Below are 113,077 nucleotides of genomic sequence, written 5' to 3'. Positions count from 1 at the left end.
CGAGACGCGGCTACGCGATCGAGGTCGAGGAGTTCGTGCTCGGACGGGCCTCGACCGCAGCGCCGATCCTCGACCGCAGCGGGAAGATCGTCGCGGCCGTCTCCATCTCCGGGCCGCTCACGGCGATCGATCTCGAGGCGCGCGGCGCGGAGCTGGGCCGCACGGTCGTCGAGACCGCCGACCGCATCAGCTCGGGCCTCGGCTATCAGGGCCCGGCCTGAGCCTTGCGGTCCGACCGGCGGCGCCCCGCGCGTGCGATGAAGAACAGGATCGTGCCGACGACGATGTAGCCGGCGGTGCCGAGCCACACCGGCCCGGTCTGCTGCGTGAGCAGCACGATGCTGGCGATGATCGCGAGCACGGGCACGACCCGCGGCACCGAGAAGTGCTTGTGCTCGACTTTGTCCTTCTTCAGCACCAGGACGCTGACGTTCGCCGACAAGAAGACGAGCAGAAGCAGCAGCACCGTCGTCTCCGCGAGTGTTCCGATGTCACCGAGCACCGTGAGGAGCATCGTGGCGCCCGCGACGACGAGGATCGAGACCCACGGCGTGCGACGCTTCGACAGCACGCGGCCGAAGGCGTGGGGCAGGAGCCCCGATTCGGCGAGACCGTAACCCACGCGGCTGGCCATCACCATGAACAGCAGGGCCCCGTTGGCGATGGCCACGAGGGCGATGAGGCTGAACAGCCACGGCGGGATCGCGAAGCCGCTCGCGGTCACGACGTCCAGCAGCGGCCCGGTCGACTCGGCGAGCTCGGCAGGGGGCACGACGATGACGGCCCCGATCGCGATGAGCAGGTAGACGACCGCCGCGGTGATGATGGCGCCGAAGAGCGCCCGGGGGTATGACTTCGACGGGTTCTTCACCTCTTCGGCCATGTTGGCCGCCGCCTCGAAGCCGAGGAACGAGAAGAAGGCGACGATGGATGCCGCGAACGCCCCCTGCAGCGGGGCCACGTCCGGGGCGAACTCGAAGATCCGTGCCGGCTCGCCGCCGCCGCCCGCGAAGACCATCGCCGCGACGAAGATGACGATGACGAGGCCCGACACCTCGATGATCGACGCCACGAAGTTCGTCGCGAGCGACTCACGCACACCGCGGAGATTGATGAGGGTGAGGACGGCGATGAAGGCGATCGCGACGGGGATCGGCGGGATGTCGAACAGGGCGGCGAAGTAATCGCCGGCGAACGCGTTGGCGAGCGCGGCGGCCGTCGTGATGCCCGACGCCATCATGAGGAAGCCGACGAGGAACGACAGGAACGGGATGCCGAACGCCTTGTCGACGTAACGAGCCGCCCCGCCCGCGTGCGGGTACTTCGTGATCAGCTCCGCATACGTTCCCGCCGTGAGCAGAGCGACGACGAGCGCGATCAGCAGCGGCAGCCAGATCACACCGCCGACATCGGTCGCCATGGTCCCGACGAGGGTGTAGATGCCGGCGCCGAGGGTGTCGCCGACGATGAACGCGAACAGGAGGGGGGTCCCGATGGCCCGTTTCAGCCCGGGGCGATCGTCAGCGATCGGCGCACTGGTGTCGTTGGTCATCGCATCACTTCAGCGGCTCGCCCCGGATCCGAACAACCCCTGGCGTCGGCGCGCGATCTGTGGTTGTGCCCCTGACACGCGCGTGCCACCGACGAAGGCAGGATGTGAACATGCCCGACGCTCCCGCTCGCCTGTTCCTCCGCGGTGCCGCAGATCTCGCTCGCGGGTTCGGCTTCTGGTCGCGCCGCCCCGGGGTCATGGCGCTCGGCCTCATCCCCGCCGCGATCGTCGGCCTCGTCCTCCTCGGCGGACTCATCGCGCTCGGCGCGTTCCTGCCGGGGATCGTCGACTCCCTCACCCCGTTCGCCGACGCCTGGCCGGGGCTGTGGGCCACGCTCGTGAGGATCGCCGCAGGCACAGCGCTCCTGGGCGGCGCGATCGTGCTCGTCGCGGTATCGTTCACGGCGCTGACCCTCATGGTGGGCGAGCCGTTCTACGACCGCATCTGGCGGGCCGCGGAGGCCGACCTCGGCGGGCCGGTACCCGACAGCGAGAGCGGGTTCTGGCGCTCGGTCGGCGATGCGATCGGGCTCATCGCCCGCGGTCTGCTCGCGGCCGCCATCGCGGCGCTCGTCGGCCTGATCCCCGTCGTCGGCGGCGTACTGGGGTCGGTCACGGCGGTGTCGCTCACCGGCTGGCTTCTCGCGGATGAGCTGACCTCGCGCGCCCTGTCGGCCCGCGGCATCCGAGCCGCCGACCGTCGGCGGCTGCGTCGAGTACACCGCGCCCGGTTCCTGGGCTTCGGCATCGCCACGCAGCTGTGCTTTCTTGTTCCGCTCGGGGCCGTCGTCGCGATGCCGGCTGCCGTCGCCGGCTCGACCCGGCTGGCGCGGACCGTGCTGGACGCGCACGACTGAGGCCCCGCGCCCGGCGTCAGTCGTGCCGGACCGAATCGGGCTCCTCGTCGCGGATACGCTCGTTCTCGATCTGGAACGTCGAGTGCAGCACCGATACCTCGAAATGCTCCGCGACGCACGAGCGCACCTCTTGCAGCACCTCGGCCGCATGGCCGTCGGTGAAGCACCGGTCCTCGACGACGACGTGCGCCGTGATGGTCGGAAGCCCCGACGCGACCGTGGAGGCATGCAGATCATGCACGTCGGTCACGTGGTCCAGGCGCAGGATGTGTGCACGGACGTCGTCGAGGTCGAGCCCCTGCGGCGTGAACTCCATCAGCACCGACGCCGTCTCGCGCATGAGCTTGACCGCGCGGGGCACGATGAGGGCGGCGATGAACAGGCCGGCGACGGCATCCGCCTGGGCGAAGCCGGTCGTCGCGATGACGATCGCCGCGACGATGACCCCGACGGACCCGAGGGCGTCGTTGAGCACCTCGAGGAAGGCCGCGCGCATGTTGAAGTTCGCGCCACGGCTCGACGAGAGCACCGCGATCGCGACGATGTTGGCCACGAGCCCGACCACGCCGAAGACGAGAAGCTCGAGCGCGGGAACCTCCGGCGGCTCGAACAGGCGACGGATGCCTTCGATCGCGGCGTACACGCCCACGACGAGCAGCAGCGCTGCCTGGGCGAAGGCGGCGATCACCTCGATGCGGCGGAAGCCCCAGGTCCGGCGGGCGTTGGCCGGTCGCATCATGAGGTTCGCGGCCACGAGCGCGACGAGCAGGCCCGAGGCATCGGTGAGGGCATGGGCGGTGTCGGTGAGCAGGGCGAGGCTGCCTGTGACGATCGACCCCACTGCCTGGGTCACGACGATCGCCGCCGTGATCCCGAAGGCGATCCAGAGCTTCATCCGGAAGTCGGCGGGCTGTCCCGCCTGGGCCGCGTCCACGGGGCCGTGGTCGTGTCCGGCGCCCATCAGCTGGCCTCGGCCTCGGGGGCGACGGAGCGGGGCCGCCGGAGGTGCCCGCACAGCGTCGCGCTCGTCCCCGTCGCGCCCAGCAACGCCTCCGCCGCGTTGATGAGTCGCGCGGTCGCCTCGGGCTCGGCCAGGGCGTACCAGGACGATCGCCCGTCGGGCCGCACCGAGACGAGCCCGCACTCGAGCAGGAAGGCGACGTGCTTGCTCACGGTCGACTGTGCGAGCCCCACGTGCTCGACGAGATCGCGCACCCGGTGCTCGCCGTACGACAGATGCTGCAGCACGGCGAGCCGGGTCGGGTCGGCGAGCGCCTGGAAGAGGTGTGCGTAGACCTCGGTCGCGCGCGCGTCGAGCTCGACGGGGACACGACCCTCGAGAGCTTCATTCATCGCCATAAAGCGATGATATCGCGCAACTCCGATCTGGGATAGGCGATGTCAGGCGTGCACCTGATCGGCTCCGCCCGGCGCGAGCCAGACGGTCGCCTCGCCGGGGAGCCACCCGTCGACGAGGGGCTGCGTCGCGAGCGCTATCTCCCCCGCCGGCACCGGGTACGGCTCCGCGCCGAATGTCGTCACGACCTGCCATCCGTTGGGTCGCTCGACGTGCAGCACGTCGGGACGGCCCGTCTCGATCCACGTCAGCTCCTCCCCTGTTTGGAGGAGGGATCGCAGCCGTAGTGCCTTCCGGTACAGATTGAGCGTCGACGAGGGTGCGCCGTCGAGAGCCGCGACGGCATGCTCGGCGAACCAGGCGGGCTGCGGCAGGTGAGAACCGCCGTCGCCGAACCCGAACGACGGGTCGGTCGTCGTCCAGGGCAACGGCACACGGCATCCGTCGCGTCCGATCTCGGCACCCTCGGTGCGGAAGAAGGTCGGGTCCTGACGATCGGATGCCGAAATGTCAGCGACCTCGTGCAGTCCGAGCTCTTCGCCCTGGTAGATGTAAGTCGACCCCGGCAGGCCGAGGATGAACATCGTCGCGGCCGTGGCTCGGCGCAGCCCGCGCTCACGGTCGAGGCCCGCCTCGTCGCCGCCGTCGATGAGCCACTGCCCGCCATGCCGCGAGGGCATGCTCGTCTCCGCGGTCGGCGTCTTCAGCCCGTACCTTGTGGCGTGCCGGACGACGTCGTGGTTCGACAGCACCCACGTGCTCGACGATCCCGATTGACGGGCGAGAGCGAGATTGTCCGTGATGATCCGGCGGAAGGCCGCCGCGTCGAAGTCGGCTTCGAGCAGATCGAAGTTGAATGCCTGGCCGAGGCTCTCCGGGCGCGCGTACAGGTGGATGCGCGCCGGGTCGACCCACGCTTCCGCGACCGCGGTGCGGGGCGGGTCGTACGAGTCGAAGACGGCGCGCCACTCGGCGTACACCTCGTGGACGTCATCCCGGTCGATCAGCGGGTGGTTGCCGTCGCGCGGGATGAGGTCGAGCTCAGCACGCGAGGGAAGCGGTTCGGTGAGGTCTTTCGTGAGCATGTGCGCCACGTCGATGCGGAACCCGTCGACGCCGCGGTCGGACCAGAATCGCAGCGTTTGGACGAAGTCGGCCCGCACCTCGGGGTGGTCCCAGTTCAGATCGGGCTGCTCGCGGGCGAAGTTGTGGAGGTACCACTGCCCGTCCGAGACGCGTTCCCAGGCCGATCCGCCGAACACCGACAGCCAGTCGGTCGGCGGCTCGGCACCTTCCGGGCCCGTGCCCTCTCGGAAGATGTAGCGCTCACGCGCGGCGGATCCCCGGCCTGCAGCGAGCGCTTCCTGGAACCAGACGTGCTGGTCCGAGGTGTGGTTCGGCACGATGTCCACGACGACACGGATGCCGCGCTCGTGCAGCGCCGCGAGCATCGCGTCGAAGTCCTCGAGCGTTCCGAGCCTCGGATCCACGTTGCGATAGTCCGCGACGTCGTAGCCACCGTCGGCGAGCTCGGAGGGGTAGAACGGGCTGAGCCAGACGGCATCCACCCCGAGCTCCGCCAGGTAGTCGACGCGCGCCGTGATGCCGGGGAGGTCGCCCAACCCGTCGCCGTTGGCGTCGGAGAAGCTCCGGGGATAGATCTGATAGACCACCCCCTGCCGCCACCACGGGGCGGACTCATCACCGAGGACGGTGTCGGCGTCGGGGCCGGCGGCGAGGTCTAGCGAGGTTGTCACGGAGATGTGTCCTTTCATGGGGTTCGCGTGGTCAGCCCTTGACCGCACCCTGGGTGACGCCCTCCATCACCCAGCGCTGCGTGAACAGGTACGCCAGGATCGCGGGCGCCATCGCCATGAGGTACGAGGCGAAGGAGACGTTGTAGTTGTTGCTGAATTGGGTCTGGAACAGGTTCTGCCGCACCGGCAGGGTCTGCATGGCGGGGTCCGAGATGATCAGCGACGGCAGCATGAAGTCGTTCCAGGCGTAGAGGAAGGCGAAGATGCCGACCGTCGCGCTCATGGGCGCGAGCAGCGGGAAGATCAGCTTCCAGAAGGTCTGCCACGTCGACGCGCCGTCGATGCGCGCGCTCTCCTCGAGCTCGATGGGGATCGAGCGCAGGAACGCGGTGAACAGCAGCACGCTGAAGCTGAGCTGGAACATCGTCGCCAGCAGCACCACGCCGACCGGGTTGTCGAGGCCGAGACGACCGGTCAGCTGGATCTGCGGCAGAGCCACCACCGGGAACGGGATGAACATCGCCGCCAGCAGGTAGAAGAACGAGTAGCGGAACAGTCGGCGATCCCAGTTCCGGACGATCGCGTACGACGCGAAAGCGGCGAGGATGATGGTCGCAACGACCGTGCCGGCGGTGACGAAGAACGAGATCGCGGCCCCGACCGGGAATCTGGTCAGGTTCCACGCCTGCACGAATCCGTCGATGCTGAAGGGCGCCGGCAACGAGAACGCGTTGCCGTCGACCGCCTGACCGGTCGTCTTGAACGCCATCGAGACGGTGACATACAGCGGCAGCAGCACCGTGACGGCGCAGAGGATCAGGATGACGGTCGTGGACCAGCTGATGCGCTCGCCCTTCCCGGTGCGGGCCACGCGGGACGGACGGGCGCGACGGCGGGCGCCGACGGTGACGGCATCCGCCTGCTCGAACGCGAGCGCGGGCTGAGAAGTGGACATCAGAACGAGTTCCTTCCACGCGTGAGCGAGAGCTGGAGCAGCGAGATGAGCACGGCGACGACGAAGAAGATGGTCGCGTTGGCCATCTGATAGGCGTAGTCACCGCCGTTGAAGCCCGCGATGATCGTCATCGCGACGCTGCGGGTCGCGGTGCCCGGTCCCCCGTTGGTCAGGCCGACGATGATGTCGTAGGCGTTGAGGAAGCCCTTGAACCCGAGGATGACGTTGATGACGACGTATCCCGCGACGAGCGGCACCGTGATGCGCAGCAGCTGCTGCGTCTTCGACGCGCCATCGAGATCTGCCGCCTCGTAGACGTCACCCGGAACCGACAGCAGCCCGGCGATGTAGATGAGGAGCGTGCCGGGGATCGCCTGCCAGGCCGTCACGATGACGATCGCCACCCACGCGAGGTCGGGGTTCGCCAGGAGGCTCGTCTCGAGCCAGGGAAGCCCGAGCGATGTGCCCGCGGCGGGCAGCGAGTTCGAGAACAGGAAGTTGAAGACGTAGGCGATGATGATGCCCGAGATCACCATCGGGATGACGAAAATCGTGCGCAGGCCCGTCTTGAATCGGATGCGCGCGGTCAGGCCGACAGCGAGCAGGAACGCGATGACGTTCACGACGATGACCGTCGCGATCGCGAAGCCCGCGGTGAACAGGTAGCTCTGCAGGATCGCCGGGTCGCTGAAGAGCGCGATGTAGTTCGTCAGGCCGACGAAGCGCCACTCCCCGATCCCGATCGAGTCGGTGAGGCTGAAGAAGATGCCGATGAGGCCGGGCACCGTGATCGCGAGCGTGAACAGCACCAGGCTGGGCAGCAGGAACACGTAGTAGATCGGCTCGACCCGGCGGTGGCTCCGGCGGGCGCGCCGGTCACCGCCGGTGAGGATCGTCGTCGTGGAACTCGTCGTCGCGGTCATCGCGCGCTCTCCGCCTCGTTCGTCAGCGCGGGCTGGCGGAAGGCCAGTCGCGCCCAGTCGGTGTCCATCGTGCGGAGGACGGATGCCGGGCTGTCGCCGAAGACCATCGCCTGCGCATACCCGAAGACGGGGATGGTCTTCGGCACCAGCACCGAGGGACCCTGGTAGACGCGCCCGGCGTCGTAGAACTCCTCCATCCCCGCGATGCGCGGATCGTCGGGCGGTGCGGCATCCGTCGTCGGGCTGAAGCCGAGCTGCGAGGCGTTGTAGGCCTCGATGATCTCGGGGCGGAAGAGATATTCGAGGAAGTCACGGGCGGCGTCCTGATGACGCGACCCCTCGGGGATCATCGCCGCGAGGTCCATGTTCACCCGCACTGCGCGGTCGGCCGGGTCGTCGGTCATCGGCAGCGGGAAGGTACCGAGATCGAGGTCGGGGGCGGTCTTCGCGATCTCGCTGAAGGCCCACGGTCCCTGCAGGTACATCGCCGCCTCGCCCTGGGCGAAGGCCAGGTTGCCGTCGCCGTAGCCGCGGCTCGCGGCGTCGCGGTTGACGTAGGCACCGGTCAGCTGCAGCATCCGTTCTGCGGGCTCGGCGAAGTCCTTCTCGAACGACGTGGAGGACTCGGGACCGACATCCGCGCCCTCCGTCGCGAGCCGGTCGAAGAAGTCGAGGACGTCGACCGAGCCGCCCACGGCGTAGTCGTACCAGCCCTGACCGATGGTCCAGTCGTCCTTGAAGGTCGCGTAGAACGGGGTGACCCCCGCCGCCTGCAGCGCGTCGCACACCGCAATGAGCTCGCTCCACGTCGTCGGGACCTCTAGGCCGAGTTCGTCGAAGATCGCGGTGTTGTAGATGACCGACGACGCCATGACCGAGTAGGGCAGGGCGCTCGTGCGTCCGGGGCACGTGCCGTACTGGTCCATGAGCGGCTGCAAGTCTTCGCGGGTGCTCGCGGCGGCGTCGGTGCCGGCGAGATCCGTCAGCGCGCATCGCTGAACGAATCGGGCAACCTCGTAGTTGTAGTTGGCCAGCATGATGTCGGGAGGATTGCCCCGGACGAAGCTGGCGGAGACGACATCCACTCCCGAGGTGTCCATCTCGACGCGGACGCGGTCTTGCGAGGCGTTGTACTGCGAGACCACGTCCTGCATGAACGACAGCGCCTCACGCTTGCTGAAGGTGAAGCGGATCGTCTCCCGCCCGTCCGCTGAGCACCCCACGAGCAGCGTCGCGGCGAGCGCGGCCACCGCCGCCGACGCGACGATGCGCCTCGACCGTCTCGCCCTGTTCCACACCGGCTCCGTCACCTGTTTCCTCCGATCGCCTCATTGCGGCTCGAATCGTCGCCGAGTAAATTTACTCGCCAAATCAATTACTGAACGGCAGTATGGCAGGGCCGGATCAGAAAGGTCAACACGCATGTCGACGACGACGATGACGACGGTGGCCGCGCGCCCCGCGAGCCACGACGCGGTCCTCGCCTTCGCCTGGACCTCGGCGGAGTTCACCGCGACCGACGTCATCGCCGCGACCGGGCTGACCCGCTCGACGACGATCGACGCACTCGAGGCCCTCGACGAGCTCGGGCTGCTGCGAGAGCTCCCCAACGCACGCCTCGCGGGCGACTACCGCAAGGGACGCCCCGCCCGCCGGTTCGCGCTCCGCGACGATGCTGCCGTGCTGGTCGGCGTGGATGCCGGGCATGTGCACCTCACCGCGACCGTGACAGACCTCCGCTCGCGCAGCCTCGCCACGCAGCGCGCGACTCTCGCGCTCGACGGCGACGATGCCGCAACCCGCGCCCGGCGGATCATCGCCGTCATCGACGCGGCACTCGACGCCGCCGGGCGAACGCGTGGCGATGTGCTCGCCGTGTGCGTCGGCGTGCCGGCACCCGTCGATGGCGAAGGACACTCGCCTGAGCACCCCCGCGGGTTCTGGGCGCGCATGAACCCGGGGCTCGTCGACGAACTGTCGTGGGCGCCGATCGTGCGAGTCGACAACGACGCCTCGCTCGCCGCCGTCGCCGAGGGCTCCGTCGGCGCCGCGGCCGAGTGCCGCGACTTCATCGCCCTGCTCGCGGGGACGCGCCTCGGGGCGGGTGTCGTCGTCGACGGCAACCTGCTGCGGGGACGACACGGCGGGGTGGGCGAGATGGTCGCCTTCGACCACGTCGAGGGGGTCGGGAACGCGGAGGGGCTCGGAACTCGCGCCGTTCATTGGGCGAGGGAAGCCGCCGCGGGCGGCGAGCTCTCGCCCGAGAGCCCGCTCTCGGCCCTCGCATCCGCCGATCTTGATGCCCGCGCCGTGCTCGAGCTCGCCGCGCGCGGCGACGCCGACGCCCTTCGCATCGCCGAACGCGTCGGAATGACGCTCGCCCGCATCGTGAGCGTGCTCGGGAGCATGTTCGACCCCCAGCGCGTCGTCGTCTCGGGTGGCATCTCCGCGGGCGTCGAAGAAGTCGTCGCCGCCGCGCGCCGGTTCCTCCCGACCGACCTCGACCTGCCGGCGCCAGAGCTCGTGGCATCCGATCTCGGCGCCGACGTCGTCGTGGTCGGCGCCGTAGCCGGAGCAGCAGAAGCCGCCCGAGCCTCGGCACTGGACGTGTGGGCGGCGCGCGCGAGCGCGAGCGCCTGACCTCGCGCGGGCGCCGGCGTCAGCGGGCGCGACGGATGCGGATCGGTCCCTTCGCCGTCGATGGGTCCACCACGATGCCGCGCTGCGTGATCTCGACCTCGCCGTCGGCGACGAGCCGCCGCGCGGCGCGACGCGCAGGCTCCATCAGGTCGCGCCACTCCTCGCCGCCGACGGCGCGCGCGGCCTCGGACGGACAGATCGTCGCGTCCGCCGAGCGGGCGCTCAGCAGCTCCAGGATCTTCTCGCTCAGCTGCGCGTCGACGGGACGGATGCCGCGACGGCGGCAGGCATCCGAGCAGTAGCGGACCTCGTCCCAGTTCTTTGCCCACTTCGCACGCCACTGCATCTCGCGCCCGCACGACGCACACGTCTTCGGCGGCGGGGTCGCGGCGGCGGCAGCTCGGGGCATGCGTCCAGTCTGCGCGCGTTCCGGGCGTGGACGCGCGCTGTTGGCAGACGCCGGGTGCGCCCGGGCCCGCCTCTCCGGCTTAGCCTGGCGGGATGTCGTTGTCGCCGAAGGTGTACGTGATCCACGAGAACCCCGAGTGGTGGGCGCCCTTCGCGGCCGCGTTCGCCGCCGCGGACGTCCCCGCCGAGCAGTGGCTGCTCACCGACGGCTCGATCGACCTGTCGGCCGAGCCGCCGCAGGGGGTCTTCTGGTCGCGGCTGTCGGCATCGGCGCACACCCGCGATCACGCGCAGTCGAAGGAGTACGGCCGCGCAGTGCTGCGCTGGCTCGAGTCGTGGGGCCGCCCCGTGGTCGGCGGCAGCCACGTCCTCGAGTTCGAGGTCAGCAAGGTCGCCCAGCACGCCGCCCTGCGGTCGAGCGGCATCGACGTCCCGCGCACCGTCGCCGTCTTCGGCACCGGTGACCTGAAGGAGCGCGCACGCGAGTTCCCGGTGCCGTTCATCAGCAAGCACAACCAGGGCGGCAAGGGTCTCGGCGTCCGCCGCTGGGACTCCCACGACGAGTTCGACGCCTGGGTCGACGGCCCCGAGTTCGAGGCATCCCCCGACGGCATCACGCTCATCCAGGAGTTCCTGTTCGCCCGTGAGCCGTTCGTCACCCGCGCCGAATACGTCGGCGGCGAGTTCGTCTACGCCGTGCGCGTTGACACGAGCGCGGGCAGCTTCGAGCTCTGCCCCGCCGATGCGTGCGTCGTCGACCCCGCCGCGGGCACGGACGCCGCCCCGGCCTATCCGCCCTTCGCGCTGCGCGGCGAGATCACCGCCGACCACCCGCTGGTCGCGCAGCACCGCGACTTCCTCCGCGCCGTCGACATCCGCATCGCCGGGATCGAGTTCGTCGAGACGATCGACGGGCGACTCGTCACCTACGACCTCAACACGAACACGAACTACAACCCCGACGTCGAGGCCTCGGCTCACGCATCCGGGCCGGGCGAGATCGCCCGGTACCTCGGCGGACTGCTCGGCGAAGCACGCAACTAGCGCAGGCCCGCCTCACGCACAACCGATAGGCCGCACCCGAGGCCCTTCCTACGCTGACACCGTGCTCCGAAACCTCGTGATCGTCCTGGGCGACCAGCTCGACCCCGACGCGAGCGCCTTCGACGACTTCGACCCCGCGCAGGATGCCGTCTGGATGGCGGAGGTCGCCGAGGAGTCCACGCATGTCTGGAGCTCGAAGCCCCGCACCGCGGTGTTCCTCGCGGCGATGCGCCACTTCGCCGCCGACCAGCACGACGCCGGGCACACGGTGCACTACGCCCGACTCGACGACCGGGGCAACAGAGGGACGTTCGCCGATCAGCTCGCCGCCGACCTGACGAAACTGAAGCCCGAGACGCTCGTGGTGACCGAGCCCGGCGAGTGGCGCGTGCGCGAGGCGCTGAAGCAGACGGCGGGAGCCGCCGGCATCCCTCTCGACATCCGCATCGACCGGCACTTCTTCTCGACCATCGCCGAGTTCGCCGAACACGCCGAAGGCCGGGCGACCCTTCGAATGGAGTACTTCTACCGCGAGATGCGAAAGCGGCACGGCATCCTGATGACCAACCGCGGGCAACCCGTCGGCGGGCAGTGGAACTACGACGCCGACAACCGCAGAGCGTTCCCGAAGCAGGGCCCCGGGCGACGTTTCCGCCCGACGAGATCACGCGCGAGGTGATCTCACTGGTCGAGAGAGAATTCGGCGAGCACCCCGGCTCGCTCGACACGTTCGCGTGGCCGGTCACTCGCGCGCAGGCGCTCGAAGCGCTCGACCTTTTCATCGACGAGCGGCTGCCGGGCTTCGGCGACGCTCAGGACGCGATGTGGCCGGGCGAACCCTGGCTGTGGCACGCGCACCTGTCGTCGTCGATGAACCTGAAGCTGCTGCATCCACGCGAGGTCGTCGCAGCCGCCGAGGCGGCGTACCGGCGGCAGCACGCGCCGCTGCCTGCGGTCGAGGGGTTCATCCGGCAGATCCTCGGCTGGCGCGAGTACGTGCGCGGGATCTACTGGACGCAGATGCCCGGCTACATCCAGCGGAACGCTTTCGAGGCGTTCGAGCCGCTACCCGACTGGTACTGGACCGGCGACACCCCGATGGCGTGCCTGAAGGATGCCATCGGCACGACGCTCGAGAACGGGTACGCCCACCACATCCAGCGCCTCATGGTCACCGGGCTCTACGCGATGCTGCTCGGCGTCGACCCGCGCGAAGTGCACGCCTGGTACCTCGCGGTCTACGTCGATGCGGTCGAGTGGGCCGAGCTCCCGAACACGCTCGGCATGAGCCAGTACGCCGACGGCGGGCTCATGGGCAGCAAGCCGTACGCAGCGACCGGCAAGTACATCGATCGCATGAGCCCCTACTGCAAGACCTGCCCGTTCGACCCCGCGAAGCGGATCGGCGAGGATGCCTGCCCCTTCACCACTCTCTACTGGGACTACCTCATCCGCCACGAGGAGCCGCTCGCCGAGAACCACCGCATGGCGCTGCAGGTGAAGAACCTGGCGCGCCTCGACGACGACGAGATCACCGCGATCCGCGACCGAGCTGACGCCATCCGGCGGGGCGACGTGGCGGCGTCTCGATAGTCTGCGCGGATGAGCAGCATCGACCGCCCGCCACTGTCCGGCGCCGCCTGGGTTCTCGTCGGGGCCGGGGGCGCGGTCGTGGGTCTGCTGCCCTGGCTGATCACCGGCGCGCGGCTGCCGCTGCAGAATCTCGCCGCAGACCAGACCGACCTGACGACGCCGTTCTCGCTGCTGCCGTTCAGCCAGTACTACCTCACGACGATCGTCTCGCTGCTCGTCGTCGGCGGCGCCGTCGCCGGCCTCGCAGCGCGCATCCTGCGCCACCGCCGCTCCCGCCGAGCGACAGGCTGGCTCACGCTCGGGGTGGCCGTGATCCAGGTCATCGCGATCGCGCAGTCGTCGGTCGTGACGGTGTCGATGCTCGAGGATTCGAGCCGCCGCGTCGTGTACGCGGCGGCCGTGATCGCCGTCATGGTCGTCTCGCTCCTGATGAGCGTGCTCGTGCTGCTTCTCACCGCGCGTGCCCCGGTCCCCGGCGCTGCGATCGCTCTGTCGCTCGCGGCGCTCACCGTTCCCGGATGGATCGGGCTCCCGCTGCAGAGCTATCTGTCGCTCGCGAACGACCCGGTCACCTCAGCTGTCCTGCTGCTGCTCCGGTGGCTGCCGGCCGTTCTCGTCGGCGCCGTGATCGCGTGGTGCGGGTTCCGCACGGCCGGGCGCGTCGCGGCCGTCGTCGTGAGCCTGGCCGCGCTGTGGATCGGACCGGCCTTCTTCACCGCCGTCTCGTCCGCCGCGGGCACGCGCGTGCTGGCGCCCTACCCCGCCGAGATGGCCGACTACGGCATCGGAGTCTTCGCCATGGCGCTGACCGCTGTCGAGCTCGTCGTGCCGCCGCTCATCGTGGCGGCGTGCATCGGTGCTGTCGGCGCACTGGTTCTGACCGCTCTTCGTCGCCGACCCCGCAGCGAGAGCAGCGGCGCCGTGGCCGATCATCGCTGAGGTACCGTGAGGCGTGAGCATCCGCGTGAACGACGATACGAAGCGCCTCGACCGGACGAATCTCGGATGACGCCGATCGCGCGCCTCGTCCACATCTCGCGGCCCGTCCTGTGGATCAACACGATCGGCACCGGCGCGCTCGGCATGTGGCTGACCGGCCAGCTGATCGACCTCGCCGCCATCCCCCTCCTGATCTGGCTCACACTGCCGTTCAACCTGCTGATCTACGGCGTGAACGACATCTTCGACCAGGACACCGACGCGCTGAACCCGCGAAAGGGCTCGATCGAGGGCGCGCGTATCGATCCGCGCGAGGTGAAGCTCATCGCGTGGGCGGTGGCGATCACCAACATCCCGTTCCTCGTCTACTTCGTCATCGCGCTGCCGGTAGCCGCCGTCGGGCTGATCCTGCTGTACGCGGGTGTCTTCGTCTTCTACTCCGCCCCGCCGTTGCGATTCAAGGCGCGACCCTTCCTCGACTCGCTGAGCAACGCCGCCTACGGCCTGCCGTTGCTGATCCTGCCGGTCGCCCTCGAGGCACCGCCGGTCTGGCCGGCCGTCGTGGGGCTGCTCGCCTGGAGCGTCGCGAAGCACGCCTACGACGCCGTGCAAGACATCGAGGAAGACCGTGAGGCGGGCATCACCACCACCGCTGTCCTGCTCGGTCCGCGCGGCACGGCCCTGTGGAGTGGCGCGTGGTGGCTGGTCTCGACGGTGCTGTTCGCGCTCGTCAGCCTGCCCGTCGCCCTGGTCAACCTCGCTCTCGCGGGAACACTCGTCGTGTGGATGCTGGTGCGTCCGACGCCTGCCACCGGCCGCACGCTGTATCCCCTGTCCATCGCGTTCCCGTACATCGCGGGATCGGTCGCCAGCGGGCTGCTGCTCGCCGCCATCTTCCTCGGGATCTATCCATGAGTCGTATCGTCGTCGTCGGCGCAGGCCTCGGCGGGCTCGCGGCATCCGCCCTTCTCGCCCACGCCGGCCATCGGGTGACCCTGCTCGAAGCGGCCGAGACGGTCGGCGGCAAGAGTCGGCGCATCGAGCTCGACGGCGAGCGCATCGACACCGGTCCGTCGCTCGTGACCTTCCCCTCCGTCTGGGACGAGTTGCTGCGCCGTCTGGACGCAGGATCGCGAACGGGCGCGGATGTCGCGGGCCTCGACCTCGTCCGTCTCGATGAGGTCGGCCGCTACTACTACCGCGGCGAAGAGGTCTCGCTGCCCGTGCCGGAGGGGCATCCCTGGCACCCCGCGTGGAAGCGGTTCAGCGACGAGCATGCGCCCCTCGCGGGCGACGTGGCCGCGCTGCTCGTCGCCGACCCGCTCGATCGCTCGTCGCTGCCTGCACTGCGGCGGCTGCTCGCCGTGTACGGCCGGCGCCTCAGCACCCGCGCCTACCTCGACAGCCTCACCTGGATGCCCGAGGGGCTGCGCGAGATCATCGCGATCCACACCCTCAACGCCGGCGTCTCTCCCGACCGCACTCCCGCGCTGTACGCGAGCATGCCCGCCGTCATGGCCGCCGATGGGGTGTGGGTGCCGCGCGGCGGCGTGTTCGAGATCGTCATCGCGTTGCAGCGACTGGCGGATGCCGCGGGCGTCGAGATCCGCACCAGTGAGCGCGTCACGCGCATCGAGCGCGGGCGGGTCACGACCGAGCGCGGCGTGCACGAGGCGGATGTCGTCGTGAGCGGTCTCGACGCCTCGCGGCTCGACGTGCTGCTCGGCCGTCGTCGGCTCGCTCCCGGTTCACCGTCGCTGTCGTGCTCGGCCGTCGCGATCTACGGCGTGCTCGAGAAGCCTCTGCCCGAGCGGATCGCCGCGCACAGCGTCATCCTCCCAACGAAGCCCGATGCCCTGCACCGCAGTCTCGCGGCGGGCGACGAGCCCGCCGACACGATGGCATTCGTCAACCATTACCGCGCCGGCGAGATCTACCCGAACGACCGCAGCACGCTCGCCGTCCTGCTGACGAGCCCCGCCGACGGACAGGGCTACTCGCTCGATCACCCGTTCGTGACGCGGGAGATCGAACGCATCTCACGCGTCATGGGCCTCGACGAGCCGCTCACCGACGGGATGACCGAGACGACCGTCCTCGACCCGCGTTACTTCGGCACATTCGGCGAACCGCACGGCGCCCTCTACGGAGCGTCGCGACCGCTGTGGATGAGCGGTCCGCTGCATCAGCCCGCGCAGCACGACCTCCGCGCGCCCTGGCTGTGGCGCGTCGGCGCGTCGGTGCATCCGGGCGGCGGGATCCCCGCCGTTCTCGGCGGCGCGATGATCGTCGCCTCGAAGCTGCTGAAGCGGCATCCGGCCTGAGCAGGCGAACGCACCCGTTGCGTCAGGATGGGGTCGTGCGTATCGCGGCAAGCATCGTCCTCACCCTGGCTGCGACCGCGGTGGGCCTTTCGGGACTTCTCATGCTCGGCCTGGCGGGCCTCTACTGGGAAGGCGGCTTCGTCCTTCGAGAGTTCTCTGACTCCGACGATCTCGAACGAACGGTTGGCGTCGCGATGGGGATTGCAGGCCTCGCGGGGTGGGCCGGCCTGTCGGTTACTGCCGCACTCGTGGGCCTTCGCAGTCGACGTCAATCTCGCGCACGGTCCGTGGCCGTATGGACGACCCTCGCATTCGGCACTGCCGTCCTGGTGGGGGCGATGATCGTCGTCGTCACGTCGAACAACCCGTGACTCACTGGCTCGTCGACGTCGCCGTCGGCGCGCGTGTCTGGCTCAGTCCGCGGCGCTCGTACCGCTGCGCTTCTCGCCGCGATGCTCGACTGCACTGATCAGGAACGGGATGGCGACGGCGGCCGAGGTGATGAGCAGCCCTCCGGTGAACACGAGGCCGGGTAACTCGGCGACGTTGAAGGCGGCACCCATCAGGTAGATGCCCCCGAGGAACAGAACCAGGAACAGCACGATCACGCTGACGTCCTCCTTCTCGTGGAGATCATGAGCCTACTAAAGATATGCCCACGAATCATCTTGGCGATGTCTTCTCCTGCTCGCCACGACCCCGCGCCCAGCGCGCCACGAAGAACAGCACGATGCCGCCGGCGATGAGGATGGCGCCGAAGATCCACACCCGCAGCGTCTGCTGGCTGAGCAGCAGCAGGCACGACGCGATGCCCAACACGGGAACGAACGTCCATACGCGGAAGTGATCATGCTCGACGCGGTCACGGCGCAGAACGAGCACGGAGATGTTCGCGCTCAGGAAGACGAAGAGCAGCAGCAGGACGACCGTCTCGGCCAACAGCGCGAGGTCGCCGACGAGCGTCAGCAGCATCGCGACGAGCGTCGTGGCGAGGATCGCCACCCATGGCGTCTGCCTCCCGGGCAGCACCCGCGACAGAACGCGCGGCAGCAGCCCCTGCTCGGCCATCCCATACGTGAGACGGCTCGCCATGATCATCGTGAGCAATGCGCCGTTGGCGACCGCGATAAGGGCGATGAGGCTGAACAGCCACGACGGGACGGCGACGCCGCTCGCCTCGACGACGGCGAGGAGGGGACCGCTCGAACTCGACAGCTCTTCGGGCGGCAACGCGATGCTGCTCGCGAGACCGACCAGCACGTAGACGAGCCCCGCCGCGCCGAGGGCCGCGAACAGCGCGCGGGGGTACATTCTCGACGGTTCCTTGACCTCCTCGATCATGTTCGCCGACGTCTCGAAGCCCACGAAGGAGTAGTACGCGATGATCGCTCCGGCGAGGACCGCCGTCGCGACTCCGGTGCCATCGGGCACCTGGGTCACGCGCGAGACGTCCCCGCCGCCCCCGGCGAGGAGGACACCGACCACGACGACGACGATCACCAGCCCCGACACCTCGATGGCCGTCATGACGAAGTTCGCGCCCATCGACTCCCGGATGCCGCGGGCATTGAGCGCCGCGAGCACGGCGAGGAACACGATGGCGACCGGCACCACGGGAACCTCGACGAACGTCTGCAGATACTGACCGGCGAAGGCGATCGACAGCCCCGCCGCGCTCACGACGCCCGCGGCCAGCATGCAGAAGCCGACGAGGAACGACACGAGCTTGTTCTTGAACGCCCGCTCGGCGAAGACGGCGGCGCCGCCGGCGCGCGGGTACTTCGTCACCAGCTCGGCGTACGACCCGGCCGTGAGCAGCGCGAGCACGAGGGCTGCGAGCAGCGGTGCCCACAGCATCCCGCCGACGCGCTCCGACAGCACCCCCATGAGCGCGTACACACCCGCCCCCAGAACGTCACCGAGGATGAAGGCGAACAGCAGCGGTCCGCCGATTCCCCGCCGAAGGCGGGTGGGCGCGGGGATGTCGGTCTTGCTCATTCCGCGAACGCTAGGTCGCGGCACCGCGAAACCCGTAGCGGCTTGACAAGCGTCTGCGATCCGGCGGCGCGAGCGGAATACTCGGGGCGTGACGAACGAGCATCACGCCCCCGATCGTGTCAGCGACGAGGCGATCGCCGACCTGCGCGAACGCCCGAGCCGTCGGCGGCTGCAGCGGCCCCTCATCTTCCGATGAGGGGGAAGCGGGTCTCGGATCGGCGGTAGACGCGCACGGCGCCGTCCACGGAGTGGGGCCGGAAGAGTCCGACGAAGCGGTAGCCGCTGCGCCCGGTGACGGGGTCTTTGACCTTGAGGAAGGTGATCCGCGGATGATCCGCCGCAGCGCGGCCGGCTTTCGCCCTCTCCGCGTCACTTCGCCGGTCATGCTCCCGCAACTCCTGTCCGTCGGGAGAGATGGTGTTGCCCCATGCGGCTCGGGCTCCGGAAACACGCACCTCTGAGGGGCACCACAGCTTGACATCGGACAGATCGTTCGACGACCGCCGCGTCGCCGCGAGCGATCGCGGAGTGAAGTAGCCGCGGGTGCGGGTGAGGCCGGAAGAGTAGCCGGCGCCGAGCAGAACGTTGCAGATCTCGCCGATGGTCGAGAACACCACGGCATCCTCCACCGCGAACTCCGTGCGCTCGCGGTAGAAGAGCTCCGGCTCATCGCGGGCGTCCAGCTCGTTCCAGCTCACGAAGCCGCTTCGCGAGCGCGCCTCTCGCGAAGCGGCTTCGATCTCTGCCACCTGCGCGTCGATGGCCTTCTCGAACGCCTCGAGGCTGAGCGTGTGGGCGGGTGCGGATACGGCCGGACCCTTTCCGGCCGCCTTCGGCGCCTCCGGAACCGGAACGCGGAGAATTCGGCAGCCGGCGTCGGCGGAGATGGCCGTGATGGTGGCGAAGACATCGGGGTCTTCCACAGGATCCAACGTCGCACGCACGCTGCTCTCGCGCAGGGTGTCGTCCGCCTTCTGACGGAGATGATGCAGCTCATCGCATTCCACGGCGATGTTGAGTTGGGGAAAGAAGAGGTCGAGGTAGAAGAGCCCTCCGTCGCTCGCGCGGACCGTCTGCTGCGACACCGGCTTGATGTGCGCGCGGGTCTCGGCCGAGAGCCGGTTCCACACGGCGCCGAGCACGTAGTTCTCGTAGTCTTTGCGCTTGGTGCGCGACAACGTCCGCGCGAGATACAGCAGACGATCGGTCATGGTCGAGAGCGTATCGGCGTCGCGGGCACCGCTCAGCGGTAGCGCCGCGGCACGGTCCAGGGTCGTCCGAACTCGGCGTTGTACGACTCCGGCTCGAACGGGCTGTCGCCGCCGGCCGGGAAGCTCGTGAGTTCGCCGAACACGACGCGACCGGCGACGTCGTACAGATCGACGCGCACGAAGTCCGTGCCCTCGCCGAGGCGCTCGGCGATGTCGATCATCTCGTCGAGATGCGCGGGTCGCGAGCGCTCGGGATCAGCCCAGGGCGGGCCGCCGCTCATCGGGATGCGGGTCCAATCGGGTCGGAAGAAGTCCTGCGTGCGCGCGCCGAAGCGTCCGCCGTCGACCTGGATGAAGTGGCATCGTCCGTGGAAGACGAAGAGCTTGTAGTCGTCCGGGACGCCGCCATCGCCACCGACCAAGAACTCTTCGACGATGACGCGGCGCGGCACCTGCCCGTAGACCCACTCGCGGTTCGGCCCCTGGCCGTAGAGCTTCTCGAGCCAGCCCGCGGCGATCGCAGCGATCTCGTGCGGGTTCGCCTGTTCCGGCCGCACGTGCCGGTAGACCCACCCCCAGCGCGCCTCGGGGAGGCGGGCGTCGGCCGGCGCGGTCGGCGAGACGACGAGTGCGGCACCGCTGCCGTGCGTCGGCTTCACGACGTACGACTCGGGCCAATCGAGGTTCAGCAGTCGCTGCGGGTCGTCGACGATCGCGTACACCCGGGGCAGGTACTGCTCGCCGACGAGCGAAGCGACATGATCACGGACGGCAGCCTTGTCGGCGAAAGTGACGATGAGGCTACGGCGGTCGCGCAGCATCTTGTAGCGCACCTTCTCGCGGAACGTCGTCGGGTTGCGGGTGCGCCACAGGCGCAGCATCCGTACCAGCCGACTGCGCTCGCGCCAGCGGACGTGAGGCGTTCGGACGGTCACGACTCGTCGAGGTCGTCTTCCTCGTGACCGAGCGATTTCGCCTCGAGGAACGAACAGAGCTCGGCTGCGACAGTGAACTCGGCGGCCAGCGCGTGCATCTGGAAGCTGCTCAGGATCGTGAAGTCGGGTTGCGGCTCGATGGTGATCCGCCAGCGCGCGTCACCGATCTCGATGGGTTCCATGAACACCGACACGGACGAGTTCGCGAGCGGCACGACGACGAGCCCGGTATCGGATCCCTCGGAACCGTCCTGAACGAGGACACGGATCAGTTCACCGGCTCCGCGCTGATCGTGGAACTCGTCGAGCCAACGCTCGAGCGTCTCTTTACTGCGGAACGGCATCAGACTCCCAACGGGCCGCGGCGGGATGCGCGCGATTCCGCGCATTGGACTATAACGGTCGTCGGCTGACCGTTCAGTCCATCCCGACCGCCATGTCCGTGAAGCGCGAGAAGTGGCCCTGGAACGCCACAGTCACCGTGTCGGTCGGACCGTTACGGTGCTTCGCGACGATCAGGTCGGCCTCACCGGCGCGAGGGCTGTCCTTCTCGTACGCGGCTTCACGGTGCAGCAGGATGACGATGTCGGCGTCCTGCTCGATCGAGCCCGACTCACGCAGGTCGCTGATCGCGGGTTTCTTATCGGCACGCTGCTCGGCACCACGGTTCAGCTGCGACAGTGCGATGACGGGAACCTGCAGCTCCTTCGCGAGCAGCTTCAGCGCGCGCGAGAACTCCGAGACCTCCTGCTGACGCGACTCGACGCGCTTACCGCTCGTCATCAGCTGCAGATAGTCGATCACGACCATCTTGAGCCCCACGCGCTGCTTGAGCCGGCGGCACTTCGCCCGGATCTCGACGAGCGTCATGTTGGGGCTGTCGTCGATGTAGAGGGGGGCATCGTTGATGCGGCCGCGGGTGGCAGCGACCGTGGTCCAGTCGCGCGAGTCGAGCGTTCCCTTACGCATCGACTGCAGCGGCACGGCACCCTCGGCGCTCATGAGGCGCATCGCGATCTCACTGCGACCCATCTCGAGCGAGAAGAAGATCGTCGGCGAGTTGTTCTTGATCGCCGCCGCACGGGCGAAGTCGAGCGCGAGCGTCGACTTACCCATGGCGGGTCGTGCCGCCACGACGATCATCTGACCGGGATGCAGGCCGTTGGTCAGCTGGTCGAGACCCGAGAAGCCGGTCGGGATGCCGGTCATCTGACCGTCACGGCCACGCGCGGCCTCGATGTCGTCGATGGCCGCGGTGACGGCCACTTCGAGCGGGACGTAGTCTTCGGCCTTCTCGGCACCGGTCACCGAGTAGATCTCGGCCTGCGCATTGTTGACGAGGTCGACCGCGTCGCCCTGACCGTTGTAGCCCATCTGGACGATGCGAGTTCCAGCCTCGACGAGGCGGCGCAGCAGCGCGCGCTCGTTGACGATCGTCGCGTAGTAGCCGGCGTTCGCCGCGGTGGGAACGATCGAGGTGAGGGTGTGGAGGTAGTCGGCGCCGCCGGCCCGCTGCAGTTCGCCGTTCTTGATGAGCTCGTCGGTGACGGCGACGACGTCGGTCGGCTCGCCGTGGGAGTACAGCGAGAGCAGCGCCTCGTAGATGAGCTCGTGCTTCGGCACGTAGAAGTCGGTGCCTCGCAGGGTCTCGATGACGTCGGCGACGGCATCCTTCGACAGCAGCATGCCGCCGAGCGTGCTCTGCTCGGCGAGCATGTCGTGCGGCGGAGTGCGATCGGGTTCGCGCCGTCCGCCGAGCCTGTCGTCAGAGATGTCCGCGATCGACATCCGCACCCCCGCATCCTGGCCTGTGACCGAGCCGGAGTACACGGTATGGAGGGCGTCCGACACCCGCAAACCGGCCTGTGGATAACTCTGTGGAGAGAATGCGGGAAACGCCGCGACGGTTGTGCAGAAGTCCTGTGGAAAACGCCCGGGGATACGTGGAAACTTCGCAATTAATAGCCTCGTGATCGGGGTTTTTAGTTTCCCCAGCCTGTGGATGGCGATCGTAGTTGAAGTCTCACTTGAAGGTTGTTCATCTGGGGACTCACTTGTGTAAAACGACCGCCTTGTCAAGTCGGCCCGAGCGCTCCGGCGAGTCCGCCTCAGCGAAAGCTCATGATGAACTCAGGGGAAACCTAGACACGACGGATCGACAGGAGTATGTTTCTACGCCAAGCAGTACCCGAAGGCACGGGTTGTCCCGTGCCAACGATGACGACGCTCTCGGGGGAGGTGATCGCTCGTCATGGAACAGCACCGCCGCGCTCCGCGCTGGGTGCCGATTCTCGGCACCGGCCTCGGCCTCGCCTTCGCTTGGACGGCGCTCTCTCTCGCGTTCGCGCCCACGACCTACGCCGCCGATGACGAGAGCAGCCCACTCCAGGGCATCGTCTCAGCCGTCACCGATCCCGTCGATCGGGCGGTGGACGACATCGTCGCGCCCGTGCTCGACACGGTCGTCCAGCCCGTCGCGCGCGTCGCGGAACCCGTCGTGCAGGCCGTCACACCCGTCGTCTCGTCGGCGCCGCCCGTCGTCGCCCCGGTCGTCGAACCCGTCGTTCGCGATGTGGTCGAGCCCGTCGTGCAGAACGTCGTCGCCCCGGCAGTTCAACCGGTCGCCGACGTCATCGAGCCGGTCGCGAGCACGGTCGCCCCCGTCGTGGAGAAGGTGTCGGATGTCGCTGCGCCCGTCACCGAGGCGGTCGCGCCCGCCGTGGCTCCCGTGGTCGCCTCGCTGTCGCCGCTGACCGAGACCGTCGGCGCCCCACTGGCTCCTGTGCTCGGCATGGTCGAAGGTGCTCTGGCGCCCGTCACGTCGGCACTCACTCCCGTGACCGACGCCCTGATGCCGGTCACCGACGCACTGTCGCCCGCCATCATCCCGATCACGGATGCCGTCCTGCCCGGCGGTCACCAGCCGATGATTCCGCTGATTCCCGGCAACGACCTCGAGCCCGGAGTCGCGACCGGTTCGCCCATGAACGCGGTCGCCACGGCTGCGGACGGCATCCTCGAGGCTGCGGCGACGCCGACCTCAGGGGGCGATCGGTCGGGCATTCTCGCGACGCTCGTGGCGTCGGCGCACGCGCTCGCGCCCGCATCCGAGGCCGTCGGGGCCGCCATTGGCGCCGCGACGTCCGTCGGCGAGCAGGTACTCGCGCTCGACATCCCGATGTCCGGCGGACTTCCCGTCAACGTTCCCGGCTCGGCTTCCGCCGGCGCGGCGGGTGCCGCAGGCGGTGTCACCGCAGCCCTCTTCGCGTTCGGAGCGACGGCCGTTCTGCTGCCCCGCCTTCGCGGACGCCTCACGGACTCGACGGGCCCGATCTCGCCCGTCTACCCCACTGACGTCTCTCCTGACTGACGAGCGGTCGGCCGCATCAACGCGGCACGACCCCCGGCGCTTCGCGCCATTCATTCGTCAGTCTCAAGGAGAGAACAATCATGAACACCATCGTCTCGCGTGCCGTCTGGGGCACGCTCCTCGCCGGGGGGATCACGATCCTCGGCGCATCGGTCGCCCACGCGGCCGACACCTCGGGAGAGGACGGGCTGCTCTCGGGCACCCAGGGCCTCATCTCCGTCGACGTGCCGATCACGGTCAGCGGCACCTCCCTCGCCGTCCTCGGTGACGCTGACAGCTCGGCCTCGGGGGCGAGCGCACCGCAGTCGGCACCGGCCCCCAGCGGCTCGACGAGCGGCGCGGATGGCGTCGGCTCGGGGTCGCAGGCGCTCATCAGCGTCTCGGTGCCGGTGACGGTCGAGGGCACCTCTGTCTCCGTCATCGGCGACAGCACGTCATCGGCGGACAGCGGCAGCGGGTCGACCGAACCGGCTCCCGCACCCGCGCAGCCCGCCCCGGCACCGACTGCCGAAACGGACGGGGCGGACGGCGTCGCGTCCGGCACCCAGGTCGTCGCCCCGGTGAACGCGCCGATCGACCTCAGCGGCACCGCCGTCTCGGTCATCGGCGACGCCACCACCGACACCACCACCAGCGGCACGACCGGCGGCAACGGCGGCACCACGCCCGAGGCGACCACCAACGGCACCGACGGGATCCTCGGCGGCACCCAGGTACTCGCCCCCATCACCGCACCGATCGACCTCAGCGGCACCGCCGTCTCGGTCATCGGCGATGCCACCACCGACACCACCACCGGTGGTGCGACCGGCGGCAACGGCGGCACCACGGGCACCACGCCCGAGGCAACCACCAACGGCACCGACGGGATCCTCGGCGGCACCCAGGTACTCGCTCCCATCACCGCTCCGATCGACCTCAGCGGCACCGCCGTCTCCGTCATCGGCGACGCCACCACCGACACCACCACCAGTGGCGCGACCGGCGGCACCACGGGCACCACGCCCGCGGCGACCACCGACGGCACCGACGGGATCCTCGGCGGCACCCAGGTACTCGCCCCCATCACCGCACCGATCGACCTGACCGGCACCGCCGTCTCCGTCATCGGCGACGCCACCACCGACACCACCACCAGCGGCAACGGCGGTGCGGGTTCCACGCCGGGCGCATCGACCAGCGGCTCGGACGGCATCCTCGGCGGCACCCAGCTGGTGCTTCCGATCACGGCGCCGATCTCACTGACCGGAACCGCGATCTCGGTGATCGGCGACTCGACGACCGAGGTCGTCACCCCGGCCGGCCCGGGCACCGACCCCGGAACTGACCCGGGAACGGACCCCGGCACCGACCCGGGCACCGTCCCCGGCACCGACCCGGGCACCGTCCCCGGCACCGACCCGGGCACCGTCCCCGGCACCGACCCGGGCACGACGCCCGGCACGGATGGCACCGACGGAACCCCGGCGGTCTCGACGACGTCGAGCATGAACGGCACCACCGTGGTCGGCACGTCGGCCTCGGCGGCGTCGGCTCGGCCGCTGGCGCTCGCCAAGACCGGTGGTGAGACCCCGGTGGCACTCGGCCTCGGCGCCCTGGCGCTCACGCTGATGGGGCTCGTCCTCGTCGCGCTACGCCGTCGCTCCACCGTCTGACACACCGCCAGTTCGGACACAGCGGATGCCGCGGGCCCACAGCCTGCGGCATCCGCTCCGGCCTGCCCTCGGGCGGATGCCGCGCTCACGGCGCCGCGCCGCGATGCAAGGGATCGTCACCGACACGCGGGGCCACGGCATCCCTCACCGGGGTGTCGGACCAGAACCATTGCATCCGCGCGCGCCGGGTCGTCCGGGCCGTTCGGGTCGTCCGGCTCCCGGTGGTGCAGCGGGCCGGGATGCAACGGATCGACACCGACACCCCGGCTCACGCCATCCGTTGGCGGGGTGTCGCGTCTGAAACCTTGCACCCGCGCACGCGCGGCGACACCCACCCGGAAACGACGGATGCCGCGAACCCGAAGGTCCGCGGCATCCGTACGGGTGCGCCAGGTATTACTTGGCGGCGACCACCTGCAGGGTGATCACAGCGGTGAGGTCGTCACGCAGGCGAATGGTCGCCTCGTGCTCGCCCACGGCCTTGATCGGCGAGGTGATGTGGATCTTGCGCTTGTCGAGGTCGCCCAGACCAGCAGCCTTGACGGCGTCTGCCACGTCGGCGGGCTTGACCGCACCGAACAGACGGCCTTCAGCGCCGGCCTTGACCGCCAGCTTGACCTTGTTCGACTCGAGGTTGTTCTTGAGGGCCACGGCCTCTTCGTGGTCGTGGATCGCGCGGGCTTCGCGGGCGGCGCGGATGGACGCCACCTGCTTCTCGCCACCGCGGGTCCAGGCCACGGCGTAGCCCTGGGGGACGAGGTAGTTACGGGCGTACCCGTTCTTGACCTCGATGACGTCACCGGCGCTTCCGAGCCCGGCGACCTCGTTCGTGAGAATCAGCTTTGCCATGTCGGTGCTCCTTACCGGCCAGCGCCGGCGTAAGGCAGGAGCGCCATTTCGCGCGCGTTCTTGATCGCCTTGGCGATCAGACGCTGCTCCTGCACCGAGACACCGGTGATACGACGGGCGCGGATCTTCCCACGCTCCGAGATGAACTTGCGGAGCGTCGAAACGTCCTTGTAGTCGATGACGCCGACGCGGATCGCCTTCGCGGGGGCCGCGTTCTTCGCGCCCTTCCGCGGCTTGCGGCGGTCGCCGGTTGCCTTTCCAGCCATTGTTTTTCCTTACGAGAGTGATGATCGGATGCCGCTGCACGCAGCATCCGGAATCCGATTCAGAACGGGGTGTCGTCGCCGTAGGAGGCGCCGCTGGTACCCGGTGCGCTCCACGCGTCGGGAGCCGAAGAACCCGGGGTCGCCCACGGCTCCTCCTGCACCTGCTGCTGCGGGCGCGACTGCTGACCGCCGCCGAAGCTTCCGCCGCCGCCACCACCGGAGCCGGATGCCGCGCGCGTGACCTGTGCGGTCGCGTAGCGCAGCGAGGGGCCGATCTCGTCGACCTCCAGCTCGATCGCGGTGCGGTTCTGGCCCTCACGGTCCTGGTAGGAGCGCTGACGCAGGCGGCCGGTCGCGACGACCCGCATGCCCTTGGTCAGCGAACCCGCCACGTGCTCGGCGAAGTCGCGCCACACGGACGCGCGGAGGAACAGCGCTTCGCCGTCCTTCCACTCGTTCGCCTGACGGTCGAAGGTGCGAGGAGTCGAGGCGATCGTGAAGTTCGCCACCGGCAGGCCGTTCTGCGTGTAACGCAGCTCGGGGTCTGCCGTGAGGTTGCCCACGACGGTGATGACGGTCTCGCCGGCCATGAGCCTTAAGCCTTCGCAGCCTTAGCGGGGGCGGCAGCCTTGCGAGCAGCCTTCGCCTCGGAGCGCGCCTTCTCGGCGGCGACCTGTGCGATGGCCTCCTCGGCGCGCAGGACCTTGGTGCGCATGATCGACTCGCTCAGCTTCAGCTGGCGGTCGAGCTCCTGCGTGGTCTCGCTCGTCGCGGTGAAGTTGACGACGGCGTAGATGCCCTCGTTCTTCTTCTGGATCTCGTACGCCAGGCGGCGACGGCCCCAGATGTCGATGTTCTCGATGGTTCCGCCGTCATTCGTGATGACCTTGAGGAACTTGTCAAGGTTGGGAGCAACCTGACGCTCATCGATCTCGGGCTGGAGAATCACCATGAGCTCGTACTGGTACGTGTGCGTCACTGACCCACCTCCTTCGGACTAGAACGGCTCCCGGGCGTTTCCCGGAAGCAGGAGGGTGTGTAGCACGTGCCCGACCGAAGTCGGACAACCACAACAGCCTACCTGATCGCGCGTGATCCCGCGGACCGGTGCCCGATAGCGTGGGTGCATGGAATGGACCGCGGACGTCTCGACCGGCGAGTGGCTGCGCGAACGCATCGACGATCCGTGGCGGGGGACGTTCCACGACGTCGTGCCCCGGGGCTTCGAGGCGTACGCGCGCGTCCTGCATCCGCCATCCGTTCAGTGCCGCACGAACGGCGACCCGCTTCCCCCGTTCGACGAGTGGGTCGAGATGCCGTGGCAGGAGTCGCAGCGGGTCACCGCAGACCTCGTCACCGGTCCCACCACGTGGGCCGAGACCGCCGCCGCGTTCGAGACGACGCTGCATCCGCTGGCGCAGTGGGATTCGATCGTGTGCTCGCCCGAGTTCGGCTCGAACCAGCGCAGCGCGCCGGACGGCCGCTGGTTCGCAGCACCCGGGATGGGTGATCTCGACCCGCACCACCTGGCGGTTCTCGCCCGCGAGCTGATCAGGCACACGTCGACACCGGATGACGTGGCCGCAGGCCTCTGGGAGGGCCGCGGCGGCCTGCTCGGCCACCTGGGCCGGCATCCCTCGCGCGCGTTCTTCCAGATGGGCGACCCGGACGATGCCACCCTGGCCCGCCACAACCGCATGCTCGGCTCGTCGTTCTCGGACCGCTTCAACAACGTCTTCCGCAAGCCCACCTGGCAAGAGGGCATCCTGTCGCGGGAGATTTCCGAGGGGCCGCGGCTGAGGCTGACGGAGCGCTCGTTCGTCCTGTTCCGCGGCGCTGTCGGGGAGTTCGCCGACGACGACTGGGAGCTGCGGATGCCCTGGCGGGACGCCGCCGCCGAGGCGGCGGGTGCAGCACCGATGGCGCAGAGCCCGAGTCTGCTCTGGCCCGCGGACCGCTCCTGGGCGATGGTCTCGGAAGTCGACTTCGATTCGACGATCGTCGGCGGCTCGCGGGAGCTCGTGAACGCGATCTGCCGCTCACCCCAGCTCGAAGCCCTGCCCCTTCCGGCCGACGCATCCCTGTACTGGGGCGCAGACGAGGTGAATCGATGACCGTGCCGTTCGACCCGCGGCCCCTGCTCGAGCCGGTCTCCCCGGCTACCGCGCGCGCCTTTCGCAAGCACCTGGCCGGCAGCGGCCGGCTTCCCGGCGGTTCGGGCACCGCCGGCGTGATCATCGCGGTCGTCGTCATCGCCTTCGTCGTGCTCGTGTTCGGCGGTGTCCTCTCCGCCATCATCGGCGGTCTGGTGTTCGCGATCGGGACGCAGTCGGGCTCGGGTGCGGTGTTGTCGTTGACGAGCGTCATCCCCCTCGTCATCCTCATCGCGCTCGCGGCGCTCATCCCGTTCTTCATCCGTCGGCAGCGCGCTGCGCAAGCCGCGGTCTGGTACCGACTCGACCGCTTCGCGCGCGCCAACGGCATGAGCTTCGAGCCCCAGCGACCCCAGCCCCCGCTGCCGGGCATGATCTTCTCGCAGGGGTCGGGGCGGATGGCATCCAACCTCGTCCGCGGCGACCAGCCGCGTTTCGTCGAGTTCGCGAACTACCGCTACACGACCGGCTCGGGCAAGAACCAGCAGACGCACACCTGGGGATACGTCGCCGTGCACCTGTCGACTCCCCTACCCCACATCGTGCTCGACGCGCTCGGCAACAACGGACTGTTCGGCTCGAACCTGCCCGTCACGTTCGACCGCGATCAGCACCTGAGCCTCGAGGGCGACTTCGACCGCTACTTCCGTCTCTACTGCCCGCGCGGCTACGAGCGCGACGCGCTGTACCTCTTCACGCCCGACATCATGGCGCGGTTCGTCGACAACGCCGCCGCGCTGGATGTCGAGATCGTCGATGACTGGCTCTTCTTCTACGGCAAGCGCGACTTCTCGACCCTCGACCCGGCGACGTGGTCGTGGCTGTTCGGTGCCGTCGCGGCGATGATCGACAAGTTCGCACAGTGGGAGCGCTGGCGCGACGACCGGCTCGGGACGGCGGCGTCCGGCGCGGGCGTACCCGCGGTACCCGGCTCCCCCGGCCCGGTGACGCCCGGTCCAGCGGAGCCGGGCACGGGCCAGGCGGTCGGAACCGTACCCGCGCTGCCGGTCACCCCGCCGCCGGGACTGCTGCGCCCGCCGCCCGGTGTCGCCGCACCGGGCCAGCGCCTGAAGAAGAGCGTTCCGTGGATGGCGGTGGTCGTCGTGCTGGTGATCGTCACAGTCGGAGCGATCGGACCCGTCATCGCGTTCATCGGCGGACTCTTCGCCGCCATGCGCTGACCTGCCGGCGCCGGTCGGGCCTGCGCGGCTGTCACGACGCTCGGGCGGGCTGATCCCGGTGCGGGGGTTCGCGATTGCCCGTGCCGCCAACAGGCTGAACGGCCCTATCCGCCGTCCGATCGCCTCGCGACTCTCATCCAGCCTGCGTACGGCACGCACGAGGGCCGCCACAGGGCCGCGAGGCGCGCGGCGGTGGCCGTTCCGTTCATGACGAGGCGGACGGGCCCGCCCTACGGTGAGGCCATGACACTCACACTCGGATTCATCGGCATCGTCACGAGCGACATGGCGGCGTCACTCGCCTTCTACCGAGCCCTGGGCGTGCCTATCGATGCGGGCCAGGACGATCGGCCCCACGTCGACGCCACGCTCGACGACGGAACGTCCCTGGCATGGGACACCATCGACACCATCCGCTCGTTCGATACGGCCTACACTCCCGCGTCGGGCGGTCACCGCATCGCGCTCGCCTTCGACAAGGGCACGCCGGCCGAGGTCGACGCGGCGTTCGCGGCGATGGTCGCGTCCGGGTTCACCGGGCACGTGGCGCCGTGGGATGCCGTCTGGGGCCAGCGCTACGCGACGCTGCTCGATCCCGACGGCAACTCGGTCGACCTCTACGCCTCACTCGACGCGAGCTGACGGGCCTCACTCGACGCGAACTGCGACCTGCGACGCGAACTGCGCGGGGCTTCGGCCGACCAAGCGCTGGAACTCGCGGGAGAGGTGCGGCTGGTCGGCGAATCCGGCCGCGGCGGCAGCATCCGCGATCGATGAGCCGGACCGCAGCACCCGTTGTGCGCGGCGAGCCCGCTCCAGACGCACCAGGGCGGCGTAGCCGTAGCCGAACGTCGTCAGCATCCGCCGGCGGAACGTGCGTTCCGATATCTGGAGCGACGCGGCAGCATCCCGGGCCGAGACGGCGTCGTACGCCGAGCGGCGAGCGCCGTGGATCCAGCGTGGGCTCTCGTCGCCGAGCGCAGCGATCCGCGACACGGCATCCTTTCGCCCCGACCGATCCGCCGCTCGCAGCATCGTCTCCCGCAGACGGCGCGCGTGACCGGCCGCGGCGAGGTCGTCGAGCGGAACGAGCTGATCGGCGATCGTGGCGAGGTCGATCCGCAGCACGTGGGCGGCGTGACCGGGCGCGAGCCGGACACCGGTCGACCCGTCCGTGCCGTCGGGCGCGGTCTCGAGCCAGCGTGTCGACGGGCCGGCGACGTCGACCCGCCCGTCACGGAGGATGAGGTCGACGCATCCGTCCGCGGGGATGACGGCACGCCCGGCGCTGTGGGCCGAGCGCCAGAGAGTCGCCGCGCCCGACAACCGCACCTCGGAGTACATGGGCCCAGTCTCGCGCCTCGAGCCGGTCGATGTCCCACTTGAGCCGGGAATCCGCCCTGGATACCCGGCCGAACGGGGACCTCGGCTCAGCCGCGCGCCCTCGCGCCCTCAGACCGGACTGATCACCAGTTCGTCGATGCGCACGTGCGGGGGCGCATCGACGACGAAGCGCACCGTTCGGCCGATGTCCTCGGGAGTCAGCATCCGCCGGCGCGCTTCGGCATCGGGTACCTCGGGCCGCAGGCTCAGGAAATCCGTGTCGACGTCGCCCGGGCACAGGTGGCACACCCGGATGCCGGCGGCGGCTTCCTGCGCGTTCAGGGTCTCGCAGACAGCGGCGAGCGCGCGCTTGCTGGCGCTGTACGCGACACCTGCGACGGGCGAGAAGCGCCAGGCCGCGATGGACGACACCACGACGACGCAGGCCGAACCAGAAGACCGCAGGGCGGGTAGGGCTGCATCGATCACCTGGATGACGCCGTGGAGGTTCGTGCCGATGACCTGTTCGACCTCGCCGACCGACTGCGTGGCCCACGTCCGCCGTGGCGAGTTCAGTCCCGCGGCGAGAACGAGTTCGTCGATGCGTCCCCACCGACTGAGAAGTTCGTCGCGAGCCGCCGTCGCCGCCCCCGCGTCAGTGGTGTCGAACGGGAGCACGACGGCCTCTCCGCCCGCGTCCGCCACATCGCGCGCGGTCTGCGCCAGCACGTCCGGACGCCGGCCACTGAGCGCGAGACGTCGATCGGGGGCCAGGGCGAGCGCGGAGGCGCGCCCCATCCCGCTGCCGGCGCCGGTGATCCACGCGACGCGACGTTCGACGGCGGTCATGCCCGGGCCGCCATCTCGTAGGCGCGCTGGGGGAACTGGGTCGCGAACTTGCCGCCGCTCACATCGAGCAGGGTGCCCGTGACGTAGCGCGAGGCATGGCTCGCGAGGAAGCAGACGGCGTCCGCCACCTCGCGCGGGTCGCCCCAGCGACGGAGGCTGAGCGTGTCGAGCAGCCGGCTCTGCTCGTCGTGCGGCTTGTCGGCGAAGCCGTTCATGTCGGTCGGGATCATCCCCGGGGCATACGCGTTCGCGGTGATCCCCCACGGGCCCAGTTCTCCCGCGAGGGTCCTCGTGAACTGGACGACAGCGGCCTTGGATGCCGCATATGCCGCACCGCCGACGCTCGGGATGACGGCGGCGAACGACGCCGCGTTGACGATGCGGCCTCCGCCCTGCCGCTTCATCGCGGGGATGACCGCCTGGCAGGTGCGGAACGTTCCTGTGACGTTGACGTCGAAGACGCGGTTCCAGGTCTCGGCGTCGGCATCCTCGATGAGACCGTCGCCCAGGATGCCGGCGTTGTTCACGAGGACGTCGATGCGGCCGAACCGACTCAGCACGGCATCCACGGCCTGCCGCACCGAGGCGGTCGAACGCACGTCGCATGCCGAGGAGGCGCCCTCGAGTCCTGCGGCGCGGCGCACTTCGTCCGCCCAGGCGACCGCGTCCTCGGTCACGTCCGTCGCGACGACGACGGCACGCTCATGTATGAATGTCTCGGCGATGGCTCGGCCGATGCCGCGGCCCGCGCCGGTGACGATGACGACCTTGCCGTCGAGATCCCACTGCATCGTGCTCTCCTTCGATCGGTGACGTGCCTACGCGGCTCTCCTCGATGATGTCGCAGCACGACGGCGCTCCGCAGCGACGAGTGACACGACGATCAGCCCGGGCGCGATCACGATGAGCGGCGGCAGCATCCAGACGACCGTCGCGCTCACACCGACGCCCACCAGCACGAGAGACGTTCCGACCGGGTCGTCGATCACGACCGCACGTCCCTCGCGCCACAGCTCGATCCATCGTGCTCCCGGCGTCCAGAGCGCCGCGGTCCGCAGCATCGCGACGAACACGACCACCGCCAGCCCGCCGCTGACGACCGCGAACGTCATCCCTCCGGGAAGTGCGCCCAGCGCCGCACCGACCGCGTTCAGGACGAGGAGCGCGATGACCACGGCGCAGGCCGTGCCGAACCACCACCCCGAACGCATCGCCTGGAGCCCTCGGACGGCGAAGAGCCGGATCGAGTCGGGCTCGTCGTCGAGGTGAGCGCGGAAGTGCCGCACCCCCGCACCGAACGCCGGGGCGAGTGTCACCAGGGGAAGCGAGAGGAGAGCGACCCCGATGCCGACCACGAACATCTCTCCGAACCCGGCGACGCCCGAGCCGCCGAAGACCGCGCGATCCTCGGGCGATCCGACTCTCTTGTGCGCAGAGGTCATCCCTTGATGCCCTCCGTCGCGACGCCCGCCACCAGGTAGCGCTGGAAAGCGAGGAAGAAGAGGACCACCGGCACCAACGCGAGGATCGCCATCGCCATCTGCGCGCCGTAGTCGCTCGTCGACGTCTGGTCGACGTAGAGGCGCAGGGCCAGCGGCATCGTGTACATCCCCGGGTCCTTCAAGTAGAGCAGCGGACCGAAGAAGTCGTTCCACGACCAGATGAACGCGAAGATCGAGCTCGTGACGAGGGCGGGGCGCATGAGCGGCAGGATGACGGCCGTGAACGTTCGCGCGTGACCGGCACCGTCGATGCGGGCGGCCTCGTCGAGGTCGCGGGGAAGACCGCGGATGAACTGGATCATGAGGAACACGAAGAAGGCATCGGCCGCGAGGAACTTGCCCAGCAGCAGCGGCCAGTAGGTGTTGATCATGTCGAGCTGGTTGAACACGATGTACTGCGGAATGATCACGACGTGGAACGGCAGGAGCATCGTCGCGATCATGCACAGGAAGAACACCTTGCTGCCGCGGAAGCGAATGCGGGCGAACGCGTACGCCGTGACCGAGCAGGAGAGCACGACTCCGACGACCGAAGCGACGGCGAGCACGAGCGAGTTCACGACGAACGTCCAGAACGAGACCCCGCCGATCCCGGCCAACGCTGTGGCGTAGTTCTCGAGCGAGAAGGTCTCCGGCACGAGACTCACCGATCCGATGATCTCGTTGCCAGGTTTGAACGACGACATCACCATCCAGGCCGCCGGATAGAGGATGACGACGAGCACGGCGATCGCGAGCACGTGGAAGACCACCGCGCTCCCCCGCGTGCGCCAACGCCGCCCTCCCGCGAGATCGCGACCGCGACGCCGCGACGACGGGTCGGTGGTGATGAGCTCCGTCTGGGTGATCGTGTTGGTCATCGTTCGTCCCCCGCATAGTGAACCCACGCCCGGGATGTGCGGAACAGCATGAGCGTGACCAGCCCGACGGCGATCACGAGCACCCAGGCCATCGCCGAGGCGTATCCCATCTGGAAGTCGCGGAAGCCCCGGAGGTAGAGATAGAGCGTGTAGAAGAGCGTCGATCCCGCCGGGCCACCGCTGCCGTTGGAGATGATGTAGGCCGAGTTGAACACCTGGAAGGCGTGAATCGTCTCGAGCAGCAGGTTGAAGAACAGCACCGGCGACAGCATCGGGATCGTGATCGACAGGAAGCGCCGCACCGGGCCTGCGCCGTCGACGGATGCCGCCTCGTACAGCTCCGGGGGTACCTGCTTCAGACCAGCGAGGAAGATGACCATCGGGGCGCCGAACTGCCACACCGTCAGCAGGATGAGCAGCGGGAGCGTGCGCGCCGGATCGCCGACCCATCCGCCCTCCGAAGCCGGCGGTCCCCCGAAGAACGAGCCGATCTGGGCGACGATGCCGTCGTCGATGAACATCGCCTTCCACACGATCGCGATCGAGACGCTCCCGCCGATCAGCGAGGGCAGGTAGAACGCCGACCGGTAGAACCCCTGCCCACGGCGCGGTGCGTTCAGCAGCAGCGCGACCCCGAGCGCCGCAGCGAGCTTCAACGGTGTGCCGACCAGCACATAGATGCCGGTGACTTTCACCGCCTGCAGGAAGTTGGGGTCGGTGAACATACGCGTGTAGTTGTCGATGCCGATGAACTCGGGATCGTTGAACAGGTTGTAGTCCGTGAACGACAGCACCAGCGACGCGATCATCGGGCCGGCGGTGAGGGCGAAGAACCCGATGAGCCATGGGCTCAGGAAGAGATAGCCGGCGCGCGTCTCACGCCGGGCCCGCACGGTCGAGCCCGCACGAACCGGGACGACGGCTGCAGGAGCAGTCATGGGTTGTTCCTTTCTCCTGCGGACCGGCGCCTCGGCCGTGCGGCAGGGTCGTGCGGAGCGGTCAGGAGCCGAGTACCAGCGAGATCTCGGAGAAGAGCTCCTGCGCGAACTGCTTCGTCGTCAGATCGCCGTATCGCAGCTGCTCGTGCAGCTCTCCCCACTTGGCCTCGATGGTGCCGTAGCCCGCGGGCAGGATCGGATAGCTGGCGGTCAGCTCATCGTCGATGGACGCCAGGTAGTCGAGGTTGACGGTGTCGGCCGCGGTCTGGTCGATCGCCTCGCGCCCGGCTTCGGTGGGCGGGGTGCCGAGCGAGGTGCCGAAGATCTCGGCGACCTCGGGAGATGTGGTGAGGAAGTCCACGAACGCGGCGGCAGCCTGCTTCTGGTCGGAGTTCTTCGCCACGCTCAGCAGCATGCTCGGCTTGGGCGCGAGCACGTGCTCGTCCTGGCCCTTCTCGAGCGGCGGCTGCACCATGCCGATGTTCTCGGTACCGGCATCCGTCATGCCCTGCAGCACCGTCGTCGAGAAGTTGAACCAGATCGCGGTCTCGCCGGCGAGGAAGCCACCGCTGGGTGAGAGCGCGACACTGCGCTCGACGGGGTAGAAGTCGCCGTCCTCGCGAAGGTCGGCGGCGCCGTCGAGATATTCGATCACATCGTTCTCGTCGAACGCAGGCGAGCCGTCCTCTTCGAAGACCGGGCTGCCGTCCTGCATGAGGTGGTAGATGAAGTTCGGAAGGCCGCCCGTGTAGTCCTCTGCCCCGTAGATCCGGGGTTCGGATGACGCGCCTGCCGCGTTGACCTCGAGGACGAAGTCGTTGAACTCGTCCCAGGTCATGTCGTCGGTCGGATAGTCGATGCCGAACGAGTCGAGGATGTCCTTGTTGTACATCATCGACCAGGCGTTCGTCCCCAGCGGGACCCCGACGAGTTGGTCGTCGACGGTGCCGGATCCCAGCACCTGGTCGTTGATGCCCTCGAGCGGCAGCAGTGAGTCGCGGTAGGGCGAGAGGTCGGCGAGCAGACCCTTGCTGGCGTATTCGCCGAGATAGCCGGCATCCATCATCACCACGTCGGGAAGCGACTTTCCTGCCGCCTCGGTGTTGCGGGCGGTCCAGTAGTCGCCCCAGGCGTTGAAGTTCCGCACGACCTCGACGTTCGGGTACTGCTCGTTGAAGAGCGCCACGACCTCTTCGAAGCGAGCGGCGCGGTCTTCGTTCCCCCACCACGAGAAGCTGATCTTGGCTGCGGTCTCGTCGTCGAAGGTGATGTCCTCGGGAGCGGCGTTCGAACCGCTGCCGGCGCCGCAACCGGCGAGCAGAAGGGCGGCGGCTCCGACGAGAGCGAACGATGCGGGCAGTCTCTTCAACATGTTTTCTCCTCATTGAGCGGGCATGAGCCCGGGTTAGGTGTGGGATGTGGCCGGCCGGACGCCGGCGGACGTTCAGCCGGTCTCGGCTCCTCGGATGAGGGAGCGAATGGTCTGGATGGGCAGCTTGGGCTCGCGCGATTCGGTGAGCAGGCCGTTTCGCTCCTGCATGGTGTCGGTGAGCTGGGTCCAGCACCAACCGGCGAGCCCGTCGGGTCGGCCGCCGGTGCCTCTCGTGCCCGACTGCACCGCGCGGAGGATGTCCGCGACCATCCGGCCGTACTCCTCTGCGCCGCGCGCCTCGGAGTAGCCCCAGGAGTCGTCCGGGCTCGCATCGGCCGCCCACTTCACGCCGCCGAACTCGGTGAGCATGATCGGCTGCCCACTGTCCGTCGTACCCGGCAGACGCACGCGGCGACCGGCTGGGCCGATGCCCGAGACGAGGCCGTGCAGCACCTGGTCGTCGACGTCGTAACGGCGGGCGAGGACGCCGCCGTCGGCTTCGTAGTCGTGCAGGGTCCACAGGTCGGAGGTGCCGAGCTCCCACCCGTCGTTGGAGATGACGGGCCTGGTGGGGTCGAGCGCTTTGGTCAGGTGGAACAGCGCTTCGGCGAAGGCCCGCTGATCGGCGCGCGAGGCGATGTGCTGCACACCCCAGCTCTCGTTGAGCGGCACCCACGTGATGATGCTGGGGTGCGCCCGGTCGCGAAGCACCGCCTCCGTCCATTCCGCGGTCGTCCGCTGCACGGCCTGTTCGTCGAACGTGTACGTCGCCGCCATCTCGCCCCAGACGAGCAGTCCGAGCCGGTCCGCCCAGTACAGGAAGCGGTCGTCCTCGACCTTCTGGTGCACGCGCACCGAATTGAAGCCGAGCTCGGCGATCAGCTCGGCCTCGCGTCGCAGGGCGTCGGGTGAGGGCGCGGCGAGGTGCGACTCGGGCCAGTACCCCTGGCTGAGAACCGACCGCAGCGTCACGGGCCGGTCGTTCAGCAGCAGGGCGCCCCGGTTCCAGGCCACGCTGCGCAGGCCCAGATAGCTCGCCACGGCGTCGGTTCGTCCGCCGTCGTCGGTCAGGTCGATCCAGGCGTCGAGGAGGGTGGGCCGGTCGGGGCTCCAGAGGAGTCGCTCGTAGTTCTGACCGTTGCGCTGTCCGTCGAGAGGGATCGTCAGCGTCGCTCGCGTGCCGCTCGTCCGCATCGTCGCGGCGGCGAGCTCCCGACCCTCGTGCGCGATGCGAACGCTCGCGATCGCGGCCCCGGGCCGGCTGATTCGCAGCTCGAGCGTCACCGTCCCGTCGGTGAGGTCGCTGGTCCAGTTGAGCCCGGTGATGTGCTGCGGCGCGACGGACTCGAGCCACACCGATTGCCAGATCCCGGTCGTGCGGTGGTACCAGATCGAGTGGGGTTGCTCTTCCCAGTCCTGCTTCCCCCGAGGCTGCGCGAGGTCGTGCGGGTCGTCCTCGGCGCGCACGACGATGACGTGCTCCCGCGCGTCGCCGTCGAGCGCGTCCGTGATGTCGAGGGCGAACGGGGTGTGCCCGCCCTCGTGCTCGCCGACCAGCTGACCGTCGATCCAGACGGCGGCCCGGTAGTCGACGGCACCGAAGCGCAGGATCGCACGCTGGCTCGGCTGATGACCGGCGGCGGCGAGGTCGGCTTCGGACAGAGTCCTGCGGTACCAGACGATCGGGTGGAAGCCCGTCTCGCCGACGCCCGAGGCCGGCGACTCCGGCGGGAACGGAACGAGGATGCTGCTGCGCAGCTCACGGCCGTCGAACCACCGGTCGGCGACACCGCGATCGTCGTCATCGTGAGCGAACCCCCACATCCCGTCGAGAAGAAGGAACGAGTTACGCACGAGCTGCGGGCGCGGGCGCGCCGGTTCCAGCGCGCTCGCGCGCGTCGTGTCGGGCTCTCGACCGGCATCCTGCTCCACTGCGATGACTCCCTCTGCCGGCTCCGATGCCGGCCTCGTCGTTGATCCGCCCGAAGGGGATCGGTGGAAACCGCTTTCCGTTCCACGTTGAACTAAACAGTAGTTCCACGCTGAACTAGAGTCAACAGCGACCCTCGGAACCATCTGACAGGAGCCCGTATGACCCGCGTCACACTCGCCGACGTCGCCGCCCGCGTCGGCGTGAGCGCGAAGTCCGTCTCCAACGTCGTCAACGGGACGGGGTGGGTGGGCGACGAGATGCGGCAGCGCATCCTCGCGGCGATCGACGAGCTCGGGTACCGGCCCAACCTCGCCGCACGCCAGCTGCGGAACGGGCGCAGCGGACTGATCGCGCTGGTGCTCCCCGATCTGCGTGAGCCCTACTTCGCCGAGTTCGCGTCCCAGTTCGTATCCACAGCGCAGACTCGCGCGCTCACCGTTCTCATCGCGCAGACGGGCGGCGCCCGACCGGCGGAGCTGGCGATGATGGCCGGGGAGGGCTTCCCCGCGCTCGACGGGATCGTGATGAGTCCGCTCGCCCTCACTCCCGACGATGTGCGCGACCGGCCGAGCGGCCCTCCGCTCGTACTGATCGGCGAGCAGGCGGAGGAGCTCCTGAATCCGTCCGTGCATCACGTCGGCATCGACAACGTCTCGGCGGCGGCAGCGGCCACCACGCACCTCATCGAGCAGGGGCGATGTCGCATCGCCGCGGTAGGCGTGCAGGAAGCCGGCCCCACCGCCACCTCCCGGCTGCGATTCGAAGGGTACCGGCGAGCGCTGACCGCAGCTGGCATCGCCGACGACCCGGCGCTGTACGCCTCGGTCGCCCAGTTCAATCGCGCCGAAGGATCGACCGCCGTCGCGCGCCTCATCGCGAGCGGCACCGACTTCGACGCGCTGTTCTGCTTCAGCGACAGCCTCGCCCTCGGCGCGCTGTACACCCTCGGCACCCACGGCGTCTCCGTGCCGGATCGCGTGCAGGTCATGGGCTTCGACGACATCGAGGAGGGGCGCTTCCACATCCCGGGGTTCTCGACCGTCGACCACGGCGTCGAAGAGGCGGCGGCATCCATCCTCGACATCCTGAGCGACCCCGCCCGCCAGACCGGCGTGCACCACCAGGTGCCGTACCGCCTCATCACCCGCTGATCCCGCCAGCGGCGAGGTGGCGAGGGTGCGCGTCCGCACGGTCCGAAGCGGCCCGCACCGTGCAGATGCGCGCTCTCGGCGTCAGCGAGACGGAGAGCCGGCGTCGAGGATGCGGCGGGCGGCCCTGACCATGGCGATGTCGACGAAGGTGCCGTCCTCCAGCACGAACGCGCCCGTGCCGTCCGCGGACGCGGTACGCACCCGGTCGACGATGCGCTGTGCCCGCTCGATCTCGTCGGAGGTGGGGGTGAAGGCCCGCCGGATCACCTCGATCTGCCGCGGATGGATGGCGGTGCGCCCCGCGTAGCCGAGCGCGCGGCCGGCGCGACAGCTCGCCTCCAGGCCCGCGAGGTCGGCGACGTCCGCCCAGACCGCCATGAGCGGAAGCGGCAGCCCCGCCGCAGCCGCGGCGTTCACGACCCGCGCGCGCGACCACGCGAGTCCGGGCTCGCCGTCCCGTCCCGCCGGCACACCGATCTCCGCTCGCAGATCGGCCTCGCCGACCGCGAGCGATGCGACCCCGGCCTGCGCGATCTCGAACGCCCGCTCGATCGACAGGGCCGACTCGAGCAGCGCGTGGACCTCGCGCCCCGGTGCCGCGGCGCGGACCGCCGCAACGTCATCCGCCGACTCGGTCTTGGGAAGACGGATGCCGAAGGCCGCGGGCAGATCCGCGACAGCGGCGACATCCTCGTCGTGCATCTGCGCACCCCGAGCGTTCACCCGTACCTGCACCACGGGGGCAGAAGCCCCGCGCGACGTCCACGCCTCGGCGAAGTCGGCGAGCGCCGCCCGCGCCGCGGCCTTGCGCGAGGGCGCCACGGCGTCTTCGAGGTCGACGATGACGGCGTCGGCTCCGGCATCCAGCGCTTTCGCGAAGCGTTCCAGGCGGTCGGCGGGCGCGTACAGCGCGACCATGATCGCGCGTGTCATGCGATCGATCCTTCCGCGCGCATGCGGGCGATGTCATCGGCTGTGTAACCGAGCGTCGCCAGCACCTCGGCGGTATCGGCACCGTGGGCGCGGCCGGTGAACGCGATGGTCGACTCGTCACGCGACATCCGGAAAAGCGGTCCCTGCATGGCCATGTCGCCGAGGTCGGGATCGTGGATGCGGTGAACCGTGCCCAACGCCTGGAACTGCGGGTCCGCGACGATGTCCGACGGGTCGTATACCGGGGCGACGGCGGCCTGTGCGGCCTCGAACGCCTCGACGACCTCGTCGCGCGTGCGTCCGGCGATCCAGCTGCCGACAGCCTCGTCGAGCTCGTCGGCGTGCTGCGCCCGGCTCGATCCGCTCGCGAACCACGACTCGGCGGCGAGGTCGGGACGGCCGACGAGGGTCATGACCCGCTCCGCGATCGACTGTGCGCTCGTCGACACGGCGACCCACGAGCCGTCGGCCGTGCGGTACGTGTTGCGGGGCGCGTTGTTCGCCGATCGATTTCCGGTGCGGGGTTGCACGGTCGCGAGCTGATCCCAGCGCGTGATCTGCGGGCCGAGCATCGCGAGGATGGGCTCGATGATCGCCACATCGACCACCTGCCCGCGCCCGTCTCGCTCGCGGGCGTGCAGAGCGGTCATGATCGCGTAGGCGGTGGCGAGCGAGGCGATGCCGTCGGCGAGTCCGAACGGGGGAAGGGTCGGCGGGCCGTCGGGCTCGCCCGTCGCGGCGGCGAACCCGCTCATCGCCTCGGCGAGCGTGCCGAAGCCCGGACGGCTGCGGTACGGGCCGATCTGACCGAACCCGGTGACACGGGCGAGCACGAGCCCGGGACTCTCCGCCGACAGCTCGTCGTAACCAAGCCCCCAACGCTCGAGGGTTCCGGGGCGGAAGTTCTCGACGACGACGTCCGCGGTGCGGGCGAGGCGCAGGAACGCTTCCCGCCCGTCGGTCGTGTGCAGGTCGATCGCGACGGTCCGCTTGTTGCGGCCGAGCGTCTTCCACCAGAGGTTCTGCCCGTCCTTGCTCGGCCCGTGACCACGCGCGGGATCCGGGCGGGTCGGATGCTCGACCTTGACGACCTCGGCCCCCATGTCTCCGAGGTGCATCGCGGCCATGGGACCTGCGAACAGCGTCGAGGCGTCGATGACGCGCAGTCCGTCGAGCGGGGTCACGGGCGTTCCTCCCAGCAGACGCGGAATCCGATCGAGGGCGACGCGTCCTGACCGAGGCCGGGCAACAGCAGCTTGAGCGCGAACTCCGGCCGCTGCACACCGCCCTCGACGTACCAGTCCGACCCCTCGCTGCGGTGAGCGCTGCCGCCCTTGAGCATGACGAAGCGGGTGCGGCCGTCGGAATGCTCCGACTCCGTCCAGTTCCACACCTCCGGCTGGCGCCGCCGGAACGACGGGTCGGATGCTGCGAGCTGCCACTCGTCTTCGGTGGGAAGGCGCCCACCCGCCCAGGCGGCGTACTCCCGAGCCCGCGCGAACGTCATGCCCGTCGCGGGGCGCACGGCGTCACGGGCATCCGTGTGCTCGCCGATCGCATCGAGGAACCGCGCGTACTCGGCCTCGGTCACCTCGGACGCCCCGACCCTCACCGGATGCCGCACCTCGGCGACTCGTTCGAGCGTCCGCTGATCGTGCAGGCGCGGCGGCAGCGGCTTCCACTCGTCGACGTACGGTGCTCCGTCGTACATCCCGGTCTCGCGCGCACGGAATCGCACCGTGAGCACGTGCGACCCGGGAGCCACCGTCACGGTCGGCTCCTCCTCGCGCGCGCCGGTGTCGCGCACCGGCCCCGTCCAGGCCGGAGCAGTGAGGCGCCGAGCGCGGCGATGCGGGAACGAGGCGTCCGCCACGGGAGGCTCGTCGCGCAGCGTGGCTTTCACCTCAGCCACGACCGCAGGCACGGCGGCATCCGCGGCCAATCGCACCACGGCGGCGACGCCGCCGGAAGGCACCGTCACCGACGAGACCTGATCGCCGGGCTCGTGCAGCGGCACCCACCGGCCCCGCGTCTCGAGTCCGAAGTCGACGTCGGCCCCCGACGTGTTGACGAGGCACAGCAGGGTCACGCCGTCGAGCTCGAACGCCGACCCGAAGACCGGTGCGTCGTGCACCGCCAGCGGCGTCCACTCCCCCTCGACGAGCCAGCGGTGCATCCCGCGCTGCACGGGCAGCATGCGCCGCAGGGTCGCCGCGTCACGGTCGTTCCAGCCGACCCAGACGCCGAAGACGACCTCCCACACCATCACGCCGACGCCGTTGAGCCACGCCGACCGCAGCTCTTCGGCATGGTCGCGGTGCCATCGTCGGATGTGGTGCTGCATGTGTCGGCGCTCGAACCAGCGGGCGCGCAGCACACCGGGCACGTCCGAGTCGGCGAACCACTGCGCCCACGACAGGGTGTGGTCGGCGATGCGCTCGGTCGCGAGCTTCGATTCGCCTTCGAGCCCGATGCCCGGGCGGGCGGCATCGAGGGCTGCGACGAGGTCGGGGTCGGCCTTGCGGAGCGTATCGAGGAAGACGCCGTCGGCACCGAGGCGCCGCACCGTGGCGGCGAGCTCGGCGGCGTCATCTCCCGAGCGCCGCGTGCCGACATCCCAGGGGTTGTAGTCGACGAAGACGGCCGCACCGGCGGCGCGCAGAGCCTCGGCGGCTTCGACGAGACCCGGCACGGCGTAGAAGTCCCACTGGTTGCGGTCGTCGATGCCGATGACGGGATAGGCGTGCCACAGCACGATCCCGTCGAGGCCGCCGAACCGCCGCTGCGCGTCGGCGAGGAAGCGCTCGGGGGTGAAGCGCTGCTCGTCGAAGTCGAAGAACAGCTCGTCCCAGAGCCAAACCTGGGCGACGGTGAAGCACCGGCTCGCCCACGCCGACTCCGGCTGGTCGTAGCGGGTCGGCGCACCGTGACGTTCGCGGGCGCCCTCGCGCCACGCCGTCAGCTGCGCGCGCCACGCCTCGACGTCGGCGGGATCGGTCGGCGCGACGAAGATCTTCGCGTCGTCGAGGACGACGGCCGCGTCTCCCGACCGGACGTCGATGCCGAGGGGCACCGGCGTCGGGCGGTCGATCTCACGGGGGACGAGGGGGTCGAATCCACCGCTCACGGCTGACTCTCCTTTCGCAGGGCGGCGACCTCGTCGACGGTGGGCACGGCGTCCTGCGCGCCCGGGCGCGTGACGGCCAGAGCGGATGCCGCGGCCCCGGCCCGCGCGGCATCGACGAGCAGATCCAGATCGACAGCGTCGGGGCGGCGCCCGGAGGCGGCGAGCGCCGCAGCCAGCACGCCGCAGAAGGTATCGCCGGCGCCCGTCGTGTCGACCGGCGTCACGACATGCGCCGGAACCTCGGCGCGCTCGGCACCGCAGACGACGAGGCTTCCGCGCGAGCCCAGTGTGACGACGAGTCCGGGCACCGCACGCGCGAGCGCGGTGACCGCCTCGTCGAGATCGTCGATGCCCGCCGCCTCGAGGGCCTCGTGCTCGTTCACGACCAGCACGTCGGTGGCCGCGAGCAGTGCGTCGCGGGCGGACGCGAAGGGCGCGGACGGCGCGGCGTTCAGCACATGCCAGGCACCCTCGCGCCGGGCCGCTGCGGCGTCGCGGACCAGAGCCACCGGGATCTCGAGCTGCGTGAGCAGAACCGACGCCGACGCGACGACGGCCCGCTGCACGTCGGTGAGGACGTCGCGGGCGGCGTTCGCACCGGCGGCGACGACGATCGCGTTCTCCCCCGATGCGTCGACCGAGATGAGCGCCGTTCCGGTCACCTCGTCGACCTGCGCGACCCCCGAGACGTCGATCTCGTCGGATGCAAGCGCCGAGCGCAGGGTCTCGCCCGCGGCATCCGTTCCCACTGCCCCGACGAAAGCGACCGCAGCTCCACCGGCACGGCGGGCGGCGACGGCCTGATTGGCGCCCTTGCCTCCGCCCGTGCGGACGAGCGACGACGCCAGCAGCGTCTCGCCCGGAGCAGGGATGCGGGCGACGCGGGCAACGATGTCCTGGTTGATGCTGCCGACGACGACGACGCTCACGAGGTCCCCTCCGCGAGGGCGGTCGTCCGCTCGGCGAGCTCGCGGATCGACCGCTCTGGACCGCCGGGCATCGAGGTTGCGATGCTGTCGCGCAGCGGCTCGGTCCAGGCGCGCCCGATGCCGTCCGGACCGACCAGGCCGCCCACGACGGACCCGACCGTGGCCCCGACCGAGTCGGTGTCCCAGCCGCCCGCGACGGCGAGCGCGACGGCGGCGCCGAAGTCATGACCGTGCGCCTGCAGCGCGCACGCGGTGAGCGCGGCGTTGTTCAGGGTGTGCACCCAGTGCATCCCCTCATACTCGGCGTGCAGGACGTCGAGCGCACCGGCAGCCGTGAGCTCGCCCGCGCCGAGCGCGCGACCGGTCTCGCGCCCGAGCCGTACGGCCGCGGCAAGGCGCGAGTCCGGCGGCACGACGGTGTCTGCGGCATCCAGCACATCGTCCATCGAGTCCGCGACGAGGGATGCCGCGCAGAGGGCGGCCGCCCACATGGCGCCGTACAGGCCGTTGCGGGTGTGGCTGAGTCGCGCATCGATCCATGCGGAGCGCGCCGCGGCCCGTACGTCGCCGGGGTGCGCCCACCCGTGCACGTCGGCGCGGATGAGGGCGCCGATCCACTCGCGAAACGGGTTGCGGTGCGTCGCGGTCTCGGGCACCGGGCGTGCGTCGAGGATGTTGCGGTACGCGGCACGTTCCGCTGTGAACACGCGCCCCGCCGGCAGCGCGGCGAGCCAGGCCTCGGCGACGTGATCGGTCGTCAGCGCGGAGCCGTGCTTCTCGAGCAGGTCGAGGGCGAGGATCGGGAAGTTCAGGTCGTCGTCCTCTGGCATCCCGGCGATGTTCTCGACGAGCGAGGTCGGCGCGGACCGGCGGTTCCATGGCCAGCGCTCGGCGACACCAGTAGGAAGACCGCGCGCGGTGAAATAGCCGCCGATCGGCCAGTTTCCGGTGGCGCGAGCGATCTGCTCGATGCCCGCGCGGGGGATCTTCTCGACGGGCTTGCCGAGCAGGCATCCGGCCGACCGCCCGAGCCACGCGCCGTGCACGCGGTCGAACACGGCGCCGCCGGCGTCACCGGTCAGCGCGGACGACTCCGGAAGGAGCGCTGCGATCTCATCCCACCCGTCGGGCTCATCCGCACTCGGGCGCTGCAGCGACTGCAGCTCGTCGAGCACGCGACGCGCCTCCGCCCGCAGCTCGGGTGAGGCCGGCGTCGCGCTGGCTCCGGAGGGAGCGAGCGCCGTCGCCCCACCCGCCTCGGCCCATCGGTGCTCGATCGACGACAGCTCGGCGTCGGGCACACCCTGCTCGCGCAGCGCGGCGAACTCGGCCGGCACGAGGTCTTCGGGCTGAGCCCAGGTCAGTCTCACGCGTCGGCCCCCACCGACAGCAGCGACGACAGCGACTCCGCACGGGCGGCGGCACGCTCGGCATCAGCGCGGGCGACATCGCGCACGACCTCCACCATCGTCGTCACGACGCCGTCGAGATCGAGGCGGCTCGCGGTCACGACCTCGCTCAGCCACTCCTCGGGAACGGCGGCGCTGCCGTGCAGCCCGCCGCAGATCGCACCCGCCATCGTGGCGATCGAGTCGGCGTCACGGCCGTAGTTGACGGCATCCAGCACGGCGGCACGCAGGTCGCCGTCGTGAGCGACGACGAAGCCGAGCGCGACGGGAAGCTCTTCGATGGCCTTCGTCCGCGAGGGAAGACGCGCATCCATCGCCGGCGACCGGTACGCCTCGCCCACCGTGTCGAAAGGCCTGACCGCCTCGCGGACGACGCGACCGAGCTCGCGCGGGTCGTCCGATCCGCCGGCGGCACGGAAGGCGTCGACGGCATCGAACACGGCACGGATGGCGGCGGCGGTGCCGTCATGTGCGATGTCCAGGACCGCGTTTCGAACGTCGTCGACCGTCGCTCCGGGAGTGGCGGATGCCGCGACCGCGGCGGCGAACACACCGGCCGCTTCGCGACCGTACGACCACTGGTGGGCGCCGGCGATATCGATCGCTTCAGCGTAGGCGCCGCGCGGATCGCCGATGTGCACGAGGCCGACGGGGGCCATGTACATCGTCGCGCCGCAGTTCACGACGTTGCCGACGCCCGCCTCACGGGGGTCGGCGTGGCCGTAGTGCAGCTTCATGACGAGCCACTTCTCGGCGAGGAACACGCGCTGCAGGATGAGCGCTTCGTCTTCGAGCTCGGGGATCCAGCGGCGCTCGCCCATCATGAGGGGCACCAGGTCGCTCGCGATGTCGTACGCGTCGAGGTGCCGGCGCTGCTTGGCGTACACCTCGATGAGGGCGTGGGTCATGAGGGTGTCGTCTGTGACGTGCCCATCGCCCTTGTGGTACGGCGCGATGGGGCGAGCCGTGCGCCAGTCGGGCAGGAAGGGACCGACGATCCCCTCGACACGTCCACCGTGCCGCTCTTCGATCTGCTCGGGGGTCCAGCCCTCCGTCGCACCGCCGAGCGCATCGCCCACGGCGGCTCCCGCCAGTACTGCTGCCACCCGATCGTGCAACACGTCCATTACGTCCCTCTCTTCGTTCGAGCGTGTGGGCGGGGGCGGATCGGATCGACCCGCCCCCGCGAGTCGTCAACCGGCGACGTCGGCCCAGCCGTCGCTGAGCTGCGCGGCGAGCTGGTCGCGGTCGATCTGGTTCGCCAGGTACTGCTGGAACGCCGGCGTCGCGATCGTGTCCTTCCACTCGGTGTACTTCGACACCTTCAGGAACGGCGGGCCGACCAGGCCCTCACCCGACGCGAGCACCTGCTTCCAGGCGGCGTCGTCACCGGCGAGCTCGGCGACCTGCGTGCGTGCGGCACCCGACGAGGGGATGAGCGCGTCGGCGTAGGCGATCTTCGCGAGGTTCTCGCCGTCCATGAAGAAGTTCAGGAACTGCGCCGACTCCTCCACGTGCTCCGAGTCGATGTTCACCGAGTAGGTCTGCGGGTTCGCGGCCTGGACGGCGCCGGCCGATCCCTCGAGCGGCGGAAGCGCGACCCAGTTGAGACCCTCGGGAGCATCCGCGGCGATGTTCGTCGCCTGGAACGAGCCCTGCACGGTCAGCGCGACCTTGCCGCCGTAGAACGACGGAAGCACGTCCGATCCCGACTGGGTGAGCGAGGTCGGGTCGATCGATCGGTCGGTGTAGGCCATCTCGTGGATGCGCTCGGGAACGGCGAGCTCGTCGTCGCCGACCTCGATCGTCACGTCGTCGCCCTCGCCGTCGAAGTAGCCGCCGTCGAAGCCCATCGACAGGCTCATCATCGTGGCGGTCGGAGAACCGAGACCCCAGCCCAGGCCGTAGTGGTCGGCCGTGGTCGTCGCTCGCGCGATCTCCTGGAGCTGATCCCACGTCATCGTGTCGCCCGTCGGCACCTCGACACCGGCCTCGGCCAGCAGATCGGCGTTCGCGAACGCCATATACGACTGCAGGGTCGAGGGGTAGGCGACGATCTGACCGTCGTGGGTCACCGACTCCCAGATGCCGTCGGAGATGTCCGACTTCAGCTCGGGATCGATGAGGTCGGTCAGGTCGGCGAGGTAGCCGTCGGCCGCGAACGACACGATCGAGCTCGCCTCGAAGTGGATGATGTCGGGCGCGGTGCCGCCCGAGAACTGGGTGATCAGCTTGTCGTAGGTGCCGTCCCAGCCGGCCTGGATGATCTTGACCTGGACGTCGTCGTGCTCGGCGTTCCAGGCGTCGACGATCTCGCTGATGGCCGCCTGGGTCGCGGGCTGGTCCGAGAGCGACTGGAATTGGAGCGTGACGACGTCGCCGTCTCCCCCGCTGTTGTTCGCGCTGCCCTGCTGACATCCTGCGAGCGCGATGGCTGCGATGCCCACGAATGCGACGGCGCCGATGCCGCGGATTCTTCTCATGGTGTGGCCTTTCTGGTTTTCGGGTTTCGTCGTCACGGGGAGGTCAACCCTTGACGGCACCGGCGAGCATGCCGCCGGTGAGCTTCTTCTGCAGGATCCCGAAGATGATGAGCGACGGGATCGTGGCGAGGATGGCGCCGGCGGCCAGCGGCCCCAGCTGGGTCTGCCCTTCGGCCCCGAGGAACGAGCGCAGCGCGATCGGCAGCGTGTACAGCTCCGGGCTCTGGATGAGCACGAGCGCGAGGAAGAACTCGTTCCAGGCCGAGACGAAGGTGAACATCGCCGTCGCGACCAGGCCCGGCACCAGCAGCGGCAGGATCACGGTGCGGAGGATGGTGAAGCGGCCGGCGCCGTCCATCTCGGCCGCTTCTTCGAGCTCCGGCGGGATCGCCGCGACGTATCCCTGCAGCATCCAGAGCGTGAACGGCATCGTGAAGGTGACGTAGACGAGGATGAGGCCGAAAAGGGTGTCGTTCAGCTGCAGGCTCCGCAGCACGAGGAACAGCGGGATGATGATGAGGATCGTCGGGAACACCTGGCTGACGAGGATCCAGACCGTGCCGGCCGCTCGCAGCCGCCCCTTCAGCCGGGCGAGCGCGTAGGCCATGGGCATCGACAGGAGCACCGCGACGATCATCGTGACGATCGAGACGAGTACCGAGTTGCCGGCCGCGGTGATCAGGTTCTGTCGCTCGAGCGCGGCGATGTAGTTGCCGAAGTCCCACTGCTGCGGGATGAGGTTCACCGCGAGCGAGTTCAGCTCACGCGTCGACTTGAACGACGCCGACAGCAGCCACAGCAGCGGAAAGCCGAGGAAGATCAGGTATCCCGCGAGGGCCAGGTACATCAGGACGGTCGCGTACAGGGGGCGCTTGGTGGTCACTTTCCTGCCCCCTTGTCCTGACGGAACTGATTGATCAGGTACAGCGAGAGGATCACCAGGATCGCGACGACGAGGACGTTTCCCATCGCCGAGGCATATCCGATCTCGCGGTTGCGGAACGCCTCGAGGTAGGTGAACAGCGGCGGGATCATGGTGCGGCCGCCCGGGCCACCCTCGGTCAGCACGTAGATGAGGCCGAACGAGTTGAACTGCCAGATGAAGTCGAGCGCCGTGACCGCGATGATCACCGGGCGCAGGGCGGGCAGTGTGACGTGCCAGAACCGGCGCCCGGCTCCGGCGCCGTCGACGGCGGCGGCCTCGTGCTGCTCTGGTGCGATCGACTGCATGCCGGCCAACAGCAGCACGGTCGTCTGCGGGATGCCGGCCCAGACGCCGACGACGATGACGGCGGGCAGGGCGGTCGAGAAGTCGCCCAGCCAGTTGACGCCCGGGATGCCGAGCCAGCCGAGAACGCCGTTGAGCGGGCCCGAGTTGGGGTTGTAGATCATGCGCCAGACGATCGCGATGACCACGGGCGGCATCGCCCACGGGATCAGCGCGAGCACGCGCGTCAGGCCTTTGAGTCGCAGGTTGCTGTTGAGCAGCAGAGCGAGCCCCATCGCACTCACCAGGGTGAGGAAGGCGACCGACCCGGCCCACACGATGCCGATGCCGAACGACTGCCAGAATCGACGGTCTCCGGCGAGCTCGATGAAGTTGTCGAGCCCGATGAACGAGACCTCGGCGTTGCGCGCGAGGGTGGCGTCGGTGAACCCGAGGAGCACTCCGCTGACGAGCGGGATGACCGAGAAGATGATGATCGGCAGCAGGGCGGGGGCGACGAGCGCGATCGCCTCTTTGCGCTGGGCGCGGGCGCGCGGTCCGATCTGCCGGACGCGGGGCGGGCGCGAGGACGTCTTCGTCTCTGCGAGGGTGGTCATCCGTGTGCCTTCTCTTCATCGATGGGCTCGGGGCGGCGGAGCGCCGCGGGGACGGATGCCGACGTCGATCCGCGCACGACCAGCGCGGGCGGAACCGTGACGGTGCGGGCCGGCCGGGTGTCGTCGGCGATCCGTGCGAGAAGCATCTCGGCGGCGGCACGGCCGCGCTCCTTGGCGCCGAGGTCGACGCTCGTGAGCCCGGGGCGGACGACCTCGGCGAGCTCGGTGTTGTCGAGGCCGGTGACGGCGAGGTCGACGGGAACGCGCAGGCCGAGGTCCTCGGCGGCGCGGAGGACCCCGACGCCGATCAGGTCGTTCGCCGCGACCACGGCCGTCGGACGGTCGGGCCGGTCGAGAAGCGGCAGCGCCGCGTCGTAGCCGGCTGCGATCGTGAAGTCGGCGGCGTCGACGTGCCGCGTCCGCAGGTCGTCGTACTGGCCCACCGCCGCGATGAAACCGTCGCGGCGCATGACGCCGGGGGTGGTGTCGGTCGGGCCGTTGACGAACGCGATGTCACGGCGACCCTCGTCGACGAGGTGGTCGACGACGAGGCGCATCGCGGTCGGCGAGTCGGCACGCACGGTGTCGAACTCGGCCGAGGCCGGCAGCCGGCCGAGGACGACGAACGGGATGGGCGCCGCGGCGAGCGCCGTGAGCAGCTCATCGGTGACGCGCAGCGGCGACAGGATGAGCCCGTCGACGTATCCGCGACCGAGGTCGCGGACGACATCCACAGAAGATGACGATGTGCCGGTCGATGACAGCAGCAGGCGGTAGCCGGATGCCGAGACCACCTGCTCGACCGCTGCCATCATCTCCACGTAGACCGGGTTGCCGATGTCGGCGACGGCGAAGCCCAGCTGCAGCGTGCGACCCCGCTTGAGCGATTGCGCCGTGGCGTCGGCCACGTAGCCGAGCTCGCGTGCCGCGTCGCGCACCTTCGCCGCGGTCTCCGGACTCGCGACGAGCCCGTTCAGCGCACGCGACGCGCTCGCGACGGAGACGCCGGCGCGGGCGGCGACCTGCGTGATCGTGACGCGGACCATGGCTCTCCCTCGAGCGGTTGTAAACGTTTCCAACACTGGACGTTGTAAACGTTCTCACCCCCACCCGCCCCCTGTCAACCCCCGGTCTCCGCTTCACCCCTTCGTCTCGCCGCCGCGAGAGCGCACATCCGCACGGTCATCGGGGGTCCGCACCGTGCGGATGCGCACCCTCGCGTCCGGTGGCGACCGGAAGGGCGGGGTCAGCGCAGCATCCGGGCCATCAGCTTCTGCGCCGTGCCGGTGAGGAACATGACGAACAGTCCGAGGTAGCCGACCGCGGGGAAGACGAGCGCGATCGCCAGCGCCACCAGGAACAGCACGATCATCGACAGATCGATCGACATCCCGAGCCGCAGGTCGTCCCGGGATGCACGGTGCAGATCGGGATGCCGTGCCAGGTAGACCCGCGTGACGAGCAGCATCCCGCTCGTGGTGACGAGTGTGCCGATGTAGAGCACCTTCTGGAGCGCATCGTCGGCTACCTGACCCGTGAGGGCGGTGACGACCGGCATCCACACGATCGTGAGCATCCATGCCACCGTGATCCACATCAGCGCCGGAGTGATGCGCTGCACCGACACGAAGAGCCGGTGGTGCAGCATCCAGAACATCGCGATGAGCACGAAGCTGATGAGGAAGCTCTGCAGCTGATCGCGCTGATCGACCACCCACTCCCACGTCGTGTGGTCGCGCCCCGCGCTCTCGCCGACGCTCTCCATGAGCGGCAGGACCAGCAGCGTCATCGCGATGGCGACGACCGCGTCGACGAACGCCTTCGTGCGCTCGGCGCTGAGACCCCGGATGCCGGGCTCGGGCGCGACATCCTCGCTCATGCCGAGGATGCTAGCGCGGGCGGAGCTCCGCCCGCGCGCACTGCCCCGTTCGGGCTGCGCTGGGGTTCGCAGCGGTCTCCGCACAGGGTTCCGGCACCGCGTGTCGAGGGATTTGTCATGAGTCGATCTCTCTGTATGCGAGGCGGAGCTTGCCGAGTGCGCGCGCGTATCGGGAGCGGGCTGTCCCTGGACTGATGCCCATAGCTCTGCCCGCGGCCGCGATCGACAGCTCCTCTCACACAACGAGTCGAACCAGTTCCTGATCACATGCGGGAAGGAGCCTCACCGCCTCGGCCGCGATGAACGCATCATCCGGAACGGCCTCGACTGGTGTGAGAGCGGCCGCGGCTTCGTGAGGAGCGAGAGGATGGGCTGCATGGCTGTGGGAGACTTCGATCTGACGGTGGACGAGCTGCGAGCGGTTGTTGGATTCGCAGCTGCGTGCGCTACGCGCGTTTTACCGGAGTTTGCAGTAGCCGCACCTGATGACTCTCGTCCGCAGGAAGCTCTGGACGCGGCGCGTGTGTTCGTCGCGGGCAGCCCGCGGTCGAACCTCCAGCGGGTCTCGGCTTTCGCAGCGCACCGGGCCGCGAAGGAAGTCGAAGGCGAGGCAGCGCAGCTCGCCGCGCTCGCCTGCGGCGATGCCGCCGCCGCCGCGTATCTTCACCCCATCGCGAAGGCAACCCAGGTCGGCCACATCCTTCGAGCTGCCGCGTGCGCCGCACGAGTTTCCGAGTTGCGAACGGGCGCAGCCGACATCGGCTCTTTGACTGGTGTGGTCAGCGAGCCGGTGTCGGCTGTCCTCCGCCGGTACCCGGCGGCTCCAAGCGGGTCCTCCCGGCTATCGCGGCTCATGGCCGAGCTCGACGTCGCGATCCGAGGCCAGGCCTGAGGCGCAATCACCGCCCTACGACGACGGCGATACCGGCGCGAGCCCGAACGCAACCAGCTCGGCATCGTCGAGCATGCGGGAGCGGATGATGAACCGCATCCCGGTCGGTCCTTCGACGCTGAATCCGGCGCCGCGACCGGGCACGGCGTCGATCGTGATGTGCGTGTACTTCCAGTACTCGAACTGCGCGAGCGAGATGAACACCTCGATCGGATCGTCGAGACCGACGTCGAGCTCACCGAGCTTCACGTCTGCGGGTCCTGTGAGGAACATCCCGACCGGGTAGCACATGGGGGCGGAGCCGTCGCAGCATCCGCCCGACTGATGGAACATCAGCGGCCCGTGCTGGGCGGTGAGGTCGCGCAGCAGGGCCGCGGCGGCGTCGGTCACCGCGACCCTGCTGTACGTGTCGTTCGACATGTCGATGAGTGGATGTGTCTCAGAAGAAGCCCATCGCGCCTTCGGCGTACGACACGAGGAGGTTCTTCGTCTGCTGGTAGTGGTCGAGCATCTTGAGGTGGTTCTCGCGACCGATGCCCGACTGCTTGTAGCCGCCGAAGGCGGCGTGGGCGGGGTACTGGTGATAGGTGTTCGTCCACACGCGGCCGGCCTCGATCGCACGGCCTGCGCGGTAGGCGGTGTCACCCGAGCGGCTCCAGACGCCCGCGCCGAGCCCGTAGAGGGTGTCGTTCGCGATGCCGATCGCGTCGTCGAAGTCGTCGAAGCTCGTCACCGAGACGACCGGGCCGAAGATCTCCTCCTGGAAGATGCGCATGTCGTTCGTGCCCTCGAAGACCGTCGGCGCGACGTAGTACCCACCGCTCAGCTCACCGCCGAGGTCGACCCGCTCGCCGCCGGCGAGCAGCTTCGCTCCCCCGGCCTTGCCGATGTCGATGTACGACAGGATCTTCTCGAGCTGATCATTGGATGCCTGCGCGCCGATCATCGTCGCGGGGTCGAGCGGGTTGCCCTGCACGATCTTGCCGACGCGGTCGAGACCGTCGCCGAGGAACGAGTCGTACACCGAGCGCTGGATCAGCGCCCGCGACGGGCACGTGCACACCTCACCCTGGTTCAGGGCGAAGAACGTGAAGCCCTCGAGCGCCTTGTCGTAGTAGTCGTCGCGCTCGCGGGCGACATCCTCGAAGAACACGTTGGCACTCTTGCCCCCGAGCTCGAGAGTGACGGGGATGAGGTTCTGCGAGGCGTACTGCATGATCAGGCGCCCCGTCGTCGTCTCGCCCGTGAAGGCGACCTTGCGGATGCGGCGGTGCTGCGCGAGCGGGGCGCCCGCCTCGATGCCGAAGCCGTTGACGATGTTGACGACGCCGGCGGGCAGCAGGTCGCCGATCAGCTCGAACAGGAACAGGATCGACGCGGGTGTCTGTTCGGCGGGCTTCAGCACGACGCAGTTGCCCGCGGCGAGCGCTGGGGCCAGCTTCCACGTCGCCATGAGGATCGGGAAGTTCCACGGGATGATCTGCCCCACCACACCGAGGGGCTCGTGGAAGTGGTACGCGACGGTGTCTTCGTCGATCTGGCTGAGCGAGCCCTCCTGGGCCCGCAGAACGCCGGCGAAGTAGCGGAAGTGGTCGATCGCCAGCGGGATGTCGGCGGCGAGCGTCTCGCGAACGGGCTTGCCGTTCTCCCACGTCTCGGCCACCGCGATCTTCTCGAGGTGCTGCTCCATGCGGTCGGCGATCTTGTTCAGGATCACGGCACGCTCGGCGGGCGTGGTCTTCTTCCACGACGCGAACGCCTGCCACGCGACGTCGACGGCCCGGTCGATGTCTTCGACGGTGCCGCGACCCACCTCGCAGAACGGCTTTCCGGTGACGGGCGTGATGTTCTCGAAGTACTGCCCCTTGACGGGTTCGACGAACTCGCCGCCGATGTAGTGCCCGTAGCGGGCGCGGTACTCCGCGACGGCTCCGCGTTGACCCGGAGCGGCGTAGACGCTCGAGACGCCTTCTTCGACGATGGTCATGTCATCTCCTCGACTCCCCGCAGCGCCGATGCTGCGGTGGTGTCGGGCACGCTACGCGCCGCTACGTTGCATCGCGTTGCACGGGCCGGTGGCTCGTCCCGCAGCGGCGAGGATGCGCATCCGCACGGTCGTCGGCGGCCGGCACCGTGCGGATGCGCGTCCTCGGCACGAGCAGGCGGACGTGGGGCGGGGAGGATGCCGCGCACTAGCGCTACGCAAATTGTGAGCGCTAACATCTGAGCGTCGTCGGTGTTGACGACCATGCAACGTCGCATATGAGAGGTTCCCCGTGCCCGCATCCGCTCGCTCGGCGCCCTGGCGCCACCACCGCCCATGGACGCTCGCCGTCCCGATCGTCGCCGCACTCGTCGCGGCGCCGGCCGTCATCCCATCCGCTGTTCAGGCGGCCGAGCCGGGCTCCGGGCTGGTCGTCGCCTATCCGCTCGACGAGACGTCGGGAACCGTTGCGCACGACGCGTCGGGCAACGGCCGTGACGCGTCGTTCGTCGGTGGCCCGACCCTCGGCGGCGCGGACGGCGTGCGCCTCGACGGCGACGACGACTATGTGCACCTTCCCGATGATGTGATGGCCGGTCTGTCGTCCGTCACGGTGAGCACCGAGGTGCTGGTGCGTCCCGAGCAATCGGGCGACTACTTCATCTGGGGCCTGGGCAACACGACGGACTGGTTCGGCGACGGCTACCTCTTCGCCATCGGCAACCCGGCGCGCGCGGGGATCGCGAGTGGCAACTGGTCCACTGAGCAGGAGACTCGCGGCTCGGCGAACCTCGAGCGCGGCGTCTGGACGACGATGACCTACACGCTCGATGCCGACACGACGACGGCTCGCCTGTACCTCGACGGCGTTCAGGTCGCCGAGAACACGAACACCACGACCACGCCGGGTGAACTGGGCGGCGGCAGGACGACGGCGAACTACCTCGGCCGGTCGACCTACACGCCCGACAAGCGGCTCGCCGGCAGCCTTCGCGACTTCCGCGTGTACGACCGCGCGCTGTCGGCCGACGAGGTCGCGGGTCTGGTCGAGACCCCCGACGACCGGCAGGCCGCGCAGGCGGCGCTCGACGCCCTCACCGTCACGAACATCGACGACGTCCGCGGCAACTTGGCGCTCCCGCCGAGCTCGCAGGGACTCGATGTGTCGTGGTCGTCCGCCGACACGACCGTCATCACCGCCGACGGCGTGGTCACGAGACCCGCCGATGACACGACCGTGGCGCTCACGGCATCCGTCACGAAAGGGAATGTGACGCTCACCCGCTCCTTCTCGGCGTCGGTGCGCAAGGCCGCGAACATCGGGGCGCTCGAGGGATACACGTTCGCCTACTTCACGGGGAACTCCGTCGAGGGCGAGAACATCTACTTCGCCGCCAGCAACGGCAATGACGCACTGTCGTGGACCGAGCTCAACGGCGGCCAGCCGACGCTCACCTCCACGCAGGGCGAGCGGGGCCTGCGTGACCCGTTCCTGATCCGTTCGCCCGAAGGCGACACCTTCTACCTGATCGCCACCGACCTCTCCATCGGCAGGAACGGCGACTGGGGCCGCGCCCAGACGCAGGGCTCGAAGTACCTCGAAGTGTGGGAGTCGCACGACCTCATCACCTGGAGCGAGCAGCGTCACGTCCGCGTCGCCCCCGACAACGCGGGCAACACCTGGGCGCCCGAGGCGTACTACGACGAGACGCTCGGCGAGTACGTGGTGTTCTGGGCCTCGTCGCTGTTCGGCGAGGACGACCCGAACCACACGGGGAGCTTCTACCAGACCATGATGTACGCCACGACGCGTGACTTCACGACGTTCAGCGAGCCGAAGGTCTGGCAGGACTTCGGAGCGTCGCGCATCGATTCCACGGTCCTCGAAGACAACGGCACCTACTACCGATTCACCAAGGACGAAGCCAGCACGACCGGATGCCGTGACATCATCCAGGAGTCGTCGAGCAGCCTCACCGCCGTCGACGATCGCAACACGCCCGGCTGGAGCGCCGCCGACCCCGCATGGAAGCTGATCGACAGCTGCATCGGTCGCGATGCCGGCCTCGGTGCCGTGGAGGGCCCGACCATCTTCCGGGCCAACCCCGGCGACACCTCGGGCTCGAACTACTACCTCTTCGTCGACGAGTACGGCGGACGCGGCTACATCCCGCTGGGGACGGACGATCTCGACGCGCCGGACTGGCAGGTGCCCGCGAGCTACCGTCTGCCGGCGAGCCCGCGCCACGGCACGGTGATGCCCGTGACCGCGGCCGAGCTCGAAGCGCTGCGCGCGAACCTCCCTCAGCCCCTCACGGCGAACGAGCAGGGTGAGCTGCTGCGCTACGACTTCACGGATGCCGCGGGTGCGGTGCTGCACGACCGTTCCGGGGCCGGGCGCGACGCCCAGGTGCGCGGCGGCGCGGCGTTCGCCGACGGCGCGCTCACGTTCGACGGCACCGACGACTACGTCGACCTGCCCGACAACGTGCTCGTCGGCGTCGACGACATCACGGTCGAAGCAGAACTGCGGATCGACCCGGCCCAGCGCACTCCGTACTTCCTCTACGGTTTCGGCAACACCGGCGGCGACGGGGCCGGCAACGGCTACCTCTTCTCCACCGGTGACCAGTACCGCGCGGCGCTGACCACGGGCAACTGGAGCGGCGAGCAGAACGTCACGTCCGGCGCGGCACTCCCCCGTGACCGGTGGGTGCACCTCACGTACACGCTGAGCGGGAGCACGGCTCGCCTGTACCTCGACGGCCAGCAGGTCGCTGAGAACACGAACGTGACGGTGCGCCCCGGCGACATCGGCGGCGGGAGCACGCTCGCGAACTACCTGGGCAAGTCGGTCTACAACGCCGACAATCTCTTCCGCGGTCAGATGCGGGAGTTCGCTCTCTACAACCGCGCGCTCACTGCCGAAGAGATCGTGCAGAACTCGGGCAACACGAGCGCACTCGGGGCGATCAGCCTGCAGGATGCCGACGCACTCAAGGTCGCGCCGATCGTCGACACCGACGCCCGCACGGTGCTGTTCCCCGTGCAGCGCGGCACGGATCTGACGCAGCTGCGTCCGGTCTTCACCACGGCATCCGGCACGACGGCCACGCCCCCGTCGGGCACCGCACGCGACCTGCGCACCCCTGCCACTGTCACGCTCACGACACCGGGAGAGCCCGATGTCGTCTGGACGCTGGAGGCCATCGAGATGAAGAGCCCGGTGCTGCCGGGACTGTACGCCGACCCGAACATCGCCGTGTTCGGTGACACCTATTACATCTACGCGACCACTGACGGCACCCCGGGCTGGGGCGGCAACACCTTCTACGTCTGGACCTCGAAGAATCTCGTCGACTGGACGCGGTCGGACGAGCCCATCCTGAAGCTCGACGGCGCGAACGGAAACGTTCCGTGGGCCACCGGAAACGCGTGGGCCCCGACGATCATCGAGAAGGGCGGGAGGTACTACTTCTACTTCAGCGGTCATGAGCCGACCGCGAACCGGAAGATGATCGGCGTTGCCGTCGCTGACAGTCCTGTAGGCCCGTTCACCGCGCAGGCGGAGCCGATGATCACCAACGACGAGGCCGTCAACAGTGGCCAGGCGATCGACCCGGCGGCGTTCACCGACCCCGAGACGGGGAAGTCGTACCTCTTCTGGGGCAACGGGCGACCCGTCTACGGCGAGCTCTCCGACGACATGCTGAGTGTCAAGGCCGAGACGATCAAGCCGATCGACGGACTGGTGGACTTCCGTGAGGGGCTCTTCCTGAACTACCGCGACGGCACGTACCACCTGACGTACTCGATCGACGACACCGGTTCCGAGAACTACCGCGTCGGCTACGCCACATCGACGAGCATCGACGGACCGTGGACGTATCGCGGCATCCTCTTGCAGAAAGACCCGTCGCAGGGCATCCTCGGCACCGGTCACAGCTCGATCATCAACGTCCCCGGCACCGACGAGTGGTACATCGCGTACCACCGGTTCGCGATCCCCGGCGGCAACGGCACCAACCGCGAGACGACGATCGATCGGGTCGAGATCGGCGCCGACGGGCTTTTCCAGACCGTGACGCCGACCCTCGCGAGCGTGGACCCGCGCGACGTGCCCGGGGCGACCGAGCCGAACCCGACCGAGCCCAACCCGACCGAGCCCGGCACCACGGCGCCGGTCGTCTCGGTGTCGGCCACAACGGTCGAGCGCGGACAGGCCGTGCGGGTGACGGTTACGGGGCTCGAGGCCCGCGAGCAGGTCACCGCCGAGTTGCGGAGCGACCCGATCCGGGTGGCGGGCATCCCGGCCGCCGACGTGAACGGGCGCGTCGCATTCGACGTGCGGATCCCCGCCGATCTGGCCACGGGCGCTCACACGATCGTGGTCTTCGGGGCCGACGGTCAGGTGATCGGCAGCGCGGCGATCACCGTGGTCGCCTCCGGGCAGCTCGCCGTCACCGGTGCTGAGGCGCCGCTCGGCGGTGCGTTGCTGGCAGCTCTCCTGCTCGTCGCGGGAGGCGTGCTGTGGTCGATTCGGCCCGCGCGCCGCGACCGGGCCGCCTGACAGCTGCGCCCAGCGACGCCGACGGGCGGCGGCCTTCCCTGAAGGTCGCCGCCCGTTTCACACGCCCTCAGCGCCGGCTGCGTCGCGTGACGAACCCTTCGGCCTGCTTCGATTCGTGCGCGACCCGCACGCCGTAGCGATAGGCGAGCTTGCCTCCGAGCCATCCGGACGCGCTGAGCGTCAGCAGACTCACGGCGCTGAAGATCACGCCCGCGATCGGGATGTCGTCGGTCGAGGTCCGCAGGAACAGCTGGAACAGGTACGCACCGCACACCACGAAGTTCAGCCCCATGTGGATCGTGGCGGTGCTCGACGACCGGGTGCGGTCGGGGATGCGGAGGTAGTCGAAGATCCCCAGCACGATGGCCACGAGACTGCCTACGAGGCCGATCCCGATGAGCACCCGCGAACCGACGGCGTAGGGGGTGGGGTCGGCCACGATCAGGCCGATGATGTCGAACACGAAGCTCGCGATCCACGCACCGATCGGGATCGTGACGGCGATCGGGTGGAACGGATGTCCGTAGGGGCCCGCCAGAGGGTTCGCGGGCCGCTTGTCAGGACGGGTGTCCAGGTCGGTCATGGTTTCTCCTCGGTCAGGGCAGCGGTTCCAGGCCCTCGGCCTGAGTGGTCTCGGTCGCGACGCGAACGCCGAAGGTGTGCGCGAGCTTCCCGCCGAGCCAACCCGAGACCGACAGCAGAGCGAGTCCGGCGAAGCTTGCGACCATCGCGAGGGTCGGCACCGCCTCCTCCTCGACGCGGAGGGCCAGGCTGCCGGCGAACACCACCATCGCGATGAAGTTCAGGATCATGTGGGTCAGTCCCGTCGCCCGCGCGGGGGTGTCTCTCGGAATGCTGCTCCAGTCGATGAGCCCCAGCACCGCGGCGACGACGGCACCCAGCAGACCGATCGCGATGAGGATGCGGGCACCGAGCGCGAAGACCGCCGCGTCCGGACTCGTGACGGCGATGACGTCGAAGACCGATGCCGACACCCATGCGCCGATCGGCAGGATGATGGCGATCGCGTGGAACGGATGCCCGTAGGGCCCCGCGATCAGCGACCGCGGGTACTTCGCCCGCGTGAGCGGTGCGGTGTCGACCATGGCGTCTCCTCTCGTTCGACGCCCTGACCGTACGGGCCGCCCCGGGTCGTACACGTAGCGGGTTGACAAGCCCGGCGCGTGACCTCTACGGGGTGCCGCGCAGCGCCCTCTCGAGTGCGTCGACCAGCGAGCGGTATTGCGGGAGCGACGCGAGGTCGTCGAGCATCACCGCATGGCCGTCCGCATCCGCGAGCGGCACCTGCCAGTTCGGGTACTCGTCGTCGGTGCCGGGCTGATTCTGCACGCGCTTCTCGCCGACGGCGTCGACGAGCGAGACGCCGAGCAGACGCGACGGAGATGCGGCGAGGAAGACGTGCAGGGCCTCGATGACATCCTGAACGCTCGCCCCGTCGCCGATCAGTCCGCGCGATCGCAACTCCGCCAGCATCCGGTCGCGCTCGCGCTCGAAGTCGGCGCGCTCGTCGTCGACGGATCTCGTCAGCAGACCGAGGCGAGCTCGCAGCGCGACGTGCTCGCCTTCGAGGTACCCGGCCGTCGGCGGCAGATCGTGCGTGTTGACCGTGGCGAGCACGTCGGTGCGGTAACGCTCGGGGTCGAGGGGACCGCCGTCGTCGCTGCTTTCGAACCACAGCACCGAGGTGCCGAGGATGCCGCGCTCGGCGAGGTAGTCGCGCACCCAGGGCTCCACGAGCCCCAGGTCCTCTCCGATGATCACCGCACCGGCACGGGCGGCCTCGAGTGCGAGCACTCCGATCATCGCCTCGTGGTCGTAGCGGACGTACGTGCCCTCCCCCGGCCCGAGTCCCTGGGGGATCCACCACAGCCGGAAGAAGCCGAGAATGTGGTCGATGCGCAACGCGCCCGCGTGGCGCAGCAGCGACCGGAGCATGTCGCGCAGCGGCGCATAGGCATGATCGGCAAGAGCTCGCGGCAACCAGGGAGGCTGATTCCAGTTCTGACCCTGCTGGTTGTACATGTCGGGTGGTGCGCCCACGACGACGCCCGGCGCGTACAGCTCGCCCAGCGACCACGCGTCCGAACCGGCCGTCGAGACGCCGACCGCGAGGTCGTGCATGATCCCGATCCGCATCCCGGACGCCGCCGCTGCGGCAGCAGCATCCGCGAGCTGCTCGTCGACGACCCACTGCAACCAGATGTGGAACGCGATGCGGTCCGACAGTCGCTCGCGAAGCCTGTCGATCTCGGGGTCGTCGATCCCGATCCCGTCCGGGACCGTGTCGCCCGTCTCAGCCTCGTGCTCCCGCACCGCGCACCACAGGGCGAAGTCGGCGAGGGCAGTCCCTTCGCGCCGGGCGAAGGCGTCGCGCTGAGCGCGCCGGGCGGGCGAGAGGTCGACGGCGTGGATGAGCGCGAGCGCCTCGCGCTTCGCGCGCCAGACGGAGTCGCGATCGATGGTCTCCGCGTTCTCGTTCGCAGACGCCGCGGTGCGACGCAGTCGGTCGAACCGATCGTCCGCTTCCTCGGAGAGGTATGCCGCTTCAGGAATGAGCTCGGGCCGGATGTACAGCGGTGCGAGGAAACGCCGTGAGGAGGGCAGGTACGGCGACGGCTCGATCGGAGTCGTGACATCCGCTGCGTGCACCGGATTGATCAGCAGGTAGTCCGCGCCCGATTCGCCCGCGATCGCGGCGAGGTCCGCAAGGTCAGCGAAGTCGCCCATGCCCCACGACCGACGCGAACGCACCGAGTACAGCTGAGCCATGAGACCCCATGACCGCCGTCCAGCTTCAGCCGATGGAAGCGGCAGGCGCTGCGGCGCGACGATGAGCGCTCCGCTTCCGAGGAGATCGCCTCCTCCGCCGTACTGCCGCGCCTCCACCGTGTGCCAGCCCAGCGGCACGTCTTCGGGTACCGGAACCCGTACCCGCCAACGCGTCTGCCCGTCGATCGTACGGGCGACGGGCTGTTGCACGGGAATGGGCAAGGCTCGGATCGACCCGTCCTCCAGAACGAGCGCGACCTCGACATCGGAGCCGTCGGCGACGTGCACCTCGATCTCCCCCGAACTCTGCCGAACGACGGTCGACGGGGCCACGAGTCGCCGCCACGGCTCGGCTGTCCGTTCGGCGAGCGCATGCTCGACCGCTTCATCGTCGGATGCATCGACGCCCATCGCCGCGAGGACGGCGCGCAGCGTGGTGGCGGGCACGCGCACATGCTCCCCCGAGAATGACCAGTACTCGGTCGCGACGCCGTACGCCTCGGCGAGCGATCCGAGCGTCGCGTCGGGAACGACGCCCACTGTGCTGTCTCGACTCATCAGCATCTCCTCGTCTCAGTGAGCGCCTGCGCGGTCACGACCCCGTCACGCGCTCGAACAGCCCGGGGTAACTCAGCACGAAGCCGTCGTCGTCGACGGTGAGCGTGCGGCGGAAGTTGTGGTCACGTGATTCGAAGCAGTATGCGCGCGGTCCGACCCGCGTGTACCGCTGTCGGCTGAGCTGAACCTCGAGGGACGGCACGTGCGCCCAGGCCACCACGACATCCGCGTGACTGCCGACGGCGAGTCGTAGACGGCGAATCGGAAGGGCGTTGGTGGCGGGCGTGACGGTGATGTCGAGGTCCGTCGCGCCCGCGAGGTCGGGGCGTGCGGCGCCATCGACCGTCCATGCTCCGTCGGTGTTCTCGATATGCGTCACCCGCTCGCCCACCTCGATGGTCGCGTGGTGGAAGCCTCCGTCCGGAGCGAGCCGCACCGCGTAGCGGCAGGCCTGCTCGCCGCCGTCGACCTCGCCGACGATGCGGATGCCGTCATCGGAATACTCCGTCGTGCACCTCTCGACCGTCTCCGCCGACCCGACGCCGGTCCACGAGATTCGCGTCGTCCTCATGCTCCCATCCCCTCGATGTTTCACGTGCAACATCGCGTCGCCATCCTGTCAGCGGGTCCGCGCCGACGGAATGGTCATTCGTCGGGGTTGCCGAGCGCGGTCAGCCGTGCGACGATGCCCGCCCGTTTCGGCGAGCGTGCCGGCAGCAGTCGCAGGCACAGCCGCAGAACCTCCGCGTCTCCGGTTCCCTCATCGGTCTCGACGTAAGCGAGCAGCACCTCGACCGAGGCCTCGGCCAGAAGGGCTTCGCGCAGCGAACCCCGCAGCCGATCGCGGACCTCCTCGGTTCCCGGGGCGCATGAGTCCGGCAGCACCGGGCCCGAGTAGGCGGCGAGTGCCACACGGTGCGCCCCGCGGTCGAGCAGCGAGGCCACCTGCTGCGCGTCGGTCTCGAGCTCCGTCGGCAGCCGGTACGGACGCGACAGGGGAACGAGGTGCGGCGCGGTTCGTTCGAGCATCCGCCGCAACCGCACCATCTCGGGGCGAAGCGTGTCGGTGGCATCGGGGCCGTAGACCAGTTCGGCCAGACGTTCCGCCGACAGGCCTTGGCGGTGCGTCGCGAGCATCAGCAGGATGTCGGCGTGACGGGCAGACACCTCGACGATGCGCTCACCGTCGGGTCCGGCGATCTCGAGGAGAGCACGATCGCGCCCCAGTACCCGCAGCGTCGACGCTGTCGGGGCGGAACCGACGCGGTTCCGTGATCGGACGAAGCCGCGCGGCCGGTCCGCCCGGGAGCGCAACCGAGCGACCAGCACCTCACTCTCGATCGCACGCGCGGTCGCGTCGACGAGAAGCCTCGCCTGGGGGGTCGCTGCCTCCGCACGGCCCGTCACATCGATGACGCCGAGCAGCCGATGGGTCTCGGGGTCGTGCACGGGTGCCGCCGTGCACGACCAGGGCTGCACCAGGCGATTGAAGTGCTCCGCGCCGCGGATCTGCACCGACCGGCCGAGTTGCAGTGCTGTGCCCGGCGCCGAGGTGCCCACCGCAGACTCCGACCAGTTCGCCCCCGCGACGAACCCCACGTCGCCCGTGAGCGTCCGCACGCTGGTGTCGCCCTCGACCCAGAGCAATCGGCCAGCCGCATCCCCGACGGCGACGACCACGCCGGAGTCGGCGCTCGGCACGAGCAGGGCGCGGACCATGTCCATGACCCCGGCGAGCGGGTGAGCGCTGCGGTACGCCGCGAGCGCGCGTTCGTCGAACTCCAGTGGCGGCAGCGCCTCGGCGCCGACGAGGTTCGCCATCGATCGGCGCCACGATTCTCGGACGAGCGACCGGACATCGTTCAGACGACGCTCGGCATTGGTACCGGCCAGCAGCTCGTCGTGTGCACGCTCGATGAGCAGACGGGACGACTCGGGATTGACATCCCACTGCGCAGACCACGACGAGGACACGGGCGACTCCGATCGGCGGTGAAGGAGCGCCCTCAGCCTAAGCCGGGCGGGCTCATCGCGGTAGAGCTCGCGTGGTCGTCAGCCGTCCGAGCGCGCCGACCACCACTCGCGCAGCCGCTGCTCCGCGGCCTCCTCGCCGATCATCCCCTCGTCGAGACGGATGTCGAGCAGATACCGGTACGCCTCGCCCACCTCACGGCCGGGTCGGATGCCGAGGACCTCCTGGATGCGGTTGCCGTCGAGCTCCGGGCGCATGGCGCCGAGCTCTTCGGCGGCCGCCAGCTCGTCGATGCGCCTCTCGATGTCGTCGTACGCCGACTTCAGGCGAGCCGCCTTGCGCTTGTTCCGCGTCGTGACGTCGGCGCGGGTGAGGATGTGCAGTCGCTCGAGCTCATCCCCCGCGTCACGGACGTAGCGTCGGACGGCCGAATCGGTCCACGCCCCCTCCGAGTAGCCGAAGAACCGCAGGTGCAGTTCGACCAGGCGACTCACCGACGAGATCGTGTCGGAGTCGAAGCGGAGGGCCTGCAGGCGCTTGCGCGCCATCCGAGAGCCCTTGATGTCGTGGTGGTGGAAGCTCACACCCCCGCCGGGCTCGAGTTTGCGCGTCGCGGGCTTGCCGATGTCGTGCAGCAACGCGGCCAGTCGCAGCACGACATCCGGCGCGGCATCGGGATTCCGTTCATACTCGAGCTCGATGGCCTGACGCAGCACCGTCAGAGAGTGCTCGTAGACATCCTTGTGGTGGTGGTGCTCGTCGATCTCGAGCCGCAGCGCCGGAACCTCGGGCAGCACGAGTTGCATCAGGCCGGTGTCGACGAGCAGCCGGATGCCGCGGGCAGGGTCGTCGGTGCGCAACAGCTTCACAAGCTCGCCCTGCACGCGCTCCGGGCTCACGATCGAGAGCGTCTCGCGCAGGTCGGTCATCGCCTGTTCGGTGGCGGGATCGACCGAGAACCCGAGCTGGGACGCGAAGCGCGCGGCCCGCAGCATCCGGAGCGGATCGTCGCCGAAACTCACGGCGGGATCACTCGGTGTGCGCAGCGTCGTGGCGACGAGGTCCTCGACCCCGCCGTTCGGGTCGACGAGCGAGGGTCCCGGCACGCGCAGCGCCATGGCGTTGACGGTGAAGTCGCGCCGCGCGAGATCCTGCTCGAGGGTGTCGCCGAACTCGACCGTGGGCTTGCGGGTCACACCGTCGTAACTGTCGGCACGGTACGTCGTGATCTCGATCTGCTCGCCGCGCACCTTCGCGCCGATCGTCCCGAACGCACGACCGATGTCCCATGTCGCGGTGGCGAGAGGCTCGACGACGCGCAGGATGTCGTCGGGTCGGGCGTTCGTGGTGAAGTCGAGATCGTTCGTCGCGCGTCCGAGCAGTGCATCTCGCACGGGACCGCCGACGATCGCCAGCTCGAAGCCGGCGCGCTCGAACGCGTCGGCCAGCGCCGAGACGACGGGAGATGCTGCCAGGGCGCCCAGGCGCGCGACACCCTCGGCCATGTTCAGCATGACTCCGAGCCTACCGGCCCTCCCCCGGCGCTCCCGAGCCGGCGATCAGCTCGCGATCAGTCGGCGAAACGCAGGAAGCCCGTGAACAGCAGCTCGCGCACGCGCGGCAGCAGGTCGGCGCGGAGCGCGGCGGCATCGACCTCGAGCAGGTCCGCGATCGCAGCGACCAGCACGCCGACCGGAAGATCGCCGTCGCTGGCCCCGACGAGGGCAGCGAGCGCCGGATCGACGTCGAGCACGCGACCGAAGCCCGCCCCCTGGCGCAGTTCGATGACCTGCGGGTCTTCGGCTCCGGGTACGTGGTGGCGCGCTTCGGTCACATCCGGCGCGACGCGCAGCACCGCGGCATCCAGGTCGGCGTCGGTCATGCTCGAGAGCCGCTGCCAGGCGTCGAGAGACGCACCGATGTGGGGACCGAGAGCGCCCGGGATGCTGCCGGAGATGCGCTCGTAGCGGGCGAGCGTCGGGATGACCGTCGGGCGGTGCAGCGTGATGTACCCGAACCCGATGGCGGTGACCCCGCGCTCGGCGAAGTCGTCGAGCCACGCCTGCACGAGCGGGGCGTATGCGGGTGAGCCGGGCGCGGTGCCGCCATCGCGGACCCAGAGTTCGGCATAGGCGAGCGGATCGAGCTGCTCGCGCTCGACGACCCACGCATCCAGGACGACGGAAGACTCCGACACCCACGAGCGCACCCGGTCGAGACCGTCCTCACCGGCGCGGTACTCCCAATTGCCGAGCAGCTGCGCGACTCCGCCCGGAGCGAGCACCGAACCGACCTCGCGCACGAAGGCGGCGACGAGGTCATCGCCCGACATCCCGCCGTCGCGGTACTCGTACGCGGGCACACCCTCCACGCGCGGTGTGATGACGAACGGCGGGTTCGAGACGACGCGCTCGAACTGCTCGCCCGCCACCGGCTCGAACAGGCTGCCGGAACGTGTCTCGATGCCGTCGACGGCGTTGAGCAGCGCGTTCAGGCGCGTGAAGGCGAGAGCACGCTCCGACACGTCCGTCGCCACGACGCTGTCGCCCGTTCGGCGGGCTCGAAGAGCCTGGATGCCGCACCCTGTGCCGATATCGAGCACGCGCCCCACTCGCGACGTGAGCTGCAATCCCGCAAGCGTCAGTGAGGCACCGCCCACCCCGAGGACGTGACCGGTGGGCAACGGGCCGCCCACCGCAGCCTCGTCGAGGTCGCTCGCGATCCACCAGTGCCCCTCGCCCGCGGCATCCGAGATGTCCTGCGGACGCACGAGCGCGTCGGGCACGACGAGGTCGCCGTCGACGTGCGCGAGCCCGAGCTCGATCAGGCCCGCTGCTCCGTGCGACGGCAACGCGGCGTCGACCGACTCACGCGGCGCCGGACCACCCAGGAACAGCAGGCCCGCCAGCACAGCGAGGGCGTCGGTTCGCCCGGCCAGCACGCGACGGGCAGGCTCGGTGAGGCCGTGACCCACCGCCGTGTCGACCATCGAGCCCCAGAGCTCGCGCACGGCGTCGGCGCGATAGCCCGCGGCATCCAGATCGGTACGGAGCGCCGTGCAGCGGTCGGCTTCGGGGTGAAGAGTCACTCCCCCATTCAACCGTGCGTATGCGCGAATAGCCCGAGGCCCGGCCCGCCTCGGATGACGTACAGGGCGGCCGCTCTAGACTCTGTGCGACCCTGCGGTCGGGTATCGCAGCGGGTCGAGAGCCGCCATGACCGACATTTCCCCTGCCACCGCCCGCGCCCGTCGCGGCCGTCGCGGTGCCCGCGTACTCGGCTGGCTCGCCGCTGCCGCGATCGTCATCGCCCCGCTCGCCTCTCCCGCCGCCGCCGTCGCCGAGACGTCGCCGAGCCCGACACCGAGTGCCAGTCCGACGCCCGGCGCCCCCGGGGTGGCCACGCTCATCGCCGCTCCCGCGAGCGGCGGGCTCGTCGCGAACGGCAGCGACGCGGTGATCTCGGTGGATCAGCGGAACGGTTCACCGCGCGCACTGCCCGCCGGCACCGTGTCGGTGTCACTGTCGCGCTCTGCGCTGACATCGCCGCAGGCGGTCGTCGACTGGTTGCGCCCCGCCGAGGACGCCGACGAGACACTGCCGGTCTTCGAAGAGGTCGCCAGCACCGATGTCACCGAGCTCGCGGCCGGCGACGAGCGCGCCACGAATGTGTCGATCTCAGCGACCGAGAAGGACCTCGTCGGCCTCGCCCCCGGCGTCTACCCCGTCGTGGCCTCCGGTCCCGGCGGGTCGGCGCGCACGGTCATCACCGTGCCCCGCACCGACGCACCGCCGCGCTCGGTCACCGTCATCGTCCCCGTCACCGCGGGCGCCCGCACGTCGGGCATGCTCACGGCCGCGGAGCTCTCCGAGCTCACCGCCGAGAACGGTGCGCTCAGTGCTGTTCTCGATGCCGTGACCGGCACTCCTGCCGTCCTCGCTGTCGACCCGGCGATCGTCGCCTCGGTCCGGGTTCTGGGATCGAGCGCCCCCGCGAGCGCCACCGGCTGGCTCACGAGCCTCATGTCTCTCCCCAACGAGCGCTTCGCCCTGCAGTTCGGTGACGCCGACCTCGCGACCCAGGTCCACGCCGGCCTGACGGCGCCGCTCGAGCCCACAACCCTCGCCCCGTACGCCGACCCGGCCGACTTCAGCGCCTCCGCAGGTTCGACCACCCCCGCTGCCGTGCCCGACCTGCGGCAGCTGCTCGCCGTCGGAACCGCGGCGAACACCGTCCGCGACGTGTTCTGGCCGGCCGGTGGCACCGCCGGACCGGATGTCGTCACGACGCTCGACGCCCAGGCCGACGCAGACGCCGACGTGCTCACCCTCGTGCCGTCCGACACCGTTGCCGGCGATGGCGGCGTTCGCGCCGCGGCGGGCGACGCCGATCTGCTGGTCTACGACAACCTCGTCTCGGCCGAGCTCGCACGCGTCGCCGCCGCCTCGGACGACGCACCGGTTCGCAGCGCCGAACTCGCGGCAGCCACCGCGCAGGTCGCCCTCAGCGGCGAGACCCCGATCGTCACGACCATCGATCGGCCGGCGGCGAGCTCGCGCACCAGCATCAGGGCGGCGATCTCCGCCGTCACCGGCAGCGCGGGGGCGACCCCGACGTCGCTGCTAGACCTTCGTGCGGCAGCGCCGGCTCAGGTCACCGTCGCCGACATCCCCGCCGCCGCCGACCGCGTCGCGGCCCTCCAACGCTTCCTCGCCGACGAGGAACGGCTCGCGACCTTCGCCACGGCGTTAGTCGAGCCCACGCAGCTGACGGCACGCGAACGCACCGCCATCCTGCAGCTGATCGGCGACGGCTGGCTGAATGACCCGACCGCGTGGGCGACCGCCGTGGCGCAGCACGAGCAGAACACCGAGAGCACGCTGGATGCCGTCGGTATCGCCAATCCCGGCACCATCAACTTCCTCGCCACGAGTGCGCCCATCCCGGTCACCGTTCGGAACGACCTGCCCTGGCCGGTCTCGCTCGTGCTCTTCGCCGAGACCGGCGACCCCCGACTCATCGTGCAGAAGGCGACCGTCGTCGAAGCGGGGGCGCAGCAGAACACCCGTGTCGACGTGCCGGTCGAGGCACGCGTCGGAAGCGGAGACACCACCCTCAGCCTGCAGTTGCGCAGCACCGCCGCCGTGCCGATCGGCGCATCGGAAGCCATCGGTCTCACGGTGCGCGCCGAGTGGGAATCGGTCGGCATCACGGCCATCATCGTGATCGTCGTCGTCCTCTTCGCGGGCGGCGTGATCCGCACGGTCCTGAAGCTCCGGCGGCGCCGGAACGAGAACGCAGCTGAACAGCAGGACACCCCCGAACAGCAGGAGAGCACCGAGTGAGCGGAATCGGCCGGGCAGGAGCGGTCGTCGCCGCGGGAACACTCGTCTCCCGGGTCACGGGTCTCGTGCGCAATATCGTGCTCGCTGCAGCGCTCGGAACAGTGGGCGCAGGCGCGGCGGACGCTTTCACGCTCGCCACGCAGCTGCCGAACAACATCTACGCGATCATCTCGTCGGGTCTGCTCGCCGGCGTGATCGTTCCCCAGATCATCCAGGCGGCCAAGCACCGCGACGGCGGCAGCGCCTTCGTGTCGAAGCTGCTGACGCTCGGGGTGATCGCCCTGGCGGTGACGACCGCGGTGGCGGTCATCACCGCCCCGCTGCTGGTGATCGCCTACGGCGGCAAGCTGGCACCCGAGACCCAGGCGCTGGCGCTGGCTTTCGCCTACTGGTGCCTCCCCCAGCTGCTTTTCTACGGCCTGTACGCGCTGCTCGGCGAGATCCTGAACGCCCGTCGCGTGTTCGGCCCCTTCGCGTGGTCGCCGATCATCAACAACGTCGTCTCCATCACCGGGTTCCTGGTCTTCATCTGGATGTTCGGCGTCCGCGAGGACGCGGTCGGATGGACGCCGACGATGGTCGCCATCATGGGCGGTACGGCGACCCTCGGCATCGTCTTCCAAGCCCTCGTGCTACTGCTGTTCTGGCGCCGGGCCGGGCTTCGTGTCCGCCCGGACTTCCAGTGGCGCGGCATCGGCCTGCGGCACATCGGCCGGCTGGCGGGCTGGACCTTCCTGATGGTCGTCGTCGGGCAGGTCGCAGGACTCATCCAGACCAACATCGTGGGCTCGGCGTCATCCAGCGCCCCATCGATCGCCGTCCTGTCGTACGCCTGGCTCGTCTTCATGCTGCCGTTCTCGGTGATCGTGCTGTCGATCGGCACGCCGTACTTCACCCGGCTCAGCGAACACGTGTCGGCAGGTCGGCCCGACGCGCTGCGTGCCGACCTGGATTCGGCGACTCGCACCATCGGGATCTTCATGGTCGGCGCGCTCGCGGCGATCGTGGCGGCGATCGTGCCGATCTCCCGCGTCTTCACGAAGACGCCCGATGCCGCCCAGGCCTTCGCCTGGGTGCTCGCGGCGTATCTGGTGGCCCTCCTCCCCCTGTCGTTCCAGTTCGTGCTTCAGCGGACGTTCTACGCCTATCAGGACACCCGCACACCGTTCTTCTTCACCCTTGCCCAGGCGGTGCTGGTCATCGTGACGGCACTCATCGCTGCGGCCTTCCTGCCGCTCGAGCACCTCGCGGTCGGCATCGCCCTCGGACAGTCGCTCGCCAACGTCGTGCAGCTCGCTCTCGCCGTCATCCTGTTGCGCCGCAAGATCGGGCCGCTGGGCCTGGGTGGTGCGGTCCGCGCGGTCATCCGCTTCGTCGTCGCCGGAATCCCGGCCGCGATGGTCGGCTGGCTCGTCTTCGCATCGCTCGGCGGCAGCGCGGGCTGGGTGGCCGGCGGCTACATCGGCGCACTTCTGGGCGGCGCTGTCATCGGCCTGACGACCCTCGTGGTGTATGTCGGCCTTCTCGCCGTCCTGCGCGCACCGGAGCTCGGCACCGCGGTGCGGACGGTGCGGCGCATCCTCGGTCGCTGACACCCCTCCGCCACGGCCGCGGGGGAATGCCCCGCGGCTACCATGGGTTGGACGTGTCGGGGTATCCGCGACGCGGATTCCAGACCCCAGAAAGGGATGTCGACGTGCGACAGGTCATCATCATCGGATCCGGCCCCGCCGGCTACACCGCCGCCATCTACGCGGCGCGCGCGAACCTGAAGCCGCTGCTGATCGCGAGCTCGGTCGAAGCGGGCGGCGAGCTGATGAACACCACCGAGGTCGAGAACTTCCCCGGCTTCCCCGAAGGCATCATGGGGCCCGACCTCATGACCAAGATGCAGGAGCAGGCCGAGAAGTTCGGCACCGAGGTCCTGTACGACGACGTCGTCGAGCTCGACATCGACGGCCCCGTCAAGAAGGTCACGCTCGGAAGCGGCGCCACCCACGAGGCCGACAGCCTGGTCTTCGCGACCGGTTCCGCCCCACGCAAGATCGGCATCGAGGGCGAGAGCCGCCTGTCGGGTCGAGGCGTGTCGTATTGCGCCACGTGCGACGGCTTCTTCTTCCGCGGGCGCACGATCGCCGTCGTCGGCGGCGGAGACTCGGCCATGGAAGAGGCGACGTTCCTGACGAAGTTCGCCTCGAAGGTCTACGTCATCCACCGCCGTGACGAGCTGCGCGCCTCGAAGATCATGCAGAACCGCGCCATGAACAACGACAAGATCGAGTTCATCTGGAACTCCGAGGTCGCCGACATCCTGGGCGAGGATGCCGTCACGGGCGTCGTTCTGCGCGACACGGTGGACGGCTCGACCCGCGAGCTCGCCCTCGACGGCATCTTCGTCGCGATCGGATACGACCCCCGGACACACCTGGTCCACGGATCGCTCGACTTGACCGAGCACGGCACCGTGTGGGTCGACGGCCGCTCGTCGCGCACCTCGGTCGCGGGTGTTTTCGCCGCCGGTGACGTCATCGACCCGACCTACCGCCAGGCGGTCACCGCCGCGGGCAGTGGAACGGTCGCGGCTCTCGACGTCGAGCACTACCTCGCCGCCCTCGGTGAGGCGTCCGAGCCCGCCGCCGACAGCTCACCGCTGCGCGGCCGCCCCGACGAGGGCCTCGAGTCGCTCGTCGCCGAGACCGAGACGGTCTGACAGGAACAATTCGCCCGCGTACGTCGTTGACGTACGCGACACCCTTTCGAAGGAGATCACCATGACCGCCAAGGCCACGACCGAGAGCACCTGGCAGCAGGACGTCCTCGACGCCGATGGACCCGTCCTCGTCGACTTCTGGGCCGCGTGGTGCGGTCCGTGCCGCATGGTCGGACCCATCCTCGACGAGATCGCCACCGAGCACCCCGAGAAGATCACGGTGCTCAAGCTGAACGTCGACGAGAACCCCAACCTCGCCATGCAGTACCAGATCACCTCCATCCCCGCGATGAAGGTCTTCAACAAGGGCGAGGTCGAGAAGACGATCATCGGCGCGAAGCCGAAGTTCGCACTCGAGCAGGACCTCGCCTCATACATCGGCTGAGATCTCAGGCGCTCTCACAGAAGCCCCGGTCGGATATCTAATCTGACCGGGGCTTTTTCGTGCTTCGAACGTGGACTATTCAACTTCAGGAGGCGTCTGCGCGTGTCGCGGCATCCCAACGCCTGTGGGGTTCGCTGCCGAGCAGTCGCCACACCGCCCTCGTCAACTCCGGGTGATCCATCGCGATCTGTCGGAGCACGCGGTAGTTGCGGGCCGAGCTCGGGCGCCCACCGCCGTACGCGGCGATGTTCTCGGCTCGGAGCATGAGCACGACCAGTTCATCGACGGACGGCAGCTCCTCCATGAACTCCCACGGGTCCTCACCCGCCCGGAGCCGCTCCTCGACGAGCACTGACAGCTCATCAGCTGCCTCCGCGCGCAGCAGCTCGACGCTCGCTCGGCGGGGGTTCTGCTCGTCGGTCACCGAACAAGCCTACGTCGCGTCACCGACACGGGGTCAGCGTGCTCCGTATGCATCCTCACCGAGCTCGGCGAGGATGCGGTTCAGATCCTGGATCGTCGCGAAGTCGACGACGATCTGTCCCTTGCGAGCCCCGAGCGAGATCTTCACCTTGGTATCGAGACGGTCGCCGAGTCGTCCCGCGACCTCATCGAGGTGCGCACGCACTCCCCCCGCCTTGGGGGCGGGGCGACGGGTACTGGCAGCCTCGATGGTCTTCGCCGCGGCCTCGGCAGCGCGGACCGACAGATCCTCGTTGACGATCTTGTCCGCGAGGCGCTGCATACCGTCGGCACCGTCGACCGAAAGGATCGCACGCGCGTGGCCGGCGCTGAGGACACCCGCCGCGACGCGTTGCTGCACCGGCACCGGCAGCCGCAACAGGCGGATTGTGTTGCTGATCTGCGGGCGTGAGCGTCCGATGCGCGTAGCGAGCTCTTCCTGCGTGATGCCGAAGTCCTCGAGGAGCTGCTGGTACGCGGATGCCTCTTCGAGCGGGTTCAGCTGCGATCGGTGGAGGTTCTCGAGGAGGGCATCTCGGAGGAGATTCTCGTCGGAGGTGTCACGCAGGACCGCCGGAATAGCGGTGAGTCCGGCCTCACGCGCGGCACGTGTGCGCCGCTCCCCCATGATCAGCTCGTACTTGCCGTCCTCGTTCGTGCGGACGACGACGGGCTGCAGCACCCCGAACTCACGCACACTGTGCACGAGTTCCGCCAGGTCGTCGCTATCGAAGTGCGTACGCGGCTGCCGGGGGTTGGGAACGATGTCGTTCGGGTCGACCTGGATCAGCGCTGCGCCGGGAATCGAGACGAGCTCGGGGGCATCACTCTGCTCTGTCGCCAACGACGCGGGCGCCTCAACCGTGGCCGCACCATTCCTGCCGCCCGGGAAGAACACGTCGACGGGTCGAGCCTCCGTCGCCTCAGAAGTCGGGATGAGTGCGCCGATCCCTCGACCCAATCCGGTGCGCTTGGCCATCAGGCTTCTCCCTTGTTTCCATGTGTCGTCGCAGAAGCTCGCTGAGCGATCTCGACGGCCGCTTCGCGGTATGCCACCGCGCCAGCCGACTGCCCATCGTAAGCGATCACGGTCTGTCCGAAGCTCGGCGCTTCCGAGACGCGCACAGAGCGCGGGATCACCGTGCGGAGCACCTCGTTCGGGAAGTGCGACCGCACCTCCTCCGCCACCTGCTGCGCCAGTCGGGTACGTCCGTCGTACATCGTCAGGAGGATCGTCGAGAGGTGCAGCCGGCTGTTCAGGTGCTTCTGGATCATCGACACGCTGCCGAGCAGCTGGCTGAGCCCTTCGAGCGCGTAGTACTCGCACTGGATGGGGATCAATAGTTCGTGCGCAGCCGTGAAGGCGTTGATCGTGAGAAGACCCAGCGACGGCGGGCAATCGATCACCACGAAATCGATGCGCTCCTCCACCGAGGCGAGATAGTCCTCGACCGCCGTTCGCAAGCGATGCTCGCGAGCGACCTGAGATACCAGCTCGATCTCGGCGCCAGCCAGATGGATGGTGCTGGGAGCGCAGAGGAGATTAGGGGATTCCGGGCTCACCTGGACGATGTCTGACAGTGGAAACTGGTCGATCAGTACGTCGTACACGCTCGGGACATCCGCACTGTGGGGCACGCCCAACGCGGTCGAGGCGTTTCCTTGCGGATCGAGGTCGATCACGAGCACGCGTGCACCCAGCGAAGCGAGGGATGCAGCCAGGTTCACCGCGGTGGTCGTCTTACCCACTCCGCCCTTCTGGTTGGAGACCGTCATGACACGGGTGTCGCCACTGAAATCGATCGACACATCGTCGAGCGCGCGGCGACGGGATGACAGGTCCGCCAACTCGCGAGCCAGCGGAGAATCGAACGTCAACGACGCGCGGCCCGACTCGGGTTCTGCCATTCGTTCAACTCCTCGGTTCGTGATCTCACTCTACGGACGCCCTCTGACGTTTCACGTGAAACGGATGGGGTGATGTTTCACGTGAAACGGGGGTTGGTGTCGCAGCCCGACGTCTCACGTGAAACATCACGCCACAGTGGCGCGGATGACTCGCGTTGGTTCCGCCAGCGCGGTCTCCCCCACTGTCTCGACATGCACATCGTTCAATCGGAATCGACGGATGACCTTATCGGCCGCCGCGATCTCAGCCTCGGCATTTGCGCCCTTCAGGAGGATGAGCTCACCTCCGCTTCGCACGAGCGGCGCCGTCAGGGGGACGAGAGTTCGCAGCGCACTGACGGCGCGCGCCGTCACGGCATCCAGAGTCCCGGCGCCGTTCCAGTCTTCCGCTCGGGAGCGCACGATCTCGACGTTCGCCAGACCCAATTCACTGACCTGCTCTGCCAACCAGGTAACCCGACGCTCCATGGTCTCGATGAGGACCCACTCGACATCCGGCCGCGCGATCGCGAGAACCAGGCCCGGAAGGCCGGCGCCGGAACCGACGTCGCCTACTCGCCCAGAGAACAGCGGCGCGGCAGCAGCGCAGTTGAGAATGTGTCGCGTCCACAGACGCGGCAGCTCAAGGGGGCCGATCAGGCCGCGTTCCTCGCCGTGTTGGGCGAGAGAAGCCGCGTACTGGCGCGCCAGGTCAGCGCGAGGTCCGAAAAGAGCATCGACCGCTCCCGTCGGCTCCGACTCGATCACGGGTGTTTCACGTGAAACATCAGCCATGACGGATGACGGTGTGACGGTCAGCACCCTCGCCGTACGACTCGGACACGACCCCGCGTTCAGAGGCGATGTCGTGAACCAGCTTGCGCTCGTAGCTCGACATCGCGGGCAGGGATGCCTGGGATGCACCATCGTTGAGGCGTTCGACCGCCCGGTCGACGAGGCGCTCGAGCTCGCGCCGACGCGCGTCGCGCGATCCCCCGATGTCGAGGATGAGCCGAGAGAAGCGCCCGGTCTTGGTCTGGACGGCGATCCGGGTCAGCTCCTGGACGGCCTGGACGACGTCCGGGTCCGACAGCACCCGCAGCGCACTGGCGTCATCGGCCTCGACCGACACATAAGCACGCCCCGCGCGCACATCGAGGTTGAGGTCACCGTCGATATCGGCGATGTCGAGCAGCCCCTCGATGTAGTCGGCGGCGATGTCGCCCTCGTGCTCGAGCTCTTCGACCGTGGCATCGGCGCGCTCGGCCGTCGTCGACTCTGTGGGGTTCGTCATGATTCCTCGCGTGGTTCGATCAGTGCGCTGACAGGTTCTCGCAGGGTCAGCCCTGCGAGCCGTCCTTGTTCGTCTGCTTCTTCGCGCGCTGCTTGCTCATGGGCTGCTGGCGCTTCGGCTGGGCTGCACGAGCACGCTCGGCCTCCTCGAGAAGGCGCTTCTGCTCGGCCTCGTACTTCTCCATGGAGATGACGCGGCCCTTCGAATCGAGCGCCTTGCCCTTGCGCGCGAGGCGCTCCTCGCGAGCCTTCGCCGCCTCCGAACCGGGGGTCGGCAGGTTGCGGATGACGATGAACTGCTGCGCCATGGTCCAGATGTTCGACGTGAACCAGTACATGACGACACCGAGCGGGAAGAAGACGCCCGAGAAGATGAACGCCAGCGGCAGAACGTAGAGCATGATCTTCTGCATCTGGTACGCCTGGCCGGTCTTGGCCTCGGGCGACAGGTTCTTCGAGATGATCTGCAGCTGGGTGATGAACTGCGACGCGATCATCAGCACGACGAGGATCACGAGGATCGTGACCGTGGCGGTCTGGCCGAGGTTGATCGCCTCGATCATGTTCGTGTGAAGCGGTGCGACATCGAACAGCTGCGCGTCGTAGAACTGCTTGGTCAGGTCGACATTGAGCAGGCCGACACCACCCACGCCCCATTCGGCGTGCTTCTTGACGTCACTCAGCGTGTAGAACATGCCGAGGAGGATGGGCATCTGCACGAGGAGCGGAAGACAGCTCGACACCGGAGTCGTGCCATGTTTCTTGTACAGCGCCATGGTCTCGCGACTCATGGCTTCACGCGACAGCTGGTCACGCTTACCGCGGTACTTCTCCTGGATCTTGCGCATCTCGGGCGCGAGCTCCATCATCTTGCGCTGGCTCTTGATCTGCCGCACGAACAGCGGGATCAGGGCGGAACGCACGACGATGACCAGGCCGATGATCGACATCACCCAAGTCGCACCCGCCGCCGCCGGCATGCCGACTGCAGTGAGAACCCAATGCCAGAAGACCAGGATCGCCTCGACGAGGAACTTGAACGGCCACATGATCGTGCTGAAGAAGTCAGCACCACCGGGAGGAGGAGTCGTCGGGGTCGGCACGACGGGAGTCGGCGTGGCGAGGAAGAGATCCAGCACGGGATCAGTCCTTTCTCGGCGGCACGACGAAGCCGTGCCTGGTCAGGGTGTGGCGGAAGTCCCGATGGGCGGGAACGTCATCGACGCCTCCGGCGGCCCATGGGTGGCATCGGGCGAGCCGAGCGGCGGTCAGGGCGGAGCCCTTCACGAGTCCGTGCTGCTGCACGGCTCCCACCGCGTAGGCGGAACAGCTCGGGTAGTACTTGCAGACGTCGCCGTACAGAGGCGACACCACGGATCGATAGGCATGCAACAGCGCGATGCCGGCATTGCGCGGAACGAGGGGAACTGCGCGGGCCACGGATGCCGCGGTCAGCCGGCCCTCACCGACGGAGGCGGTCGGCAGCGTCGACCAGCTCATACCGCCGCACGTCGTCGCAGACACCGCTCCACCTCGTCTTTCAGATCCGCGAAATCCGAGCGCGCCGCGGACGGCAAAGCTCGGATGACGATGTCGGCGCCCTCGCGGACGTCGGGAAGAGCCAGTGCGCAAACGGCCTTCAGCCGTCGGCGCACTGTGTTGCGCACGACGGCTGATCCGACTTGCTTGCTGACGATGAAACCGAACCGGGGAGCACGGCTCTCACCGGTGGACACCACGTAGGTCACGGTGTGCGCACCGGCACAGCGAGCACCCCCGCGGACGACGGCCTTGTAATCCGCCCCGCGCGTGATCCGGTTTCCGCGCGCCAGCACAGAAGAGGCTGTGTCAGGCCGACAGCTCGGTGCGGCCCTTGCCGCGGCGAGCCGACAGGATGGCGCGACCCGCGCGGGTACGCATGCGGGCGCGGAAGCCGTGCTTCTTGGCGCGGCGGCGGTTGTTGGGCTGGAACGTGCGCTTGCTCATAGGGATCACTCCGGATCGGCGGTCACCGGAACGCTTCAGACCGGGGACACAGGGGTACAGGACTGCCCTCGCGGGCATAAGTCAACCGACTAAGGGTACGTCGCGATTTCCTGTAACTCAAACCGAAGCGATGGGAACCCGCAATTATCCACCGCTGTACACAGGCCCTGGCGGCGACACGCGGGCCGGAACTACAGTGGATTTGGCGCTCCCGACACCGCATGACTAGCGTGTCACGGGCAGTTATCCACAGCTATCCCCAGTTTGGCGCGTAGCTGTGTGGACAAGCATCGATCATCCGCGGGGGAACTCTTGGCTCAGCACGATCTCCCGGACGTACCGGTGTGGAACGCGGTCCTCGACCTGCTCGCCGACGATGACCGGGTCACCCCGCAGATGCAGGGCTTCCTGAGTCTCGCCGTCGCCCAGGGGGTCATGGGAGGAACGCTCTACCTCGACGTTCCGAACGACCTGACCGCGGCTCAGCTCAACAAGCGACTGCGTCAGCCCATCATGGAGGCCCTCGCTCACGTCCATGTCGAGCCCGGGGCCTCGAGCTACCGCATCGTCGTGAACCCCGAGCTCGCCGACGCTCACCTGACCGCGCCGATCCCGGTGCAGTCGGCGGCTGCGCCGGCTCCGCTGCGTCCCGCCGGCGAGGAGTACGTCGAGGCTCCCGTCTCGACGTCCCGCCACGACACGCGACTGAACCCGAAGTACACCTTCGACAACTTCGTCATCGGACAGTCGAACCGTTTCGCCCACGCAGCGGCCGTCGCCGTGGCAGAGGCTCCGGCCAAGGCCTACAACCCGCTGTTCATCTACGGCGACTCCGGACTCGGCAAGACGCACCTGCTCCATGCGATCGGCGACTACGCCCTCAACCTCTACACCGGCATCCGCGTCCGCTACGTCTCGAGTGAGGAGTTCACGAACGACTTCATCAACTCGATCGCGAACAACCGCGGATCCGCGTTCCAGGCGCGCTACCGCGAGGTCGACATCCTCCTGATCGACGACATCCAGTTCCTGCAGGGCCGCGCCGAGACACAGGAAGCGTTCTTCCACACCTTCAACACCCTCCACGACCACGACAAGCAGGTCGTGATCACGAGCGACGTCCCGCCTCGCCACCTCACCGGTTTCGAGGACCGCATGCGCAGCCGCTTCGAGTGGGGTCTGATCACCGACGTCCAGGCGCCGGACCTCGAGACCCGCATCGCGATCCTGCGGAAGAAGGCCCAGTCCGAGCGCCTCCTCGTACCTGACGACGTCCTGGAGTACATCGCCACCAAGGTGTCATCGAACATCCGCGAGCTCGAAGGCGCCCTCATCCGCGTCTCGGCCTTCGCGAGCCTCAACCGTTCGAACCTCGACATCTCACTCGCGCAGACCGTGCTGCGCGACATCGTCGATCAGGATGACGCCAACGTCATCTCCCCCACCGACATCATCACCGCGACCGCACAGTACTTCCGCCTGTCCGTCGACGACCTGTACGGATCGAGCCGTTCGCAGGCGGTGGCCACCGCACGGCAGATCGCGATGTACCTCTGCCGCGAGCGCACGAGCCTGTCGTTGCCCAAGATCGGTCAGCTCTTCGGCAACCGCGACCACACGACGGTGATGTACGCGTACAAGAAGATCAGCGAGCTCATGAAGGAGCGCCGCTCGATCTACAACCAGGTCTCCGAGATCACGTCGCAGCTCGGCCGTCGCTGAGCGCCCCTCGCTGAGCCCGTCCTACGGGCTCAGCTTGACAGCGCCCCCGATGACGGCCCATCATGCCGTTCTGCACAGTGTGGAAAACCTGTGGATAACTTCGATTCCTCGTCGAACAGTTGTGAACGAATCACACATCCCCTGTGGATCGCGCCTCGGAGTCGCATCGACGCGCCTCGCCGTCCTCCCACGGTCATCCGCAGCCGGCTCACAAGTTACAAACGTGTGGTTCCCCTCTGCCGACTGGCATCGCTGGAGTTGTCCACAGTTTCCACAGCGGAGATGAAGAAGACAGTTACATCTAGAGAATTTGCGATTCGATCACCTCGACCCCGTCGGGGTCCGTCGACGGGGTGCATCGGGAACCGCTCGACTTGGGCACTAGCATGGGAGAGCTTTCATCCACGACAAGGGAGCGCCAGTGAAGTTCCAGGTCAATCGCGACGTCTTCAGCGAGGCTGTGTCGTTCGTCGTGAAGCTCCTCCCCCAGCGCAACCCGCAGCCGATCCTCGCGGGTGTGCTGATCGAAGCCACCGATGCGGGTCTCTCGCTGTCGGCCTTCGACTACGAGGCATCCGCTCGCACGACGATCGAGGCGACCGTCGACGAGCCGGGCACGATCCTCGTACACGGACGTCTGCTGTCGGAGATCGCCAGCCGTCTGCCGAACGCGCCGATCCAGATCGCCGTCGATGACGAAGGGATCCTGCTCACCTGCGGGTCTGCGCGCTTCACGCTCGCATCGATGCCGGTGCAGGAATATCCCGCGATCCCCGAGGTCTCGGGCGAATCCGGTGTCGTCCCGGCTGAAGACTTCGCCACCGCGATCTCGCAGGTCGCCTTCGCGGCGTCGCGTGATGACGTGACCCCGGTACTGACGGGTGTGCAGCTCGAGGTGAGCGGCACCCAGCTGAGCCTGGTTGCCACCGACCGGTACCGCGTCGCTCTCCGCGATATCCCGTTCGACAGCGGCATCGTCGCCGACGAGAACACGACGACCGCGCTGGTACCGGCACGCACGCTGACCGAGGTCGGCAAGACGTTCGCCCATTCCGGTGACATCACGGTGTCGTTCTCGGGTTCGGGCGACCGCGAGATCATCGCTTTCACCGCTGGCAACAAGACCGTCACGTCGCTGCTGATCAAGGGCAACTTCCCCCCGGTCCGGCGGCTTTTCCCTGAGGCGACCGATCACCACGCCGTCGTGAACACCGGTGAGCTGATCGAGGCCGTGCGCCGTGTCGCACTCGTGCTCGACCGCTCGGCCCCGCTTCGTTTCACGTTCGGCGCCGACGGTGTCTCGATGGACGCGTCCGGCACCGAGCAGGCACGCGCGACCGAATCGGTCGATGCGACGCTGACGGGTGAGGAGGTCGTCATCGGCCTGAACCCGCAGTACCTGCTCGAAGCGCTCGCGGCGGTCAAGAGCGAGTTCACGCGCGTCACCTTCACGTCGAGTGAGAACGCCAACAAGCTCAGCCCGATCCTCATCACCCCGCAGACCTCGGGTGGCGTCGAATCGTTCAAGTACCTCCTGCAGCCGAACCTCCTCCTCCGCTGATCGTCCCGAGCGCGACCACCGCGGTGGGACTGTCGGGGACGAGAACTAGGGTGATCTGATGATCGTGGAGCAGTTGAGCCTGGTGGATTTCCGCAACTATGCGGCCGCCGAGCTCTCCCTCGCTCCCGGAGCGAACGTATTCGTCGGACGCAACGGCCAGGGCAAGACCAACCTCGCCGAGGCGATCGGATATTTCGCGACTCTCGGCTCCCACCGGGTGTCGCAGGATGCACCGATGGTGCGCGACGGTGCGGATGCCGCTTTCGTCCGGGCCCGACTGGCCCACGGGCAGCGCCGAGTTCAGCTCGAGGCCCAGCTCAATCGGTCGGGCTCGAACAAGGCGCGCGTCAACGGATCGCCGGTGCGAACCGCTGAGCTCCCCCGTTATGCGCAGGTGGTGCTCTTCGCCCCCGAGGATCTGCAGATCGTCCGCGGCGACCCGTCCGCCCGGCGTCGCTTCGCCGACCAGCTCCTCATCCAGCGCGCACCGCGTCTCGCCGGTGTCCTCGCCGACTACGACCGTGTGCTCAAGCAGCGCAACGCGCTGCTCAAATCGGCGCGGGCGCGCGGCATCCGAGGCGAGGGTCTTTCGACGCTCGAGGTCTGGGACGACAAGCTCGTCGCACTGGGCACCGACGTCATCCGTGCGCGTCTCCGACTCGCCGCTGAGCTCGCAGGCCCGGTCGCGCGCGCCTATGCCGCCATCGCCGGCGCCGATCACCGTCCCCAGCTCCAGTGGGCGCTCTCCGTCGGCGGCGCCGATCCCGAAGAGGACGACTCCCCCGCCGACGCGGGCGTAGCCGACGCAGCCGCGATCGAGCAGCTCTTCCGCACGGCCCTCGCCGACCGTCGCAGCGCAGAGCTCGACCGCGGGATCACTCTCGTCGGGCCGCACCGCGACGACCTGATCCTCCGCATCCGCGATCTGCCCGTGAAGGGCTACGCCTCGCACGGAGAGTCGTGGTCGGTCGCGTTGTCGCTCCGGCTCGCGTCGGCAGAGCTGCTGCGCGCCGAGTCCGCCCTCGGTGACCCGATCGTCATCCTCGACGACGTGTTCGCCGAGCTCGACGCCGACCGTCGCGCCCGACTGGCCGGGATCGTCGCCGATTACGAGCAGGTGATCGTGACGGCCGCGGTCGCCGAAGACGTCCCTCTCGCTCTGCGCGCCCGTACCGTGCGAGTCGAGGCGGGAACACTCCATGAGGACGACGATGCTTCCTCCTGACGAGGCGCCCGAGACGATCTCCACGTACCTCCGCCTGCGCGGGCTCGAGCCGTCGGGTCGGTGGAAGAAGCGTCGCAGGCAGCGGTCCGATGACGATGAGAATCAGCCGTTCACCTCGGGGCGTGACCCGAAGGGACTCGGCGACGTGATCGCCGACCTCACACGCCAGGCCGGATGGGACGCCCAGCTCTCGCGCGAAGACCTCGTGCTGCGGTGGGCGGAGGTCGCCGGCGAGGAGACCGCGCGTCATGCGTCGCCGGTGGCGCTGTCCGACGGCGTGCTCACCGTGCAGTGCGACTCGACGGCGTGGGCGAAGAACCTCCATCTCATGCGCACGGTCATCACCACGCAGCTCGTGAAAGCGTTCCCACAATCGGGAGTGCAGTCGGTGCGTTTTGTGGGCCCGGACGTCCCCTCCTGGAAATGGGGCCCCAGAGCCGTTCCAGGCCGTGGCCCTCGCGATACCTACGGTTGAGCCACGTCCCCAGTCGTCGAATCCGACTTTCGCTCGCCATACGGGCGCTGAGCGCCGCGTGAGAGCGCCCGAAAGGGTAGACTGGACGGGACTGACCGAACCGATGTGGAGCGCTCGAAACCTATGACGTCTCAGAATCCCGACAGCGTTCCCGAAGACCCCGAAACCCCCGACACGGCTGAAGTGACCTCCACCAAGGTGCCCAACGAGTACGGCGCCGACGCGATCCAGGTGCTCGAAGGCCTCGAGGCGGTTCGGAAGCGTCCGGGAATGTACATCGGATCCACCGGTGAGCGCGGCCTGCACCACCTCGTCTACGAGATCGTCGACAACGCGGTCGACGAGGCGCTGGCCGGCTACTGCGACACGATCCACGTGACGATCCTCGAAGATGGCGGCCTGCGCGTCGTCGACAACGGCCGCGGCATCCCGGTCGATCCGCACGCGTCCGACCCGACGAAGTCGACCGTCGAGGTCGTGCTCACCGTGCTGCACGCCGGGGGAAAGTTCGGCGGCGGCGGCTATGCGGTTTCGGGTGGACTCCACGGCGTCGGATCGTCGGTCGTCAACGCTCTGTCCACGCGCTTCGAGGTCGAGATCAAGCGACAGGGCTCGGTGTGGCGTCAGACGTTCGCCGATGGCGGCAAGCCCCAGGCTCCGCTGGCGAAGGGCGAGGACAGCGAAGCCACCGGTACGACGGTCACCTTCTGGCCCGACGGTGACATCTTCGAGACGACCTCGTTCGACTACGACACGCTTCGCACGCGGTTCCAGCAGACGGCGTTCCTCAACAAGGGCCTCCGCATCACGCTCACCGACGAGCGTCCCGAGGCGTCCGTGGTCGTCGACCTCGACGAGGGCGGATCCGAGTCGCAGCAGCGTCACGACGACTTCCTCTACGAGCGCGGGCTCGTCGACTACGTGGAGTATCTGAACAAGCTGCGCAAGAGCGAGGTCGTCAACGACGAGATCATCGAGATCGAGTCCGAAGACACCGTGCGCCACATCTCGCTCGAGCTCGCGATGCAGTGGACGACGAGCTACACCGAGAACGTCTTCACCTTCGCGAACACGATCAACACCCACGAGGGCGGCACGCACGAAGAGGGCTTCCGCGCCGCGCTGACCACGCGTGTCAACGCATATGCGCGCGACAAGGGCCTCCTCAAGGAGAAGGACGACAACCTCACGGGCGACGACATCCGCGAGGGTCTCACCGCGGTCATCTCCGTCAAGCTGTCCGAGCCCCAGTTCGAGGGTCAGACCAAGACGAAGCTCGGCAACACCGAGGCGAAGGCGTTCGTCCAGAAGATCGTCGGCGATCAGCTCACCGACTGGCTCGACCGCAACCCCGCTCAGGCCAAGCGCGTCATCATGAAGGCCGTGGATGCCGCGACCGCGCGTCTCGCCGCGCGCAAGGCGCGCGAGACGGCCCGCCGGAAGAGCGTCTTCGAATCGGCATCCATGCCCGACAAGCTCAAGGACTGCACGAGCAAGGATCCGTCGATCTCCGAGATCTTCCTCGTCGAGGGTGACTCCGCCGGCGGTTCCGCCGTGCGGGGTCGCGACCCCGAGACGCAGGCGATCCTGTCGCTGCGCGGCAAGGTGCTCAACGTCGAGAAGGCGCGGCTCGACCGTGCTCTCGGCAACAACGAGATCCAGGCGATCATCTCGGCGTTCGGTACCGGCATCGGCGAGGACTTCGCCGTCGAGAAGGCGCGGTACCACAAGATCGTCCTGATGGCCGACGCCGACGTCGACGGTCAGCACATCACGACGCTGCTGCTGACGCTTCTCTTCCGCTACATGCGCGGGCTCATCGAAGCCGGCTACGTCTACCTCGCGATGCCGCCGCTTTACCGCCTCAAGTGGACCAACGCGGATCACGAGTACGTGTTCAGCGACAAGGAGCGCGACGCGCTGCTCGCCGACGGCCTCGCCAATGGCAAGCGCATCCCGAAGGAGTCGGGTATCCAGCGCTACAAGGGTCTCGGTGAGATGAACCCGAAGGAGCTGTGGGAGACGACGATGGACCACAGCACCCGAACCCTGCGCCAGGTGACGATCGACGACGCAGCCGCTGCCGACGAGATCTTCTCGGTGCTCATGGGCGAAGACGTCGAGTCTCGCCGCACCTTCATCCAGCGCAACGCCAAGGACGTCCGCTTCCTCGACATCTGATCGAGCCGAGCGACATCGAGAAACTGAGAACGCATGTCTGACGAAGAACGTCCCGACCTCACTCCTGCCCACAACCACGGCAACATCGACCAGGTCGACCTCCAGGTCGAGATGCAGCGGAGCTACCTCGACTACGCGATGAGCGTCATCGTGGGGCGCGCGCTGCCTCGCGTCGAGGACGGCCTCAAGCCCGTCCACCGCCGTGTCATCTACGGCATGTACGACGGTGGATACCGTCCCGACAAGAGCTACTCGAAGTGCGCCCGCGTCGTGGGCGAGGTCATGGGTCAGTACCACCCGCACGGCGACAGCGCGATCTACGACGCCCTCGTGCGCCTCGTGCAGCCGTGGTCGCTGCGCTACCCGCTCGCCGACGGTCAGGGCAACTTCGGCTCGCCCGGCAACCAGGGTGCTGCGGCCCCCCGTTACACCGAGACCAAGATGGCGGCCCTCGCGATGGAGATGGTCCGCGACATCGACGAGGACACCGTCGATTTCGAGGACAACTACGACGGCAAGACCCAGGAGCCGGTCGTCCTGCCCTCGCGCTTCCCGAACCTGCTGGTCAACGGATCGGTCGGCATCGCCGTCGGCATGGCCACGAACATCCCCCCGCACAACCTGCGCGAGGTCGCCGAAGGCGCGCTGTGGTCGCTCGAGAACCCGGAGGCGTCGCGCGAGGAGCTGCTCGAAGCGCTCATGTCGCGCATCCACGGCCCCGACTTCCCCACGGGCGCGCAGATCCTCGGTACGAAGGGCATCCGCGAGGCCTATCGCACCGGGCGTGGCTCGATCACGATGCGTGCCGTCATCGAGGTCGAGGAGATCCAGGGCCGCAACTGCCTCGTGATCACCGAGTTGCCCTATCAGGTGAACCCCGACAACGTCGCGCTGAAGATCCGCGACCTCGCGCGTGACGGCAAGATCACCGGCATCGCCGACATCCGCGACGAGACGAGCGACCGCACCGGCCAGCGCCTCGTGGTGGTGCTCAAGCGCGACGCCGTCGCGAAGGTCGTGCTGAACAATCTGTACAAGCACACGCAGCTGCAGGAGAACTTCGGCGCCAACATGCTGGCGATCGTCGACGGTGTGCCCCGCACGCTCCCCCTCGATGGCTTCATCTCGCACTGGATCACCCACCAGATCGAGGTCATCGTCCGCCGCACGCGCTACCGCCTGAACGAGGCCGAGAAGCGCATGCACATCCTGCGCGGCTACCTCAAGGCGCTCGACGCCCTCGACGAGGTCATCGCCCTCATCCGCCGCTCCCCCACGGTCGATGAAGCGCGCGAGGGCCTCAAGAGCCTGCTCGACATCGACGAGGTGCAGGCCGACGCGATCCTGTCGATGCAGCTGCGCCGCCTGGCGGCGCTCGAGCGTCAGAAGATCATCGACGAGGCGACCGAGCTCGAGCTGAAGATCGCCGACCTCAACGACATCCTCGCGACCCCGGCGCGCCAGCGGTCGATCATCGCCGAGGAGCTCACCGCGATCGTCGACAAGTACGGCGACGAGCGGCGCACCCACATCCTCCACGGGTTCGACGGCGACATGTCGATGGAAGACCTCATTCCGGAAGAGGAGATGGTGGTCACCGTCACCCGTGACGGCTACATCAAGCGCACGCGCAGCGACAACTACCGTTCGCAGCACCGCGGCGGCAAGGGCGTCAAGGGCGCGCAGCTGCGCGCGGATGACGTCGTCGAGCACTTCTTCGTCACGACGACGCACCACTGGCTGCTGTTCTTCACGACGAAGGGCCGCGTGTACCGCACCAAGGCGTACGAGCTGCCCGAGGCCGGCCGCGACGCGAAGGGTCAGCACGTCGCGAACCTCCTCGCTCTGCAGCCGGGCGAGGAGATCGCCCAGATCCTCGACATCCGCGACTACTCCGCAGCCCAGTACCTCGTGCTCGCGACCCGCGACGGCAAGGTCAAGAAGACGGCGCTCACCGAGTACGACACGAACCGTCAGGGCGGTGTCATCGCGATCCGGCTCCGTGGCCAGGATGATGAGACCGGCGGCGACGAACTGGTCAGCGCCCTCCTCGTCGATGAGGGCGACGACCTTCTGCTCATCACACGCAAGGGCATGTCGCTCCGCTTCTCGGCCACCGACGACGCACTGCGTCCGATGGGTCGTTCGACCGAGGGCGTGAAGGGCATGTCGTTCCGCGAGGACGACAGCCTGCTCTCGGCGTCCGTTGTGCGGGACGAGGGCTACGTGTTCGTCGTCACCGACGGCGGCTACGCCAAGCGCACCTCGGTCGACCAGTACCGCACTCAGAGCCGCGGGGGTCTGGGCATCAAGGTGGCCAAACTGAACGACGATCGAGGGGTCCTCGCGGGCGGTCTCATCGTGTCGGAGACCGACGAGGTCCTCGTGGTTCTTGCCAGCGGCAAGGTGGTACGCTCCTCCGTGGCCGAGGTCCCGGCCAAGGGTCGCGACACCATGGGCGTCGTTTTCGCTCGGTTCGGTGACGACGACCGCATCCTCGCCATCGCCCGGAACGGCGAGCGAGGACTGACCGAAGACGCGGCATCCGAGGATGCCCCCGCCCCGGATGCACCCCCGTCCGCGGATACCGAAGAGAGTGGTTCTGACGCATGAGCACGGTCGCCGACAAACTCGCCAAGAAATCCACGAGCAAGACCAGCGCCAAGCAGGTGCGCCTGCGCCTCGTCTACGTCGACTTCTGGTCGGCCGTGAAGCTGTCGTTCCTCGCAGCTGTGGCCTTGGCGATCGTCACGGTCGTCGCCACCTTCCTCGTCTTCATGGTGCTCAGCACCACCGGTCTCATCGACCGGGTGGACGAGCTGTTCGTGGCGTTCTCGAACGGTGACTTCTCGATCAAGCAGTTCCTGAACCTGCCGCAGGTGATGGCCTTCGCGGCCGTCGTGGCCATCCTCAATCTCATCGTCATCACGGTGCTCGGCGCGGTCGTGGCCGGCATCTACAACGTGATGGTCAAGGTCACCGGCGGGCTGCTCGTCGGCTTCACCTCCAATTAGTAGATTCCCGATTCATCGGGTAAAGTCTTGGAGGTTGCCGGCGCGTGAAGCGCGTCGGTACGGGGCTATAGCTCAGGCGGTTAGAGCGCTTCACTGATAATGAAGAGGTCCCAGGTTCAAGTCCTGGTAGCCCCACCCCGAACCCCTCGGGGCCTTAGCTCAGCTGGTAGAGCGCCTGCTTTGCAAGCAGGATGTCAGGAGTTCGAATCTCCTAGGCTCCACAGACGAGAAGCCGGGTATCCGTTCAGAACGGATACCCGGCTTCGCTGTGTTCGCGCTGGTGTCAGCGGGTGAGCAGCCTCAAGCCGTACGCCTGCAGGATCTCGTTGACCGGCTGGAAATAGGTCGTTCCTCCGGTGCTGCAGTTGCCCGAGCCACCGGACGTGACGCCCTGCGCCTGGTTTCCGGCGAGCAGCGAGCCGCCCGAGTCGCCGCGCTCGGCGCAGACGGACGTGCGGATGAGGCCCGACACCGTGCCCTCCGAGTAGCGCACACTGCTGTTGTAGGCCTGCACTTGGCCGCAATGCCAGCCGGTCGTGGAACCGGAGCGGCAGACCGTCGCACCCACCGCCGCAGGAGTGGAGCCGGAGACGGCGACAGCGCCACCGGCGTAGTCCGAGACCGTCCCGACGGGGGTGTGCGAGGGCGTCGCGACCCAGGCGTAGTCATCGCCGGGGAAGCTCGAGCCACGGAACGTGCCGTAGTTCGTCGACGCGCCCGCTCGCCCGCAGTGACCGGCGGTCACGAACCCGCCCTCGACCGCGAACCCGACGGAGCAGCGAGACGTTCCGTTGATCGTGTAGGCGATCCCGCCCTGAATCGTCGCGAACGTCTCGGGGGCCTCGGCGGTGGTCTGCACGCGCACTGCGTCGGCCGGGGCGCCGATCTGCGCGGCGACCTCGGATGCCGCCGTGTCGCCGAGGGCCTCGACGACGACCTGATTCGTGGTCACGTCGATCCACCACGAGGTGACGTCCGCATCGGTGACGATCTCGGCCAGACGAGCGGAGATCGCTTCCAGGTCATCGATCGAGTACGCGACCTCGACGGGAACGGCCCCCGCGCTTTCGGCGGCGTGCCGAGCGTCGGTGGTCGTCACTGCGGTGTAGACGGTCCGCGTCGACTCGTCGAGCCAGGAGCCCGCGTAGGCTGCCCCGGTCTCGTCGGCGACTGTTGCGGTCGTGGCGTTCGCGGTGTCCTGGAACGCCAGGACGTCGAGGGCTCCGGCAGTGTCGGTGCCGAGCTCTTCAGCCATCGCAGAGAGCAGGCCAGGATCAACCTGCCCGGCCGCGTCGTCTGGGCTGGGCGTCTGCGCAGATGCCGGAGCGGTCATGATGCTCGTGAATGCCAGGCTCAGGGCGGCGATGCCCAGGGCCGAACGGGTCGGTGATCTCATGGGATGTCCTTCCATCGGGGGGAATGAATGGTGGGTACCCACTGGCATCAAAGCATCCCCACGGCGATTTGCGAAGGCCCCGTCGCGAAACTTGGACGGAATGTAACAAGCCTCGCAACAATCGAAGAAAATCAGGCGTGCGTGTGGTCGGCTCTCGTCGCGCGTGCCGTGTCCGACCCCGTGGCGATCCCATCCATCACCACAGTCACGACATCCTCGGCCAGCGTCGGCGTCACCGGCAGGTGTCCGAACAGCATCCGGTAGTAGATCGGCGCTGCGAGCATATCGAGGATGAGCGGGACGTCGATGTCGGCCCGGATGTCGCCGCGCTCGATACCTCGCCGAAGCGCAGCTTCGCTGGAGGCCCGGCGCGGGTGGAACAGCCGGTCGAAGAACTCCTTCTCGAGCTCGGGATCGAGAGCGAGGTCCGCCACGAGCGCCGGCAGAACCGACCGCCCGATCTCGTCGCCGAACGACGGGCTGAGGGAGCCGATTCCCTCGATGAGATCGCACCGGGTGCAGCCGGTGTCGGGAGTGGGTGCCGCGCCCAGTCGATCCAGGAGCGCGCTGACGATGAGGTGCTGTCGCGACCGCCACCGCCGACGCAGCGCCGGGGTGTTCGTGCCCGCGCGTGCGGCGACGTCTTCGAGCGTCAAGCCGCTGTAACCGCGCTCGGAGAGGACGTCGAGCGTCGCGCGGCGGATCGCCTCGTCGATACGCGGATCGCGGGGCCGGCCTCGACCGGGGCGGTTGCCGTGGCCGTCGTCTGTCGTCGGGACCATGACGCAACGGTACCGGTTTAAATTATGTTCTACTATCGAATGTATTACGGCGTCGAAGGGATGAGACATGACGGAAGACCGGGGGAGTCGAGTCGGAGTCCTCGACGACCGACACCGCGCGCTGACAGCGGGCATCCTGCTCTCCGTGGGCATGGTCGCGTTCGAGTCGCTCGGCGTCGCGACCGTGCTGCCGGTGATCGCGCGCGATCTCGATGGACTCGCTGCCTACGGGTGGGGGCTCTCGGCGCTCATGCTCGCGAACATCATGGGCACCGTCGTCGCGGGCCACATGGCGGATCGCCGAGGAGTGTCACGTCCCCTGATGATCGGCATGCTCGTGTTCCTCGCGGGCTGCGTGATCGCGGGTGCCGTCGGATCATGGCCGCTCTTCCTGGTGGGTCGGGTGGTCCAGGGAATCGGCGTCGGTGCGGTGATGGCCGCGAGCTACACCGTCATCGGGCGCGCATACCCGGAAGTGCTGCGAGGCCAGATGTTCGCGCTGTTGTCATCGGCGTGGACGATTCCCTCGCTCGTCGGGCCACTGCTGGCGGGGCTCGCCGCCGACCTCGTGGGCTGGCGTTGGGTGTTCGTTGCCATGGTGCCGCTGATCGTCGCCGCGATGGCGCTCACGCTTCCGCGCCTACGCCGGATGACGGATGCCGGACCGGGGCGCGCCGAAACGGCTTCGGATGGGGGAGTGCGGTGGTGGCGCAGGCCCCTGGCCAGTTCGCTCTTGCTCACGCTGGGAACCGCGCTTCTGCTCCAGGCTCTCCTGTTCGGGAACCTCGCGCTGACGGCGGCCGGTGTGATCGTCGGCCTTCTGGTCGCGCTTCCGTCGTTCCGTCGAGTCACGCCCGAGGGAACTCTGTCGGCGCGCCCGGGTCTCGGCGCGGGCGTCATCGTGCGCCTGCTGCTCAGCGGCGCCTACTTCGGCAGCGAGGCGTTCCTGCCGCTGGCTTTCCAGGAACTGCGAGGGCAGACGCCGGCGGCGGCGGGGCTGGCGCTCTCCGCGGGCGCGCTGACCTGGGTGGCGGGCTCTCTGCTCCAGGCCCGGTGGGACCGTCGCCATCAGGGGCGCCGCTCGAGGGCCGTCGCGATGGGAGCGATCATCCTGCTGCTGGGCACCCTGACGATCGCCGTCACCGCCCTCGTCGACGCGGTTCCCGCCTGGATCGCGATCGCCGGCTGGGCCGTCGGTGGACTGGGGATGGGTATCGCCTTCAATGCGTCGACGACGGACACGATGGAGCAGGCGGCCGAAGGGCAGCAGGGACAGGTGAGCAGCGCGCTGCAGCTGGCGCAGACCCTCGCCACCGCCCTCGTCGCGGGCATCGGCGGCGCGATCGTCGCGTCGGCGACGGGAGCCGCCGACCGCCTGCCGGCCGCGATCGCCACCGTGTTCGCGGCGACCGCCGCTCTCGCGGCCATCACCATCGTGCTCGCCGGTCGGCTACGGCCCGCCGCTCGGTGACGGGGCTGGGTCAGCGCGATCGCTGCTCGGTGATGTCGGCGACGGTCGCGCCGTACGCGGCGACCAGGGCATCGGCGTCGACGAACAGGCTGTAACCGTGCGCACCGGCACCCATCGCGATCCGTCGACCCACGATCGACGAATCGGCGAAGACCGGCCAGTCGTGGGTACTGCCGATCGGCACGATCGTGCCGCGCTCGTAGCCGGTCGCCGCGAGGGCGAGCTCGGGCTCGGGTAGCCGGAGCTTGTTCACGCCGACGAGGGCGCGGAGCTTCGGCCACGAGATCACCCGATCGCCGGGGACGAGCGCGAACAGGTACGTGTCGTCGCTGCGCTTGACGACGAGGGTCTTCACGATGTCGTCGGGCTCGAGTCCGAGGAGCGCGGCAGCCTCGTCGAGGCTGCGCGCGTCGGGGCGCGGGCGTACGACGACATCGAGCCCACGCTCGGCCGCTGCGAGGCGGACACGAGACGTGGGCTCGAGATCTTCGGTCATCCGATTCAGGCGTCGGGAGCGCGCAGCGGGTCGTCGGCAACCCACAGCTCGTCGTCGGCGCGCAGCGTCTGCCATGCGGCGTACAGCACGCCGGCTGCAGCGGCCACACCGAGGATCAGAGCGATGACGCCACCGGCGCCGCGCTTCTTCTTCGGCTCGGGGAGCGAGGCGCGCGACTGGATCTTCTTGGTCGCCTTCTTGCCGTACTTAGCGGCCTTCTTCTTCACCGACGACAGATCGAGGTCGACGCCGCGGCCATGGGCGAGGCGACCACGGGTGTCGTTCGCCGCATCCCACACCGACAGGGCGCCGCCCACGACGGCACCGGCGGCCGGAATGAGGGCACCGTTGTAGACCTTGCGGGTCGCGCGAACACTCTTGTCGACGTACGGCGCGGCGTACTGCTCATAGGTGTTCTGGACGGCGGGCTTGACGTGCTCGCGGTTGTAGTGGCCCAGCTGGTGGCCGGCGTCGCGTGCGACTTTGGCGGCCTCTCCCATCAGGACCTGCTGCGACTCCCACAGGGTGTTCGCCTGCTTCTGGAGCTTGCGGAGTTGCTTCTTGCGCTTGCGGCTGAGGCTCACGTGGGCCCTCCCTGCATCGTGGGACGTTTTCCCTCATCTTGCCAGAGTGCGCTCCAGCCAGCAGGGCATTGACAGGTGCGAGAATGGCACACATGCCTCAGCACACTGCAGTAGCGACGATCCACACCAACCACGGCGACATCGTCGTCAACCTTTTCGGCGACCAGGCCCCCCGCACGGTGAAGAACTTCATCGGCCTCTCGGACGGTTCGCAGGAGTGGACCGACCCCGCGACGGGCCGGCCCGGTGAGGGCCCCCTCTACACGAACGTCATCTTCCACCGCATCATCCCGAACTTCATGATCCAGGGCGGCGACCCGCTCGGACAGGGCATCGGCGGCCCCGGCTACAACTTCGACGACGAGATCAGCCCCGAGCTGGATTTCCAGAAGCCCTACATCCTCGCCATGGCGAACGCGGGTCTGCGCCGCAACGCGATCACCGGCAAGGCCGAGGGCACGAACGGGTCGCAGTTCTTCATCACGACCGACCCCACCCCGTGGCTCCAGGGCAAGCACACCATCTTCGGTGAGGTGGCGGATGACGCGTCGCGTCAGGTCGTCGACACGATCGCCGCGGTGAAGACCGGCGCACAGGACCGTCCGGTCGACGCCGTCGTCATCTCGTCGATCGACGTCGCGGCGGTCTGAGCGCTACGTGAGCGCGTCCGAGCTGCGGAGCAATCCCGACAACTTCTGTTACCGGCATCCCGACCGGCAGAGCTTCGTGCTCTGCCAACGGTGCCTGCGCACCATCTGCGCGGAATGCCAGACGCAGATGCCCGTCGGTGTGATCTGCCCCGAATGTCTGCGTGATCAGCAGAAGAGCTCGGGCGCGCCACGTCCCCGCCGCGCACCGCGCATCCTCCGCGCGGTGCGCTCCGACGACTCGCCCCCGCTGGCCACCTACGCGATCATCGGCGTGACGTTCTTCGCCTTCGTCGTCGGGCTCATCCCGGGCGCGGGGCTGATGGTGAAGCAGGCGCTCGCGCTCATCCCGCCTCTGCTCTACCCGTCGTTCACAGGATCATTCGAGCCGTGGCGCCTGTTCACGGTGCTGCTGGTGCACAGCGGATTCTGGCACGTCGGGCTCAACATGCTCGCGCTCTGGATGCTGGGGCGCAGCCTTGAACCGATGCTCGGACGCGGTCGCTTCGTGTGGCTCTATCTGCTCAGCGGCCTCGGGGGATCCGTCGCCGTCGTGCTGTTCGGCTTCACGTCGGCTGTCGTCGGAGCCTCGGGTGCCATCTTCGGCCTCTTCGGCGCCTTGCTCGTGATCGGTCGCCATATCGGGGCGAACATCACCGGTATCGCCGTCGTCCTCGGCATCAATCTCGTCATCACCTTCTTGCCGCTTCTCACGAGCGGGCTCGGTGGCGGTGGCGGTGTCCAGATCTCATGGCAGGCGCACGTGGGCGGCCTCGCGGTGGGCGCGCTGGTCGGACTCATCTATGCGCGCACGCGCACGATCCGCCGTCAGCGCCTGCAGATCTGGCTGCTCGGCGCCACAGCCGTCGGGCTGATCGCCCTGCTCGCGGTGCCGCTCGCGCTGTACTGACGAAAGTTATCCACAGGTCTATCCCCAGGTGGGGATGGAATCACACCGGTGTGATTCACCCCATGTGGATGGCGCTCAGCGCCACCGCGTGGTCATGAGGAATCCCACGAAGGCGATGCCGAAACCGATCACCAGGTTCCACCCGCCGATGCCGGGCACGGGCAGCGTGGAGCTGCTGAGGTAGAAGACGAGCACCCACACGAGTCCGATGAGCATCAGCCCCAGCATGATCGGCTTGAACCAGACCGGGTTAGGTGCGTCATCTGCGGGGCGTCGCTCCACGGTCGGGTCGTCGTGGTCGCTCGAAGATGCCATGGGAGAATCCTAGCCGCCGGACCCCGGGTCTCCCCGGCTCCGCCGGTCAGGTCTCCCACAGGCCGCCGTGGGAGAGTGGGAACGTGCTCCGCTCCGGTGATGGCATGCCGAATCGAGAGGGGCCGACATGCCCGCATGGTGGGAACAGGTCGTACACGCATTCACCGGTCGAGTGAGGCGGCACGACGATCTTCCTGATCTGCGACAGCTACCGTCTCGCGCGGTGAGACTGGAGCGCACCCACTATCTCGTGAACGACCGGGAGCGTCAGACCCGTCGCCCGCGTACCTACGTTCTGCGCACCGAGGTCGACGCGTCTCGCGGACGCGGCAACGTCGCCGTCTTCTCGAACGGTCGCGGCGTCGGGTATCTGCCCGAGCCGGTCGCGGCCGAGATGCATCCTCTGCTCGACCACATCGGCGGCGCGGCCGTGGTGAACGGCGCCGGCGTCAGAACCGGCAGCATCCGGCTTTGGATAGATCTCCCGACCCCGGGTTCGGTCCGCGGGCTCGTCGATGCCGATACCGCGAACCGGGATACGGCGAGCGAGCACGCCGAACCGCAGAAGCGATCCGAAACGCGTCGGCAACGATTCACCCGGTTCACCCGCCCGTCGGTGGTCGGGTGAAATGGAGGTCTTCTCTGCGACCACCCCCAGGGCCGAAGGATAAACTCGGCGATTGTGGAGAGCACCCGTACGTCGACCAGACGCTCACGTCGCTCGCAGTCGCGCCCGCGACGTCGTGTGAGCGTCATCAGCGTGTTCGGTGAGCTCCTTCTCACGGCCGGCGTCGTGATGCTGCTCTTCGTGAGCTGGCAGATGTGGTTCGGCGACATGATCATCGGCTCGCAGAAACAGGCCGAGGCGCAGGCGCTCTCGCAGCAGTGGCAGGCTCAGGCACAGGAGTCGCCCACGCCCAGCGAGACTCCCGCAGGCGATCCCGAGACTCCCGGCCCCGCCGCCATCCCGGTTCTCGCCGAGCCCGAGCAGGGCGCCGAGTTCGGCGTCATGTACATCCCGCGTTTCGGCCCCGACTGGCAGTTCACGATCGCGAACGGCACGGGGAAGAAGGCGATCCTCGACAAGGGACACATCGGTCATTACGAGGGATCGGCGATGCCGGGCGCGGACGGCAACATGGCCGTCGCGGCACACCGATGGACCTCCGGTGCTCCCTTCGACCCCGTCGACCGCCTCGTGGTCGGCGATGCGATCGTCATCCAGACCCAGGACGGCTGGTACACCTACCGCTTCCGCAACGTCGAGTACGTGCAGGACACCGCGATCGAAGTGCTCAACCCTGTTCCGCAGCAGGTCGACCTCAGCGCCAACGGCAAGTACCTCACCCTGACGAGCTGCGCGCCGAAGCTCAACATGCTCGAACGCATCATCTCGTACGCGGTGTTCGAAGAGTTCACCCCGACGTCGGCGGGTCCGCCGGCATCGCTGACAGAGGGAGCCCCCGCCTGATGTACGGAGCATTGTGGCGAGTTCTGCCCGGTCCCTGGTGGCTCCGGGTCGTCTTCCTCCTCATTCTCGCGGCCGCCGTCGTCTACGCGCTGTTCTTCTGGGTGTTCCCCGCCGTCGCGCCGTTCTTCGCCCCCGGCGAGGAGTCGACGGTCGGGTGACCGCCGTTCTCGTGATCGACAATCACGACAGCTTCATCCACACTCTCGTCGGGTATCTCCACGAGCTCGGGGCCGAGACCGAGATGGTGGAATCGGATGCCGTGGCCGATCCGTCGCGCGCGATCGCGGGCTTCGACGGCATCCTCGTCTCACCCGGCCCGGGGACCCCCGAGGGCGCCGGCGCCTCGATCGACGTCGTGCGCGCGGCGGCGGTATCCGCGATCCCCTTACTCGGGGTGTGTCTCGGGCATCAAGCCATCGCGGTCGCGTTCGGTGCGATCGTGACGGAAGCGCCGGAACTCATGCACGGCATGACCTCTGACGTTCGGCATGACGGGTCATTCCTCTTCGAAGGGGTGCCCGCGACGTTCACGGCAGGCAGGTATCACTCGCTTGCGGTGCATGCGGAGACCGTCCCCGACGAGCTGCGGGTGACCGCTCGGGCTCCGGGCGGCACGATCATGGCGATCGCACATCGCGACGCGCCCATCGTCGGTGTGCAGTTCCACCCCGAGTCCGTGTTGACCGACGGCGGCTATCGAATGCTCGGCAACTGGCTCGCGTCGGCAGGGCTGGCGGGCGCAGCCGAACTCGGCGCGCGACTGCATCCTCACCGCAGGGATACCTCCGCGAGTCGACCCTCGCGGAGGTGAGTCCTCAGCTTCCGGTGCAGACCCGGAGTGTGACGGTCGACCCGATCGGCACTTCTCCCGGCGCGAGCGACTGCGATGAGACGGTTCGTCCTCCCGCAGCCGCGGCGCAGCCCGGGTCTTCGACCACCTCGGGCACCAGTTGCCGTGACTCCTGCTGCAGCTCGCGCTCGGCGGCCTCGACCGTGTATCCGGTGAGATCGACGAGAGTCACGGTGCCGCTCGCGACGACGAGGTTGACCGACGACCCCATGGCGAGCGCAGAGCCCTCCGGCGCCGAGGCCTCGATGACCGTGCCGGCAGGCAGGGTCGGGTCGTTGCGCGAGCGTACGGTGCCCAGTTGCAGACCGGCACGCTGCAGCGCTTCGGTCGCCTCCGTGCGAGAGAGGTTCTGTAAGGGCGGGACCGTGGCCATCTCCTGACCCGTCGACACGTACACCGTCACACGCTGTCCGGGAGACAGGGTGATGCCGGCGGCGGGCTCGGTGTCGATGACGTCGCCCGCCGGTACCGTGTCGTCGCTGCGGTCTGAGCGGACGGGATTCAGCTCGGCTTCCGCGATGAGGTTCTCCGCGAGGTCCCACGACTTGCCGGCGACTTCGGGCACGACGCGCGACGTGCTGGGGACGGTCGTGCCCGCGTCGCGGAAGGCCAGCACCCAGATGAGCACCGCGATGAGCAGCGCCGCGAGCACCGCGACGCCGGCCCAGATCCAGCTGACCGGGGGACCGGACTGCGTCCGCCGCATGGTGTTGTCGGTGCTGAGCTGACGAAGCGAGCGTGCCGTCTCGGCTGCATGTCGCGGGTCGGGTCCGTAGAGCTCGCTAGCGAGCGCGCCCATCTGACGCTTCGTCGGCTGTTTGCCGCCGACGGCCTGCTCGAGGGCGGCCCGGAACTCCGTGGCGTCTTGGAACCGCTGGAAGGGGCTCTTCGCGAGGGCCCGCAGCACGACGGCATCCAGCGCGCGCGGCACCTCGTCGGAGATCTCCGACGGCGGCAGCGGCGCCTCGCTGACGTGCTGGTAGGCGACGGCCACGGGCGTCTCGCCGCGGAAGGGCGCGCGCCCGGTCAGCAGCTCGTAGAGAACGACGCCGGTCGAGTAGAGGTCGGCGCGCGCGTCGACCGGCTCGCCCTTGGCCTGCTCGGGAGAGAAGTAGGCGGCCGTGCCGATGATCGCGGTCGTCTCGGCGACCGTCGACGACGAGTCGGACACTGCGCGTGCGATGCCGAAATCCATCACCTTCACGGCCCCCGCGTCGGTGATCATGACGTTCCCGGGCTTGATGTCGCGGTGAACGACCCCGGCGCGGTGCGAGTACTCGAGGGCCTCGAGGATGCCGTCGACGTAGCGCACCGCATCCGCCTCGGCGATGGGCCCGGCGTCGACCATGTCTTTGAGCAGGCGTCCGGTCACGAGCTCCATGACGATGTACGGCACCGAATGCTCGCTGCCGTCCGGGTCGGTCTCGGTGTCCTCACCCGCGTCGAACACCCGCACGATCGACGGGTGCGCCATGCGCGACGCCGCCTGTGCCTCGAGCCTGAACCGCATGCGGAAGCCCGCGTCGTCGGCCAGCTCGCGCTTGAGCACCTTGATGGCAACGTCTCGCCCGAGGGTGACGTCGTACCCTCGATACACGCTCGCCATGCCGCCGCGCCCGATGGGCTCGTCGATGCGGTAGCGCCCTGACAGCACACGTTGCTCTGCCGACACGTCACTCCCTGCGTTCGACTCGTACTCGGATGTTGGACTCATGGTCGAACTCGGTCAGTTGTTGCTTCCGCCGTTGCTGCTTCCGCCGTTGCCGTTTCCGCCGCCGTTGCTGCCGCCGTTGCCGTTCTGGCTGGGGGTCGGCGACGGCGCCGTCTGAATCGTGGCGGCCGCCTCGGAAGAGGCGGGCGACGTGCGGTCGCCGCTCTCACCCGCGCACGTCACGGTGTACGTGACCGAAAGGGCTCCGGAGTCTCCGACGGTGACCGGAGCCGGGCGCTGGTTGAGGCTGAAGCTCGACGTGGTCTGGCCGTTGGCGAACGTGCCGCCCGAGACCGTGAAGCGGTACTCCGACGGGGTCAGACCCGCGGGGCACGTGTAGCTCGACCACATGACCTGCACGGTCGAGCCCGCGGTGACGCTGGTGACGGTCTGCCCGTTCGACTGGATGGTCGGTGCGGCCGGCGCCTCGAGCGGGCTCTGCTCGGCGTACGACGTCAGGGTCACCGAATCGGTGGGCTTGACGTTGCCGAGCGGGACGACGTCGTAGACCTGGCCGACCTGATCCTCGCTCGGAGCGGGGTTGCCGGGAGCGCAGGTGACGTTCTCGAGGCCGGCGCGCTCGGCGACGGCGAGAGCGTCTTCGCACGAACGGCCGGTGAGGCCGAGTCCGTCGACGTTGATCGAGGACGGGGTGCTCGGGGTCGCCGGCGCCGAGGGAGTGTCTGCGGGGGTGGACGGTGCCGAGTTGCTCGGGCTCGAGGGAGCGGGATCGGGGTCACCGCCGCCGGAGAGCAGCGCGAAGAGCGTGCCGCCGAGCACGATGACGAGCAGGGCGATGAGCGCCACGAGAGGCCAGGTCCACCGGCTGCGCTTGCGCTTGGGCGTCTCGTTGAGATCGGCGTCGGCAGCCGCGGCGTCCGACCCGGCGCCTGCAGCGCCCGCAGCGGCGAGCCCGGCACCGGCCGCCGCAGCGCCTGCCGGCAGCAGCAGAGTCGCGGTGTCGCCTCCCTCTGAGGGCAACAGCTGCGTCATGTCGCTCGTGCCGGCGCCGGCCGCGATCGCCGGGACCGCAGCGTGAGCCGCGGCCAGATCTCCGCGGCGGAGGGCGGATGCCGCCCGTGCGACGGCCGACGCGGATGCCGGACGGTCATCGGGCTTCTTCGCGATCATCGCGAGGATGAGCCTCTGCACCGGGTCGGAAACGGTCGCAGGCAGCGGCGGAGGCTGCTCGTTGATCTGCGCCATGGCGATCGCGACCTGCGACTCACCCGTGAACGGACGCTTGCCCGCGACGGACTCGTACGCGACGATGCCGAGCGAGTAGATGTCGGTCGCCGGGGATGCCGGGTGCCCCGAGGCCTGCTCGGGGGAGAGGTACTGCACCGTGCCCATGACCTGACCGGTCGCTGTCAGCGGCACCTGATCGGCGATGCGCGCGATGCCGAAGTCGGTGATCTTCACGCGGCCGTCGGGGGTGATGAGAAGGTTTCCCGGCTTGATGTCGCGGTGTACGAGGCCAGCCGCGTGCGCAGCCTGCAGCGCCGATGCGGTCTGGGCGACGATGTCGAGCGTCTTGTCCGACGACAGCGAGCCCTCGCGCTCGAGGATGGTCGATAGCGCCTCGCCGGGGACGAGCTCCATGACCAGGAACGCGCTGCCGTTCTCTTCGCCGTAGTCGAAGACGCTCGCAATGCCCTCGTGGTTCACGAGTGCAGCGTGACGGGCCTCGGCGCGGAAGCGCTCGAGGAACCCGGGATCACCCATGTACTCGTCTTTGAGGATCTTGATCGCCACCGTGCGGCCGATGACGTGGTCAGTGGCTTCCCACACCTCGCCCATACCGCCGATCGCGATCCGCGAATCCAGTTCGTAACGCCCGCCGAAGCTCACGCCTTGCATGGGTCTCATCTGTTCAGCACCGCCTCGATAACCTTCTTCGCAATGGGGGCTGCGATCCCGCTGCTCGTCCCGGCCTGCCCCTGGCCGCCCCCGTTCTCGACCATCACTGTGACGGCCACCTGGGGGTCATCCGCCGGCGCGAAGCCGGTGAACCACAACGTGTACGGATCGCCTGGACCGTGCTCCGCAGTGCCCGTTTTTCCGGCGACATCGACGCCGTCTATTCTTGCACCGCTCGCCGCACCATCACGGACATTGGCGACCATGAGGGTTCGCATCTGCTCGGCGACATCCGTGCTGAGCGCACGTCCGAACTCGCTCGGCTCGAACTTCTCCTGCACCGTCAGGTCTGGTGCGACGACGGAGTCGAGCAGCTGCGGCTTCATCACCATGCCGCCGTTCGCGATGCCGGCCGAGACCTGGTTGATCTGCAGCGGCGTCGCGACGACGTCCCCCTGACCGAAGCCGGAGAGCGCCGTGCGGGCGTCGTTCAGTCCTCGGGGGTACTCGGACGCGGCCGCCGGGAGCGGGATCTCCATCTCGCTGTTGAACCCGAACTTCTCGGCCTCTTCGCGGATGGCGTCGTCGCCGAGTTCGACCGCGAGCTCGGCCATCGGGATGTTGCAGCTGAGTCGGAGCGCGGTCGCCAGGGTGACCGTGTCGCCGGGGCCACAGGTGCCGAGGTCGAAGTTGTGGAGGGTGTTGCTCGTGCCGGGGATCGTCCAGGTCGCGGGGTTCGGGAACGTCGACTCGGGCGTGTACTTTCCCGACGACAGTGCGGCGGAGGCCACGACGAGCTTGAACGTCGACCCTGGTGGGTTGAGGTCGCCGCCGATGGCGCGGTTGAACAGCGGCTTGAGCGGGTCGGCTGCGAGCTCGTCGTACGCGGCGTTGACACCGGCGGAGTCGTGCGACGCCAGCACGTTGGTGTCGAAGCTCGGGCTCGTCACCATCGCGAGGATGCGTCCGGTGGACGGGTCGCTCGCGATGACGGCCCCCTCGTACCCCTGCAGTGCGTCGAACGCGGCCTGCTGGATCTTGGGGTCGACCGTGAGCAGCACGTTCGACCCGCGCGCGGGTGCACCCGAGATGATCTGCTCGAGGCGGGCGAGGAACTGCGTGTCGTCGGTGCCCGAGAGCGACTGGTTCATGATCTGCTCGATGCCCGTCGACGAGCCCAGCACCGGGTTGATCCAGCCCGTGATGGGCGCCCACAGGGCGGCATCCGTGTACTGGCGCTGCCACGAGTAGATGTCGCCGCTCGGCACGGATGCCGCAACGACCGAGCCGCCCGCGATGATGGACCCGCGCTGGACCTCGAACGAGTCGTACAGCGTTCGCCGGTTGCCTGGGTTCTCGTTGAGCGCCTGGGCCTGGATCACCTGGATCCAGCTGGTCGAGACGAACAGCGCGAGGAACATCGCCAGCATCACGAAGCTGAGTCGCCGCAGTTCCTTGGTCATCCGATCACCACCCGGGGTCGAGAGCGAACCGCATCCGAGATGCGGAGAAGGAGGGCCACGATGATCCAGTTGGCCACGAGCGACGAGCCGCCCGCTGCGAGGAACGGCGTCGTCAGGCCCGTCAGGGGGATGACCCGGGTCACGCCGCCGACCATGATGAACACCTGCAGCGCGATCGTGAACGACAGGCCGGTCGCGAGCAGCTTGCCGAAGTCGTCCTGGCCCGCCAGGCCGATGCGCACGCCGCGGCTCGTGAAGACCATGTAGAGGCACAGCAGAGCGAAGACGCCGATGAGGCCGAGCTCTTCACCGAGGCTCGGGAAGATGTAGTCGCTCTGCGACAGCGGTGTCATCCACGGGCGACCCTGGCCGAGCCCGGTGCCGATGAACCCGCCCTTGGCGAGTCCGTAGAGGCCGTTGATGAGCTGGAAGCTGCCGCCCGCGGCATCGACGTTGTTCGGGTCGAAGGGGTTCAGCCAGTTCTGGAAGCGACCGTTGACGTACGGCAGCACCTGCGAGGCGAGGATCACCCCTGCCAGCACCAGGCTGAGGCCGATCATGACCCAGCTGGTCTTTCCCGTCGCGACGTAGAGCATCGCGATGAACATGCCGAAGATCAGGGTTCCGGTGCCCAGGTCGCGCTGGAGCACGATGATGCCCAGCGAGATCGCCCAGATGACCAGCACCGGGCCGAGCTCGCGTGCCCGGGGCCACGTCACGCCGAGGAACCGGGTGCCCACGGACGTGAGCGACTCGCGCGTGCGCACCAGGTAGCCCGCGAAGAAGATCGCCAGGGCGATCTTCGCCAGCTCGCCGGGCTGGAACGAGACGATGCCGCCGATCGACACCCACACGTCGGCGCCGGCCTCGACACCCAGGCCCGGGACGAACGGCAGCAGCAAGAGCGCGATGCCCGCGAAGCCGAAGACGTACGTGTACCGGAAGAGCACGCGGTAGTTGCGCAGGGCGATCACCACGATGAGCGCGGCCACCAAGGCGATCGCGCACCAGACGATCTGACGCACGGCCAGCATGTCCCAGCCTTCGGACGTGCCCTCGAGGTCGATGCGGTAGATCATGGCGATGCCGATGCCCGACAGCAGGGTGGCGATCGGAACGACGAAAGGATCGGCGTCGCGTGCTCGCAGGCGCAGCACCACGTGGATCGCCAGTGCGAGCGCGTCGAGCACGGCGCAGTAGACCAGGAACGACGAGTCGATCGCCCCGTTCTTCCCGAGCTGCACGAGGGCGAGGGCGGCGGCGTTGATCACGAACGCGAAGAGCAGCAAGCCGAGCTCGCGGTTGCGCTGCGTCTGCGGCATCCGCAGTTTGCGCAGTGCCTTGATGACCGAGGTGTCGGCCGAGACGGCGGTGCCGGTCACGATGATCCTCCGTCCACACGCAGGTTCTCGACGATGGCCTGCGCCTCGGCGAGCGAGTCGGCCGTGATCGCCTGCTTCACCAGGTCGAGTTGATACGGAGCCAGGTCCGCGAGGGGGATTCCGGTGTCCTCCTCTGGCGAGGAGAGCGAGATCGGTCCGATGCTCGGCGGGATGCCGCGGTAGATCACGACCGTGTCTTCGTCGACGCCCACGAAGTAGCGGGTCTGCGTCCAGCTGTAGGCGCCGAACAGCACGACCCCGATCGCCGCGAGGATGACGATGAAGCCGGCGAACCAGGTGAGTCGGCGCCGGCGCGCGCGGCGGCGGTCCTCCTCGATGAGCTCTTCGAGGAACTCAGCCGCGGGCTCGAAGTGCGTGGGCTCGTTCGCGGCCTGGCGGGCAGGATGCAGCCAGCTGCTGCGCTGCGGGCGAGCCGCGGGCACCTCGATGCCGAGCGGGTGCGAAGCCGAACCGACGACCGTCGGCGGTCCGCTGAACAGCGGGTGTTGCCCACCGACGTCGACGATGACGATCGTGACGTTGTCGGGCGCGCCGCCGTCGAGCGCCTGCTTCAGCAGGCTGTCGGCCGTGCGGCCGGGAGCCCAGCCCTGACCGAGCGCCTTCGCCGTGTGCGCATCGTCCACGACGCCCGAGAGGCCGTCGGAGCACAACAGCCACCGATCGCCGGGCTGCGTGGGCATGACGAACGTGTCGATCTCAGGATCGGGGTCCATGTCGCCGAGCACACGCATCAGAACCGAGCGACGCGGGTGGTAGCGAGCCTCCTCCGGCGTGATGCGGCCCGAGTCGACCAGGCGCTGGACGAACGTGTGGTCCGTCGTGATCTGTGTGAGTGCTCCGTCGCGGAAGAGGTACAGGCGCGAGTCGCCGATGTGGGCGATGACGGCGTATTCGTCGACCATGACGAGAGCGCTGACGGTGGTGCCCATGCCGGCGAGCTCGGGGCGCACCTTGACGGTGCTGATCAGCTCGGCGGCGGTGTCGGCCAGCGCCTCGCGCAGGGCGGCCTCGGCCTCGGTGGTCGACGAGAAGGCCTGATCGAGGCTCTCGAGCCGTCGCACCGCGAGGCTCGACGCGACGTCACCGCCGGCGTGCCCGCCCATGCCGTCGGCGACGACGAACAGGTTCGAGCCGCAGAAGCCGGAGTCCTGGTTGTTCGAGCGCACCTTCCCGGTATGCGAGATGGCGGCGCTGGACCCTTGGAAGACCATGCGTGCGGGCTACTTCCGCAGTTCGAACGTCGTCGCGCCGACCTTGATCGGCGCTCCCACGACGACCGGAACCGGAGAAGCGACGCGCTCGCCGTCGTGCCACGTGCCGTTGGTCGAGTCGAGATCCTGGATCATCCACTGGTTGCCCCACAGCACGAGACGCGCGTGGTGGCTCGACGTGTAATCGTCACGGATGACGAGACCCGATTCGCTCGAGCGACCGATGGTCAGCGGTTCGGAGCCGAGCGGAAGCTCGAGCCCGGCCTTGGGGCCGCTGGTGATGACGATGCGCGACACGGCGTCGGTCGTCGCCTTTCCACCCTTGCCTGCCGGCGGGGGAGTCCCCACGGCGCCGACCGCCGCCGTGGCGGCATCCGGCGATGACGTGGGCGGACGGGTGACCGCCGGGCTCGCGGCCGGGGCGGCACCGGCGGCCGCCGGCTCGGGGAGCTTGCGCACCTTCACACCGAACAGGTCGGCGCGGAGCGAATAGACGACGGCGAAGACGAAGAACCACAGCAGCACCAGGAAGCCGATCTGCAGCAGCAGGAGGGTCAGCGGACTCATCGGGCGTCACCTCGGGTGTCGTACATACGGGTCGCGTCGGCAGCCGACATCCGAGGACGCGCGGGGGCCTGAGCCTGTGGGACGACGCGGAAGACGATGTCGGTGCGCCCGATGCGCACGACGCCGTCCGACGGCAGGGCGGCCTCGCTGACCCGCGCGCCGTTGAGCTGCGTGCCGTTGGTGGAACCGAGGTCGCGCACCATGGCGCGCTCGCCGTCCCAGAGGATCTCGACGTGCTTCCGGCTGGTGCCGGCATCCGGGATGGTGATGTCGGCGTCGCTGCCGCGGCCGATGACGGTTCGCGCGGCGACGATCGGATGCCGCGTGCCGTCGATGTCGAGCACGGCTTGCCACGACACGCGGGCGCCCGCATTCGAGTTGGAATCGACGCGGACGGTGCCCGTCGACAGCTGCGGGTCGTCCTGAAGGGCGACCGAGACCGCACCCGAGAACGAGTACCCCTGGGCCTTCGCGTGCTTCTCGACCAGGCCGCGCAGCTCGTCGAGGAGGGCGGGGCCGATGGCGTTCATGCGCTCGGCGTCGGTGTCGGACAGGCGCACCGTAAAAGCGTTCGGAACGAGGATGCGGTCGCGGCTGACGACGGCGGCCTTCTTGTCGAGTTCGCTGCGGAGGGCGGATGCGATCTCCACCGGCTGGACGCCGCTGCGGAAGGTCTTGGCGAACGCGCCGTTGACGGCACGCTCGAGACCCTTCTCGAAGCTGTCAAGTAGTCCCACTGGGCTCCTCAGGCAGGCGGATGGTTGCTTCATCGTAGTCAGCGAGGCTGAACGGACCATGCATTGGGCCTCGGATAGCGGCTCGGGGGCCGTCGGTGGCGTGATATCCTCGGGAAGTTGAGTTCGTGGAAACACGGTCTCGCGCGAGTGGCGGAATAGGTAGACGCGCTGGCTTCAGGTGCCAGTGCCCGCAAGGGCGTGGGGGTTCAAGTCCCCCCTCGCGCACAGTGAGACGAAGGCCTCCGACCGGGAAACCGGCGGAGGCCTTCGTCGTCTCATCCCGGGTCCACTTATGGGGCGCACATCGGACGCCGATACGTTGGCGCAGCCGCCGCCGGTGGCGCCACGCGTGACGTGCCGGGAGGGGCCATGCCGACGACTGTTCTGCTCGTGATCGGGCTGGCCCTGTTCGTCTGGGCCCTGTGGAGCCGCCTGTTCCGGCGGGCGAGCGTCAACGGACCGATCGTCATGACGGCCATCGGCCTCGTCGCGGGCGCACTCCTACCCACGCAGAACCTTCTCTTCATGGAGTCGAAGGTCACACTCGTGCTGGCCGAGATCGTGCTCGCGTATCTGCTGTTCGTCGACGCCCTCGACGTGCGCGGATCTCTGCGCTCGCAGTTCACGGGCGTCCCCGCTCGCCTCCTGGGCATCGGGCTGCCGCTCTCACTGCTGCTCGTGCTCGCGGTGGGCTTGATTCTGCCGCTCGGTCTATCGATCGCCGTGATCCTGGCGATCGCGTGCATCGCGGTTCCGGCCGACTTCGCCCCGGAGACCTCGCTCGTCCGGGACAGTCGGGTGCCTGCTCGGGTACGTCGGTGGCTGAGCGTCGAGAGCGGCTACAACGACGGCCTCGTGTCGCCGCTGCTGCTCGGTGCCCTCGCTTTCGCGAGCGCGGGGGACACCGGCGACGCCGGACGAGCGTTCGCCGTCGCAGCGCCTGCCGGACTCATCGCCATCGTCGTGGGCGGGCTGCTCGGCCTCGCCATTGGAGCGACGACACGGTTCGCCGATGAGCGCGGCTGGACCGAGGCGCAGAGTATGCGCATCGCCTTCGTCGCCGCGCCGGTCATCGTCTTCGCAGCCGCGGTCATGCTCCACGGCAACGGCTTCGTGGCGGTGTTCGTGGCTGGGTTCGTGATTCGCCTTACGCGGGGGGCCAGCGGCATCCCGAGGGCCGAGCTCGCGCTCCTCGAGGACCTCAGCTGGCTCGCGAACCTGCTCCTGTGGCTGGCGTTCGGCTTCGCCGCGATCATCCTGCTCAGCGAGACCTACGACTGGTGGCCCGCGATCGTCTTGGCGCTCGTCGCGCTCACCGTCGGCCGCTTCGTGCCGGTGGCTCTGGCCCTTCGGGGCAGCAACGCCACCGCCAAAGAGCGGTTCTTCATCGCCGCGATGGGCCCGCGCGGTGCGGCATCCATCGTGTTCGGGCTGATCGCGGCCAACGCACTCCCCGGCGAGGACGGCTTCCTCGTGCTCGCCGCCACCTGCATGGTCGTCCTCGGCAGCGTCGTGCTGCACGGGATCGGCGGCCCGTTGCTCGTACGGCGTTTATGGGGTCCACCGCATCCTGACCACCATCGGCTGTCGAAAGTGAAGGACTCGCTATGAGCGCAACCGTCCACCAGATGGATCTCCGTGCCACCGACCCGAACGACCGGATGTCGTTCGCCCGGCGTCTCCAGGCGGCGTTCGCGCTCGCACTGACCGATCAGGGTCCGAGCTCGGACGTCCCGACCCCCTCTGACCGCGAAGTGTTCGCCTCGTTCGACGACGACGCCTCCGAGGTGCTCGACATCGTGGCGGGGGACGAGGTGGTCGGCGGAGCGGTCATCGCGGGCGACGACGCTCGCCGGTCGCTCGAACTCTTCTTCATCGATGCCGGGGCGCACGGCCGGGGGCTCGGGCGGGCTGCCTGGCACGCGATCGAGGGGCGCTACCCGGGCACCCGGATCTGGGAGACCCACACTCCCCACTTCGAGGTGCGCAACATCCACTTCTACGTCAACGTGTGCGGCTTTCACATCGTCGAGTTCTTCCACCCGGGACATCCGCTCGAACACCGCGGTGAGACGACGACGGGAGAAGACTCTGCAATCGACGGCGACGAGGACGTGCCGGAGCTGATGTTCCGGTTCGAGAAGCTGATGCCGCGCGCCGTCAGGACGCCGGGGCCGCCGGGGCCACCTTCGGCTTAGCCCACGATACGGAGTTCGGTCTCCTCAGAGTCCCCGACGCTTGAACATGGGATGCCTAGGCCTTGATCCTCAGATCGCGGAGGCGAAAGGGCGGTCGGAGCGATCTTGCCCCGACCGCCCCCGAAGAGGGACGTAAGTCAGCCGTACGTCACGACAGCACTTGTGGAGGTGACCTTCAGCTGAAGGAATCCCGGGACGTTGCCCCAGCCGGCCATGTGGGTGTTGAACGAGTAGCGAATTCGGGTACCGCCGTCGTACGTGTTCACCTGCTCGTTCGAGACACCTACGGGGAGTGAGACGAACTTTGCGCTGCCCGCGATGTACTGCGCGCTCGAGCCACCCGACCACTGCTGGTAGTTGGCGTCGAAGCTGTTGCTCGCGCTGATGCCGTGATAGTAGACGTGGCAGTTGTCTGCGTAGCGAACGCCCGCAGAGTAGCCGAAGCGGCAGTTGTCGATGCCAGATGCCATCGGGGCGACGACGCCCTCGGCCGTAGCCCTCTCGAGAACGTAGTCGCCGTCGTACTCCGGCTCCAGATACAGGGCGGCCTCCGCGATCATCGCCGCCAATTCGGCAGCGGTTGCCTCTCGCCCGAGTTCGATTCCGGTTTCGATGACCGAGCCGTCTGCGAAACGGTCGGTAGTGACTCGGTAGCCGTCGCGCTCCGCCGTCGTGCTCTCGGTCGGCTCGGCCCCGGCGAACGAATCCCAGGCGATGCCCGAGTTGGACTTGTCGATCAAAGCGTCCTGGTCAGCGGCGTCGACGCCGAGAGCGGTCATGGTGGTCCGGAGCTCGGTCTCTTCGGAGTTCCGGGCCTCGAGGCTGACTGCGGACGCCGGCGACGCGGCGAGCAGCGCGGATACCGCCAAAGTCGCGATACCGGCACCTAGCCCGACATTCTGGTGACGCTTGAACATGTGATACCTATCCTTCTTTTGCTCTTCTGGATGACCGGGGGCCGCGGTAGATGAACCACGCCGCCGGTCCGATGAGAGGGAGAAGCACGATTGCCAGGCACCACACCACCGACCAGAACACGCCTAGTTCTTGACGCGCGCCACCCAAGCTGAGCAACGCAACGACCATGACGATGAGGATGAAGATCCCCCCGAATGTCCAGGCGATGTCGTAGAACGGCATGAGTCCTCCTTTGCGCAGCAACTTAAGAAGTTGCCCGTTGACGTGCTCTTCTCGAGCGGATTGCACAGTCTCGTGTGGGCCTGTATGAGTCACCCATGATGCCGGTCAGGACCGCGATGCACCGCAGAGACGTTCGTCCCCGCAAGGCGCGTCACGCAGGCGGTGGAGACGCGTTCACGCCGCTCGAGTGGGCCGAATGAATGAGAAACGGCATCCGAAACGTCAGCAAAGCGTGCCGAGCGTTCATACAAATGAGTGAGATCGTGCCCTCGGCGGATGCCCGGCGTCGAGCCCGTCAGGATGCCGGGGCCTCCAGGGCGACTTTCGGCTTGGCCCAGGAGCGGCCGCGCGTGTCTTTGAGGATGTCGTACTCGACGTCAACGTGCGGCTCGATGGCGCTGTACTTGTCGTTCGGTGCGCCGATGACGAGCTGGAAGCCGAGTCCGCGCCACGCCCCGATCGCCCGCTTGGTGAAGTGCGCATCGGCCTTGATCAGGGCTTCGTCCATGAACACGGGCGCGTAGCGAGGCCGCTCGGCGCTCGCGTCGCCGAGCTGGTAGCGCAGGGCCGCGCCGACGATGAAGGCGATGAGCTCCTGCGACTCTCCGCCGGACTTCTCGCCGATGTGGTCGTAGAGCGCGACGTGCTTCTTCGTCTCGGCATCCACGCGCTCGGCGCTCACGCGAACGTGGTTGCGCACGTCGATGAGGTCGCCGAAGTCGGGCGCCGACCGCCGCATGTGCCCGATGAGGCGCGACATCCGGCGGTACGCGTGCTCGCGCTCGTCATCCGTCGTGGCGTTCTCGATGAGCCCGCGCACCTCGCGCAACTCGCGCCGGAAGCGACGGCGAGGTTCGGACTGGTTCTCGCGCGTGGTGATCTGCAGGCGATGGTCGTCGTCGTAGAACGGGAGGTCCTGCATGATGCGGTTGATCGGGTCGATGCGATCACGGATCTCGCGTATCGATCGGCTGAGCGTCGAGTCGAGGTTCGTGAGGTCGTTGCCCGACAGTTTGAGGAGGCTGTCGCGCCACTCGGCCTCCAGCTCGTGCAGTCCACTGGTCTCGAGGGCCTGGAGAGCGCGTTCGAAGTCGTCAATCGAGGTGTCGGGGTCGGGTAGCAGGTTCGGATTCGGCCACCGCTCGAGGAAGCTCACCATGATGCGTCGCAGGCCATCGCGGCTCTCGTCGAGGGCGTCGACGGCCGCCCGTCGGTCCTCTGCGAGGCGCTGCGCGGCCGTCGCGAGTGCCGCGGAGAAGCGGTTCAGCGCCTGGGACGGGCTGGCGTCCGAGGTCGGCCCATCGAGATGGAATCGCTCGTCGAGGAACGCGGACTGTGCGGCGGTGAGAGTACGCCCTGCCCGCTCGGCATCGTCGAGCACGGACTGATCCGAATCGACGTCGTCGATCACCTCGGCCCACTGCGCCTCGATCTGATCACGTTCGATCGACACGCGGGCGATCTCGTCGCGCAAGTGGGAGATCCGGTCCTTGATGTCGGAGATCCGTCGCTGCACATCGGCGATCTCCGGGTTGGCGGCTGTGACGTCGCTCTGCACGCCGATCCAGCGCTCACGTTCCGCGGTGACCGCCTCGACGTCGACTTCTTCCCAGGTCAGGTCGGTGATCTTGGCGTAGACGGCAAGGCGCGAGTCGACCGTGTCGAGCTCGGTCTCGGCGACCTTCCGCTCTCGAAGGGCGTCGTCGAGACGGCGACGAGCGTCCTCGATGAGACGTGCCACGTCGTGCCGGCGTCGCTCGTTCGAGAATCCGAGGACGTTCTCGCGACCGTGGCCACCGTGCGCGCCGCGGTTGCCCTGCGCGACCTGTCCCGTGATCGTGAGCGCCATGCGATGCTTTGGCAGCTCGGCGCTGGAATCGACGCAGACGTATCCGTGACGGGTCTCGAGCCGCTCCTGCAGCCAACCGGTGAACGGCGAGCTCTGGTAGTCGAGACGCCCCGGGAGCGTCTGCGGATCGAGGTTGGCGACCGGCTCCATGCCGGCGTGCACGCCCTCGAAGCGCAATCGCACGGGGGTGTGGACCGATTCGATCGCCGCCCGGAAGCGCCCCAGGTGAGCGGTGTCGATCAGCACCGTGGTCGCGAAGCCGCCGAGCGCGAGGTTGAACGCCTCGCGCCACGGCTCGAACTCGGTGCGCACCTCGACAAGCTCGCCGACGAAGGGAAGGTCTGCGGTCGTGAGTCCGGCGGCCTCCGCGAGCCGCTCGCGCGACTCGTGCAGAGCGGGCGGGATGTTGCCGTGGCGAGAGGCCACGCGCTCAGCCTCCGCCTCGAGTTCGGCGACCTCGATCCGCGCGGCTTTCGCCGTCGACGCGCCTTCAGCGAAGGCGGAGCGAGCACGCGCCTTCGCGTC

General features: G+C 68.6%; 107 protein-coding genes, 3 tRNA genes and 1 pseudogene (2 of these 111 cut by a window edge). 40 read left to right on the top strand and 71 right to left on the bottom strand.

All coding sequences use genetic code 11. From position 1 onward, the window contains the following. A protein-coding gene (locus tag ACU6RU_RS13355) for an IclR family transcriptional regulator (protein WP_120263985.1) crosses the window boundary here: on the top strand, nt 1-221 show its 3' portion. The gene continues 550 nt to the left of window position 1, outside the view; 221 of the gene's 771 nt are visible here — the last part of the coding sequence; its start codon lies off the left edge, out of view; the stop codon is at nt 219-221. On the opposite strand, the gene ACU6RU_RS13350 is transcribed toward ACU6RU_RS13355, so the two are convergent. Continuing rightward, nucleotides 206-1,552, bottom strand: a complete 1,347-nt coding sequence (locus tag ACU6RU_RS13350; RefSeq protein ID WP_120263984.1) for an APC family permease — start codon at nt 1,550-1,552, stop codon at nt 206-208. The genes ACU6RU_RS13355 and ACU6RU_RS13350 overlap by 16 nt on opposite strands. 110 nt (nt 1,553-1,662) lie before the next feature. Here ACU6RU_RS13350 and ACU6RU_RS13345 point away from each other — a divergent pair, with 110 nt between their 5' ends. Continuing rightward, complete coding sequence (locus tag ACU6RU_RS13345; protein WP_446726776.1) at nt 1,663-2,409, top strand: EI24 domain-containing protein; 747 nt, start codon at nt 1,663-1,665, stop codon at nt 2,407-2,409. A 16-nt stretch (nt 2,410-2,425) separates the two neighbouring features. Here the strand turns inward: ACU6RU_RS13345 and ACU6RU_RS13340 are convergent, their stop codons facing one another. Genes ACU6RU_RS13340 through ACU6RU_RS13315 form a run of 6 tightly spaced genes read right to left on the bottom strand, consistent with a single transcriptional unit; the run spans nt 2,426 to nt 8,651 of the window. Next, nucleotides 2,426-3,370: a cation diffusion facilitator family transporter gene (locus tag ACU6RU_RS13340; protein ID WP_446726775.1), complete on the bottom strand. Its 945-nt coding sequence runs from the start codon at nt 3,368-3,370 to the stop codon at nt 2,426-2,428. Continuing rightward, on the bottom strand, nt 3,370-3,768 hold the full coding sequence (locus ACU6RU_RS13335; protein WP_353105712.1) for an ArsR/SmtB family transcription factor: 399 nt from the start codon (nt 3,766-3,768) through the stop codon (nt 3,370-3,372). The genes ACU6RU_RS13340 and ACU6RU_RS13335 overlap by 1 nt, the downstream gene beginning before the upstream one ends. A 42-nt stretch (nt 3,769-3,810) precedes the next feature. Further along, complete coding sequence (locus ACU6RU_RS13330; RefSeq protein WP_446726774.1) at nt 3,811-5,523, bottom strand: glycoside hydrolase family 13 protein; 1,713 nt, start codon at nt 5,521-5,523, stop codon at nt 3,811-3,813. Nucleotides 5,524-5,554: 31 nt separating this feature from the next. Then, a complete protein-coding gene (locus tag ACU6RU_RS13325) occupies nt 5,555-6,478 on the bottom strand; it encodes a carbohydrate ABC transporter permease (protein ID WP_434543647.1) in 924 nt (307 codons plus the stop codon). Continuing rightward, the gene (locus ACU6RU_RS13320; protein ID WP_289330470.1) at nt 6,478-7,401 is read right to left on the bottom strand and encodes a carbohydrate ABC transporter permease; all 924 of its coding nucleotides are present in this window, start codon (nt 7,399-7,401) and stop codon (nt 6,478-6,480) included. The genes ACU6RU_RS13325 and ACU6RU_RS13320 overlap by 1 nt, the downstream gene beginning before the upstream one ends. Beyond that, the gene (locus tag ACU6RU_RS13315) at nt 7,398-8,651 is read right to left on the bottom strand and encodes an ABC transporter substrate-binding protein (RefSeq protein ID WP_289330471.1); all 1,254 of its coding nucleotides are present in this window, start codon (nt 8,649-8,651) and stop codon (nt 7,398-7,400) included. The genes ACU6RU_RS13320 and ACU6RU_RS13315 overlap by 4 nt, the downstream gene beginning before the upstream one ends. 172 nt (nt 8,652-8,823) lie before the next feature. Here ACU6RU_RS13315 and ACU6RU_RS13310 point away from each other — a divergent pair, with 172 nt between their 5' ends. Further along, on the top strand, nt 8,824-10,041 hold the full coding sequence (locus ACU6RU_RS13310) for an ROK family protein (protein WP_446726773.1): 1,218 nt from the start codon (nt 8,824-8,826) through the stop codon (nt 10,039-10,041). Between the two features lie 19 nt (nt 10,042-10,060). Here ACU6RU_RS13310 and ACU6RU_RS13305 read toward each other — a convergent pair whose 3' ends face one another. Further along, on the bottom strand, nt 10,061-10,450 hold the full coding sequence (locus tag ACU6RU_RS13305) for a DUF2256 and DUF3253 domain-containing protein (RefSeq protein ID WP_120263980.1): 390 nt from the start codon (nt 10,448-10,450) through the stop codon (nt 10,061-10,063). 92 nt (nt 10,451-10,542) lie between these two features. On the opposite strand from ACU6RU_RS13305, the gene ACU6RU_RS13300 reads away from it, so the two are divergent. The 6 genes and pseudogenes from ACU6RU_RS13300 to ACU6RU_RS13275 all read left to right on the top strand — a co-directional run bounded on the left by ACU6RU_RS13300 (nt 10,543) and on the right by ACU6RU_RS13275 (nt 16,720). Next, a complete protein-coding gene (locus ACU6RU_RS13300; RefSeq protein ID WP_446726772.1) occupies nt 10,543-11,493 on the top strand; it encodes an ATP-grasp domain-containing protein in 951 nt (316 codons plus the stop codon). Nucleotides 11,494-11,554: 61 nt separating this feature from the next. Further along, nucleotides 11,555-13,086: pseudogene (locus ACU6RU_RS13295) on the top strand (cryptochrome/photolyase family protein). 9 nt (nt 13,087-13,095) lie between these two features. Then, nucleotides 13,096-14,025 carry a hypothetical protein gene (locus tag ACU6RU_RS13290; protein ID WP_289330475.1) on the top strand — a complete coding sequence of 310 codons (930 nt, stop codon included), beginning with the start codon at nt 13,096-13,098 and terminating at the stop codon, nt 14,023-14,025. A gap of 66 nt (nt 14,026-14,091) precedes the next feature. Then, complete coding sequence (locus tag ACU6RU_RS13285) at nt 14,092-14,940, top strand: UbiA family prenyltransferase (protein ID WP_120263976.1); 849 nt, start codon at nt 14,092-14,094, stop codon at nt 14,938-14,940. Further along, a complete protein-coding gene (locus ACU6RU_RS13280; RefSeq protein ID WP_446726771.1) occupies nt 14,937-16,349 on the top strand; it encodes a phytoene desaturase family protein in 1,413 nt (470 codons plus the stop codon). Before ACU6RU_RS13285 ends, ACU6RU_RS13280 begins: the two co-directional genes overlap by 4 nt. A gap of 35 nt (nt 16,350-16,384) precedes the next feature. Then, nucleotides 16,385-16,720, top strand: coding sequence for a hypothetical protein (locus tag ACU6RU_RS13275; RefSeq protein ID WP_446726770.1), 336 nt, complete (start codon nt 16,385-16,387; stop codon nt 16,718-16,720). A gap of 42 nt (nt 16,721-16,762) precedes the next feature. On the opposite strand, the gene ACU6RU_RS13270 is transcribed toward ACU6RU_RS13275, so the two are convergent. The 6 genes from ACU6RU_RS13270 to dnaB all read right to left on the bottom strand — a co-directional run bounded on the left by ACU6RU_RS13270 (nt 16,763) and on the right by dnaB (nt 22,281). Then, nucleotides 16,763-16,957, bottom strand: coding sequence for a hypothetical protein (locus ACU6RU_RS13270; RefSeq protein WP_446726769.1), 195 nt, complete (start codon nt 16,955-16,957; stop codon nt 16,763-16,765). Nucleotides 16,958-17,012: 55 nt separating this feature from the next. Next, on the bottom strand, nt 17,013-18,347 hold the full coding sequence (locus ACU6RU_RS13265; RefSeq protein ID WP_446726768.1) for an APC family permease: 1,335 nt from the start codon (nt 18,345-18,347) through the stop codon (nt 17,013-17,015). Nucleotides 18,348-18,529: 182 nt separating this feature from the next. Next, entirely contained in the window at nt 18,530-19,558 is a 1,029-nt protein-coding gene (locus ACU6RU_RS13260) for an AbaSI family restriction endonuclease (protein ID WP_120263971.1), read from the bottom strand. A gap of 32 nt (nt 19,559-19,590) precedes the next feature. Beyond that, a complete protein-coding gene (locus ACU6RU_RS13255; RefSeq protein ID WP_289330480.1) occupies nt 19,591-20,493 on the bottom strand; it encodes an ATP-grasp fold amidoligase family protein in 903 nt (300 codons plus the stop codon). Beyond that, nucleotides 20,490-20,837, bottom strand: a complete 348-nt coding sequence (locus ACU6RU_RS13250) for a hypothetical protein (RefSeq protein WP_120263969.1) — start codon at nt 20,835-20,837, stop codon at nt 20,490-20,492. The genes ACU6RU_RS13255 and ACU6RU_RS13250 overlap by 4 nt, the downstream gene beginning before the upstream one ends. 73 nt (nt 20,838-20,910) lie before the next feature. Beyond that, nucleotides 20,911-22,281: a replicative DNA helicase gene (dnaB, locus tag ACU6RU_RS13245; protein ID WP_036304736.1), complete on the bottom strand. Its 1,371-nt coding sequence runs from the start codon at nt 22,279-22,281 to the stop codon at nt 20,911-20,913. A gap of 463 nt (nt 22,282-22,744) precedes the next feature. Between dnaB and ACU6RU_RS13240 the strand changes: the two genes are divergently transcribed. Next, entirely contained in the window at nt 22,745-23,863 is a 1,119-nt protein-coding gene (locus ACU6RU_RS13240; protein WP_446726767.1) for a hypothetical protein, read from the top strand. Nucleotides 23,864-23,943: 80 nt separating this feature from the next. After that, nucleotides 23,944-25,518 (top strand): chaplin family protein, encoded by a 1,575-nt coding sequence (locus tag ACU6RU_RS13235; protein WP_446726766.1) that lies wholly within the window; start codon nt 23,944-23,946, stop codon nt 25,516-25,518. Between the two features lie 396 nt (nt 25,519-25,914). Here the strand turns inward: ACU6RU_RS13235 and rplI are convergent, their stop codons facing one another. Genes rplI through rpsF form a run of 4 tightly spaced genes read right to left on the bottom strand, consistent with a single transcriptional unit; the run spans nt 25,915 to nt 27,585 of the window. Continuing rightward, on the bottom strand, nt 25,915-26,367 hold the full coding sequence (gene rplI, locus ACU6RU_RS13230) for a 50S ribosomal protein L9 (protein WP_120263966.1): 453 nt from the start codon (nt 26,365-26,367) through the stop codon (nt 25,915-25,917). An 11-nt stretch (nt 26,368-26,378) separates the two neighbouring features. Then, a complete protein-coding gene (gene rpsR / locus ACU6RU_RS13225; protein ID WP_023953545.1) occupies nt 26,379-26,633 on the bottom strand; it encodes a 30S ribosomal protein S18 in 255 nt (84 codons plus the stop codon). A 59-nt stretch (nt 26,634-26,692) separates the two neighbouring features. Then, complete coding sequence (locus tag ACU6RU_RS13220; RefSeq protein WP_023953543.1) at nt 26,693-27,223, bottom strand: single-stranded DNA-binding protein; 531 nt, start codon at nt 27,221-27,223, stop codon at nt 26,693-26,695. 5 nt (nt 27,224-27,228) lie between these two features. Next, nucleotides 27,229-27,585: a 30S ribosomal protein S6 gene (gene rpsF, locus ACU6RU_RS13215; RefSeq protein ID WP_036305492.1), complete on the bottom strand. Its 357-nt coding sequence runs from the start codon at nt 27,583-27,585 to the stop codon at nt 27,229-27,231. Nucleotides 27,586-27,760: 175 nt separating this feature from the next. Here rpsF and ACU6RU_RS13210 point away from each other — a divergent pair, with 175 nt between their 5' ends. The 3 genes from ACU6RU_RS13210 (at nt 27,761) to ACU6RU_RS13200 (ending at nt 30,609) form a co-directional block, all read left to right on the top strand. After that, on the top strand, nt 27,761-28,747 hold the full coding sequence (locus ACU6RU_RS13210) for a hypothetical protein (protein ID WP_446726765.1): 987 nt from the start codon (nt 27,761-27,763) through the stop codon (nt 28,745-28,747). Then, the gene (locus tag ACU6RU_RS13205) at nt 28,744-29,967 is read left to right on the top strand and encodes a hypothetical protein (protein WP_289330484.1); all 1,224 of its coding nucleotides are present in this window, start codon (nt 28,744-28,746) and stop codon (nt 29,965-29,967) included. Before ACU6RU_RS13210 ends, ACU6RU_RS13205 begins: the two co-directional genes overlap by 4 nt. A gap of 243 nt (nt 29,968-30,210) precedes the next feature. Then, the gene (locus ACU6RU_RS13200) at nt 30,211-30,609 is read left to right on the top strand and encodes a VOC family protein (RefSeq protein WP_289330485.1); all 399 of its coding nucleotides are present in this window, start codon (nt 30,211-30,213) and stop codon (nt 30,607-30,609) included. A 6-nt stretch (nt 30,610-30,615) separates the two neighbouring features. Here the strand turns inward: ACU6RU_RS13200 and ACU6RU_RS13195 are convergent, their stop codons facing one another. From ACU6RU_RS13195 to ACU6RU_RS13160, 8 genes are all read right to left on the bottom strand, one after another. Next, complete coding sequence (locus ACU6RU_RS13195) at nt 30,616-31,311, bottom strand: helix-turn-helix domain-containing protein (RefSeq protein WP_446726764.1); 696 nt, start codon at nt 31,309-31,311, stop codon at nt 30,616-30,618. A 108-nt stretch (nt 31,312-31,419) separates the two neighbouring features. Then, nucleotides 31,420-32,139, bottom strand: a complete 720-nt coding sequence (locus ACU6RU_RS13190) for an SDR family oxidoreductase (protein ID WP_446726763.1) — start codon at nt 32,137-32,139, stop codon at nt 31,420-31,422. Beyond that, on the bottom strand, nt 32,136-32,930 hold the full coding sequence (locus tag ACU6RU_RS13185) for an SDR family NAD(P)-dependent oxidoreductase (protein WP_446726762.1): 795 nt from the start codon (nt 32,928-32,930) through the stop codon (nt 32,136-32,138). Before ACU6RU_RS13185 ends, ACU6RU_RS13190 begins: the two co-directional genes overlap by 4 nt. 27 nt (nt 32,931-32,957) lie before the next feature. Beyond that, entirely contained in the window at nt 32,958-33,581 is a 624-nt protein-coding gene (locus ACU6RU_RS13180; RefSeq protein WP_446726761.1) for a hypothetical protein, read from the bottom strand. Continuing rightward, on the bottom strand, nt 33,578-34,501 hold the full coding sequence (locus ACU6RU_RS13175; RefSeq protein WP_120263957.1) for a carbohydrate ABC transporter permease: 924 nt from the start codon (nt 34,499-34,501) through the stop codon (nt 33,578-33,580). Before ACU6RU_RS13175 ends, ACU6RU_RS13180 begins: the two co-directional genes overlap by 4 nt. Next, a complete protein-coding gene (locus ACU6RU_RS13170; RefSeq protein WP_120263956.1) occupies nt 34,498-35,439 on the bottom strand; it encodes a carbohydrate ABC transporter permease in 942 nt (313 codons plus the stop codon). The genes ACU6RU_RS13175 and ACU6RU_RS13170 overlap by 4 nt, the downstream gene beginning before the upstream one ends. Before the next feature lie 61 nt (nt 35,440-35,500). Then, nucleotides 35,501-36,811 (bottom strand): ABC transporter substrate-binding protein, encoded by a 1,311-nt coding sequence (locus ACU6RU_RS13165; protein ID WP_289330491.1) that lies wholly within the window; start codon nt 36,809-36,811, stop codon nt 35,501-35,503. Nucleotides 36,812-36,883: 72 nt separating this feature from the next. Next, nucleotides 36,884-38,743 (bottom strand): glycoside hydrolase family 2 protein, encoded by a 1,860-nt coding sequence (locus tag ACU6RU_RS13160; RefSeq protein WP_446726760.1) that lies wholly within the window; start codon nt 38,741-38,743, stop codon nt 36,884-36,886. A gap of 159 nt (nt 38,744-38,902) precedes the next feature. Here ACU6RU_RS13160 and ACU6RU_RS13155 point away from each other — a divergent pair, with 159 nt between their 5' ends. Continuing rightward, entirely contained in the window at nt 38,903-39,895 is a 993-nt protein-coding gene (locus tag ACU6RU_RS13155) for a LacI family DNA-binding transcriptional regulator (RefSeq protein WP_120263953.1), read from the top strand. Nucleotides 39,896-39,976: 81 nt separating this feature from the next. Here ACU6RU_RS13155 and ACU6RU_RS13150 read toward each other — a convergent pair whose 3' ends face one another. From ACU6RU_RS13150 to ACU6RU_RS13095, 12 genes are all read right to left on the bottom strand, one after another. Beyond that, nucleotides 39,977-40,828, bottom strand: a complete 852-nt coding sequence (locus ACU6RU_RS13150; RefSeq protein ID WP_446726759.1) for an HpcH/HpaI aldolase/citrate lyase family protein — start codon at nt 40,826-40,828, stop codon at nt 39,977-39,979. Then, on the bottom strand, nt 40,825-42,012 hold the full coding sequence (locus ACU6RU_RS13145) for a CaiB/BaiF CoA transferase family protein (RefSeq protein ID WP_446726758.1): 1,188 nt from the start codon (nt 42,010-42,012) through the stop codon (nt 40,825-40,827). Before ACU6RU_RS13145 ends, ACU6RU_RS13150 begins: the two co-directional genes overlap by 4 nt. Further along, nucleotides 42,009-43,955 carry an SUMF1/EgtB/PvdO family nonheme iron enzyme gene (locus tag ACU6RU_RS13140; protein WP_446726757.1) on the bottom strand — a complete coding sequence of 649 codons (1,947 nt, stop codon included), beginning with the start codon at nt 43,953-43,955 and terminating at the stop codon, nt 42,009-42,011. Before ACU6RU_RS13140 ends, ACU6RU_RS13145 begins: the two co-directional genes overlap by 4 nt. Then, on the bottom strand, nt 43,952-44,884 hold the full coding sequence (locus ACU6RU_RS13135; protein ID WP_289330495.1) for a ribokinase: 933 nt from the start codon (nt 44,882-44,884) through the stop codon (nt 43,952-43,954). The genes ACU6RU_RS13140 and ACU6RU_RS13135 overlap by 4 nt, the downstream gene beginning before the upstream one ends. After that, complete coding sequence (locus tag ACU6RU_RS13130) at nt 44,881-46,254, bottom strand: ADP-ribosylglycohydrolase family protein (protein ID WP_446726756.1); 1,374 nt, start codon at nt 46,252-46,254, stop codon at nt 44,881-44,883. The genes ACU6RU_RS13135 and ACU6RU_RS13130 overlap by 4 nt, the downstream gene beginning before the upstream one ends. Beyond that, complete coding sequence (locus tag ACU6RU_RS13125; protein WP_289330497.1) at nt 46,251-47,420, bottom strand: ADP-ribosylglycohydrolase family protein; 1,170 nt, start codon at nt 47,418-47,420, stop codon at nt 46,251-46,253. Before ACU6RU_RS13125 ends, ACU6RU_RS13130 begins: the two co-directional genes overlap by 4 nt. Before the next feature lie 66 nt (nt 47,421-47,486). Further along, on the bottom strand, nt 47,487-48,776 hold the full coding sequence (locus tag ACU6RU_RS13120) for an ABC transporter substrate-binding protein (RefSeq protein ID WP_446726755.1): 1,290 nt from the start codon (nt 48,774-48,776) through the stop codon (nt 47,487-47,489). A gap of 43 nt (nt 48,777-48,819) precedes the next feature. Next, nucleotides 48,820-49,659, bottom strand: coding sequence for a carbohydrate ABC transporter permease (locus ACU6RU_RS13115; RefSeq protein ID WP_220118278.1), 840 nt, complete (start codon nt 49,657-49,659; stop codon nt 48,820-48,822). Then, entirely contained in the window at nt 49,656-50,600 is a 945-nt protein-coding gene (locus ACU6RU_RS13110; RefSeq protein ID WP_446726754.1) for a carbohydrate ABC transporter permease, read from the bottom strand. Before ACU6RU_RS13110 ends, ACU6RU_RS13115 begins: the two co-directional genes overlap by 4 nt. Then, nucleotides 50,597-51,646, bottom strand: coding sequence for a LacI family DNA-binding transcriptional regulator (locus ACU6RU_RS13105; RefSeq protein ID WP_120263945.1), 1,050 nt, complete (start codon nt 51,644-51,646; stop codon nt 50,597-50,599). The genes ACU6RU_RS13110 and ACU6RU_RS13105 overlap by 4 nt, the downstream gene beginning before the upstream one ends. 200 nt (nt 51,647-51,846) lie before the next feature. Further along, entirely contained in the window at nt 51,847-52,479 is a 633-nt protein-coding gene (locus ACU6RU_RS13100) for a TMEM175 family protein (protein ID WP_446726753.1), read from the bottom strand. Nucleotides 52,480-52,594: 115 nt separating this feature from the next. Next, a complete protein-coding gene (locus ACU6RU_RS13095; protein ID WP_446726801.1) occupies nt 52,595-52,702 on the bottom strand; it encodes a hypothetical protein in 108 nt (35 codons plus the stop codon). Nucleotides 52,703-52,855: 153 nt separating this feature from the next. On the opposite strand from ACU6RU_RS13095, the gene ACU6RU_RS13090 reads away from it, so the two are divergent. Then, a complete protein-coding gene (locus ACU6RU_RS13090) occupies nt 52,856-53,371 on the top strand; it encodes a putative immunity protein (RefSeq protein WP_446726752.1) in 516 nt (171 codons plus the stop codon). Between the two features lie 15 nt (nt 53,372-53,386). Here the strand turns inward: ACU6RU_RS13090 and ACU6RU_RS13085 are convergent, their stop codons facing one another. Further along, nucleotides 53,387-53,791, bottom strand: coding sequence for a DUF779 domain-containing protein (locus ACU6RU_RS13085; RefSeq protein ID WP_446726751.1), 405 nt, complete (start codon nt 53,789-53,791; stop codon nt 53,387-53,389). 19 nt (nt 53,792-53,810) lie between these two features. Next, complete coding sequence (gene exaC / locus ACU6RU_RS13080; RefSeq protein WP_071918848.1) at nt 53,811-55,358, bottom strand: acetaldehyde dehydrogenase ExaC; 1,548 nt, start codon at nt 55,356-55,358, stop codon at nt 53,811-53,813. 289 nt (nt 55,359-55,647) lie between these two features. Between exaC and ACU6RU_RS13075 the strand changes: the two genes are divergently transcribed. Beyond that, entirely contained in the window at nt 55,648-59,925 is a 4,278-nt protein-coding gene (locus ACU6RU_RS13075) for a family 43 glycosylhydrolase (protein WP_446726750.1), read from the top strand. A 67-nt stretch (nt 59,926-59,992) separates the two neighbouring features. Here the strand turns inward: ACU6RU_RS13075 and ACU6RU_RS13070 are convergent, their stop codons facing one another. From ACU6RU_RS13070 to ACU6RU_RS13040, 7 genes are all read right to left on the bottom strand, one after another. Then, nucleotides 59,993-60,508: a DUF2231 domain-containing protein gene (locus ACU6RU_RS13070; protein ID WP_094260757.1), complete on the bottom strand. Its 516-nt coding sequence runs from the start codon at nt 60,506-60,508 to the stop codon at nt 59,993-59,995. 13 nt (nt 60,509-60,521) lie between these two features. Next, entirely contained in the window at nt 60,522-61,031 is a 510-nt protein-coding gene (locus ACU6RU_RS13065; protein ID WP_446726749.1) for a DUF2231 domain-containing protein, read from the bottom strand. A gap of 85 nt (nt 61,032-61,116) precedes the next feature. Next, complete coding sequence (gene malQ / locus ACU6RU_RS13060) at nt 61,117-63,273, bottom strand: 4-alpha-glucanotransferase (RefSeq protein ID WP_446726748.1); 2,157 nt, start codon at nt 63,271-63,273, stop codon at nt 61,117-61,119. A gap of 34 nt (nt 63,274-63,307) precedes the next feature. After that, nucleotides 63,308-63,844: a putative glycolipid-binding domain-containing protein gene (locus ACU6RU_RS13055; protein WP_289330511.1), complete on the bottom strand. Its 537-nt coding sequence runs from the start codon at nt 63,842-63,844 to the stop codon at nt 63,308-63,310. A gap of 74 nt (nt 63,845-63,918) precedes the next feature. After that, nucleotides 63,919-65,247 carry a GAF domain-containing protein gene (locus ACU6RU_RS13050; protein ID WP_446726747.1) on the bottom strand — a complete coding sequence of 443 codons (1,329 nt, stop codon included), beginning with the start codon at nt 65,245-65,247 and terminating at the stop codon, nt 63,919-63,921. Nucleotides 65,248-65,325: 78 nt separating this feature from the next. Then, nucleotides 65,326-66,759: a CCA tRNA nucleotidyltransferase gene (locus ACU6RU_RS13045; protein WP_446726746.1), complete on the bottom strand. Its 1,434-nt coding sequence runs from the start codon at nt 66,757-66,759 to the stop codon at nt 65,326-65,328. Nucleotides 66,760-66,815: 56 nt separating this feature from the next. After that, the gene (locus ACU6RU_RS13040; RefSeq protein WP_446726745.1) at nt 66,816-68,333 is read right to left on the bottom strand and encodes a DUF7059 domain-containing protein; all 1,518 of its coding nucleotides are present in this window, start codon (nt 68,331-68,333) and stop codon (nt 66,816-66,818) included. 127 nt (nt 68,334-68,460) lie between these two features. Here ACU6RU_RS13040 and ACU6RU_RS13035 point away from each other — a divergent pair, with 127 nt between their 5' ends. The 4 genes from ACU6RU_RS13035 (at nt 68,461) to trxA (ending at nt 73,685) form a co-directional block, all read left to right on the top strand. Next, nucleotides 68,461-70,590 carry a DUF6049 family protein gene (locus ACU6RU_RS13035; protein ID WP_446726744.1) on the top strand — a complete coding sequence of 710 codons (2,130 nt, stop codon included), beginning with the start codon at nt 68,461-68,463 and terminating at the stop codon, nt 70,588-70,590. Further along, complete coding sequence (gene murJ / locus ACU6RU_RS13030; RefSeq protein WP_289330516.1) at nt 70,587-72,182, top strand: murein biosynthesis integral membrane protein MurJ; 1,596 nt, start codon at nt 70,587-70,589, stop codon at nt 72,180-72,182. The genes ACU6RU_RS13035 and murJ overlap by 4 nt, the downstream gene beginning before the upstream one ends. 104 nt (nt 72,183-72,286) lie before the next feature. After that, complete coding sequence (gene trxB, locus ACU6RU_RS13025) at nt 72,287-73,300, top strand: thioredoxin-disulfide reductase (protein ID WP_446726743.1); 1,014 nt, start codon at nt 72,287-72,289, stop codon at nt 73,298-73,300. 61 nt (nt 73,301-73,361) lie between these two features. Beyond that, on the top strand, nt 73,362-73,685 hold the full coding sequence (gene trxA / locus ACU6RU_RS13020) for a thioredoxin (RefSeq protein WP_023953450.1): 324 nt from the start codon (nt 73,362-73,364) through the stop codon (nt 73,683-73,685). A gap of 85 nt (nt 73,686-73,770) precedes the next feature. On the opposite strand, the gene ACU6RU_RS13015 is transcribed toward trxA, so the two are convergent. The 9 genes from ACU6RU_RS13015 to rpmH all read right to left on the bottom strand — a co-directional run bounded on the left by ACU6RU_RS13015 (nt 73,771) and on the right by rpmH (nt 79,313). Continuing rightward, nucleotides 73,771-74,109, bottom strand: a complete 339-nt coding sequence (locus ACU6RU_RS13015; protein WP_120263930.1) for a tryptophan synthase subunit alpha — start codon at nt 74,107-74,109, stop codon at nt 73,771-73,773. Nucleotides 74,110-74,142: 33 nt separating this feature from the next. After that, nucleotides 74,143-75,126 carry a ParB/RepB/Spo0J family partition protein gene (locus ACU6RU_RS13010; RefSeq protein ID WP_446726742.1) on the bottom strand — a complete coding sequence of 328 codons (984 nt, stop codon included), beginning with the start codon at nt 75,124-75,126 and terminating at the stop codon, nt 74,143-74,145. Further along, complete coding sequence (locus tag ACU6RU_RS13005) at nt 75,126-76,055, bottom strand: ParA family protein (protein WP_446726741.1); 930 nt, start codon at nt 76,053-76,055, stop codon at nt 75,126-75,128. The genes ACU6RU_RS13010 and ACU6RU_RS13005 overlap by 1 nt, the downstream gene beginning before the upstream one ends. A 126-nt stretch (nt 76,056-76,181) precedes the next feature. Further along, nucleotides 76,182-76,829, bottom strand: coding sequence for a 16S rRNA (guanine(527)-N(7))-methyltransferase RsmG (rsmG, locus tag ACU6RU_RS13000; RefSeq protein WP_446726800.1), 648 nt, complete (start codon nt 76,827-76,829; stop codon nt 76,182-76,184). Continuing rightward, nucleotides 76,822-77,328, bottom strand: coding sequence for a Jag family protein (locus ACU6RU_RS12995; protein WP_289330519.1), 507 nt, complete (start codon nt 77,326-77,328; stop codon nt 76,822-76,824). The genes rsmG and ACU6RU_RS12995 overlap by 8 nt, the downstream gene beginning before the upstream one ends. Before the next feature lie 46 nt (nt 77,329-77,374). After that, the gene (gene yidC, locus ACU6RU_RS12990) at nt 77,375-78,463 is read right to left on the bottom strand and encodes a membrane protein insertase YidC (protein WP_289331539.1); all 1,089 of its coding nucleotides are present in this window, start codon (nt 78,461-78,463) and stop codon (nt 77,375-77,377) included. A 7-nt stretch (nt 78,464-78,470) separates the two neighbouring features. Beyond that, entirely contained in the window at nt 78,471-78,827 is a 357-nt protein-coding gene (gene yidD / locus ACU6RU_RS12985) for a membrane protein insertion efficiency factor YidD (protein ID WP_446726799.1), read from the bottom strand. Next, nucleotides 78,824-79,162 carry a ribonuclease P protein component gene (gene rnpA, locus ACU6RU_RS12980; RefSeq protein WP_120263924.1) on the bottom strand — a complete coding sequence of 113 codons (339 nt, stop codon included), beginning with the start codon at nt 79,160-79,162 and terminating at the stop codon, nt 78,824-78,826. Before rnpA ends, yidD begins: the two co-directional genes overlap by 4 nt. 13 nt (nt 79,163-79,175) lie before the next feature. Continuing rightward, nucleotides 79,176-79,313, bottom strand: coding sequence for a 50S ribosomal protein L34 (rpmH, locus tag ACU6RU_RS12975; protein WP_036304730.1), 138 nt, complete (start codon nt 79,311-79,313; stop codon nt 79,176-79,178). A gap of 396 nt (nt 79,314-79,709) precedes the next feature. Between rpmH and dnaA the strand changes: the two genes are divergently transcribed. The 9 genes from dnaA to ACU6RU_RS12930 all read left to right on the top strand — a co-directional run bounded on the left by dnaA (nt 79,710) and on the right by ACU6RU_RS12930 (nt 89,712). Beyond that, nucleotides 79,710-81,035 carry a chromosomal replication initiator protein DnaA gene (dnaA, locus tag ACU6RU_RS12970; RefSeq protein WP_396652164.1) on the top strand — a complete coding sequence of 442 codons (1,326 nt, stop codon included), beginning with the start codon at nt 79,710-79,712 and terminating at the stop codon, nt 81,033-81,035. Nucleotides 81,036-81,456: 421 nt separating this feature from the next. Next, nucleotides 81,457-82,596 (top strand): DNA polymerase III subunit beta, encoded by a 1,140-nt coding sequence (dnaN, locus tag ACU6RU_RS12965; protein ID WP_120263922.1) that lies wholly within the window; start codon nt 81,457-81,459, stop codon nt 82,594-82,596. Between the two features lie 58 nt (nt 82,597-82,654). Then, entirely contained in the window at nt 82,655-83,821 is a 1,167-nt protein-coding gene (gene recF, locus ACU6RU_RS12960; protein WP_120263921.1) for a DNA replication/repair protein RecF, read from the top strand. Further along, nucleotides 83,808-84,296, top strand: a complete 489-nt coding sequence (locus tag ACU6RU_RS12955) for a DUF721 domain-containing protein (RefSeq protein WP_120263920.1) — start codon at nt 83,808-83,810, stop codon at nt 84,294-84,296. The genes recF and ACU6RU_RS12955 overlap by 14 nt, the downstream gene beginning before the upstream one ends. Before the next feature lie 123 nt (nt 84,297-84,419). Further along, nucleotides 84,420-86,477 (top strand): DNA topoisomerase (ATP-hydrolyzing) subunit B, encoded by a 2,058-nt coding sequence (gene gyrB / locus ACU6RU_RS12950; protein ID WP_120263919.1) that lies wholly within the window; start codon nt 84,420-84,422, stop codon nt 86,475-86,477. A 33-nt stretch (nt 86,478-86,510) separates the two neighbouring features. Further along, nucleotides 86,511-89,090 carry a DNA gyrase subunit A gene (gene gyrA / locus ACU6RU_RS12945; protein ID WP_120263918.1) on the top strand — a complete coding sequence of 860 codons (2,580 nt, stop codon included), beginning with the start codon at nt 86,511-86,513 and terminating at the stop codon, nt 89,088-89,090. Next, on the top strand, nt 89,087-89,491 hold the full coding sequence (locus tag ACU6RU_RS12940) for a DUF3566 domain-containing protein (RefSeq protein WP_023953427.1): 405 nt from the start codon (nt 89,087-89,089) through the stop codon (nt 89,489-89,491). Before gyrA ends, ACU6RU_RS12940 begins: the two co-directional genes overlap by 4 nt. A 61-nt stretch (nt 89,492-89,552) precedes the next feature. After that, nucleotides 89,553-89,626 (top strand) — tRNA-Ile (locus tag ACU6RU_RS12935). A gap of 13 nt (nt 89,627-89,639) precedes the next feature. Beyond that, nucleotides 89,640-89,712: transfer RNA gene (locus ACU6RU_RS12930), tRNA-Ala, on the top strand. A gap of 62 nt (nt 89,713-89,774) precedes the next feature. On the opposite strand, the gene ACU6RU_RS12925 is transcribed toward ACU6RU_RS12930, so the two are convergent. Further along, nucleotides 89,775-90,887: a S1 family peptidase gene (locus tag ACU6RU_RS12925; protein WP_446726740.1), complete on the bottom strand. Its 1,113-nt coding sequence runs from the start codon at nt 90,885-90,887 to the stop codon at nt 89,775-89,777. Nucleotides 90,888-91,018: 131 nt separating this feature from the next. Next, nucleotides 91,019-91,669 (bottom strand): TetR/AcrR family transcriptional regulator, encoded by a 651-nt coding sequence (locus ACU6RU_RS12920; protein WP_120263916.1) that lies wholly within the window; start codon nt 91,667-91,669, stop codon nt 91,019-91,021. Between the two features lie 67 nt (nt 91,670-91,736). On the opposite strand from ACU6RU_RS12920, the gene ACU6RU_RS12915 reads away from it, so the two are divergent. Next, complete coding sequence (locus ACU6RU_RS12915) at nt 91,737-93,140, top strand: MFS transporter (protein ID WP_446726739.1); 1,404 nt, start codon at nt 91,737-91,739, stop codon at nt 93,138-93,140. Nucleotides 93,141-93,150: 10 nt separating this feature from the next. Here ACU6RU_RS12915 and ACU6RU_RS12910 read toward each other — a convergent pair whose 3' ends face one another. Beyond that, nucleotides 93,151-93,636: an aminoacyl-tRNA deacylase gene (locus ACU6RU_RS12910; RefSeq protein WP_289330523.1), complete on the bottom strand. Its 486-nt coding sequence runs from the start codon at nt 93,634-93,636 to the stop codon at nt 93,151-93,153. Between the two features lie 5 nt (nt 93,637-93,641). Next, nucleotides 93,642-94,220, bottom strand: coding sequence for a DNA helicase (locus ACU6RU_RS12905; RefSeq protein ID WP_120263913.1), 579 nt, complete (start codon nt 94,218-94,220; stop codon nt 93,642-93,644). Between the two features lie 92 nt (nt 94,221-94,312). Here ACU6RU_RS12905 and ACU6RU_RS12900 point away from each other — a divergent pair, with 92 nt between their 5' ends. Together ACU6RU_RS12900 and ACU6RU_RS12895 are read left to right on the top strand one after the other, a co-directional pair. After that, the gene (locus ACU6RU_RS12900; RefSeq protein WP_434543648.1) at nt 94,313-94,870 is read left to right on the top strand and encodes a peptidylprolyl isomerase; all 558 of its coding nucleotides are present in this window, start codon (nt 94,313-94,315) and stop codon (nt 94,868-94,870) included. A 7-nt stretch (nt 94,871-94,877) separates the two neighbouring features. Beyond that, the gene (locus ACU6RU_RS12895; RefSeq protein ID WP_446726738.1) at nt 94,878-95,777 is read left to right on the top strand and encodes a rhomboid family intramembrane serine protease; all 900 of its coding nucleotides are present in this window, start codon (nt 94,878-94,880) and stop codon (nt 95,775-95,777) included. Between the two features lie 75 nt (nt 95,778-95,852). Here ACU6RU_RS12895 and ACU6RU_RS12890 read toward each other — a convergent pair whose 3' ends face one another. Beyond that, nucleotides 95,853-96,092, bottom strand: a complete 240-nt coding sequence (locus ACU6RU_RS12890) for a cell division protein CrgA (RefSeq protein WP_120263910.1) — start codon at nt 96,090-96,092, stop codon at nt 95,853-95,855. Nucleotides 96,093-96,315: 223 nt separating this feature from the next. Here ACU6RU_RS12890 and ACU6RU_RS12885 point away from each other — a divergent pair, with 223 nt between their 5' ends. The 4 genes from ACU6RU_RS12885 to ACU6RU_RS12870 all read left to right on the top strand — a co-directional run bounded on the left by ACU6RU_RS12885 (nt 96,316) and on the right by ACU6RU_RS12870 (nt 98,374). Further along, the gene (locus tag ACU6RU_RS12885; protein ID WP_289330526.1) at nt 96,316-96,720 is read left to right on the top strand and encodes a hypothetical protein; all 405 of its coding nucleotides are present in this window, start codon (nt 96,316-96,318) and stop codon (nt 96,718-96,720) included. Nucleotides 96,721-96,837: 117 nt separating this feature from the next. After that, entirely contained in the window at nt 96,838-97,563 is a 726-nt protein-coding gene (locus ACU6RU_RS12880; RefSeq protein ID WP_446726737.1) for a class E sortase, read from the top strand. Continuing rightward, nucleotides 97,563-97,721 carry a hypothetical protein gene (locus ACU6RU_RS12875; RefSeq protein WP_183045331.1) on the top strand — a complete coding sequence of 53 codons (159 nt, stop codon included), beginning with the start codon at nt 97,563-97,565 and terminating at the stop codon, nt 97,719-97,721. Before ACU6RU_RS12880 ends, ACU6RU_RS12875 begins: the two co-directional genes overlap by 1 nt. After that, the gene (locus ACU6RU_RS12870) at nt 97,718-98,374 is read left to right on the top strand and encodes an anthranilate synthase component II (RefSeq protein WP_446726736.1); all 657 of its coding nucleotides are present in this window, start codon (nt 97,718-97,720) and stop codon (nt 98,372-98,374) included. The genes ACU6RU_RS12875 and ACU6RU_RS12870 overlap by 4 nt, the downstream gene beginning before the upstream one ends. Before the next feature lie 4 nt (nt 98,375-98,378). Here the strand turns inward: ACU6RU_RS12870 and pknB are convergent, their stop codons facing one another. The 7 genes from pknB to ACU6RU_RS12835 are packed head-to-tail and all read right to left on the bottom strand — an operon-like array spanning nt 98,379 to nt 107,365. Then, a complete protein-coding gene (gene pknB, locus ACU6RU_RS12865; RefSeq protein ID WP_289330528.1) occupies nt 98,379-100,127 on the bottom strand; it encodes a Stk1 family PASTA domain-containing Ser/Thr kinase in 1,749 nt (582 codons plus the stop codon). A gap of 12 nt (nt 100,128-100,139) precedes the next feature. Further along, nucleotides 100,140-101,993, bottom strand: coding sequence for a protein kinase domain-containing protein (locus tag ACU6RU_RS12860; protein WP_446726735.1), 1,854 nt, complete (start codon nt 101,991-101,993; stop codon nt 100,140-100,142). Continuing rightward, nucleotides 101,990-103,447, bottom strand: coding sequence for a peptidoglycan D,D-transpeptidase FtsI family protein (locus ACU6RU_RS12855; RefSeq protein WP_446726734.1), 1,458 nt, complete (start codon nt 103,445-103,447; stop codon nt 101,990-101,992). The genes ACU6RU_RS12860 and ACU6RU_RS12855 overlap by 4 nt, the downstream gene beginning before the upstream one ends. Beyond that, nucleotides 103,444-104,769 carry an FtsW/RodA/SpoVE family cell cycle protein gene (locus tag ACU6RU_RS12850; RefSeq protein WP_289331542.1) on the bottom strand — a complete coding sequence of 442 codons (1,326 nt, stop codon included), beginning with the start codon at nt 104,767-104,769 and terminating at the stop codon, nt 103,444-103,446. The genes ACU6RU_RS12855 and ACU6RU_RS12850 overlap by 4 nt, the downstream gene beginning before the upstream one ends. A gap of 56 nt (nt 104,770-104,825) precedes the next feature. Beyond that, nucleotides 104,826-106,061, bottom strand: coding sequence for a PP2C family protein-serine/threonine phosphatase (locus ACU6RU_RS12845; protein WP_446726733.1), 1,236 nt, complete (start codon nt 106,059-106,061; stop codon nt 104,826-104,828). A gap of 9 nt (nt 106,062-106,070) precedes the next feature. Continuing rightward, a complete protein-coding gene (locus ACU6RU_RS12840; protein WP_446726732.1) occupies nt 106,071-106,628 on the bottom strand; it encodes an FHA domain-containing protein FhaB/FipA in 558 nt (185 codons plus the stop codon). Beyond that, complete coding sequence (locus tag ACU6RU_RS12835; RefSeq protein ID WP_446726731.1) at nt 106,625-107,365, bottom strand: FhaA domain-containing protein; 741 nt, start codon at nt 107,363-107,365, stop codon at nt 106,625-106,627. The genes ACU6RU_RS12840 and ACU6RU_RS12835 overlap by 4 nt, the downstream gene beginning before the upstream one ends. Before the next feature lie 141 nt (nt 107,366-107,506). On the opposite strand from ACU6RU_RS12835, the gene ACU6RU_RS12830 reads away from it, so the two are divergent. The 3 genes from ACU6RU_RS12830 to ACU6RU_RS12820 all read left to right on the top strand — a co-directional run bounded on the left by ACU6RU_RS12830 (nt 107,507) and on the right by ACU6RU_RS12820 (nt 109,563). Continuing rightward, nucleotides 107,507-107,590: transfer RNA gene (locus ACU6RU_RS12830), tRNA-Leu, on the top strand. 144 nt (nt 107,591-107,734) lie between these two features. Beyond that, nucleotides 107,735-108,976, top strand: coding sequence for a cation:proton antiporter domain-containing protein (locus ACU6RU_RS12825; protein WP_446726730.1), 1,242 nt, complete (start codon nt 107,735-107,737; stop codon nt 108,974-108,976). Beyond that, nucleotides 108,973-109,563 carry a GNAT family N-acetyltransferase gene (locus ACU6RU_RS12820; RefSeq protein ID WP_446726729.1) on the top strand — a complete coding sequence of 197 codons (591 nt, stop codon included), beginning with the start codon at nt 108,973-108,975 and terminating at the stop codon, nt 109,561-109,563. Before ACU6RU_RS12825 ends, ACU6RU_RS12820 begins: the two co-directional genes overlap by 4 nt. Nucleotides 109,564-109,700: 137 nt before the next feature. On the opposite strand, the gene ACU6RU_RS12815 is transcribed toward ACU6RU_RS12820, so the two are convergent. The 3 genes from ACU6RU_RS12815 to ACU6RU_RS12805 all read right to left on the bottom strand — a co-directional run. Next, nucleotides 109,701-110,480 carry a hypothetical protein gene (locus ACU6RU_RS12815; protein WP_446726728.1) on the bottom strand — a complete coding sequence of 260 codons (780 nt, stop codon included), beginning with the start codon at nt 110,478-110,480 and terminating at the stop codon, nt 109,701-109,703. A gap of 7 nt (nt 110,481-110,487) precedes the next feature. Then, a complete protein-coding gene (locus tag ACU6RU_RS12810) occupies nt 110,488-110,703 on the bottom strand; it encodes a hypothetical protein (RefSeq protein WP_289330539.1) in 216 nt (71 codons plus the stop codon). A 295-nt stretch (nt 110,704-110,998) separates the two neighbouring features. Continuing rightward, nucleotides 110,999-113,077 carry the 3' portion of an ATP-binding protein gene (locus tag ACU6RU_RS12805; RefSeq protein ID WP_446726727.1) on the bottom strand. 1,281 nt of this gene lie beyond the right edge of the window, so 2,079 of the gene's 3,360 nt are visible here — the last part of the coding sequence; the start codon falls outside the window, past its right edge; its stop codon occupies nt 110,999-111,001.

The organism is Microbacterium sp. F1-18 (assembly GCF_052921305.1).
The sequence above is the reverse complement of the archived record's forward strand: the minus strand, read 5'-3'. Positions and strand labels throughout refer to the sequence as shown.

What these genes read in the sequence shown, in the direction of transcription:
- ACU6RU_RS13350 (WP_120263984.1), bottom strand. Translation starts at nt 1,552, where the DNA reads ATGACCAACGACACCAGTGCGCCGATCGCTGACGATCGCCCCGGGCTG.
- ACU6RU_RS13345 (WP_446726776.1), top strand. Translation starts at nt 1,663, where the DNA reads ATGCCCGACGCTCCCGCTCGCCTGTTCCTCCGCGGTGCCGCAGATCTC.
- ACU6RU_RS13340 (WP_446726775.1), bottom strand. Translation starts at nt 3,370, where the DNA reads ATGGGCGCCGGACACGACCACGGCCCCGTGGACGCGGCCCAGGCGGGA.
- ACU6RU_RS13335 (WP_353105712.1), bottom strand. Translation starts at nt 3,768, where the DNA reads ATGGCGATGAATGAAGCTCTCGAGGGTCGTGTCCCCGTCGAGCTCGAC.
- ACU6RU_RS13325 (WP_434543647.1), bottom strand. Translation starts at nt 6,478, where the DNA reads ATGTCCACTTCTCAGCCCGCGCTCGCGTTCGAGCAGGCGGATGCCGTC.
- ACU6RU_RS13320 (WP_289330470.1), bottom strand. Translation starts at nt 7,401, where the DNA reads ATGACCGCGACGACGAGTTCCACGACGACGATCCTCACCGGCGGTGAC.
- ACU6RU_RS13310 (WP_446726773.1), top strand. Translation starts at nt 8,824, where the DNA reads ATGTCGACGACGACGATGACGACGGTGGCCGCGCGCCCCGCGAGCCAC.
- ACU6RU_RS13305 (WP_120263980.1), bottom strand. Translation starts at nt 10,450, where the DNA reads ATGCCCCGAGCTGCCGCCGCCGCGACCCCGCCGCCGAAGACGTGTGCG.
- ACU6RU_RS13300 (WP_446726772.1), top strand. Translation starts at nt 10,543, where the DNA reads ATGTCGTTGTCGCCGAAGGTGTACGTGATCCACGAGAACCCCGAGTGG.
- ACU6RU_RS13290 (WP_289330475.1), top strand. Translation starts at nt 13,096, where the DNA reads ATGAGCAGCATCGACCGCCCGCCACTGTCCGGCGCCGCCTGGGTTCTC.
- ACU6RU_RS13285 (WP_120263976.1), top strand. Translation starts at nt 14,092, where the DNA reads ATGACGCCGATCGCGCGCCTCGTCCACATCTCGCGGCCCGTCCTGTGG.
- ACU6RU_RS13280 (WP_446726771.1), top strand. Translation starts at nt 14,937, where the DNA reads ATGAGTCGTATCGTCGTCGTCGGCGCAGGCCTCGGCGGGCTCGCGGCA.
- ACU6RU_RS13265 (WP_446726768.1), bottom strand. Translation starts at nt 18,347, where the DNA reads ATGAGCAAGACCGACATCCCCGCGCCCACCCGCCTTCGGCGGGGAATC.
- ACU6RU_RS13260 (WP_120263971.1), bottom strand. Translation starts at nt 19,558, where the DNA reads ATGACCGATCGTCTGCTGTATCTCGCGCGGACGTTGTCGCGCACCAAG.
- ACU6RU_RS13250 (WP_120263969.1), bottom strand. Translation starts at nt 20,837, where the DNA reads ATGCCGTTCCGCAGTAAAGAGACGCTCGAGCGTTGGCTCGACGAGTTC.
- dnaB (WP_036304736.1), bottom strand. Translation starts at nt 22,281, where the DNA reads ATGTCGATCGCGGACATCTCTGACGACAGGCTCGGCGGACGGCGCGAA.
- ACU6RU_RS13240 (WP_446726767.1), top strand. Translation starts at nt 22,745, where the DNA reads ATGGAACAGCACCGCCGCGCTCCGCGCTGGGTGCCGATTCTCGGCACC.
- ACU6RU_RS13235 (WP_446726766.1), top strand. Translation starts at nt 23,944, where the DNA reads ATGAACACCATCGTCTCGCGTGCCGTCTGGGGCACGCTCCTCGCCGGG.
- rplI (WP_120263966.1), bottom strand. Translation starts at nt 26,367, where the DNA reads ATGGCAAAGCTGATTCTCACGAACGAGGTCGCCGGGCTCGGAAGCGCC.
- rpsR (WP_023953545.1), bottom strand. Translation starts at nt 26,633, where the DNA reads ATGGCTGGAAAGGCAACCGGCGACCGCCGCAAGCCGCGGAAGGGCGCG.
- ACU6RU_RS13220 (WP_023953543.1), bottom strand. Translation starts at nt 27,223, where the DNA reads ATGGCCGGCGAGACCGTCATCACCGTCGTGGGCAACCTCACGGCAGAC.
- rpsF (WP_036305492.1), bottom strand. Translation starts at nt 27,585, where the DNA reads ATGGTGATTCTCCAGCCCGAGATCGATGAGCGTCAGGTTGCTCCCAAC.
- ACU6RU_RS13210 (WP_446726765.1), top strand. Translation starts at nt 27,761, where the DNA reads ATGGAATGGACCGCGGACGTCTCGACCGGCGAGTGGCTGCGCGAACGC.
- ACU6RU_RS13205 (WP_289330484.1), top strand. Translation starts at nt 28,744, where the DNA reads ATGACCGTGCCGTTCGACCCGCGGCCCCTGCTCGAGCCGGTCTCCCCG.
- ACU6RU_RS13200 (WP_289330485.1), top strand. Translation starts at nt 30,211, where the DNA reads ATGACACTCACACTCGGATTCATCGGCATCGTCACGAGCGACATGGCG.
- ACU6RU_RS13195 (WP_446726764.1), bottom strand. Translation starts at nt 31,311, where the DNA reads ATGTACTCCGAGGTGCGGTTGTCGGGCGCGGCGACTCTCTGGCGCTCG.
- ACU6RU_RS13190 (WP_446726763.1), bottom strand. Translation starts at nt 32,139, where the DNA reads ATGACCGCCGTCGAACGTCGCGTCGCGTGGATCACCGGCGCCGGCAGC.
- ACU6RU_RS13185 (WP_446726762.1), bottom strand. Translation starts at nt 32,930, where the DNA reads ATGCAGTGGGATCTCGACGGCAAGGTCGTCATCGTCACCGGCGCGGGC.
- ACU6RU_RS13180 (WP_446726761.1), bottom strand. Translation starts at nt 33,581, where the DNA reads ATGACCTCTGCGCACAAGAGAGTCGGATCGCCCGAGGATCGCGCGGTC.
- ACU6RU_RS13175 (WP_120263957.1), bottom strand. Translation starts at nt 34,501, where the DNA reads ATGACCAACACGATCACCCAGACGGAGCTCATCACCACCGACCCGTCG.
- ACU6RU_RS13170 (WP_120263956.1), bottom strand. Translation starts at nt 35,439, where the DNA reads ATGACTGCTCCTGCAGCCGTCGTCCCGGTTCGTGCGGGCTCGACCGTG.
- ACU6RU_RS13165 (WP_289330491.1), bottom strand. Translation starts at nt 36,811, where the DNA reads ATGTTGAAGAGACTGCCCGCATCGTTCGCTCTCGTCGGAGCCGCCGCC.
- ACU6RU_RS13155 (WP_120263953.1), top strand. Translation starts at nt 38,903, where the DNA reads ATGACCCGCGTCACACTCGCCGACGTCGCCGCCCGCGTCGGCGTGAGC.
- ACU6RU_RS13150 (WP_446726759.1), bottom strand. Translation starts at nt 40,828, where the DNA reads ATGACACGCGCGATCATGGTCGCGCTGTACGCGCCCGCCGACCGCCTG.
- ACU6RU_RS13125 (WP_289330497.1), bottom strand. Translation starts at nt 47,420, where the DNA reads ATGGACGTGTTGCACGATCGGGTGGCAGCAGTACTGGCGGGAGCCGCC.
- ACU6RU_RS13120 (WP_446726755.1), bottom strand. Translation starts at nt 48,776, where the DNA reads ATGAGAAGAATCCGCGGCATCGGCGCCGTCGCATTCGTGGGCATCGCA.
- ACU6RU_RS13110 (WP_446726754.1), bottom strand. Translation starts at nt 50,600, where the DNA reads ATGACCACCCTCGCAGAGACGAAGACGTCCTCGCGCCCGCCCCGCGTC.
- ACU6RU_RS13105 (WP_120263945.1), bottom strand. Translation starts at nt 51,646, where the DNA reads ATGGTCCGCGTCACGATCACGCAGGTCGCCGCCCGCGCCGGCGTCTCC.
- ACU6RU_RS13100 (WP_446726753.1), bottom strand. Translation starts at nt 52,479, where the DNA reads ATGAGCGAGGATGTCGCGCCCGAGCCCGGCATCCGGGGTCTCAGCGCC.
- ACU6RU_RS13090 (WP_446726752.1), top strand. Translation starts at nt 52,856, where the DNA reads ATGGCTGTGGGAGACTTCGATCTGACGGTGGACGAGCTGCGAGCGGTT.
- ACU6RU_RS13085 (WP_446726751.1), bottom strand. Translation starts at nt 53,791, where the DNA reads ATGTCGAACGACACGTACAGCAGGGTCGCGGTGACCGACGCCGCCGCG.
- exaC (WP_071918848.1), bottom strand. Translation starts at nt 55,358, where the DNA reads ATGACCATCGTCGAAGAAGGCGTCTCGAGCGTCTACGCCGCTCCGGGT.
- ACU6RU_RS13070 (WP_094260757.1), bottom strand. Translation starts at nt 60,508, where the DNA reads ATGACCGACCTGGACACCCGTCCTGACAAGCGGCCCGCGAACCCTCTG.
- ACU6RU_RS13065 (WP_446726749.1), bottom strand. Translation starts at nt 61,031, where the DNA reads ATGGTCGACACCGCACCGCTCACGCGGGCGAAGTACCCGCGGTCGCTG.
- malQ (WP_446726748.1), bottom strand. Translation starts at nt 63,273, where the DNA reads ATGAGTCGAGACAGCACAGTGGGCGTCGTTCCCGACGCGACGCTCGGA.
- ACU6RU_RS13055 (WP_289330511.1), bottom strand. Translation starts at nt 63,844, where the DNA reads ATGAGGACGACGCGAATCTCGTGGACCGGCGTCGGGTCGGCGGAGACG.
- ACU6RU_RS13045 (WP_446726746.1), bottom strand. Translation starts at nt 66,759, where the DNA reads ATGCTGAACATGGCCGAGGGTGTCGCGCGCCTGGGCGCCCTGGCAGCA.
- ACU6RU_RS13035 (WP_446726744.1), top strand. Translation starts at nt 68,461, where the DNA reads ATGACCGACATTTCCCCTGCCACCGCCCGCGCCCGTCGCGGCCGTCGC.
- trxA (WP_023953450.1), top strand. Translation starts at nt 73,362, where the DNA reads ATGACCGCCAAGGCCACGACCGAGAGCACCTGGCAGCAGGACGTCCTC.
- ACU6RU_RS13010 (WP_446726742.1), bottom strand. Translation starts at nt 75,126, where the DNA reads ATGGCCAAGCGCACCGGATTGGGTCGAGGGATCGGCGCACTCATCCCG.
- ACU6RU_RS13005 (WP_446726741.1), bottom strand. Translation starts at nt 76,055, where the DNA reads ATGGCAGAACCCGAGTCGGGCCGCGCGTCGTTGACGTTCGATTCTCCG.
- rsmG (WP_446726800.1), bottom strand. Translation starts at nt 76,829, where the DNA reads ATGGCTGATGTTTCACGTGAAACACCCGTGATCGAGTCGGAGCCGACG.
- ACU6RU_RS12995 (WP_289330519.1), bottom strand. Translation starts at nt 77,328, where the DNA reads ATGACGAACCCCACAGAGTCGACGACGGCCGAGCGCGCCGATGCCACG.
- yidD (WP_446726799.1), bottom strand. Translation starts at nt 78,827, where the DNA reads ATGAGCTGGTCGACGCTGCCGACCGCCTCCGTCGGTGAGGGCCGGCTG.
- rpmH (WP_036304730.1), bottom strand. Translation starts at nt 79,313, where the DNA reads ATGAGCAAGCGCACGTTCCAGCCCAACAACCGCCGCCGCGCCAAGAAG.
- dnaA (WP_396652164.1), top strand. Translation starts at nt 79,710, where the DNA reads ATGCAGGGCTTCCTGAGTCTCGCCGTCGCCCAGGGGGTCATGGGAGGA.
- recF (WP_120263921.1), top strand. Translation starts at nt 82,655, where the DNA reads ATGATCGTGGAGCAGTTGAGCCTGGTGGATTTCCGCAACTATGCGGCC.
- ACU6RU_RS12955 (WP_120263920.1), top strand. Translation starts at nt 83,808, where the DNA reads ATGCTTCCTCCTGACGAGGCGCCCGAGACGATCTCCACGTACCTCCGC.
- gyrB (WP_120263919.1), top strand. Translation starts at nt 84,420, where the DNA reads ATGACGTCTCAGAATCCCGACAGCGTTCCCGAAGACCCCGAAACCCCC.
- gyrA (WP_120263918.1), top strand. Translation starts at nt 86,511, where the DNA reads ATGTCTGACGAAGAACGTCCCGACCTCACTCCTGCCCACAACCACGGC.
- ACU6RU_RS12940 (WP_023953427.1), top strand. Translation starts at nt 89,087, where the DNA reads ATGAGCACGGTCGCCGACAAACTCGCCAAGAAATCCACGAGCAAGACC.
- ACU6RU_RS12925 (WP_446726740.1), bottom strand. Translation starts at nt 90,887, where the DNA reads ATGAGATCACCGACCCGTTCGGCCCTGGGCATCGCCGCCCTGAGCCTG.
- ACU6RU_RS12920 (WP_120263916.1), bottom strand. Translation starts at nt 91,669, where the DNA reads ATGGTCCCGACGACAGACGACGGCCACGGCAACCGCCCCGGTCGAGGC.
- ACU6RU_RS12915 (WP_446726739.1), top strand. Translation starts at nt 91,737, where the DNA reads ATGACGGAAGACCGGGGGAGTCGAGTCGGAGTCCTCGACGACCGACAC.
- ACU6RU_RS12910 (WP_289330523.1), bottom strand. Translation starts at nt 93,636, where the DNA reads ATGACCGAAGATCTCGAGCCCACGTCTCGTGTCCGCCTCGCAGCGGCC.
- ACU6RU_RS12900 (WP_434543648.1), top strand. Translation starts at nt 94,313, where the DNA reads ATGCCTCAGCACACTGCAGTAGCGACGATCCACACCAACCACGGCGAC.
- ACU6RU_RS12890 (WP_120263910.1), bottom strand. Translation starts at nt 96,092, where the DNA reads ATGGCATCTTCGAGCGACCACGACGACCCGACCGTGGAGCGACGCCCC.
- ACU6RU_RS12875 (WP_183045331.1), top strand. Translation starts at nt 97,563, where the DNA reads ATGTACGGAGCATTGTGGCGAGTTCTGCCCGGTCCCTGGTGGCTCCGG.
- pknB (WP_289330528.1), bottom strand. Translation starts at nt 100,127, where the DNA reads ATGAGTCCAACATCCGAGTACGAGTCGAACGCAGGGAGTGACGTGTCG.
- ACU6RU_RS12860 (WP_446726735.1), bottom strand. Translation starts at nt 101,993, where the DNA reads ATGAGACCCATGCAAGGCGTGAGCTTCGGCGGGCGTTACGAACTGGAT.
- ACU6RU_RS12855 (WP_446726734.1), bottom strand. Translation starts at nt 103,447, where the DNA reads ATGACCAAGGAACTGCGGCGACTCAGCTTCGTGATGCTGGCGATGTTC.
- ACU6RU_RS12850 (WP_289331542.1), bottom strand. Translation starts at nt 104,769, where the DNA reads ATGCCGCAGACGCAGCGCAACCGCGAGCTCGGCTTGCTGCTCTTCGCG.
- ACU6RU_RS12845 (WP_446726733.1), bottom strand. Translation starts at nt 106,061, where the DNA reads ATGGTCTTCCAAGGGTCCAGCGCCGCCATCTCGCATACCGGGAAGGTG.
- ACU6RU_RS12840 (WP_446726732.1), bottom strand. Translation starts at nt 106,628, where the DNA reads ATGAGTCCGCTGACCCTCCTGCTGCTGCAGATCGGCTTCCTGGTGCTG.
- ACU6RU_RS12825 (WP_446726730.1), top strand. Translation starts at nt 107,735, where the DNA reads ATGCCGACGACTGTTCTGCTCGTGATCGGGCTGGCCCTGTTCGTCTGG.
- ACU6RU_RS12820 (WP_446726729.1), top strand. Translation starts at nt 108,973, where the DNA reads ATGAGCGCAACCGTCCACCAGATGGATCTCCGTGCCACCGACCCGAAC.
- ACU6RU_RS12815 (WP_446726728.1), bottom strand. Translation starts at nt 110,480, where the DNA reads ATGTTCAAGCGTCACCAGAATGTCGGGCTAGGTGCCGGTATCGCGACT.
- ACU6RU_RS12810 (WP_289330539.1), bottom strand. Translation starts at nt 110,703, where the DNA reads ATGCCGTTCTACGACATCGCCTGGACATTCGGGGGGATCTTCATCCTC.